General features: G+C 71.6%; 117 protein-coding genes, 2 tRNA genes and 3 pseudogenes. 54 read left to right on the top strand and 68 right to left on the bottom strand.

Annotated elements, in window-relative coordinates; all coding sequences use genetic code 11:
- Positions 1–396 (top strand): annotated as a pseudogene (locus ABD324_RS09400) (alpha/beta hydrolase); the annotation flags it as partial.
- A gap of 43 nt (positions 397–439) precedes the next feature.
- Here the strand turns inward: ABD324_RS09400 and ABD324_RS09395 are convergent.
- A complete protein-coding gene (locus tag ABD324_RS09395; RefSeq protein WP_344414607.1) occupies positions 440–1,258 on the bottom strand; it encodes a hypothetical protein in 819 nt (272 codons plus the stop codon).
- A 93-nt stretch (positions 1,259–1,351) separates the two neighbouring features.
- Between ABD324_RS09395 and ABD324_RS09390 the strand changes: the two genes are divergently transcribed.
- Positions 1,352–2,203, top strand: coding sequence for a helix-turn-helix domain-containing protein (locus ABD324_RS09390; RefSeq protein WP_344414605.1), 852 nt, complete (start codon positions 1,352–1,354; stop codon positions 2,201–2,203).
- Positions 2,204–2,247: 44 nt separating this feature from the next.
- Positions 2,248–2,655, top strand: coding sequence for an SRPBCC family protein (locus tag ABD324_RS09385; protein WP_344414604.1), 408 nt, complete (start codon positions 2,248–2,250; stop codon positions 2,653–2,655).
- On the opposite strand, the gene ABD324_RS09380 is transcribed toward ABD324_RS09385, so the two are convergent.
- The 5 genes from ABD324_RS09380 to ABD324_RS09360 form a co-directional block, all read right to left on the bottom strand.
- Positions 2,652–3,833 carry an FAD-dependent monooxygenase gene (locus tag ABD324_RS09380; RefSeq protein ID WP_344414602.1) on the bottom strand — a complete coding sequence of 394 codons (1,182 nt, stop codon included), beginning with the start codon at positions 3,831–3,833 and terminating at the stop codon, positions 2,652–2,654. The two genes, ABD324_RS09385 and ABD324_RS09380, sit on opposite strands and share 4 nt — an antisense overlap.
- 72 nt (positions 3,834–3,905) lie before the next feature.
- On the bottom strand, positions 3,906–4,394 hold the full coding sequence (locus ABD324_RS09375; RefSeq protein ID WP_344414600.1) for a pyridoxamine 5'-phosphate oxidase family protein: 489 nt from the start codon (positions 4,392–4,394) through the stop codon (positions 3,906–3,908).
- A gap of 79 nt (positions 4,395–4,473) precedes the next feature.
- Entirely contained in the window at positions 4,474–5,028 is a 555-nt protein-coding gene (locus tag ABD324_RS09370) for a dihydrofolate reductase family protein (RefSeq protein WP_344414598.1), read from the bottom strand.
- A gap of 56 nt (positions 5,029–5,084) precedes the next feature.
- Positions 5,085–5,816: an AraC family transcriptional regulator gene (locus tag ABD324_RS09365; RefSeq protein WP_344414596.1), complete on the bottom strand. Its 732-nt coding sequence runs from the start codon at positions 5,814–5,816 to the stop codon at positions 5,085–5,087.
- Positions 5,813–6,364: a hypothetical protein gene (locus ABD324_RS09360; protein ID WP_344414594.1), complete on the bottom strand. Its 552-nt coding sequence runs from the start codon at positions 6,362–6,364 to the stop codon at positions 5,813–5,815. Before ABD324_RS09360 ends, ABD324_RS09365 begins: the two co-directional genes overlap by 4 nt.
- 190 nt (positions 6,365–6,554) lie before the next feature.
- On the opposite strand from ABD324_RS09360, the gene ABD324_RS09355 reads away from it, so the two are divergent.
- The gene (locus ABD324_RS09355) at positions 6,555–7,121 is read left to right on the top strand and encodes a hypothetical protein (protein WP_344414592.1); all 567 of its coding nucleotides are present in this window, start codon (positions 6,555–6,557) and stop codon (positions 7,119–7,121) included.
- A gap of 107 nt (positions 7,122–7,228) precedes the next feature.
- Here ABD324_RS09355 and ABD324_RS09350 read toward each other — a convergent pair whose 3' ends face one another.
- Genes ABD324_RS09350 through ABD324_RS09335 form a run of 4 tightly spaced genes read right to left on the bottom strand, consistent with a single transcriptional unit; the run spans position 7,229 to position 8,968 of the window.
- Positions 7,229–7,900 (bottom strand): alpha-ketoglutarate-dependent dioxygenase AlkB family protein, encoded by a 672-nt coding sequence (locus ABD324_RS09350; RefSeq protein WP_344414590.1) that lies wholly within the window; start codon positions 7,898–7,900, stop codon positions 7,229–7,231.
- Positions 7,897–8,394 (bottom strand): hypothetical protein, encoded by a 498-nt coding sequence (locus ABD324_RS09345; RefSeq protein ID WP_344414588.1) that lies wholly within the window; start codon positions 8,392–8,394, stop codon positions 7,897–7,899. The genes ABD324_RS09350 and ABD324_RS09345 overlap by 4 nt, the downstream gene beginning before the upstream one ends.
- Positions 8,391–8,654: an Ada metal-binding domain-containing protein gene (locus tag ABD324_RS09340; RefSeq protein ID WP_344414586.1), complete on the bottom strand. Its 264-nt coding sequence runs from the start codon at positions 8,652–8,654 to the stop codon at positions 8,391–8,393. Before ABD324_RS09340 ends, ABD324_RS09345 begins: the two co-directional genes overlap by 4 nt.
- Entirely contained in the window at positions 8,651–8,968 is a 318-nt protein-coding gene (locus ABD324_RS09335) for a hypothetical protein (RefSeq protein WP_344414584.1), read from the bottom strand. Before ABD324_RS09335 ends, ABD324_RS09340 begins: the two co-directional genes overlap by 4 nt.
- 168 nt (positions 8,969–9,136) lie before the next feature.
- Between ABD324_RS09335 and ABD324_RS09330 the strand changes: the two genes are divergently transcribed.
- The 5 genes from ABD324_RS09330 (at position 9,137) to ABD324_RS09310 (ending at position 14,510) form a co-directional block, all read left to right on the top strand.
- A complete protein-coding gene (locus ABD324_RS09330; protein WP_344414582.1) occupies positions 9,137–9,646 on the top strand; it encodes a methylated-DNA--[protein]-cysteine S-methyltransferase in 510 nt (169 codons plus the stop codon).
- A 49-nt stretch (positions 9,647–9,695) separates the two neighbouring features.
- Complete coding sequence (locus ABD324_RS09325) at positions 9,696–10,184, top strand: RNA polymerase sigma factor (RefSeq protein ID WP_344414579.1); 489 nt, start codon at positions 9,696–9,698, stop codon at positions 10,182–10,184.
- On the top strand, positions 10,181–10,798 hold the full coding sequence (locus ABD324_RS09320) for a methylated-DNA--[protein]-cysteine S-methyltransferase (protein ID WP_344414577.1): 618 nt from the start codon (positions 10,181–10,183) through the stop codon (positions 10,796–10,798). Before ABD324_RS09325 ends, ABD324_RS09320 begins: the two co-directional genes overlap by 4 nt.
- A 1,110-nt stretch (positions 10,799–11,908) precedes the next feature.
- Positions 11,909–13,066 (top strand): radical SAM protein, encoded by a 1,158-nt coding sequence (locus ABD324_RS09315; protein WP_344414575.1) that lies wholly within the window; start codon positions 11,909–11,911, stop codon positions 13,064–13,066.
- The gene (locus ABD324_RS09310; protein WP_344414574.1) at positions 13,059–14,510 is read left to right on the top strand and encodes a hypothetical protein; all 1,452 of its coding nucleotides are present in this window, start codon (positions 13,059–13,061) and stop codon (positions 14,508–14,510) included. The genes ABD324_RS09315 and ABD324_RS09310 overlap by 8 nt, the downstream gene beginning before the upstream one ends.
- Here the strand turns inward: ABD324_RS09310 and ABD324_RS09305 are convergent.
- The gene (locus tag ABD324_RS09305) at positions 14,507–15,286 is read right to left on the bottom strand and encodes an endonuclease/exonuclease/phosphatase family protein (protein ID WP_344414573.1); all 780 of its coding nucleotides are present in this window, start codon (positions 15,284–15,286) and stop codon (positions 14,507–14,509) included. The two genes, ABD324_RS09310 and ABD324_RS09305, sit on opposite strands and share 4 nt — an antisense overlap.
- 781 nt (positions 15,287–16,067) lie before the next feature.
- Between ABD324_RS09305 and ABD324_RS09300 the strand changes: the two genes are divergently transcribed.
- From ABD324_RS09300 to ABD324_RS09280, 6 genes and pseudogenes are all read left to right on the top strand, one after another.
- A complete protein-coding gene (locus tag ABD324_RS09300; protein WP_344414572.1) occupies positions 16,068–16,205 on the top strand; it encodes a transposase in 138 nt (45 codons plus the stop codon).
- Positions 16,206–16,351: 146 nt separating this feature from the next.
- A pseudogene (locus ABD324_RS09295) lies at positions 16,352–16,636 on the top strand (IS3 family transposase); the annotation flags it as partial.
- Between the two features lie 156 nt (positions 16,637–16,792).
- Positions 16,793–17,056 (top strand): annotated as a pseudogene (locus ABD324_RS09290) (IS30 family transposase); the annotation flags it as partial.
- 931 nt (positions 17,057–17,987) lie between these two features.
- Positions 17,988–18,284: an HNH endonuclease signature motif containing protein gene (locus ABD324_RS37155; RefSeq protein ID WP_425565772.1), complete on the top strand. Its 297-nt coding sequence runs from the start codon at positions 17,988–17,990 to the stop codon at positions 18,282–18,284.
- 153 nt (positions 18,285–18,437) lie between these two features.
- A complete protein-coding gene (locus ABD324_RS09285; protein ID WP_344414569.1) occupies positions 18,438–19,190 on the top strand; it encodes a protein rep in 753 nt (250 codons plus the stop codon).
- Complete coding sequence (locus ABD324_RS09280; RefSeq protein ID WP_344414567.1) at positions 19,162–19,440, top strand: hypothetical protein; 279 nt, start codon at positions 19,162–19,164, stop codon at positions 19,438–19,440. The genes ABD324_RS09285 and ABD324_RS09280 overlap by 29 nt, the downstream gene beginning before the upstream one ends.
- A gap of 66 nt (positions 19,441–19,506) precedes the next feature.
- On the opposite strand, the gene ABD324_RS09275 is transcribed toward ABD324_RS09280, so the two are convergent.
- A tRNA-Thr gene (locus ABD324_RS09275) sits at positions 19,507–19,581 on the bottom strand.
- A gap of 68 nt (positions 19,582–19,649) precedes the next feature.
- Here ABD324_RS09275 and ABD324_RS09270 point away from each other — a divergent pair.
- The 3 genes from ABD324_RS09270 to otsB are packed head-to-tail and all read left to right on the top strand — an operon-like array spanning position 19,650 to position 23,309.
- A complete protein-coding gene (locus ABD324_RS09270) occupies positions 19,650–21,086 on the top strand; it encodes a threonine/serine exporter family protein (protein ID WP_344414565.1) in 1,437 nt (478 codons plus the stop codon).
- Between the two features lie 34 nt (positions 21,087–21,120).
- Positions 21,121–22,542, top strand: a complete 1,422-nt coding sequence (locus ABD324_RS09265) for an alpha,alpha-trehalose-phosphate synthase (UDP-forming) (protein ID WP_344414562.1) — start codon at positions 21,121–21,123, stop codon at positions 22,540–22,542.
- Positions 22,539–23,309 carry a trehalose-phosphatase gene (gene otsB, locus ABD324_RS09260; protein ID WP_344414560.1) on the top strand — a complete coding sequence of 257 codons (771 nt, stop codon included), beginning with the start codon at positions 22,539–22,541 and terminating at the stop codon, positions 23,307–23,309. Before ABD324_RS09265 ends, otsB begins: the two co-directional genes overlap by 4 nt.
- A gap of 31 nt (positions 23,310–23,340) precedes the next feature.
- On the opposite strand, the gene ABD324_RS09255 is transcribed toward otsB, so the two are convergent.
- A complete protein-coding gene (locus ABD324_RS09255; RefSeq protein ID WP_344414558.1) occupies positions 23,341–24,444 on the bottom strand; it encodes a LacI family DNA-binding transcriptional regulator in 1,104 nt (367 codons plus the stop codon).
- Positions 24,445–24,566: 122 nt separating this feature from the next.
- Between ABD324_RS09255 and ABD324_RS09250 the strand changes: the two genes are divergently transcribed.
- Genes ABD324_RS09250 through ABD324_RS09240 form a run of 3 tightly spaced genes read left to right on the top strand, consistent with a single transcriptional unit; the run spans position 24,567 to position 27,135 of the window.
- A complete protein-coding gene (locus tag ABD324_RS09250; RefSeq protein ID WP_344414556.1) occupies positions 24,567–25,481 on the top strand; it encodes a metal ABC transporter solute-binding protein, Zn/Mn family in 915 nt (304 codons plus the stop codon).
- 11 nt (positions 25,482–25,492) lie between these two features.
- A complete protein-coding gene (locus ABD324_RS09245) occupies positions 25,493–26,293 on the top strand; it encodes a metal ABC transporter ATP-binding protein (protein WP_344414554.1) in 801 nt (266 codons plus the stop codon).
- Complete coding sequence (locus ABD324_RS09240; protein ID WP_344414552.1) at positions 26,293–27,135, top strand: metal ABC transporter permease; 843 nt, start codon at positions 26,293–26,295, stop codon at positions 27,133–27,135. Before ABD324_RS09245 ends, ABD324_RS09240 begins: the two co-directional genes overlap by 1 nt.
- Positions 27,136–27,176: 41 nt before the next feature.
- Here ABD324_RS09240 and rlmB read toward each other — a convergent pair whose 3' ends face one another.
- Together rlmB and cysS are read right to left on the bottom strand one after the other, a co-directional pair.
- Positions 27,177–28,139, bottom strand: a complete 963-nt coding sequence (gene rlmB, locus ABD324_RS09235; protein WP_344414551.1) for a 23S rRNA (guanosine(2251)-2'-O)-methyltransferase RlmB — start codon at positions 28,137–28,139, stop codon at positions 27,177–27,179.
- Between the two features lie 13 nt (positions 28,140–28,152).
- Positions 28,153–29,544, bottom strand: a complete 1,392-nt coding sequence (cysS, locus tag ABD324_RS09230; RefSeq protein WP_344414549.1) for a cysteine--tRNA ligase — start codon at positions 29,542–29,544, stop codon at positions 28,153–28,155.
- A gap of 96 nt (positions 29,545–29,640) precedes the next feature.
- On the opposite strand from cysS, the gene ABD324_RS09225 reads away from it, so the two are divergent.
- Positions 29,641–30,057 (top strand): VOC family protein, encoded by a 417-nt coding sequence (locus ABD324_RS09225; protein ID WP_344414547.1) that lies wholly within the window; start codon positions 29,641–29,643, stop codon positions 30,055–30,057.
- A 67-nt stretch (positions 30,058–30,124) separates the two neighbouring features.
- Here the strand turns inward: ABD324_RS09225 and ispF are convergent, their stop codons facing one another.
- The 3 genes from ispF to ABD324_RS09210 are packed head-to-tail and all read right to left on the bottom strand — an operon-like array spanning position 30,125 to position 31,787.
- Positions 30,125–30,589 carry a 2-C-methyl-D-erythritol 2,4-cyclodiphosphate synthase gene (ispF, locus tag ABD324_RS09220; RefSeq protein ID WP_344414545.1) on the bottom strand — a complete coding sequence of 155 codons (465 nt, stop codon included), beginning with the start codon at positions 30,587–30,589 and terminating at the stop codon, positions 30,125–30,127.
- Positions 30,586–31,299, bottom strand: a complete 714-nt coding sequence (ispD, locus tag ABD324_RS09215; RefSeq protein ID WP_344414543.1) for a 2-C-methyl-D-erythritol 4-phosphate cytidylyltransferase — start codon at positions 31,297–31,299, stop codon at positions 30,586–30,588. The genes ispF and ispD overlap by 4 nt, the downstream gene beginning before the upstream one ends.
- On the bottom strand, positions 31,296–31,787 hold the full coding sequence (locus ABD324_RS09210) for a CarD family transcriptional regulator (RefSeq protein ID WP_344414541.1): 492 nt from the start codon (positions 31,785–31,787) through the stop codon (positions 31,296–31,298). The genes ispD and ABD324_RS09210 overlap by 4 nt, the downstream gene beginning before the upstream one ends.
- A gap of 228 nt (positions 31,788–32,015) precedes the next feature.
- Here ABD324_RS09210 and ABD324_RS09205 point away from each other — a divergent pair, with 228 nt between their 5' ends.
- Both ABD324_RS09205 and radA read left to right on the top strand, forming a co-directional pair.
- Positions 32,016–32,609 carry a copper chaperone PCu(A)C domain-containing protein gene (locus ABD324_RS09205; RefSeq protein WP_344414539.1) on the top strand — a complete coding sequence of 198 codons (594 nt, stop codon included), beginning with the start codon at positions 32,016–32,018 and terminating at the stop codon, positions 32,607–32,609.
- A 24-nt stretch (positions 32,610–32,633) separates the two neighbouring features.
- On the top strand, positions 32,634–34,016 hold the full coding sequence (gene radA / locus ABD324_RS09200) for a DNA repair protein RadA (protein WP_344414538.1): 1,383 nt from the start codon (positions 32,634–32,636) through the stop codon (positions 34,014–34,016).
- Between the two features lie 3 nt (positions 34,017–34,019).
- Here the strand turns inward: radA and ABD324_RS09195 are convergent, their stop codons facing one another.
- On the bottom strand, positions 34,020–34,898 hold the full coding sequence (locus ABD324_RS09195; RefSeq protein WP_344414535.1) for a hypothetical protein: 879 nt from the start codon (positions 34,896–34,898) through the stop codon (positions 34,020–34,022).
- Positions 34,899–35,043: 145 nt separating this feature from the next.
- On the opposite strand from ABD324_RS09195, the gene ABD324_RS09190 reads away from it, so the two are divergent.
- Together ABD324_RS09190 and ABD324_RS09185 are read left to right on the top strand one after the other, a co-directional pair.
- On the top strand, positions 35,044–35,961 hold the full coding sequence (locus ABD324_RS09190) for an HhH-GPD family protein (protein WP_425565770.1): 918 nt from the start codon (positions 35,044–35,046) through the stop codon (positions 35,959–35,961).
- Between the two features lie 29 nt (positions 35,962–35,990).
- Positions 35,991–36,485 carry a 2'-5' RNA ligase family protein gene (locus tag ABD324_RS09185; protein ID WP_344414534.1) on the top strand — a complete coding sequence of 165 codons (495 nt, stop codon included), beginning with the start codon at positions 35,991–35,993 and terminating at the stop codon, positions 36,483–36,485.
- Between the two features lie 32 nt (positions 36,486–36,517).
- On the opposite strand, the gene ABD324_RS09180 is transcribed toward ABD324_RS09185, so the two are convergent.
- A complete protein-coding gene (locus ABD324_RS09180) occupies positions 36,518–37,327 on the bottom strand; it encodes an alpha/beta fold hydrolase (RefSeq protein WP_344414533.1) in 810 nt (269 codons plus the stop codon).
- Positions 37,328–37,352: 25 nt separating this feature from the next.
- Between ABD324_RS09180 and ABD324_RS09175 the strand changes: the two genes are divergently transcribed.
- Positions 37,353–37,661, top strand: a complete 309-nt coding sequence (locus ABD324_RS09175) for an antibiotic biosynthesis monooxygenase family protein (RefSeq protein WP_344414531.1) — start codon at positions 37,353–37,355, stop codon at positions 37,659–37,661.
- A 52-nt stretch (positions 37,662–37,713) separates the two neighbouring features.
- Positions 37,714–38,517 (top strand): SIR2 family NAD-dependent protein deacylase, encoded by an 804-nt coding sequence (locus ABD324_RS09170; RefSeq protein WP_344414529.1) that lies wholly within the window; start codon positions 37,714–37,716, stop codon positions 38,515–38,517.
- Positions 38,518–38,559: 42 nt separating this feature from the next.
- Here ABD324_RS09170 and ABD324_RS09165 read toward each other — a convergent pair whose 3' ends face one another.
- From ABD324_RS09165 to lysS, 6 genes are all read right to left on the bottom strand, one after another.
- On the bottom strand, positions 38,560–38,982 hold the full coding sequence (locus ABD324_RS09165; protein WP_344414526.1) for a DUF779 domain-containing protein: 423 nt from the start codon (positions 38,980–38,982) through the stop codon (positions 38,560–38,562).
- Positions 38,982–40,505, bottom strand: coding sequence for an aldehyde dehydrogenase (gene adh / locus ABD324_RS09160; RefSeq protein WP_344414525.1), 1,524 nt, complete (start codon positions 40,503–40,505; stop codon positions 38,982–38,984). The genes ABD324_RS09165 and adh overlap by 1 nt, the downstream gene beginning before the upstream one ends.
- 216 nt (positions 40,506–40,721) lie before the next feature.
- Positions 40,722–43,289, bottom strand: a complete 2,568-nt coding sequence (locus ABD324_RS09155) for an ATP-dependent Clp protease ATP-binding subunit (RefSeq protein WP_344414524.1) — start codon at positions 43,287–43,289, stop codon at positions 40,722–40,724.
- 210 nt (positions 43,290–43,499) lie between these two features.
- Complete coding sequence (locus ABD324_RS09150; protein ID WP_344414522.1) at positions 43,500–44,324, bottom strand: siderophore-interacting protein; 825 nt, start codon at positions 44,322–44,324, stop codon at positions 43,500–43,502.
- A gap of 130 nt (positions 44,325–44,454) precedes the next feature.
- Positions 44,455–44,793: a histone-like nucleoid-structuring protein Lsr2 gene (locus ABD324_RS09145; RefSeq protein WP_344414520.1), complete on the bottom strand. Its 339-nt coding sequence runs from the start codon at positions 44,791–44,793 to the stop codon at positions 44,455–44,457.
- Between the two features lie 165 nt (positions 44,794–44,958).
- Positions 44,959–46,416 carry a lysine--tRNA ligase gene (gene lysS / locus ABD324_RS09140; protein ID WP_344416309.1) on the bottom strand — a complete coding sequence of 486 codons (1,458 nt, stop codon included), beginning with the start codon at positions 46,414–46,416 and terminating at the stop codon, positions 44,959–44,961.
- Positions 46,417–46,526: 110 nt separating this feature from the next.
- Here lysS and ABD324_RS09135 point away from each other — a divergent pair, with 110 nt between their 5' ends.
- On the top strand, positions 46,527–47,282 hold the full coding sequence (locus ABD324_RS09135) for a class I SAM-dependent methyltransferase (RefSeq protein ID WP_344414518.1): 756 nt from the start codon (positions 46,527–46,529) through the stop codon (positions 47,280–47,282).
- Here the strand turns inward: ABD324_RS09135 and ABD324_RS09130 are convergent.
- From ABD324_RS09130 to ftsH, 12 genes are all read right to left on the bottom strand, one after another.
- Positions 47,198–48,028: a type III pantothenate kinase gene (locus tag ABD324_RS09130; protein ID WP_344414516.1), complete on the bottom strand. Its 831-nt coding sequence runs from the start codon at positions 48,026–48,028 to the stop codon at positions 47,198–47,200. The two genes, ABD324_RS09135 and ABD324_RS09130, sit on opposite strands and share 85 nt — an antisense overlap.
- Positions 48,025–48,435, bottom strand: a complete 411-nt coding sequence (panD, locus tag ABD324_RS09125; protein ID WP_344414515.1) for an aspartate 1-decarboxylase — start codon at positions 48,433–48,435, stop codon at positions 48,025–48,027. The genes ABD324_RS09130 and panD overlap by 4 nt, the downstream gene beginning before the upstream one ends.
- A gap of 10 nt (positions 48,436–48,445) precedes the next feature.
- Positions 48,446–49,327 carry a pantoate--beta-alanine ligase gene (gene panC / locus ABD324_RS09120; RefSeq protein WP_425565769.1) on the bottom strand — a complete coding sequence of 294 codons (882 nt, stop codon included), beginning with the start codon at positions 49,325–49,327 and terminating at the stop codon, positions 48,446–48,448.
- Positions 49,324–50,241, bottom strand: a complete 918-nt coding sequence (locus tag ABD324_RS09115; protein WP_344414514.1) for a Rossmann-like and DUF2520 domain-containing protein — start codon at positions 50,239–50,241, stop codon at positions 49,324–49,326. Before ABD324_RS09115 ends, panC begins: the two co-directional genes overlap by 4 nt.
- Before the next feature lie 567 nt (positions 50,242–50,808).
- Positions 50,809–52,260, bottom strand: a complete 1,452-nt coding sequence (locus ABD324_RS09110) for a PrsW family intramembrane metalloprotease (RefSeq protein ID WP_344414512.1) — start codon at positions 52,258–52,260, stop codon at positions 50,809–50,811.
- A 137-nt stretch (positions 52,261–52,397) separates the two neighbouring features.
- Positions 52,398–52,952 carry a hypothetical protein gene (locus tag ABD324_RS09105; protein ID WP_344414510.1) on the bottom strand — a complete coding sequence of 185 codons (555 nt, stop codon included), beginning with the start codon at positions 52,950–52,952 and terminating at the stop codon, positions 52,398–52,400.
- 6 nt (positions 52,953–52,958) lie between these two features.
- A complete protein-coding gene (locus ABD324_RS09100) occupies positions 52,959–53,426 on the bottom strand; it encodes a DUF3180 domain-containing protein (RefSeq protein WP_344414508.1) in 468 nt (155 codons plus the stop codon).
- A complete protein-coding gene (folK, locus tag ABD324_RS09095; protein WP_344414506.1) occupies positions 53,423–53,926 on the bottom strand; it encodes a 2-amino-4-hydroxy-6-hydroxymethyldihydropteridine diphosphokinase in 504 nt (167 codons plus the stop codon). The genes ABD324_RS09100 and folK overlap by 4 nt, the downstream gene beginning before the upstream one ends.
- A 70-nt stretch (positions 53,927–53,996) precedes the next feature.
- Positions 53,997–54,407 (bottom strand): dihydroneopterin aldolase, encoded by a 411-nt coding sequence (folB, locus tag ABD324_RS09090; RefSeq protein WP_344414504.1) that lies wholly within the window; start codon positions 54,405–54,407, stop codon positions 53,997–53,999.
- Complete coding sequence (folP, locus tag ABD324_RS09085) at positions 54,404–55,273, bottom strand: dihydropteroate synthase (RefSeq protein WP_344414502.1); 870 nt, start codon at positions 55,271–55,273, stop codon at positions 54,404–54,406. The genes folB and folP overlap by 4 nt, the downstream gene beginning before the upstream one ends.
- Entirely contained in the window at positions 55,273–55,884 is a 612-nt protein-coding gene (gene folE, locus ABD324_RS09080; protein ID WP_425565840.1) for a GTP cyclohydrolase I FolE, read from the bottom strand. Before folE ends, folP begins: the two co-directional genes overlap by 1 nt.
- Before the next feature lie 20 nt (positions 55,885–55,904).
- Positions 55,905–58,301 carry an ATP-dependent zinc metalloprotease FtsH gene (gene ftsH, locus ABD324_RS09075; protein WP_344414497.1) on the bottom strand — a complete coding sequence of 799 codons (2,397 nt, stop codon included), beginning with the start codon at positions 58,299–58,301 and terminating at the stop codon, positions 55,905–55,907.
- 330 nt (positions 58,302–58,631) lie between these two features.
- On the opposite strand from ftsH, the gene ABD324_RS09070 reads away from it, so the two are divergent.
- The gene (locus ABD324_RS09070) at positions 58,632–59,576 is read left to right on the top strand and encodes a serine protease (RefSeq protein WP_344414494.1); all 945 of its coding nucleotides are present in this window, start codon (positions 58,632–58,634) and stop codon (positions 59,574–59,576) included.
- Between the two features lie 20 nt (positions 59,577–59,596).
- Here ABD324_RS09070 and hpt read toward each other — a convergent pair whose 3' ends face one another.
- From hpt to dacB, 4 genes are all read right to left on the bottom strand, one after another.
- Positions 59,597–60,160 carry a hypoxanthine phosphoribosyltransferase gene (hpt, locus tag ABD324_RS09065; protein WP_344414492.1) on the bottom strand — a complete coding sequence of 188 codons (564 nt, stop codon included), beginning with the start codon at positions 60,158–60,160 and terminating at the stop codon, positions 59,597–59,599.
- A gap of 13 nt (positions 60,161–60,173) precedes the next feature.
- A complete protein-coding gene (tilS, locus tag ABD324_RS09060) occupies positions 60,174–61,085 on the bottom strand; it encodes a tRNA lysidine(34) synthetase TilS (protein WP_344416304.1) in 912 nt (303 codons plus the stop codon).
- Between the two features lie 149 nt (positions 61,086–61,234).
- Positions 61,235–62,293 carry a zinc-dependent metalloprotease gene (locus tag ABD324_RS09055; RefSeq protein WP_344414490.1) on the bottom strand — a complete coding sequence of 353 codons (1,059 nt, stop codon included), beginning with the start codon at positions 62,291–62,293 and terminating at the stop codon, positions 61,235–61,237.
- Positions 62,294–62,456: 163 nt separating this feature from the next.
- Entirely contained in the window at positions 62,457–63,869 is a 1,413-nt protein-coding gene (gene dacB, locus ABD324_RS09050) for a D-alanyl-D-alanine carboxypeptidase/D-alanyl-D-alanine endopeptidase (protein ID WP_344414488.1), read from the bottom strand.
- A 214-nt stretch (positions 63,870–64,083) separates the two neighbouring features.
- Between dacB and ABD324_RS09045 the strand changes: the two genes are divergently transcribed.
- Positions 64,084–64,614: an inorganic diphosphatase gene (locus ABD324_RS09045; RefSeq protein WP_344414486.1), complete on the top strand. Its 531-nt coding sequence runs from the start codon at positions 64,084–64,086 to the stop codon at positions 64,612–64,614.
- A gap of 35 nt (positions 64,615–64,649) precedes the next feature.
- Here the strand turns inward: ABD324_RS09045 and ABD324_RS09040 are convergent, their stop codons facing one another.
- The 4 genes from ABD324_RS09040 to ABD324_RS09025 all read right to left on the bottom strand — a co-directional run bounded on the left by ABD324_RS09040 (position 64,650) and on the right by ABD324_RS09025 (position 67,398).
- Positions 64,650–65,096: a MarR family winged helix-turn-helix transcriptional regulator gene (locus tag ABD324_RS09040; RefSeq protein ID WP_344414484.1), complete on the bottom strand. Its 447-nt coding sequence runs from the start codon at positions 65,094–65,096 to the stop codon at positions 64,650–64,652.
- An 11-nt stretch (positions 65,097–65,107) separates the two neighbouring features.
- Positions 65,108–66,328, bottom strand: coding sequence for an acetyl-CoA C-acetyltransferase (locus ABD324_RS09035; protein WP_344414482.1), 1,221 nt, complete (start codon positions 66,326–66,328; stop codon positions 65,108–65,110).
- Positions 66,329–66,340: 12 nt separating this feature from the next.
- On the bottom strand, positions 66,341–66,796 hold the full coding sequence (locus tag ABD324_RS09030; RefSeq protein WP_344414479.1) for a MaoC family dehydratase: 456 nt from the start codon (positions 66,794–66,796) through the stop codon (positions 66,341–66,343).
- Positions 66,797–66,879: 83 nt separating this feature from the next.
- Positions 66,880–67,398 (bottom strand): hypothetical protein, encoded by a 519-nt coding sequence (locus ABD324_RS09025; RefSeq protein ID WP_344414477.1) that lies wholly within the window; start codon positions 67,396–67,398, stop codon positions 66,880–66,882.
- Positions 67,399–67,846: 448 nt separating this feature from the next.
- On the opposite strand from ABD324_RS09025, the gene ABD324_RS09020 reads away from it, so the two are divergent.
- From ABD324_RS09020 to ABD324_RS09005, 4 genes are all read left to right on the top strand, one after another.
- Positions 67,847–68,770 (top strand): ATP-binding protein, encoded by a 924-nt coding sequence (locus tag ABD324_RS09020; RefSeq protein ID WP_344414475.1) that lies wholly within the window; start codon positions 67,847–67,849, stop codon positions 68,768–68,770.
- A 4-nt stretch (positions 68,771–68,774) separates the two neighbouring features.
- On the top strand, positions 68,775–69,554 hold the full coding sequence (locus ABD324_RS09015) for a transglutaminase family protein (RefSeq protein ID WP_344414473.1): 780 nt from the start codon (positions 68,775–68,777) through the stop codon (positions 69,552–69,554).
- Positions 69,554–70,324, top strand: coding sequence for a 5'/3'-nucleotidase SurE (gene surE, locus ABD324_RS09010; protein WP_344414471.1), 771 nt, complete (start codon positions 69,554–69,556; stop codon positions 70,322–70,324). Before ABD324_RS09015 ends, surE begins: the two co-directional genes overlap by 1 nt.
- A gap of 129 nt (positions 70,325–70,453) precedes the next feature.
- On the top strand, positions 70,454–70,624 hold the full coding sequence (locus ABD324_RS09005; protein WP_344414469.1) for a hypothetical protein: 171 nt from the start codon (positions 70,454–70,456) through the stop codon (positions 70,622–70,624).
- A gap of 25 nt (positions 70,625–70,649) precedes the next feature.
- On the opposite strand, the gene ABD324_RS09000 is transcribed toward ABD324_RS09005, so the two are convergent.
- The 4 genes from ABD324_RS09000 to ABD324_RS08985 all read right to left on the bottom strand — a co-directional run bounded on the left by ABD324_RS09000 (position 70,650) and on the right by ABD324_RS08985 (position 75,857).
- Positions 70,650–71,039, bottom strand: a complete 390-nt coding sequence (locus tag ABD324_RS09000) for a hypothetical protein (RefSeq protein WP_344414466.1) — start codon at positions 71,037–71,039, stop codon at positions 70,650–70,652.
- 52 nt (positions 71,040–71,091) lie between these two features.
- On the bottom strand, positions 71,092–72,228 hold the full coding sequence (locus ABD324_RS08995; protein WP_344414464.1) for an acyl-CoA dehydrogenase family protein: 1,137 nt from the start codon (positions 72,226–72,228) through the stop codon (positions 71,092–71,094).
- Positions 72,218–74,194 carry an ATP-binding protein gene (locus ABD324_RS08990; protein WP_344416302.1) on the bottom strand — a complete coding sequence of 659 codons (1,977 nt, stop codon included), beginning with the start codon at positions 74,192–74,194 and terminating at the stop codon, positions 72,218–72,220. The genes ABD324_RS08995 and ABD324_RS08990 overlap by 11 nt, the downstream gene beginning before the upstream one ends.
- Before the next feature lie 85 nt (positions 74,195–74,279).
- Positions 74,280–75,857, bottom strand: coding sequence for a carboxyl transferase domain-containing protein (locus ABD324_RS08985; protein ID WP_344414462.1), 1,578 nt, complete (start codon positions 75,855–75,857; stop codon positions 74,280–74,282).
- Between the two features lie 98 nt (positions 75,858–75,955).
- Between ABD324_RS08985 and ABD324_RS08980 the strand changes: the two genes are divergently transcribed.
- On the top strand, positions 75,956–76,666 hold the full coding sequence (locus ABD324_RS08980) for a response regulator transcription factor (protein ID WP_344414460.1): 711 nt from the start codon (positions 75,956–75,958) through the stop codon (positions 76,664–76,666).
- On the opposite strand, the gene ABD324_RS08975 is transcribed toward ABD324_RS08980, so the two are convergent.
- Positions 76,623–78,419 carry a sensor histidine kinase gene (locus ABD324_RS08975; protein WP_344414458.1) on the bottom strand — a complete coding sequence of 599 codons (1,797 nt, stop codon included), beginning with the start codon at positions 78,417–78,419 and terminating at the stop codon, positions 76,623–76,625. The two genes, ABD324_RS08980 and ABD324_RS08975, sit on opposite strands and share 44 nt — an antisense overlap.
- A gap of 85 nt (positions 78,420–78,504) precedes the next feature.
- On the opposite strand from ABD324_RS08975, the gene ABD324_RS08970 reads away from it, so the two are divergent.
- The gene (locus ABD324_RS08970) at positions 78,505–79,077 is read left to right on the top strand and encodes an SACE_7040 family transcriptional regulator (RefSeq protein ID WP_344414456.1); all 573 of its coding nucleotides are present in this window, start codon (positions 78,505–78,507) and stop codon (positions 79,075–79,077) included.
- A gap of 25 nt (positions 79,078–79,102) precedes the next feature.
- On the opposite strand, the gene ABD324_RS08965 is transcribed toward ABD324_RS08970, so the two are convergent.
- Together ABD324_RS08965 and ABD324_RS08960 are read right to left on the bottom strand one after the other, a co-directional pair.
- Positions 79,103–80,572, bottom strand: a complete 1,470-nt coding sequence (locus tag ABD324_RS08965) for an FAD-dependent oxidoreductase (RefSeq protein WP_344414454.1) — start codon at positions 80,570–80,572, stop codon at positions 79,103–79,105.
- Positions 80,569–82,650, bottom strand: coding sequence for a molybdopterin oxidoreductase family protein (locus tag ABD324_RS08960; protein WP_344414452.1), 2,082 nt, complete (start codon positions 82,648–82,650; stop codon positions 80,569–80,571). Before ABD324_RS08960 ends, ABD324_RS08965 begins: the two co-directional genes overlap by 4 nt.
- A gap of 165 nt (positions 82,651–82,815) precedes the next feature.
- Between ABD324_RS08960 and ABD324_RS08955 the strand changes: the two genes are divergently transcribed.
- The 5 genes from ABD324_RS08955 to ABD324_RS08935 all read left to right on the top strand — a co-directional run bounded on the left by ABD324_RS08955 (position 82,816) and on the right by ABD324_RS08935 (position 86,846).
- A complete protein-coding gene (locus ABD324_RS08955; protein ID WP_344414450.1) occupies positions 82,816–83,955 on the top strand; it encodes a sensor histidine kinase in 1,140 nt (379 codons plus the stop codon).
- Entirely contained in the window at positions 83,948–84,613 is a 666-nt protein-coding gene (locus tag ABD324_RS08950) for a response regulator transcription factor (protein WP_344414448.1), read from the top strand. The genes ABD324_RS08955 and ABD324_RS08950 overlap by 8 nt, the downstream gene beginning before the upstream one ends.
- A 146-nt stretch (positions 84,614–84,759) precedes the next feature.
- Positions 84,760–85,074: a WhiB family transcriptional regulator gene (locus ABD324_RS08945; RefSeq protein WP_425565839.1), complete on the top strand. Its 315-nt coding sequence runs from the start codon at positions 84,760–84,762 to the stop codon at positions 85,072–85,074.
- A gap of 219 nt (positions 85,075–85,293) precedes the next feature.
- Positions 85,294–86,055: a response regulator transcription factor gene (locus ABD324_RS08940; protein ID WP_344414446.1), complete on the top strand. Its 762-nt coding sequence runs from the start codon at positions 85,294–85,296 to the stop codon at positions 86,053–86,055.
- Entirely contained in the window at positions 86,052–86,846 is a 795-nt protein-coding gene (locus ABD324_RS08935) for a helix-turn-helix transcriptional regulator (RefSeq protein WP_344414444.1), read from the top strand. Before ABD324_RS08940 ends, ABD324_RS08935 begins: the two co-directional genes overlap by 4 nt.
- A gap of 29 nt (positions 86,847–86,875) precedes the next feature.
- On the opposite strand, the gene ABD324_RS08930 is transcribed toward ABD324_RS08935, so the two are convergent.
- The 7 genes from ABD324_RS08930 to ABD324_RS08900 form a co-directional block, all read right to left on the bottom strand.
- Complete coding sequence (locus ABD324_RS08930; RefSeq protein WP_344414442.1) at positions 86,876–87,376, bottom strand: hypothetical protein; 501 nt, start codon at positions 87,374–87,376, stop codon at positions 86,876–86,878.
- A 425-nt stretch (positions 87,377–87,801) separates the two neighbouring features.
- Complete coding sequence (locus tag ABD324_RS08925; RefSeq protein ID WP_344414440.1) at positions 87,802–88,170, bottom strand: VOC family protein; 369 nt, start codon at positions 88,168–88,170, stop codon at positions 87,802–87,804.
- A 299-nt stretch (positions 88,171–88,469) separates the two neighbouring features.
- Positions 88,470–88,868, bottom strand: coding sequence for a hypothetical protein (locus ABD324_RS08920; protein WP_344414438.1), 399 nt, complete (start codon positions 88,866–88,868; stop codon positions 88,470–88,472).
- Positions 88,869–89,353: 485 nt separating this feature from the next.
- Positions 89,354–90,403: a DUF6414 family protein gene (locus ABD324_RS08915; RefSeq protein ID WP_344414436.1), complete on the bottom strand. Its 1,050-nt coding sequence runs from the start codon at positions 90,401–90,403 to the stop codon at positions 89,354–89,356.
- A gap of 516 nt (positions 90,404–90,919) precedes the next feature.
- Positions 90,920–91,570 carry a hypothetical protein gene (locus ABD324_RS08910; protein WP_344414434.1) on the bottom strand — a complete coding sequence of 217 codons (651 nt, stop codon included), beginning with the start codon at positions 91,568–91,570 and terminating at the stop codon, positions 90,920–90,922.
- An 82-nt stretch (positions 91,571–91,652) separates the two neighbouring features.
- Positions 91,653–93,149 carry a tyrosine-type recombinase/integrase gene (locus ABD324_RS08905; protein WP_344414432.1) on the bottom strand — a complete coding sequence of 499 codons (1,497 nt, stop codon included), beginning with the start codon at positions 93,147–93,149 and terminating at the stop codon, positions 91,653–91,655.
- A 93-nt stretch (positions 93,150–93,242) separates the two neighbouring features.
- Positions 93,243–93,315 (bottom strand) — tRNA-Lys (locus ABD324_RS08900).
- Positions 93,316–93,438: 123 nt separating this feature from the next.
- Between ABD324_RS08900 and ABD324_RS08895 the strand changes: the two genes are divergently transcribed.
- From ABD324_RS08895 to ABD324_RS08865, 7 genes are all read left to right on the top strand, one after another.
- Entirely contained in the window at positions 93,439–94,191 is a 753-nt protein-coding gene (locus tag ABD324_RS08895) for a superoxide dismutase family protein (RefSeq protein WP_344414430.1), read from the top strand.
- A 21-nt stretch (positions 94,192–94,212) separates the two neighbouring features.
- Positions 94,213–95,373, top strand: coding sequence for a tRNA dihydrouridine synthase DusB (gene dusB, locus ABD324_RS08890; RefSeq protein ID WP_344414428.1), 1,161 nt, complete (start codon positions 94,213–94,215; stop codon positions 95,371–95,373).
- 134 nt (positions 95,374–95,507) lie between these two features.
- Positions 95,508–96,305 carry a GGDEF domain-containing protein gene (locus tag ABD324_RS08885; RefSeq protein WP_344416300.1) on the top strand — a complete coding sequence of 266 codons (798 nt, stop codon included), beginning with the start codon at positions 95,508–95,510 and terminating at the stop codon, positions 96,303–96,305.
- A 242-nt stretch (positions 96,306–96,547) separates the two neighbouring features.
- On the top strand, positions 96,548–98,884 hold the full coding sequence (locus tag ABD324_RS08880; protein WP_344414426.1) for an LCP family glycopolymer transferase: 2,337 nt from the start codon (positions 96,548–96,550) through the stop codon (positions 98,882–98,884).
- A 63-nt stretch (positions 98,885–98,947) separates the two neighbouring features.
- On the top strand, positions 98,948–99,604 hold the full coding sequence (gene phoU, locus ABD324_RS08875) for a phosphate signaling complex protein PhoU (RefSeq protein ID WP_344414424.1): 657 nt from the start codon (positions 98,948–98,950) through the stop codon (positions 99,602–99,604).
- A gap of 44 nt (positions 99,605–99,648) precedes the next feature.
- Positions 99,649–99,870 (top strand): dodecin, encoded by a 222-nt coding sequence (locus ABD324_RS08870; RefSeq protein WP_344414422.1) that lies wholly within the window; start codon positions 99,649–99,651, stop codon positions 99,868–99,870.
- Between the two features lie 70 nt (positions 99,871–99,940).
- Positions 99,941–100,600, top strand: a complete 660-nt coding sequence (locus tag ABD324_RS08865) for a phosphate signaling complex PhoU family protein (RefSeq protein ID WP_344414420.1) — start codon at positions 99,941–99,943, stop codon at positions 100,598–100,600.
- Positions 100,601–100,607: 7 nt separating this feature from the next.
- Here ABD324_RS08865 and ABD324_RS08860 read toward each other — a convergent pair whose 3' ends face one another.
- Both ABD324_RS08860 and ABD324_RS08855 read right to left on the bottom strand, forming a co-directional pair.
- Positions 100,608–101,942: an MFS transporter gene (locus ABD324_RS08860; protein ID WP_344414418.1), complete on the bottom strand. Its 1,335-nt coding sequence runs from the start codon at positions 101,940–101,942 to the stop codon at positions 100,608–100,610.
- Entirely contained in the window at positions 101,939–102,685 is a 747-nt protein-coding gene (locus ABD324_RS08855; RefSeq protein WP_344414416.1) for an enoyl-CoA hydratase/isomerase family protein, read from the bottom strand. The genes ABD324_RS08860 and ABD324_RS08855 overlap by 4 nt, the downstream gene beginning before the upstream one ends.
- 99 nt (positions 102,686–102,784) lie before the next feature.
- Here ABD324_RS08855 and ABD324_RS08850 point away from each other — a divergent pair, with 99 nt between their 5' ends.
- Positions 102,785–103,528, top strand: a complete 744-nt coding sequence (locus ABD324_RS08850; protein ID WP_344414414.1) for a FadR/GntR family transcriptional regulator — start codon at positions 102,785–102,787, stop codon at positions 103,526–103,528.
- Between the two features lie 78 nt (positions 103,529–103,606).
- Here the strand turns inward: ABD324_RS08850 and pstB are convergent, their stop codons facing one another.
- From pstB to ABD324_RS08820, 6 genes are all read right to left on the bottom strand, one after another.
- Positions 103,607–104,386 carry a phosphate ABC transporter ATP-binding protein PstB gene (pstB, locus tag ABD324_RS08845; RefSeq protein ID WP_344414412.1) on the bottom strand — a complete coding sequence of 260 codons (780 nt, stop codon included), beginning with the start codon at positions 104,384–104,386 and terminating at the stop codon, positions 103,607–103,609.
- A 14-nt stretch (positions 104,387–104,400) separates the two neighbouring features.
- Complete coding sequence (gene pstA / locus ABD324_RS08840; protein WP_425565767.1) at positions 104,401–105,498, bottom strand: phosphate ABC transporter permease PstA; 1,098 nt, start codon at positions 105,496–105,498, stop codon at positions 104,401–104,403.
- Positions 105,498–106,463: a phosphate ABC transporter permease subunit PstC gene (pstC, locus tag ABD324_RS08835; RefSeq protein ID WP_344414410.1), complete on the bottom strand. Its 966-nt coding sequence runs from the start codon at positions 106,461–106,463 to the stop codon at positions 105,498–105,500. Before pstC ends, pstA begins: the two co-directional genes overlap by 1 nt.
- A 98-nt stretch (positions 106,464–106,561) precedes the next feature.
- Entirely contained in the window at positions 106,562–107,659 is a 1,098-nt protein-coding gene (pstS, locus tag ABD324_RS08830; protein ID WP_344416296.1) for a phosphate ABC transporter substrate-binding protein PstS, read from the bottom strand.
- A 250-nt stretch (positions 107,660–107,909) separates the two neighbouring features.
- Positions 107,910–108,794 carry a mycothiol synthase gene (gene mshD / locus ABD324_RS08825; RefSeq protein ID WP_344414408.1) on the bottom strand — a complete coding sequence of 295 codons (885 nt, stop codon included), beginning with the start codon at positions 108,792–108,794 and terminating at the stop codon, positions 107,910–107,912.
- A gap of 39 nt (positions 108,795–108,833) precedes the next feature.
- Positions 108,834–109,601, bottom strand: a complete 768-nt coding sequence (locus tag ABD324_RS08820) for a winged helix-turn-helix transcriptional regulator (RefSeq protein WP_344414406.1) — start codon at positions 109,599–109,601, stop codon at positions 108,834–108,836.
- Between the two features lie 323 nt (positions 109,602–109,924).
- Between ABD324_RS08820 and ABD324_RS08815 the strand changes: the two genes are divergently transcribed.
- From ABD324_RS08815 to ABD324_RS08805, 4 genes are read left to right on the top strand one after another with little or no spacing between them, the layout of a single operon-like run.
- Entirely contained in the window at positions 109,925–110,713 is a 789-nt protein-coding gene (locus ABD324_RS08815) for an LmeA family phospholipid-binding protein (protein WP_344414404.1), read from the top strand.
- A gap of 36 nt (positions 110,714–110,749) precedes the next feature.
- A complete protein-coding gene (locus ABD324_RS08810; RefSeq protein ID WP_344414402.1) occupies positions 110,750–111,205 on the top strand; it encodes a thioredoxin family protein in 456 nt (151 codons plus the stop codon).
- On the top strand, positions 111,202–111,342 hold the full coding sequence (locus ABD324_RS37150; protein ID WP_425565766.1) for a putative leader peptide: 141 nt from the start codon (positions 111,202–111,204) through the stop codon (positions 111,340–111,342). The genes ABD324_RS08810 and ABD324_RS37150 overlap by 4 nt, the downstream gene beginning before the upstream one ends.
- Positions 111,343–111,385: 43 nt before the next feature.
- On the top strand, positions 111,386–111,856 hold the full coding sequence (locus ABD324_RS08805) for a DUF4395 domain-containing protein (protein WP_344414400.1): 471 nt from the start codon (positions 111,386–111,388) through the stop codon (positions 111,854–111,856).
- Positions 111,857–111,858 lie beyond the last annotated feature (2 nt).

Below are 111,858 nucleotides of genomic sequence, written 5' to 3'. Positions count from 1 at the left end.
CGCGGCGGGGCGACGGCCGAGCTGCCGATCTTCCCTGCCGACGAGGAGCAGGCCCGCGCCGGCGGGCAGCACGTGTACGACGGCTGGGAGTACTACTGCACGCCGCGCGGCTTCCACGAGCGCTCGGCGAAGACCCTGACCTGGGAGAGCATCGACCGCATCGTCGCCTTCGACGCGTTCGCGCGCGTCGACTGGGTCGCGCCGCGACCGCTGTTGATGATCGTCGGCACCGAGGCGGTCACCAGGCACATGAGCGTCGAGGCGGTCGAGCGGGCGGGCGGGACGGCCGAGCTCGTGCGGATCCCGGGAGCGACCCATGTGGACCTCTACGACGAGCCCGAGTACGTGGGTCCGGCGATCGACCGGCTGGAGGCCTTCTTCGCCCGGATCCGGTAGACGCGGATCCTCCTCGAGGAGCTCGGTGCGGCTGGTGGCTCCGTCACCGCGCCAGGTCTCGTGCCCAGGTCGTGAGTCGCGCGCCCAGGTCCGGGCGGTCCGCCAGGAGCGTCGCGTAGACCGCGGCGAACTCCTGGTAGAGGGGGACGGCGGCGGCGCCCAGCAGCGCCTCGGCCCGTTCGGGCTCGCCGTCGTCCCACTTCTCGCGCCAGCCGAGTGCGGCCCGGATCAGGTCGGCCTTCGGGCCCGGCCCGGTGGTGTCGAGGTAGTGCCGGCCCGCGGTCTCGTTCGTCGCGATCTCGTCGGGGTGGGTCGCGGTGTGGAGGAAGCGCACGGGGAACAGGGCGACCTTCGACGCCTTGCGGGGGCCGCCGGCGGCTGTGGTCGCGGGGTCGCGGATCTCGCCGACGCGGTCCGGGCGGCCGAGGATCTCGACGGCGAAGACGGCGGCCCCGGCGAGGAGGTCGCGGTGGGCCGGGGGTTCGACGAGGTGCGCGGTGGGTTCGCCCCACGCGAGGTGGCCGTGGCGGTGGAGGTCGAGGCGGTCCAGGGCGGGGAAGCGGCCGATCCCGGTCTCGCCGTTGATGCCGGGGACGTCGCCCCAGAACATCGACAGGCGGTCGCTCAGCGGCATGCCCGTCGCCCGGATCCGGGCGGTGATCGTCGTGACCGTGTCGCCGTCCGCCTCCGTGGCCGGGCCGTGCAGGACCAGCGCCACGTCGACGTCGCTGACCAGGGGCGCGAAACCGCCGTGCGCGAGGCTGCCGAGGACGTACGCCGACCTCAGGTGGTCGCCGAACTCCTCGCGTGCGGCCTCGACGGCGGCCTCGGCCACGCGCCGACCCACGTTCTCCTCGGCCACGATCTCTCCTCACGTCCGTCGAGAGAGACTAGAGATCGACAACGACGGGACGGAGCCCAGGAGTCCTCGACCCGCCCCGCTACCGTCCGCGGGATGGAGTTCGAGTTCCACACCCGTCGGCCCGGACCTGCGCTGGAGCCGTTCGTGGAAGCGGTGTGGTTCGCGCGCGGACAGATCACCTACCGGCGGGAGCGGATCGCGCCGACGGGCTCGACGGTCGCGGTGATCGTGCTCGGCTCCCCCATCCTGCAGGTCCCCCGCAACGGGGCGGGCGAGCCGCTGCTCGCCACCGAGGGGTGGCTGGCCGGGCCGCACGAGGGCCCGGTGATCAACTCGCCCACGGCGGAGACGCTCGCCGTCGGCGTGGTCTCGACGCCGGTGGGGTGCCGGGCGGTGTTCGGCGTGGACCCGGCGCCGCTGCGAGGGCGGGTGGTGGAGCTGGCGCGATGCTGGCCCGCGGCGACCGCGTTGCGGGCGGCGCTGTCGGCCCGGCTGTCGGGGTCGGCGCCGGTCGGACCCGAGGGCGCCCTCGCGCTGGTCGAGGCCGCGCTGCTCGCGACGCTGCAGCCGGAGGTGACGGGCTGGCGGCGGTGCGCCGCGGCCGTCGAGGCCCTCGAGGCCGACCCCCGCCGGCCGGTCGCCGCGATCGCCGCCGAGCTCGGCGTGAGCCACGCGCACCTCGATCGCGAGTTCGAGCGGGTGGTCGGTCTGGCCCCGAAGGAGCTCGGCCGCATCCTGCGGCTGCGCCGACTGCTCAACGGGCTCGACGTCCACGGCGACGTCCGGTGGAGCGCGGTCGCGGCCGAATGGGGATGGTTCGACCAGAGCCACTTCATCCGGGACTTCAAGCGCCACACCGGCGTCACGCCCTCCGGGTACGTCCGCGCGCAACGTGCCGCGTTCGCCGTCGGGCAGGCGGCGGGCGGCTTCGTCCCCGAGCTGTGAAATCCGTACAAGCGCTGCGGCGGCCGGGCCGTGAGGCTCTGCGTATGAAGGCGTTCGAGACCGCAGTGCAGATCGACCGGCCCGTCCCGGACGTGTGGCGGGAGCTGACCGACTGGGAGCGCGGGCCACGGTGGATGCCCGGGGTCGAGGCCGTGCGCCGCGACGGCGCGACCCTCACCTTCCGCGCCCGGGGCAAGGAGCGGACCAGCAGGATCGCCGAGGTCGTCGCCGGCTCGTCGGTCACCCTGGTGTCGGTGCAGGGCGGGGTGACCGCGCGCTACACCTACACCCTCGAGCCCTCCGGACGGGGCACCCGCGCCTCGCTGTGCGCCGACGTCGTCACCACGGGGGTGACGACGCTGTTCGGGCCGCTGATCCGGGTCGCGGTGCGGCGAACCGACTCGGTGCAGCCGGCGAGGCTGCGGACGGTGGTGGAGGGCGCGCGGCCCTAAGAGCGCGGTCCCGAGTCCGGAACGCCCTCGTAGTCCGGCAGCTCGATGCCGTTGATCGCGCGGTCGGCCAGCGCCATGATCGCGTCCATGTCGGGCTCCTCCTGCGGCATCTGCCCGAGGATCTGCTGCACGTGCAGGCGGCCGATCTCCTGGTTGGCCTCGACGAACTCGCGCATCCGGGCCTCGTACGTGGCGTACCCCTTCTCCGGGTCCCATCCGGAGGACGCCAGCTCACCGGCCAGCAGGTACGCGCCGACCAGCGCCAGCCCGGTGCCCTGCCCGGACATGGGCGACGAGCTGTACGCGGCGTCACCGATCAGGCCCACGCGTCCGCTCGACCAGCGGTCCATCACGACCTGGGCGACCTGGTCGAGGTAGAAGTCCGGGGTGTCGTCGAGATGCGCGAGGATGGCCTCGGTCTGCCAGCCGAAACCTGCCATCTGCTCGCGCAGCAGGCGCTTCTGGGCGTCGATGTCCCGGTAGTCGACGGCGAAGTCGGCCGCGGGGAACGACAGCATCGCGATCGCCTTGGTGGCGTCCTTGACCGGTCGCAGGCCGGCCGAGCGGCCCTCGGACTGGTGGTCGAGCAGCCAGCGGTCGAGGCCGAACTCGTTGGGCACGGTGTAGAAGGCCAGCACGAGCCCCAGGTGGCGGACGAACTCCTCGCGCTGCCCGAAGACCGTCGTGCGCAGGGCGGAGTGCAGGCCGTCCGCCCCGATCACCAGGTCGAAGCGCCGGCGGTCACCGCCCTCGAAGACGACGTCGACGCCGTCGTCGTCCTGGGTGAGCTCGGCGATCCGGTCACCGAAGAGGTACTCGACGCTGTCGCGGGTGTCGTCGTAGAGCACCTGGGAGAAGTCCCCGCGGAGGATCTCGATGTCCGAGATGTAGCCGTCGCCGCCGTCGTCCTCCGCGCTGTAGGTCTCGAGCACGGTGCCGTCGGCGTCCACGGTGTACGCGCCGGCGGTGTCGGTGCAGGCCGCGCGGACCTGCGCATCCAGGCCCATCCGCCGGATGACCTCCTTGGCCACCCCGCGGGCGTCGACCGCCTGGCCGCCGGGACGCAGCTCGGGGGCGCGCTCCACCACGGTCACCTCGGCGCCCCGCCGGTGGAGCCAGTGGGCCAGCGCGGGCCCCGCGATGCTCGCTCCCGCCACCAAGACCTTGGTTCCGCTCACCGTGGTGCCTCCTTCGTCGAACCCGTCGAGCCGTCGAGGGGGAGACGGTTCCGAGGCGCCAAAGTAATCGGGTCAGGTGGCGGCCCTCTCGGCGAGGTCCCGGAGGAAGCCCGGCATCCGGCCGGCGCCGAAGTCGTGGAAGCGGGCCCACTCCGGGACGATCGCGATCCGGGCCATCCGCTCGTACATCGCACGGCAGTTCCGCTCGAACTCCGCGGCCGCCTCGGCCCCCATCGACTTCCGGGCCGCGGCGACGTACTCGGGCACCAGGCCGTCGACGATCCGGATGTCGGCGTGGCCCCGGATCGACAGCGACTGCGCCGACTGCGGTGTGCCGCCGCCGTCGACGGCCAACGCGACCTCCGGGCGGGCGAGCAGGGCAGCGACCTTCGGGGCCGTGTCCGCGGTGGAGACCACGAACTCCGTGCCGGTCCAGAAGTAGCCGACGGGCACGACCCGCGGGGTGCCGTTGCGGCCGGTGTAGGCGAGATGGGCCGCGGACGTGGCGTCCAGCAGCGCGTGGGCGTCGGCGATCTCGGTCAGGACGTCCTGTCGCTCCATGGCGGTGCTCCTTCCTCCGCGCGGCCCCTGCGGCCGCGGTTCGTCCGGGAGACGGAGCCGGCCGCGGATTCTCGACACGTCAGGAGAGATCCGGGGTGAGACCGTAGACGTGGACGACGGCCCCGGTGGCGAAGACCCGGGTGTCGCGCAGCTCCACCGTGCCGGCGCTGGCGGGCCGGAACAACGGCTCGCCACCACCCTTCACGACGGGTGCGGTGCAGATCCGGTACTCGTCGAGCAGGCCTGCCGCGGCGAGCGCGTCGGTCAGCCTGCCGGTGCCCCAGACGAGGATGTCGCCGCCGTCGGCCTGCTTCAGGCGGCTGACCTCTTCGATCAGGTCGGAGCCGGGGACGACGACGGTCGGGTCCCACGCCGCGGGGTCGACCGGCCGGGACGCGACGACGTACTTGGTGATCGCGTTGACGTGGTCGGCGAAGGGATTGCCGCCGCGGGTGGGCCAGGCCTGCGCCATGCCCTCGTAGGTGACGCGGCCGAGCAGCAGTGCGTCGGCGGTGAGCGTCGTCGCGAGGAGGTACTGCTGGAGCTCCTCGTCCGCGTACCGGAGCGACCAGTCCTGCGGGGCGTCGATGAAACCGTCGAGGGTGGCGTGGGTGAACGTCATGATCTTTCGCACGACCGGGAGCCAAGCACTCGCCGGGCGGTCCGTCTTGTACCGAACCGAAGGCGGCGTCACCACGCCAGGAACGGGACGCCGGACCTCAGCTCGGCGGGGGTGTGCCCGGTCGCCCAGCGCATCGCGCGGGCGAGCTGCGGCTGGTCGTAGTAGCCGGCGGCGGCCACGACGTCGGCGATCGGCGAGCCCGCGGTGAGCAACCGCGCGGCCCGCCGGGCCCGCTCGATACTGACGAGCGTGCGGTGCGAGATCCCGACGGCCCGGCGGAACCGGGCCTGCGCGACCCGGTCGGACATGCCGCGCGGGCGTTCGCCGTGCCGGATCTCGTCGACGACGGGATCGAGGACGAGCAGGCCGGCGCGGGCCAGGCGCTCGACGAAGACGTCGACGTTCTGCTCGGTCGGCATCTCCCAGTCCTGGTCACCGAGCAGGATCCGGTGGCCCGGCACCGTGGGCAGCACGGCGTCGTGGAGGTCGGTGAGCCCGGACGGCGGGTGCAGCACTACCGACGCCCCGAGCCGGAACTCGACGCCGAAGAACTCGCTGCCGGCCGGGCAGGTCAGCGAGGTCCCCGCCGTCTCCGGCCCGCGGAGGTGCACCGCCACCCCGCCACCGGCCCTGGTCACCACGATCATGGAGGTGGGTTTGGCCGCCGAGGTGAAGCCGGTGGCCCGGTCGCAGGTCGCCGACCACACCCGCCTCACGAGCGGGAGCTCGCCGGGGAGGTCGTCGATGACCAGGCCCGAGGGACCGGTCCCGGGCCCGGCGGCCTCGCGGTCCGGACTCATCCTCGCGTCGCGTCGACGACGTGCCCGTCGTGGACGAGCAGCCGGATGCGGTTGGGGTCCAGGCTGGACTCGAGGCCGTACGGGTCGCCCAGGTGGTGGAACTCGACCTCGAAGCCCTCGGATCGGTACAGCTCGGCCACCTCCTCCGTCGCGCGACCGGCAGCGTCGTCGGGCGCGAGCGTCGGGACCGGCCAGTCGTCGCGGGGCTCCGTCGTGTGCGGCAGCCGCTCCGACAGGTCGACCGGGCCGTTGCCCGTCACGGCCACGGCGCTCCCGTGGTGGGCGTAGAGGCGCCGGACGACGTCCGTGGACGAGTCGGCGACGTGGATCACGACCGTCGCGGTGGCCGGGTCGATCCAGAGCCCGGCCGCTCGGACACCGAGCTCCTGGAAACGGGAGTGGGCACGGAGCACCTCGTCGTGGATGGCCTTCAGCTCTCGTAGCGACCGCGGGCTCTCGGCGAACACCACCTCGACGTCCTCCGCTCGGGCGGCCTCGAGCAGCGCCACGAGGCCGCCCGTCCCGGCGCACCGCGGGATCGACCACATGGACCGTCACGTGTCCCGATCCGGCGGCGGTCAGGCCCGTGAAGCGGTCCGGCTCCTGCTCGGTCAGGTCGCGGAGCGCGTTGACCACCGTGAGCTGGGCTGCCTGCCGCCGCCAGAACTCCGGTCCGGGATCGGTCACGGCCCCCACCCTCGCAGCACTCCGGCGGGGAGGACAGCGGATTCGGCGCCGGTGCGGCGGACCCCGGGGAGGTGGCCGCCGCGCGGGCATCAGCGTGCCGGGTCCCCCGGCGGGGTCATCGAGTCCGCCGACGGCAGGCTCGCCACCGACGACGTCGCGGGCGCCCGCCGCGCCCTCCTCGCCGCCGCCGGGCTCGCTGCCCAGCCCCTGCCTCGCCGGTCCGAGGGCCGCCGCGCGAACCGCTCCGCGCAGGTCGGCGCCTTCCGGGCCGCGGTGCCGCTGCTGCAGGCCGACGTCGAGATGCTCGGCGCGTCCGGCTACCGCTTCGGGACGACCGGGGCGGCCTGCGTCGCAGTCGTCCTCCCCCGGGGGTGGCCTGCCGAGGCCGGCTATTCGCGGTTCGGCGCCGCGGCCCTCGCCAACGGCCTCGACTGCCTGGTCGGCACCGACGCGGACGTGCCTCGGGACGGGCGGATCGTCGTCCTGAAGCGTGGGGCGGACGGGCGGCTCGTCGCGTGGCGTTCCGGCACGGGCCACACCGTCTACCCCCAGCTCCACACCATCGACGCCGCCATGCGGGACATCGCCGGACAGGTCGGGCGGCTCCGGCCGAGGTGAAGCCAGGATGGACCTGTCCCTGGCATGGTGGGGAGTCACGGAATGCCGCAGCGTCGGTCTCCGGTGAGCGCGCGTTGGCATGCACAACGCCTCGGCTCGGTGACGTGTCACGAGGCTTCGTCGAAGCCGGAGACGCGCAGGGTGATGTTGAGCCGTCCCCCGTGGAGCCCGATGTCCGGGACCTCACCGGTGTCCGGCAGCACGCGGGGTACGCCGTGGTAGGCGAGGCGGCTCCGGTCGCCGAACACCAGCAGGTCGCCGGAGCGCAGCTCGACGTCGGTCCAGGGGCGGCCGCGGTGCTCGGTGTTGCCGAGCCGGAACACACACGTCGCTCCGAGGGACACCGAGACGACCGGGTCCGGCGCGCGCTCGTCGCTGTCGCGGTGCATGCCCAGCCGGGCGTCGTCGGTGTAGTGGTTGACGAGAGCGATGTCGGGGGCGTAGTCGAGACCGCGGGCGGGGTCGCCGTAGGCGTCGGCGACAGCCTCGCGCCCGAGGTCACCCAGCCACGGCGGGAACGCGGTGACGGGGGACCCGTCCTGGTCGTCGCGGGTGCGTGAGTAGCGGTAGGGGATCCAGTGCCAACCCAGGCACACGGTCCGCACGCTCATCCGGGCACCGCCCGGCAGGGTGGCGGCGCGGATCCCCGGGCCCTGGGCCGCCCAGTCGCGGCAGCGCTGCACGAGGAAGCGCTGTTGTCGCAGATCGAGCCATCCGCGCACGTGCACGGCGCCGGGTGCCAGCTCGCGGCGCCCGCGCGGGATCAGCTCCAGGGTCATGCCTTCGCCCCCGCCGGGCCGTCGCCCGTGGAACGCAACCACTGGCCGTCGTGCGACCAGGTGCGCCCGTCGTGGGTCACCCCGGAGAGCCCGGCGACCGCGGCACGGCCGGCCAGCCGCGGCAACGTCGGGTCGTCGAGACCCGGGAAGGCGACGGTGCGGTCGGCGCGCCACGAGGCGGTGGCGGCCAGTCGTGGACCGATGCCCGCCCACCCGGCTGGGGTGTCGGCGACCACCCAGAGGTCGGCGCCGGCGGCGAGCCGCTCCGCCGGGCGCAGCCAGGAGGCAGCGGACGGCGGCCAGGACACGACCGCGCCGATCAGCCCGCCGCGCGCGGCCCAGGCGTCGACGAACGCCCGGGCCCGCCGGACGCTGGTCCGGTCCCGGCCGTGGCCGACGTTGACCACCCCGCCCTCCAGCCGGCCGAGGAGCCGCAGCACGGCGTCGAGCTCGACGAGGCCTTCGGTCGTGCCCGGTTCAGCGGTGGGGTTCATCGGTGGACCTGTTCCTTCCAGGCGGCGTAGCGGACAGGGAGGCAGACCGCGCAGGGTCGGTAGCCGGCCACGATGGCGGTGGCCTCGTCGGCGAAGAAGACCCGGTGGCGCACGTAGTGGCCGCGGGCGATCGCCCGGGCGGCGGACGGGCAGTCCAGTCGCCCGTACAACCGCAGGCGACGGTGCCCGCCCAGCGTTCCCGGCGTCCGCGTGCGGTGGGGGCGACCGCGGGAGTCGAGCAGGATGTAGGTCCGGCTCATGCGAACCGCCGGGACCCGGTCGAGGTCGACCGTTCCGTGGATCGAGCGTGCGTGACCTTGTAGCTGACCCAGAGGGCCAGCATCGTCGCGCTCACCACCAGATTGAACCCGTAGAGCGCCCATGCCGGCCCGATGGGGAGACTCAGGACGTAGACGGCATAGAAGAGGTTGCCGACGTTGCTGAGGATCAGATTTCCTCCGCTGTAGGAGGAGAGGTCGCGGGTACGCAACGCCTTGACGATCATCGGCATGGTCGACACCGCGAACATCGCGGTCGACAGTGCTCCCGCGAGGACGGCGACACTACTCGCCATGACGAGTCTCCTGAGGATTCCGCGAAACGTTCACGTGTCGTAGACGGCGCAGGCCACTCCGGCGTGAGACGGCCCCGGCTGTGGGTCGGCTCGACGGGAGCTCGCACCGGACCTCACGTTCCGCGTGCCCCGAGCGTCTTCCGGTCAGAGCGAACGAAGGAGACCAGGATGAACACCCGGCACACAGTCGTCGACACCAGCCTCGGGCCGATCACCGTGGTCGCCACGCGGGAGGCGATCACCGGCCTGTACTTCCGGAGTCACGTCCGTCGACCGGCGCAGGACACGTTCGGTCCCGAAGTGCTCGCGCCGACCGACGCGCTCCTGAACCGCGCCGCCGAGCAGCTGACGGCCTACCTCGCCGGCGATCGCGCCGAATTCGACCTTCCCCTGTCGCTCGAGGGCGACACGTTCCAGCGTGCCGTCTGGGATTGCGTGGCGAGCATTCCGCACGGCGAGACGACCACCTACGGCCGCATCGCCGAGCAGCTCGGCGACCGGTCGCTGGCATACCGGGTCGGCCAGGCAGTGGGAGCGAACCCGCTGTGCATCATCGTTCCCTGCCATCGCGTCGTGGGCGCCAAGGGCGCCCTGACCGGCTACGCGGGCGGGCTGAGGCGGAAGCAGACGTTGCTGGAGCTGGAGTCTGCCGAGGTCAGCGCGGCGCGGCTGTTCTGAGCGTGGATCTCACGCAGACGACCATGACGACGTCTCCACCGGGAGGGACATGAAGCAGCCGCTCGAGAAGGTGGTCGCGCAGCACGGCCCGACCGTGCTGCGCGTGTGCCGGGTGGTTCTCGGCCCGCACGACGCGGAGGACGCCTGGTCGGAGACCTTTATCGCCGCGATGCGCGCCTACCCCGACCTACCCGAGACGGCCAATGTGGAGGCCTGGCTCGTGACGATCGCGCACCGCAAGGCGATCGACGTCGTCCGGGCCGCGAAGCGCAAGCCGGTCCCGGTGGAGGAGACGCCGGACTCGCACACAACGCTCGGGATACCGGACTCCGAAGACCCCGATCTGTGGGCAGCAGTGGGCCGGCTCCCGACCAAACAACGCCAGGTCGTCGCCTATCACTATGTGGCAGGACTCGCGTACGCCGACATCGCACAGATCGTCGGCGGCACCACCGATGCCGCACGGAGAGCGGCCGCTGACGGCCTGAAGAGTCTCCGAAGGAACTATCCGGGAGCGATCGAGAAAGGAGCATCATGAACGACATCCGACACGGTGACGACGTAGCCGCCCTGCTGTCGACGCCGGTGGAGGCCGACGTCCTTCGGCGACTCCACCGCCGACTGGAGCGGGAGGCGGAGGAGGCCGGCATCGTCGATGTCGCCTACACCACCATCGACTCTCCCCTCGGGAAGCTGCTCCTTGCGGCAACTCCGAAGGGCATCGTCAGGCTCGCGTACGCGAGCGAGGACCACGACACGGTGCTCGAGAAACTGAGCGAGAGACTCAGCCCGCGCATCCTCCGCGCCCCCCAGAGGTTGGCGGTGGTCGCACGCGAGATCGACGAGTACTTCGCCAAGCAGCGGCGGACCTTCGACGTGACGCTGGACCTCTCGCTCTCGCGAGGTTTCCGCCAGCTCGTGCAGAGCCACCTTCCCGAGATCGAGTACGGACAGACCCGCAGCTACCGCGATGTCGCCGAGCTGGTCGGCAACCCGAAGGCCGTCCGTGCCGTGGGTACCGCCTGCGCCACCAACCCGCTGCCGATCATCGTTCCCTGCCACCGCGTGCTCCGCACCGACGGCAGTCTCGGCGGCTACATCGGTGGGCCCGAAGCCAAGACCACCCTCCTGGCCCTGGAGGCTGCAGCATGAAGTCGGCAACGGTCTGCGACAGGCCTGTGGAGCCGACTCGCGAGTGGTCCGCAGCGCCGGTACCTCACGGCATTCGGGCGATCGGATCCGGGGACGCTCGGCTGCACGACGCCGCCTGACCACCGTGACGACATACGTCCTTCTCGGAGCCGACGGCCGCACCTCAGTCCTGCCCAGGCATGGAGCCGGAGGTCGGGATCGAACCGACGACCTACCGCTTACAAGGCGAGTCGTGGACCGCCACTAGGCTGTCTACCTGCCGATATGTTGCCGGAGCCGATGGACTAGCTGCCTGAGATGGAGATCTTGCCTTCAGTTCGCACCACGTTTGATCCCACGGCCAGGTGCGACGGACCCGCGGCACGTGGTGCGTGCCGAACCACCGAGGGCGCTGGTAGCGGCCTCCCCCAGGCAGTCGATGGCCCTCTGATGCGCGAGGCCATGATCGGCAGCAGCCCGGGCTCGCGCCGGCGTCGACCAGTCCGTCAGCGCACCATCGCGGGATTCTCCAAGCTTGTCGGCAGGGGCCAAAGCGCACTCCGGCGCCTGGACGCACCCCGGGTGCGAACCGATGCAAGCGGCTCGTCCATCGCCTCGCGGCGAGCCGCAATCGGCTACTCGTAACGCTCCACCGACAACAACACAGCCCTAGCACTACGATGAGCACCCACGAACGCCGGCTGCGCACCAGGACTCCTGCACCCGCTGAAGGGCCGCCGCCAAGCCCGCACGGAATTGTCTAGACGATAGAACCTCACCCCGAGCCGGGGCCCGCCCTTGCCGTGAAACGCCGCGATGGAACGCGCCGCATGGCCGAGGGCGCATACACAGTGATCCAGAGATAGCTGAGCCGTCCACGACGACAGCCGGACATCTCGAGCAGGGTCTTCCTGAGGCCAGCAACGAGACTGTCGGCCCGGTCGACACGCTCCGGACGCGCAGGACTAGGTTCCCGGCACACGGCTCTGGAACGGCAGAGTACGCCGAAAGAAGTCGTATGACCCGTCAAATCGGGTAGCAGGCAGTCTGTAACGAGCGTTGGTCAGGGATCGACATGTCGGAGCAAGAGGCGCCAGGCACCCGTCCGGCCGTCTACGTAGGAGCGTCTAGGTGACCCTTGCACGTGCGAAGCGTGACCTCGACCCGAGCGTCGAGGGGTCCGCACCTGCAGTTCTCACCGAGGACGCGATCCGCGCCTCAGCGCGACTCCGAGTCTCACTCACAAGTAAATGCAACTTTCGGTGCTTTTTCTGCCATAATGAAGGTCAGTCTGAGGATGAAGGTCCATCGCTGAGCATCGCTGACTACGGGCGCATAGCGAACGCATGCTCCTTGGCCGGGATCGACAGAGTCAAGCTCACAGGCGGCGAACCCTTGATATACAAATCAGGACAGTCGACCATCGTGGACCTGGTACGAACCTTCAGAGAGGCGTATGGGCGAAACTCGTTGGACCTGTCTATCACGTCCAACGGTTGGCATCTATCGAAATATGTCGAGCAGCTCGCGGATGCTGGCCTTAACCGAGCGACTATCAGCCTCAGCAGCCTAGATCGCGCCACTCATTCAAACCTCATTCAGGGAAGAGAGGGGTCCCCCTCCCTGATCTTGCAGAATATTGAGAAAGCAGTCGCAGCCAATCTCTCACCCGTCAAGGTCAACACAGTGATCTTTGCGGACGGCGTGACCGGGCCAGGCAATCTAACCGAGTTGCCCGAAATTATTCGGCGAACACGAGATGTAGGTGTCTCCGAGCTTCGCGTCTACCCTATCATTAATTATACCCAGAAGTTGCGGCAGCACTCGAGCGAACGCTACCAGTACTGGGACCGCGAGGTAGTCGAGCTGATCAGCTCGGGTATAGAGCAATGCGCGGGAGTCGCCGATGTGGATCAAGCGCGCAATATCTTGTCAGGTGTCGTAGATGGTGATTTCGACTCCATTGCGGCTTCCTCTCGCTTCACTCTCTTCATCCCGGCTGGCGAAGGTTTTCGCATCGCGCTAAACATGATGTCGGCCTTCCGCACAACGGATGGAGGCTGCAGCGCATGCCGGGATCCGCAATCTTGCCAGGAGGGGATGTACTCCCTCCGACTCTCCACAGGGGGCGACTTTCGCGCTTGTTTGAATGCGGATCCGTACGCATCTCTTAGTGAACTTGCTTCTGGCACCATGACCGACTCTGATCTCAACGAGACTGTCGCGGCCGCGCGAGAAGAATTTGTGCGGCAGCATCAGACCGGTCTCACCATCGCGCGAGGTGCCTGACGCCCGCATGACGACATCCCCGCATCTGCAGCTCGGCCGATTCCAGAGCTCCGTTGTTTTCGCTTTAGACCTCGCCCATTTGACAAAAAAAGATCCGCGAGTACGGGGCAAGCTCCAGGAGAAGCGCGCCACCGAGGAACTCTCGCGGCAGATCTCTTCCTGCTTCACCGGAAACGCCGACACATTCAAGAACTGGGTCGACGAGCGATCACGGATCGCGGATCGTATGGATGAGTCGGACCGAAATGGCGGCAAGAAGGTCTGGACTCAGCGATTCCTGGATCGCCACACGTCAATTATCTTAACAGACCTCCAGACGCTATCAATTGATGGTCGTACAGTTCAGGTCAACAGCAGCATGCGACAGCCTGGTGGCGGATTCGCAGATGGCACGCTGTCGGCCGTCGATTATAGGATCACCCGCGAAGGCATCCTGGTAGCTACTTACACCGCCGATTTCGACGCACGAAGTCATGAGATACGAGGCGCGATCGACACGCTGGCTAAGTTCCGTAGCGCCAGCTTCCAGACATACCGGACGTGGTTGATCGAGTTCTTTAGCGATGAGAATCGTCGAAATCTTCTAGCCACAACATTGGGCCTTGCGATGCGACCCCCTTCGGAGATCGGCCAAGACGAACTCCGAGGACTTACTCATTTTCATTCCTTTATCTTAGTTGAAGGTTTCACCTCAGCCGACACTGGTCCCGCATCAGCGACAATCGAGAAAGTCTCACGATCCGCGGAGCTCGCAGAAATCCTCAATGAAGCTACCTGGTTTAGCTCATATGCGTCCCAGTACCGCCAGGAAGTGGGAGATAAGCAGATCGGATACCGCTCCGACGAGATCTATGTAACGGATAGACGCACGACCGTTGTCGTATCTGAGCGGTTCTGGGTAGACGACGATCCTCTCAAGTTCTATCGCGCGGACCTACTTCAGGTTATTGAGCACCACATTTCCCGACTAGCTCTGATGACACAGATGTCCGAATACTTCGGCGACAGCCATGAGTTGCGCCCGCTGACAGTGGAGCCGGCCGGTGCCTTGCCGCTCGTCCTCGCCGGGCGCGACAACGTGACGTTGCTACACGATTCTTTAAACTATGGACTCTTAGTTCGACATGGCTTCACTCGTCTGTTTGCGTCACAGCTTCGGGAAGAAATGGGATTTCCCGAATCCCTTGGCGTAATAGAAAAGAGAGTAGCCGATCTGAGCGAGGCGATCAGCCTCAAATCTTCGGTAACGTCAGCAAGCAATTCAGGCAAACTTGCCGCACGGGGCAACAAGCTACAGACCATATCTCTCATAACGGCCGTCATTGCGCTTCTAGCTTCCATCGCAATTGGAATTGTTACTCTCCTTCAGCCGAGAGACGCTGCAATCCCACCTCAGCCGACACCTTCAGTTAGCACTCCGACACCCGGACCCGCGGGGCCCTAGGAAGCCGCGCTCCTAGCATTCCGGATCTGGAAGTCTGCCATGCAGTACGAGTGGTCAGACCGTGTCGGAAGCACCCGATCTCCGATGATCTTCAATGACTCACTACTAAGAATGAAGTCATGTTGAGCACCCGACGGCTTAGTCGGCGATCTGAAAGCCAGCGAGAAGCTTCCCTCACCCAGACTATCGCCCAGAAGGGTCTCAGGCTCGGGATAATTTAGATCCATCGCCGCCACCGAGTTCCTCTGGCTCAGCCCGAACAGCTCGTTCCTCAACATTTGCCACACAGGCCGAAATGACGCTTTGGTCGCCGCCGTCCTGAACCGGTGCAATGGAAAGCAGTGAGCATTTAGGACATCAAGTTCTATGTCCCCTTCAAGCTGAACCCTGCTCACAATGTAGCCTTTGTCATGAAGCTTCCACGGGCGGAAATCGGGGCCAACCGCTTCAAGCTCGAAACGCGGAAACAGTCTAAACCTTGTATCCGAAATGGGGAAGCGCGAGAGCGTGGCAATTGACAGCCACGCATCATCTGCAAGGTGAGATCGACTGAGCCGTTGCGAAACGCAGTGCGCGAATCCTGCTGCTTTGGCGATTTGTATTGCCTGCCCTGGTGTCCCGTCCACGAATTCGTGGGCCTCCTGGAGGCAAAGAATATCCGGCCTCTCAGCCTCGATCAGGTCGATGTAGTAGTGGAGTGACGGCTGCCCGTTGCGTTGATGAGACTTACCAAGGATTGCCCCACCTATATTCCAAGATCCCACGGATATTTGCACCGGGCGATGCTAGATGACGGTCTTGCGAGTTTGCAGCCTGTTAGCCCATCAGAACCAACCGTGAGACAGAGTCCTGCCTAGCGTCACACGGTTGGCCGCACGCCCCGTTCGCCAGCACGCACGTGGCGGCACTTCGCAACTACGCCGAACTCGATTTACCGCATGTCGAATCACTGGGCAACGCCATCATTTGATGTTGTAGCCGTGCGCCTTTGAGTCAACCGGCAGCCCAATAGGCCAAAAGGGTGACCCAGGCCTATTGGTCCGTTCACTGCGCGTCAAGACGGTACTCTGACTCTAGCCATCAGGGGGCCCGCGTCATGTCGAAGCTGTTCAGTACTTCAGGAGATCCAGTCGGCAGCGTCACGTCGCATGGCGCCGTCTTTGACCGCAGAGGCCGGCGTCGCGGGACCGTCAGCGTACGGGGCATCGTGCTCGATGCTGAGGGCGCGCCGGTCGGCTCCGTCACATCGCGTGGCACGGTGGCAACTCGTGACGGTCAACGGGTTGGCACTGTCACGGCGCGGGGAACGGTGGCTGACAGCGCAGGGCACCGTGTCGGTTCCGTGGCCGGAGAGCCAGCAAGTGGCGGAGGAGCTGCGCTCCTCCTTCTGCTAGTCGAGGCGGATACATAGCGCACCTAGATGTGTGGCTGACGATGGTCGGTGACGGGCTGGGCCTGAGTCTTGGCTAGCAGTCTCTCGTAGGGGTCTTGACCTTGCCCCGCTTGGACGGATTCCGACCTTTGGGTCGGCGGTAGCCGGCTAGGCAGGATGTCGTTGTGCCTGCTCCTCATCCGCCGGAGTTCCGGCAGCGCGCGGTCGAGCTCGCCCGTCTCGGCGAGCGGCCGGTGCGCGAGGTCGCGCAGAGTCTCGGGATCAGCGAGTCGTGCCTGCGCAACTGGATGCGCCAGGACTAGATCGACACCGGCCAGCGGCCGGGCCTGAGCACCGACGAGCGCTCCGAGCTGACCGAGCTGCGTCGAGAGAAGCGCCGCCTCGAGCTGAAGAACGAGATCCTCAAACGAGCGGCCGCCTACTTCACCAGGGAAAACGTCCTCCCAGAATGATCTACCCGGTGGTGCGGGAGCTCGCTCGCGACGGCGTCCCGGTCACCTGCCGGGTCCTGGGTGTGTCCACCAGCGGCTACTACGACTGGCGCGACCGCCCGATGAGTGAGCGGGTGCGTTCGGACCTGCAGCTGGTCGAGATTATCCGCCAAGTTCATGACAGGTCACGGCAGACCTACGGGTCACCGCGGGTGCATGCCGAGCTGCGGCTGGGACGCGATATCCGGGTGGGGCGCAAACGCGTGGAGCGGCTCATGCGTGAGCACCACATCGTCTCGGTGCATCGCCGGACGCGGCGGGGGCTGCACCTGGCGCGACCCGGACTCAGACTCCGCGCCGGAGGACCTGGTCAACCGCCGCTTCGTCGCCGCCCGGCCAGACGCGTTGTAGGTCTCCGACATCACCCAGCACCGCACCGAGCAGGGCTGGGTCTCCTGCACGTGCAGGAGCGGCTCGCCGGGAGCGTGCGCCGGACGGACGGTAGCGTCGTCGTGGGGCCGCAGCCGCCGGCATGGAAGGGGCTGAACAAGCCGCATGGGCAGGATCGACGGTGGGCGACTGCGTGGAGTCCGGAGCAGATCTCGCACCGGTTGAAGCTCGATTTCGCGGATGATGGGTCCATGCGCATCAGCCACGAGGCGATCTACCAGTCGCTGTTCATCCAGGGCGTGGCGCTCAAACGCGAACTCGTCTCCTGCCTGGGCTGCTGAGCTTCTGAGGCTGAGACTCCGTGACCCTGGGCTCCTCACTGACGAGGAGCTAAGACGGGCTGTAGACGGCGTGGTGGTCGACAGGGAGGCCGTTGGGCCTGACTGGATGCCCCGCCTGATCCGTGCGGCCAGGGACCCCCTGGGCCTGGACTGGAAGCAACTCTCAGACCTGAGTGGCTACCCACTTCCAACGACGTTCAGCCTTGCCCGCCGGGCTCTACGTTGAAGGCCCGGCTTCGTGACGCTCCCCGTCACGCCTGAGACCTAGCGTCGACGGCGCATCGCAAGGATGGGTCCGATAAAGATCCAGAATCCGCCGGTGATTACCGTCATGAATGCGTGGAACCAGAATCCGTGGCGGCGGCGCGTACCGCCAACATTCATGGTCTGATTCATTGTAGGCGAGACCGTGACGTTGATATTTGGTGGCGCGTACATCGGCTGCGGTGCCGGGCTTTGCTGCTGCTGGTAGCCGTAAATGTAGGGCTGGCCGTCAGGAACGGCAGGACGCTGCTCATGGCGCGTCGGCTGTGGCGAGGGGCGCCACTGCTGCGGGGATGTCACTTCTAGTGGTCGGGAAGTCACAATGTTGTGTTACCGGCTGAAGAGCTTCCTCCGTCGTTTCGGCGGTGAAGCCCTGGCACGGGCGCGGTAGGTCCCGCACCTCCGAGCGGGACCGGCGGCCGATACGCCAACCGTGCGGGGCCTGCCGCGGTCGTGCTAGCCCTCGTGGGCCGGAACGATGGGGGAAGCGGGGGCTACCTCCGGAGTGAGGCCCGGGGTCTGGGGCTGGAAGCCCGGGATCTCTCTGTCGGTCCCCCACAACACCCCTGGAGCGTTCTCCAAGGTGGATACCCGGAGCTCCCCCACGCCGGCCGGTAGGGGGCGAACAACAACTCACCCCTGACAGGAGGGTTCATCAGTGGGCTGGTCTACGTCCGATCGCAAGGATCGGCTTCCCTCGGACTGGCACGCCATCCGTGCCGAATGCTTCCGGCTGAATGGTCGGCGCTGCCTCCTGGCCCTCCCTGGCGTCTGTACGGAACGGGCTACTCAGGTGGACCACATCCGGCCAAGGCCGGACCACTCTCAGGACAATCTCCGCCCCGTGTGCCCTGAGTGCCACGGCCGGAAGTCATCCGGCGAAGGGATATCGAAGCGGACAACCATGCGAGCCAGGCGGCATCGGCCCGCTGGTCGTCATCCGGGCTTCGGCTGACCGGACCAACCGCGTGGAACTGTTAGCTATCGGACGCGGCGCCGAGGGAGCCGCCGGGACGCCTTCGTGATGCGCCGTCGCCTCCAGAGCTTCACCGGGCTTGACCGCCTGAAGGCGTGCGGCCGAGTGCCGGTCAACCCCGAGGGTGGTCCCGTGCTGAGGCTGTCTGAGACGGCTGAGGGTCGCCGGGCGGGCGTGGCCGGTCTGATGGCTTGTGGATCTCCCTGGGCGTGCCCCGTGTGCGCCCGCAGGATCGCCGGTAGGCGCGCCTCCGACGTCGCTGAGGTACTGACGGCTGTAGAGCGTTCCCAGGGCAGTGCAGGGCTTCTGACACTCACGATGAGGCATTCGAGGAAGGACACGCTGAGGGACATGTGGGCGGCTCTGTCGGCCGCCTGGGGCTCGGTGACCTCTGGTCGCGGTTGGGTGAAGGATCAGGAGGTCTTCGGCATCCGGGGATGGATCAGGACGACCGAGTACACCCACAGCCCCGAGACGGGGCATCACCTAGACGTCCACGCCGTGATCGTGTTCGAGGACCGGTTGTCCCGGGACCTGATGGAGGAGGCGGGCTACCGCGCCTTCGAGCGCTGGGAACGTGCTCTCACCCGCAAGGGCTTCTCCGCCATCGCGGACAAGGGCGGGCTGGATATGCGCCCGATCGTCCTCACGGCCGACAGCATCGAGCAGGTGGCCGAGTACGTCAGCAAAGCCGCTTTCGAGGTGACCAGCACCCACACGAAGAGGGTCGAGGGAACAGCCGTTCGGCGTTCGAGATCCTGGCCGATGCCTGCCAGGGGGAGGCCGAGTCCATCGAACTGTGGTGGCTCTGGGAAGCCGCATCGCTCGGAAAAAAACGGTCACGTACAGCAGAGGGTTGAGGGAGTGGGCCGGTGTCGGCCGTGAGGAATCCGACGAAGAGATCGTGGAGACGGACATGGGTGGTGAGGATCAGCTAGCTCTTCCGGCCGAGACCTGGGAGGCCATCCGCGACGACGTCGCTGACCTTCTGGACGCCGCAGAGATCGGCGGGGTGGAGGCCGCCGAGAAGTGGCTTCAGTCCCGGGGGCTGAAGTACAGCCGGTGTAGCTCAGAGGGAGGGCTGAGTGCCCGGACCGCAGGGAGGACACGGGTCGAGAGGATCGATAGGCGGTAGGTCTTCAGACCTACCGTCCGCCCCCTCGGAAGGGGTGCGGTAGCGTTCCCCCTGGTCAGAGGGGTGTGGAGCCGGAGGTCGGGATCGAACCGACGACCTACCGCTTACAAGGCGGTTGCTCTACCACTGAGCTACACCGGCGTGGGCGTCATCCTAAAGGGCCTCCACCCCGTCCTCCGGCAGCGGCCGGGCGATGGCAGCCTGACACCGTGGTGGACGAGCTGAACCCCGCGGAGCGGCTGGCGAACCGGCTGCGGGCGACGCTGCGCCGCGATGCCCGGAAGCTGCTCTCCCCGGGGCCGCCGACGCTGCCCATGCTCATGGTCGGGCCCGAGGTGCCGGACGACGCGCGGGTGCAGGAGGTGCTCGACTTCTGCATGCGGGTCGGGGAGGTGCAGCTCTCCAGCGGGGAGAGCGTCGCCGTGGTCACCGATCTGATGTTGCGGCTCGCGGAGGCGTGCGGGTTGCCGGCGGTGGACGTCGACATCACCTTCACCTCCATCACGATCTGCTGCCACCGCGGCAACGTCGCCTCGCCCGTGACCTCGATGCGGCTGGTCCGCTACCGCACTCTGGACCTGACCAGGCTCGGGGCGGTCGACGCCGTCGTCGAGGACCTGGAGGCCGGGCGGACGGACCTGCGGCGGGCCTCGCCGAGGCTGACCGAGGCGATCGAGCGGCGCCATCCGTACCCGCGCTGGACCGCGACCGCCGGGTGGGGCCTGCTGGCCGGCGCGGTCGCGGTGCTGCTCGGCGGCGGGGCGGTCACGGCCGTCACCGCGTTCCTCGTGACCGGTGCGATCGACCGGGTGGGGCGGCTGCTGTCCCGGTGGGGCCTGCCGGCCTTCTTCCTGCAGGTCGTGGGGGGTCTGCTGGCCACGACCGTCACCATCGGGCTGTTCGCGACGGGCGTGCTGCCGCCGGGTACCCGGCCGTCGCTGGTGGTGGCGGCGAGCATCACGGTGCTGCTGTCCGGGCTGTCCGTGGTCGGCACGGTGCAGGACGCGATCTCCGGCTACTACGTGACGTCGGCGGGCCGGGTCGCGGAGGTCGCGCTGCTGTCCGCGGGGCTGCTGGTCGGCGTGGTGCTGGGGCTGAAGTTCGGGTTCACCGTGGGCGTCGCGCTCGACGTGGCGGGCACCGTGTCCGTCAGCGCGGGCCGGTTCGGGTTGTCCGTCGTCCTCGGTGCCGTGGGTGCGGCCGGATACGCGCTGGCGGGGTACGCGCCGCTGCGGTCGCTGGCCGTCGCGGCGATGGCCGGGGCGATCGGCTGGGGCGTGTACAGCGGGCTGAACTCGTACGTCGGGATCGGGGCGATCGCGGCGACGGGGATCGCGGCGATCGTCGTCGGCGCCGGGGCGGGCCTGCTGCGGCGCACGTCGCAGGTGCCGTCGCTGGTCGTGACGCTCGCCGGCATCACGCCGCTGCTGCCGGGTCTCACGGCGTACCGCGGCTTCTACCAGCTCGCCGTCGAGGGGCTCTCCGAAGGGCTCGCGACCGTGACCCTGGCCCTGGCGACGGGCCTCGCGCTGGCCGCGGGGGTGACGTTCGGCGAGTTCGTCACCGGCCCCCGGCGCCGGAGCGGGAGTGCGGCGACCGTCACCGAGGGGTCCTCGCAGCCCGCGAACCCGCCCTCCGGTCAGTAGGGTCGCGGGCAGCACCGGCGCAGGAGGATCACCCGTGACCCGCAGCAGCACGTCCGAGCTTCCCCCGCCCGATTTCGTCGTCGTGGCCAACCGGCTGCCCGTCGACCTCGAGAAGCTGCCGGACGGCGGCCGCCGCTGGAAGCGCAGCCCCGGCGGCCTGGTCACGGCGCTGGAGCCGATGCTGCGGGCCCGGGACGGCGCGTGGATCGGCTGGCCCGGCATCCCGGACGTCGACGACGTCGCCCCCCTGGTCGAGGACGGCCTGCAGCTGCACCCGGTCAACCTGACGGCGGCCGAGGTCGAGAACTACTACGAGGGCTTCTCCAACGGGACGCTCTGGCCGCTCTACCACGACGTCGTCGCCCCGCCGGCCTTCCACCGGCACTGGTGGCAGGCCTACGTGGCGGTCAACCAGCGCTTCGCCGACCACACCGCGAAGGTCGCCGCCGACGGCGCGACGGTGTGGATCCAGGACTACCAGCTGCAGCTCATGCCGGGGATGCTCCGCGAGCTGCGGCCGGACCTCAAGATCGGCTTCTTCCTGCACATCCCGTTCCCGCCCACCGAGCTGTTCATGCAGCTGCCGTGGCGGTCCGCGATCGTCGAGGGCCTGCTCGGTGCGGACGTGATCGGCTTCCACACCGCGGGCGGGGTCCGGAACTTCCGCTGGCTGGCGACGCACATCGCGAACGCCGGGCCCGTGCGCAGCCGCAACGAGCTGACCGTCGGGCGCCGCACCGTCAAGCTCGGGGCCTTCCCGATCTCCATCGACTCCGCGCAGCTCGACGCGCTCTCCCGCACCGACGAGGTCGGGAAGCGGGCCGCGCAGATCCGCGAGGACCTCGGCAACCCGAAGAAGATCATCCTGGGCGTCGACCGGCTCGACTACACCAAGGGCATCGACGTGCGGCTGCGCGCCTTCCACGAGCTGCTGACCGAGCACCGCGTGCAGGTCGAGGACGCCGTCATGATCCAGCTCGCGACGCCGAGCCGGGAGCGCGTCGAGCTCTACCAGCGGATGCGCGACGACATCGAGATGTCGGTCGGGCGGATCAACGGCGAGTACGCCCACGTCGGCCACCCGGCCGTCCACTACCTCCACCAGTCGCTGCCACGCGACGAGCTGGCGGCGTTCTTCCTGGCCGCCGACGTCATGCTGGTGACGCCGCTGCGGGACGGGATGAACCTCGTCGCCAAGGAGTACGTGGCCTGTCGGCACGACAACGGCGGCGTCCTCGTCCTGTCCGAGTTCGCCGGGGCGGCCGTCGAGCTGACCAGTGCGCTGCTGGTCAACCCGCACGACACGGACGGCGTCAAGAACACGCTCTACGCGGCGCTCACGATGGCGCCCGAGGAGGGCCGCAAACGGATGCGCACGCTGCGCAAACAGGTCATGACGCACGACGTCGACCGCTGGGCCCGGTCGTTCCTCGAGGCGCTGGGGATGGACACGTGAGCCTCGAGGAGGCCCTCGCGGGCCTCACCGGGACGCTGCTCGTGGCCCTCGACTTCGACGGCGCGCTGGCCCCGATCGTCCCCGTGCCGTCGGATGCGCGGCCGCTGCCCGAGGCCGCCGCCGCGGTCCGGGCGCTGGCCTCCGCACCGGGGACGACCGTGGTGCTGGTGTCCGGCCGCGGGCTCGCGGACCTCGCCGAGGTCTCGGGCTTCGCCGAGCCGGTGCGGATGGTGGGCAGCCACGGCGGCGAGTACGGCCCCGGCCTGGCGTCCGGCGCCGCCGACCTGCTCGACGACGAGCAGCAGGCGCTCAAGGAGAAGCTGACGCTCGCGCTCGTCGACCTGGTGGAGGGCGAGCCGGGCGTGGCGCTGGAGCACAAGCCGGCGGGGGTGGCGGTGCACGTGCGCAACGCCGCGCCGGAGGTCGGCGCCCGGGTGCTCGACGCAGTCCGCGCCGGGCCGGCGACCTGGGAGGGCGTCGACCCGACCGAGGGCAAGGCCGTGATCGACCTCGCCGTGTTGCAGGTCAGCAAGGGGATCGCGGTCGACGCGCTGCGCGAACGGCTCGGCGCGGACGCGGTGTTCTTCGCCGGGGACGACGTGACGGACGAGAGCGTGTTCACCCGGCTGCGGGAGGGGGACGTGGGGGTGAAGGTCGGCGACGGGCCGACCGCGGCCGCGTTCCACGTCGCCGATCCCGCCGCGCTCGCCCGGGTGCTCGCCTCGCTGGCCGCGGCTCGGATCGGCCCGGGCCGACCGGGGTCGTGAGTCATCCCGCCCCCGTCCGGGGCGGGGGCACTCACCAGCCCGAGAAGAAGCGCTCCACGGGGACGGCGGGGCCGCTGGTGTCGCGGACGACGAGCTCGGTGGGCAGGACGATCAGCGTGGGGCGGTTGCGTTCGCCGCGTTCGAGGAGCAGCTCGCCCGCGACCTGACCCTTGCGGCGGACGGGCTGGCGCACGGTGGTGAGGCCCACGCGCTCGGCCTCGGGGACGCCGTCGAACCCGGTGATCGTCAGCCGGCCGGGGACCTCGATCCGGGCCTCCGCCGCGTGCTGGAGGGCCCCGATGGCCAGGACGTCCGACGTGCAGACCAGGGCCGTGACCTCGGGATGGGCGGCGAGCAGCTCGGCCGCGGCGGTCGCCCCGGCCTCCGGGCTGTGGTCGTAGCGCTCGTACACCGGGACGGTGGACCAGTCCACGCCGGCCTCGGCGAACGCGTCCCGGACCCCGCCCAGCCGTTCCCGCTGCACCGGGTAGGAGCTGGCCTCCTGGCGGGGGATGTCCGCGCGGCCGTCGTAGCGGTGCGGGCCCAGGCGCATGCAGAGGACGCCGATCCGGCGGTGCCCCAGCGAGGTGAGGTGGCGGCCGAGCGCGCGCATGCCCTCCCGGTCGTCGACGCTCACGCGGTCCACGCCCTCGACGCCGACCGGCTGGTCGCACACCACGGTGGGCACCGGGCGTTCCAGCACCGCGCGGAAATGCGGGTCGTCCTCGCTCACGGAGTAGACGACGAACCCGTCCACACCGGCCTGGTGCACCGCCGCGACGTCCGCGTGCTCGGGGCTGACGGGGACGAGCAGCAGCCCCTGGCCCGCCTGCTCGCAGGCCAGGGCGAGACCTTCGAGGAAGCCGGTGGCCACCGGGTCCCGGAAGGCGTACGAGAGCGCTTCGGTGAGCAGCAGCCCCACGGCGCCCGCGCGACGGGTGCGCAGCGACCGCGCGACCGGGTCCGGGCCCGGGTAGCCGAGCCGGCGCGCGGCCTCGAGCACCTTCTCCCGCAGGGGCGCCGAGAGCTGGTCCGGCCGGTTGTACGCGTTGGAGACGGTGGTGCGGGAGACACCCAGTTCCGCCGCGAGCGACGCGAGCGTCGCCGGGCGACGCACGTGGGGCGGGCCGGTCATTCCTCGAACGGTAGCCGGATGTGACGCGACCCCGGTAGGCCGTACCCCGACCACCCGCTAGAGTGAACTGACAACGGTTTTCAATACAAATATGCGCACACGCTGATACGGAGCACGCACGCATGAACCCCCGCCTCCCGATCGCCGTCCTCGCGGGCGCGGCGACCCTGCTGCTCGCGGCCTGCTCGTCGGGCGCCACCACCACCCCGGCGGCCGCGGCCGGCGACAAGATCGCCGTCGTCGCCTCCACGGACGTCTACGGCTCGATCGTCGCCGCGGTCGGCGGCGACCGGGTGGAGGTCAGGTCGCTGATCGACGGCCCGAACGCCGACCCCCACGAGTACGAGTCCACCCCGGCCGACGCGGCGGCGGTCGCGCGGGCCACGCTCGTCGTGGTCAACGGCGGTGGGTACGACGACTTCGCCACCAAGATCGTCGACTCGACCGGGACGAAGCCCGTGGTGATCGACGCCGTCGCCCTCTCCGGGCTGCGGAAGCCCGGCGAGACCGAGTTCAACGAGCACGTCTGGTACGACCTGGGGACCGTCCGCACGGTGGCCGCGGAGATCGCGAAGGACCTCGCCGCCGCCTCCCCCGCCGACGCCGCGACCTTCACCGCCAACGCCCAGCGCTTCGGCACCGACCTCGACGGCCTGCAGCAGAAGATCGCCGCCATCAAGGCGGCCCACGACGGCCAGCGGATCGCCGTGACCGAGCCGGTGCCGCTCTACCTGACCGAGGCCGCGGGCCTGCAGAACGTGACGCCCGAGGCGTTCAGCGAGGCCGTGGAGGAGGGCAACGACCCGCCCGCGGCCGTGCTCGCCCAGACCCTCGCGATCTTCCCGGGGGTCAAGGCACTCGTCGCCAACAGCCAGACCGAGAGCCCGTCGACCACGCAGGTGGAGAACGCGGCCAAGGCCGCCGGGGTGCCCGTCGTCGCGGTGAGCGAGACCCTGCCGGCCGGCGTCACCTCCTACGTCGCCTGGCAGTCGGCGCAGCTCGACGCCCTGGCGGGAGCCCTGAACAGCGCGGCATGAAGAATGGGGCGATGACCACCACGCCTGCCGTCGCCCTGCGGGGCGCGCGGGTGGCCTTCGGGCGGCGCGTGCTGTGGGAGAGCCTGGACCTCGAGGTCGCGCCGGGCGAGTTCCTGGCGGTCCTCGGCCCCAACGGCTCGGGGAAGACGACGTTGCTGCGCGTGCTGCTCGGCCTGCAGGAGCTCGACGCCGGCGAGGCCCGGATCGGCGGCGCGCCCGTGCGGCGCGGGGCCGGGGACGTCGGGTACATCCCGCAGCAGAAGGCGCTCGCCGAGGACCTGCCGCTGCGCGGCGCCGACCTCGTCGGGCTCGGGTTCGACGGCCACCGCTACGGCCTGGGCCTGCGCGGACGCGCCGTGCGCCGGCGCCGGGTCGCCGAGGCGCTCGCCGCGGTCGGCGCGTCGGAGTTCGCGGGCGCCCCCGCCGGGCGGCTGTCGGGCGGCGAGCAGCAACGGCTGCGGGTCGCCCAGGCACTGGTCGGCGATCCCTCCGTGCTGCTCTGCGACGAGCCGCTGCTCTCCCTCGACCTCGCCCACCAGCGGACCGTCAGCCATCTGATCGACGAGCGGCGGCGCAACGCCGCGACGGCCGTGGTCTTCGTGACCCACGAGATCAACCCGATCCTGCCGCTGGTGGACCGGATCCTCTACCTCGTCGACGGCCGGTTCCGGATCGGCACCCCGGACGAGGTCATGCGCTCCGAGGTGCTCTCCGAGCTGTACCGCACGGACGTCGACGTGCTGCGGGTGCAGGACCGGCTCGTCGTCGTCGGCGTCGAGGACCAGCACGCGCACCACGAGGCGCTGGCCTGATGGACCGGATCTTCTCCTTCGCCGGCCTCGGCGACCTGCTCTCGCTGTCCTTCGTGCAGAACGCGTTCGTCGCCGCCGCGCTGCTCGGGCTGGTCGCGGGCGCGCTCGCACCGCTGATCGTGGCGCGCGGGATGGGCTTCGCCGTGCACGGCACCGCGGAGCTGGCCTTCACCGGCGGCGCCGCGGCGCTGCTCGCCGGGATCTCGGTGAGCGTCGGCGCGGTGGTCGGGGCGGTGATCGCCGGGCTGGTGTTCGGTGTACTCGGGCTGCGCCAGCGCGAGCGGGACTCCGTGATCGGCGTGGTGCTCGCCTTCGGGCTCGGCCTGGGCGTCCTGCTGCTCTCGCTGTACTCCGGGAGGGCGTCGAACAAGTTCGGGCTGCTCACGGGCTCGATCGTGTCGGTGGACAGCTCGAACATCTGGGTTCTCGTCAGCGTGACGATCGTGGTGCTGGCGACGCTCGCGGTGATCTACCGGCCGCTGCTGTTCGCCAGCGCGGACCCGGACGTCGCCTCGGCGCGGGGGGTGCCCGCGCGGGTGCTGTCGCCGCTGTTCGCCGTGCTCGTGGCGCTCACGACGGCGCTGGCCGTCCCGATCGTCGGGGCGATCCTGGTGCTGGCGGTGACGATCATCCCCGGCGCCGCCGCGGCACGGGTCACGGCGAGCCCGATGGCCGCGACCCTGCTCGCGATCGGGATCGCGGAGGTCTCGCTGCTCGGCGGCACCCTGCTCAGCCTCGCCCCGGGACTCCCGGTGTCGGGCTACGTGGCGACCATCGCGTTCGTCGCGTACCTGGTCTGCCGCGGCATCGGCCGGGCTCGGGGACAGCTACGAACCTCGTGAGTGGCAATAGTCGCCATAGCGACTATTGCCACTCACAGGGGTCAGGCCTGGAGGCGGCGGCGCCGGGCGATCTCGGCGAGCACCACGCCGGTGGCGACCGAGGCGTTGAGGGACTCGACCGGGCCGGCCATCGGGATCGACACCGTGACGTCGCAGGTCTCGCGGACGAGCCGGGACAGGCCCTTGCCCTCCGAGCCCGTGACGATCACCAGGGGGTCCGTGGCCAGGTCGAACTCGTCCAGCGAGACGTCGCCCTCGGCGTCCAGGCCCGCGATCATCAGCCCGGTCTGGGCGTACTCGCGCAGGGTCCGGGTGAGGTTGGTGGCCCGGGCGACGGGCAGCCGTGCGGCCGTACCCGCGGACGTCCGCCACGCGACGGCGGTCATGCCCGCGGAGCGCCGCTGCGGCACGACGACGCCGTGCCCGCCGAACGCGCTGACCGACCGCACGACCGCCCCGAGGTTCCGCGGGTCCGTGACGCCGTCGAGCGCGACGATCAGCGGCGGCCGGCCGGTGTCGGACGCGGCCTGGAGCAGGTCGTCCGGGTGGGCGTACTCGTAGGGCGGGATCTGCAGGGCGATGCCCTGGTGCAGCGCGCCGCCGGAGATCCGGTCCAGCTCGTTGCGCTCGACCTCGAGGATCGCCAGGCCCAGGTCCGCGGCGAGGTGCACGGACTCCGCGACCCGCTCGTCGCTCGTCGCACCGATCGCGACCCGCAGCGCCGTGGCCGGCACACCGGCCCGCAGGCACTCCACCACCGGGTTGCGGCCCAGCACGGTCTCGGGGCCGTCCCCGTCCTGCGGGCGCCGGTTCTGCCCGGCCGTGACGCGCCGGTCCTTGGCCGCGGCGCGGCGCTGCGCGGGGTGCCCCTTGCGGGCGGACGCGGGCGGGGTCGGGCCCTTGCCCTCCAGCCCGCGGCGGCGCTGGCCGCCCGAGCCCGTGACGGCGCCCTTCTTCGTGCCTTCCTTGCGCACCGCACCGCGGCGCTTGGAGTTGCCGGCCATGATCCCGTCTCAGCTAGTTGTTCTTGAGCGACCAGGTCGGGCCGTCGGCGCCGTCCTCGACGCTGATGCCCGCGGCCAGCAGCCGGTCGCGCACGGCGTCCGCCTCCGCGAAGTCCTTGGCCTTGCGCGCCGCCTGGCGACGCTCGAGCAGCTCCTGGACCAGCACGGAGAGCGCGCCGAGAGCGGCCTCGTCCCCGGCGCTCGTGCGCCAGTGCGGGTCCAGGGGGTCCACGCCCAGCACCGCGGTCATCGCGCGCACCGACTCCGCCGCGGCGAGGGCGGCCTTGCGGCTGCCCGCGTCGAGCGCCGCGTTGCCTTCGCGGACGGTGTTGTGGACGACGGCGAGCGCGCCCGGGGTGCCCAGGTCGTCGTTCATCGCGGCGGCGAACTCCGCCGGCACCTGCTCCGCGACGCCCGGTGCACCGACCCGCTCGCCGACCCGGCCGAGGAACGACTCGATCCGGCGGAACGCGGCGACCGCCTCGGACAGCGCCGCATCGGAGTACTCGATGGACGAGCGGTAGTGCGGCCCGACGAGGTAGTAGCGCAGCTCGACGCCGCGGACGCGCTGCAGCAGCGCCTCGATCGACAGCGTGTTGCCGAGCGACTTCGACATCTTCTCGCCGCCCATGGTGACCCAGGCGTTGTGCAGCCAGTACCGCGCGAACGGGTCCCCCGCCGCCATGGACTGGGCACGCTCGTTCTCGTGGTGCGGGAAGACGAGGTCCAGGCCGCCGCCGTGGAGGTCGAACTCCGGGCCGAGGTACGTCGTGGCCATGGCCGAGCACTCGAGGTGCCAGCCCGGTCGCCCCGCGCCCCACGGCGTGGGCCAGCTGGGCTCGCCCGGCTTGGCGGCCTTCCACAGCGTGAAGTCCAGCGGGTCCCGCTTGCCGGGGAGCTCGCCCTCGCCCTGTGCCACGTCGTCGACCCGCTGGCCGGACAGCTCGCCGTAGCGCGGGAAGGTGCGCACCGCGAAGTAGACGTCCCCACCCGCGGCGTACGCGTGGCCGCCCGCGATCAGCCGCTCGATGTAGGTGGTCATCTGCGTGACGTGCCCGGTCGCCCGCGGCTCGATCGACGCGGGCAGGCAGCCCAGCGCGTCGTACGCCGCGGTGAAGGCGCGCTCGTGCGTGGCCGCCCACTCCCACCACGGACGACCGGCCTCACCCGCCTTGCGGAGGATCTTGTCGTCGATGTCCGTGACGTTGCGGACGAGCGTGACGTCGAACCCCTCGCGGGTGAGCCAGCGGCGCAGCACGTCGTAGTTCAGGGAGCTGCGGACGTGCCCGATGTGCGGCAGCCCCTGGACGGTGGCGCCACAGACGTACATCGACACGGCTCCGCTGCGCAGGGGGACGAAGTCCCGCTGCTTCCTGGTCGCGGTGTCGAAGAGTCGGACGCTCACCAGCCCAGGGTACGGAAGCGCTGGTACACGGGCCGCGCAGGGGCCACGTCACATTCGTCCAAGACGCCGGGCGGTCGCCCGGGCACGCTGTGCGGCATGACAGGCATCGAGCAGCTCTACCCGAGGCTCCCCGTCCGCGGGGCCGACGAGGCGATCGAGTTCTACCGCACGGCCTTCGGCGCGGAGCTCGTCGAGCGGTACGCGACGCCGGACGGGGCCGTGGTGCACGCGCTGCTGCGCGCCGGGGAGGCCGTCTGGGCGGTCAAGGACGGCGACGAGTACGACGCCGCACCGCCGGACGGGGGCGGCTCGGCGATCCTCGCCCTCTACGTGAGCGACCCCGACGCGGTGGGCAAGGCCATGGAGGCGGGCGGCGCGACGGTCCGCTTCCCGATCGCCGACCACGACTACGGCGAGCGCGGCGGCAGACTGACGGACCCCTTCGGCCACCAGTGGATGATCGCCAAACGCGGCGACCTGACCGAGGAGGAGATCGCCGCCGCCCTCCGGTGAGCGCGTTATGGATCCATAACGCGCTCCGGAGGCCCGAAAGATCGCGTTATGGATCCATGACGCGGGGTCAGGGGTGGGTGAGGAGGGCTGTTGCGATCGCGGCGATGCCCTCGCCCCGGCCGGTGAGACCGAGGCCGTCCGTGGTGGTGCCCGAGACCGACACCGGGCCGCCCACCGCCTCGGACAGCACCTTCTGCGCCTCGTCCCGGCGGGTGCCGATCCTCGGGTGGTTGCCGATGACCTGGACGGCGGCGTTCGCGACCGTCCAGCCCTCCTCGGCGAGCAGCCGTCGGACCTCGCCGAGGAGCGCGACCCCGCTGGCCCCGGACCACTCCGGACGGCCGGTGCCGAAGACCGCGCCGAGGTCGCCCAGGCCGGCGGCGGAGAGCAGGGCGTCGCACAGCGCGTGGCTCGCGACGTCGCCGTCCGAGTGCCCGGCGCAGCCGTCGACACCCTCCCACCAGAGCCCGGCGATCCAGCAGGGCCGCCCCACCTCGACGGGATGGACGTCCGTACCGATTCCCGTTCTCACGACCCCTCCAGCAGCAGCTCGGCGATCCGCAGGTCCCACGCCGTGGTCACCTTGAAGGCCGCGGGGTCCCCGGGCACCGTGACGACCGGTTCACCGAGCCGCTCGACGAGCCCGGCGTCGTCCGTCGCCGTGTCCCCGCTGTCGCCTGCCTTCTCGTAGGCCCGGCGCAGGGTCTCGTACGCGAAGCCCTGCGGGGTCTGGACCGCGCGCAGCTCGGACCGGTCCACGGTTCGCTCGACGGCGCCCTCGCAGACCTGCTTGACGGTGTCCGCGAGCGGGAGCGCGGGCACGACGGCGGGATGCCCGGCCCGCACCGCGGCGACCACCGATGCGATCAGCGCGGGCGGGGTGAGCGGGCGGGCCGCGTCGTGCACGAGTACGACCTCGGGAGGCCCGTCACCTGCCGGGCCCGACGGTCGTTCACCGCCGTGGGAACCGCACAGGAGCTCGAGCGCGAGGCGTACCGACGCCGTGCGCTCGCCACCGCCGGCGAGCACCCGCACCGGGCGCCCCACGAACAGCTCGCGGGCACGATCCAGCAGGTCCCCGGGCACGGCGACGACGACCTCGTCGACCGCACCCGAGTCGAGCAACCCGCCGACCGCACGTACCACGATGGGCACGCCGGCCAGCGGCACGAAAGCCTTCGGGAGCGCGGCTCCGAGCCGTGTCCCCGATCCGGCGGCCGGGACGACCGCCGCGACGCTCACGCGTTGGTGGTGGCGAGCACCTCGTCGAGCAGGGCCTCGGCCCGCTCTTCGTCGGTGCCCTCGGCCAGCGCGAGCTCGCTGACCAGGATCTGGCGAGCCTTCGCCAGCATGCGCTTCTCGCCCGCGGACAGGCCGCGGTCCTTCTCGCGCCGCCAGAGGTCGCGCACGACCTCTGCGACCTTGTTGACGTCTCCCGACGCCAGCTTCTCCAGGTTCGCCTTGTACCGGCGCGACCAGTTGGTGGGCTCCTCGGTGTGCGGGGTGCGGAGCACCTCGAACACCTTGTCCAGCCCCTCCTGGCCCACGACATCGCGAACGCCCACGACCTCGGCGTTATCGGCGGGAACGCGGACCGTCAAGTCACCCTGGGCGACCTTCAGGACGAGGTACTTGCGCTCCTCGCCCTTGATCGTCCTAGTCTCGATCGCCTCGATGAGAGCGGCACCGTGGTGCGGGTAGACGACGGTCTCTCCGACCTTGAAAACCATGTGTCCTCTGGCCCCTTTCGCTGCACCCAGGTTAACACGCCCGACCCGCCGACCTCACGTCGGGCGGGACCATCGTCGCAGGTCAGTGGGTTGACAAGCAGCGGAAAACGTGCAGGCGCAGGCCCGTCGGGGCTCACGCGTGTGACGGATGCGAGCCGAGTGCACGCCTGCTGCGTGCCGCCGACTAGGCTGCACGCGGAAACCCGGCCGTCAGGAAGGACCGCACCCGTGAGTCGCGCGATCGTCACCCCCGAGCGTTCCCGCGCCCGCCGCGGGTCACGGACCGTCCGTCTGCTGGCCGCCGGTGGCGTCGCCGTCGCGGCGCTCGCCCTCGCGGGCTGCGGCGCCGGCCAGATCGCGCAGACCTCCCTGCAGGTCTCGGCCGTCGGCGGGGCCAACGGCACCACCGGCTTCGTCGCCGTCCGCAACGCGGAGATCGCCTTCCCGGCGGGCGTCACGAACTCCGGCGCGGCCTACCGCACCGGCGGCACCGCGCCGGTCGCGATGACCATCGTGAACACCGGGAACACCTCGGACCGGCTGCTCTCGGCCAGCAGCCCCGCCGGCTCGGTCACCGTGACCGGTGAGCAGAACCTGTCGCCGCAGCTCTCGCTGGTCTCGGGCGACCAGGGCTCGACGTCGGTGCCGGGCACCAAGCGGTTCACGATCGAGATCACGGGCCTGCGGGAGGACGTCCTGTCCGGCCGCACGTACCCGCTCACGCTCACGTTCGCCAACGCCGGGAACGTCCAGGTCGACCTGCCGGTCGCGCTGCCCAGCACCCCGCGTCAGGACCAGCCCGCCGAGGGCGGCGGGCACTGATCCGCACGTGACCCCGATCCGCACGTGACGCCGAGGAGCCGCACCCGCAGCTCCTACACCTGCACGGAGTGCGGGCATCGCGCCGCGCAGTGGAACGGCCGCTGCCCCGGCTGCCAGGCCTGGGGCACCCTCACCGAGCAGGCCGAACCCGCCCGCGCGACCGCGTCCCCGGGGCGGCGGGTCGCGGCCGGCGCGCCCAGCACCCCGGCCCGCCCGATCTCCGAGGTCGAGCTCGACTCGGCCAAGGCCCGCCCCTCGGGCGTCGACGAGCTGGACCGCGTCCTCGGTGGCGGCCTTGTGCCGGGCGCGGTGGTGCTGCTCGCCGGTGAGCCCGGCGTCGGCAAGTCCACGCTCCTGCTGGAGGTGGCCGCCAAGGCCGCCGTCGCCCGGACCGTCCTCTACGTGACGGGCGAGGAGTCGGCCGGGCAGGTCCGCCTGCGGGCCGAGCGCACCGGGGCCCTGCACGACAAGCTGTACCTCGCGGCCGAGTCCGACCTGTCGTCGATCCTCGGACACGTCGACGCGCTGCGCCCCGAGCTGCTGATCGTCGACTCGGTGCAGACGATGACCTCCCCCGAGGTCGACGGCTCCCCCGGCGGCGTCACGCAGACCCGGGCCGTCACGGTCGCCCTCACCGCGCTGGCCAAGGAGCGCGGCCTGCCCGTCCTGCTCGTCGGGCACGTGACGAAGGACGGCAACATCGCCGGGCCCCGCGCACTGGAGCACCTGGTCGACGTGGTGCTCGCGTTCGAGGGCGACAAGCACTCGTCGCTGCGCATGGTCCGCGGCGTGAAGAACCGCTTCGGGCCGGCGGACGAGGTGGGCTGCTTCGAGCTGCGGGACTCCGGGATCGTCGGGCTCCCCGACCCGTCCGGGCTGTTCCTCGCCCGCTTCGGCGCCACGCAGGCCTCGGTGGTGCCCGGCACCGCCGTCACCGTGGTGATGGACGGGCGGCGGCCGCTGCTCGCCGAGGTCCAGGCCCTGGTCGCCTCCTCGCACATGCCCACCCCGCGACGGGCGGTGTCCGGGCTGGACAGCTCCCGGGTGGCGATGCTGCTCGCGATCCTGGAGCGGCGCGGCGGCGTGCGGCTGCAGGACTCCGAGGTCTACACCGCGACGGTCGGCGGCATGAAGGTCACCGAGCCGGCCGCGGACCTCGCCCTGGCGATGGCGGTGGCGAGCGCGAAGAACGACGTCGCGCTCCCGCCTGATCTGATCGTGCTCGGCGAGCTCGGGCTGGCCGGCGAGGTGCGACGGGTGTCCGGTGTGGACCGCCGGCTCGCCGAGGCCGCGCGGCTGGGGTTCACGCATGCGCTGGTGCCGCCGGACAGCGACGCCGGGCACTCCGGCATGAAGATCACCGAGGTCTCGGACGTCTCCCAGGTGCTGAGCCGGATCAGGCGCTGACGCTCACGCCGGCGTGAGGGTGAAGTAGGTCGGGCCGCTGATCTTGTCGGCGACCCGGGTGAGCAGGGTGTAGTCGCCGGCGGGGATCCGGGTGCGCGGCGCCGTGCAGCCGGGCACCGACGACAGCCCCGACCAGGTCACCGCGAAGGCCACGGGCTGCCCCGGGACGAGCGTGCGCAGGTCCTGGGTGGACGGGTTCACGCAGTCGTTGCTCGACCAGAGCCGCTTCTGCACCGGCCGGTCCCACACCACGATCTCCTGCAACGCCCCGTCGAGGTCCCGCACGCACGCCTGCCCCGTGATGTTGACGACGACCAGGCGCAGCTGCGGCCGGTCCCCCACCTTGTGCGTCGGGGAGTCGATCTCGGCGGACACCGCGATCATGTCGTTGGTGCAGGCCGGCGGCCCGGTCGGCGGCGCCGCGGAGGTCGGCGGCACCGCGACGGGGACGCGCGGCGTGGTGTCCGGCTGCAGCGGGGTCTCGGGTCCGCCCTCCACCCCCGCGGAGGGTGTGCCGGAGGGGGACGTGGTGCCGGCCGGGATGCCGGTGGCCGAGAGCGCCGCCGGGTCGGACGTCCCGGAGACCGGGGTGGTCGTCCCCGCCGCCCCCGTGGCGTCCGGCGCCGGTCCGGCCGACGGCGCCGCCGACGGCACTGCCGGCCCGGCCGAGGGCACCGACGGGGTGGTGGACCCGGGAGGCAGGTCCGTCCGGTTGACCACCGGTGTGGTGGCCTCGTTCGTGGGGCCGGGGTCGGAGGGGCCGGCGGTGAGGACGGCGAGCGAGAACCCCGCGACCACGAAGAACGCGATCACGGAGGCGAGCGCGAGCCAGCGCCGTTTCCAGTAGACGTGCGCGGGCAGCGGTCCGACCGGCTCCCACATGTCACGCAGGGTAGAGCCGTGATTACTACACGTTGCGGGAACCGGCTCGGCGCGGCGCGCGCGATGTACCGGTGTGGGGGACCGTATCGGGCGATCACCCACCCGGTGGGGCGGCACGCCGCCGGGCGATGGCACGATCTCGAGGGTGACCGCCCCGCTCCGCACCGTGCCCACCTCGCCGCTCGGCGAGCGCACCGCGGACTGGTTCCGGGCCGAGGCCCGGGACCTCCCGTGGCGCCGCCCCGACACCACGCCCTGGGGCGTGCTGGTGAGCGAGTTCATGCTCCAGCAGACACCGGTGGCCCGGGTCGAACCCGTCTGGGAGCGGTGGATGGCCGAGTGGCCGGTGCCGTCGGCGCTCGCCGCCGCGAGCCGGCCCGAGGTGCTGCGCGCCTGGGGCAAGCTCGGCTACCCGCGCCGGGCGGCCCGCCTGCACGAGGCCGCCGCCGCCATCGCCGCGCAGCACGGCGACCGCGTCCCGTCCGATGTGGAGGAGCTGGAGGCTCTGCCGGGCATCGGTTCCTACACCGCCCGGGCCGTCGTCGCCTTCGGCTACGGGCGCCGCGCACCGGTCGTCGACACCAATGTGCGACGGGTGGTGGCGCGGGCCGTGCACGGTGCCGGCGACGCCGGGCCCGCCCGCGTCAAGGCCGATCTCGCCGACGTCGACGCCCTGCTGCCGCGCGACGACTCCGCGGCCGCCGTCGTCTCGGCCGCCCTGATGGAGCTCGGCGCCGTGATCTGTGTCGCACGGAACCCGCGCTGCGGCGCGTGCCCGGTGCACGCGGACTGCGCGTGGATCGCCGCGGGGCGCCCCGAGTACACGGGCCCCCGACGGCCGGTCCAGGGCTTCGCGGGCACGGATCGCCAGGTCCGCGGCAAGCTGCTCGACGTCCTACGCGCGGCCGAGGCGCCCGTGCCCAAGGCCGCACTCGACGTGGTGTGGTCCGACGGGCCGCAACGGGACCGCTGTCTGGACTCGCTGCTGGTGGACGGCCTGGCCGAACAGACCGCCGACGGGCACTTCGCCCTGGGCGGAACCACCCCCGGTACGACAGACTGACCTCAGGCGTCACGGGTACGAGGAGCTCGATGGCACAGATCGTGCGGTTCCGGCTGGACATGGCCGCGGAGGACCGGGTCGTCGAGCTGCGCGAAATCCTGCGCAAGGAGGGCATCCGCGTGCCCACCGAGCTGCCGACCGTCACCTTCGCCGCGGCCGCGCAGATCCCCGCGCTGGCCCGCGTCGAGCTCACCGAGGCGCTGATGAGCCTGAGCCTGCCGTCGCTGTGGCTGGCCACGCTCGGTTCGGTCGCCGGGCACGACGACGATCTCGTGCTCTCCGCGATCGTCGACACCGAGCTGCTCGCGGTGCACAGCGCGGTCCACGACGCGCTGGCCGGCAAGGTCAAGTCGCCCTTCGGCTCGTACCTGCCGGGCGCCTGGCTGCCGCACGTCGTGCTGGCCCACGAGCGCCCCGCCGAGGCCTTCGCGCTGCTCCACCCGATCCGCCCGGTCCGCGCCGCGATCGAGGGCGTGGAGATCGCCGACACCCGCGACGGCACGTCGGAGCCCCTCTTCGCCTGACCCCTCGTGAGTGGCGATCGTCGCCGGAGCGACTATCGCCACTCACGAGGGGACTTCAGGAACGGTTCGACGACGGCCAGGTAGGCCTCCTCGTCGGCATGGACCAGGTGGCCCGTACCCGGCAGCCGCACGTGCCGCGCGTGCGGGATCCGCCGCGCCATCTCCGCCATCTGGCCCTCCGGGACCACGGACTCCTCCGCCTCGATCAGCAGGGCCGGGCAGCCGATCGCGTCGACGTCCGCCCAGCGGGCCTCGCGGACCCACCCGGCGGCGATCGCGCTCGCGTCCCGGACCCGGGTGAGCAGGTGGAGGCCGTCCGCACGCTCGTCGACGCACTCGGCCATGTAGTCGCCGAACTCGATCCGCGGGTGCCCGAAGGCCTGGCGCACCGCCTCCCGGGACGCGAAGGGCTGCGGCATCGCCCCGAACCAGGCGGTCGCGGCGCCGACGGGATCACCCGGCAGGCCGGTGAGATCCACCCCCATGTCCTCGACGACGACGGCGCGCACGAGGTCGGGCCTGCGCGCGGCCAGGGCGAGCGCGTGCAGGCCACCCATCGAGTGCCCGACCACGACCCCGGGGCCGACCCTCGCGAGGACCTCCTCGGCGTCGCGCGCCATCCGGTCCGTCGTCCACGGGCCGGCGGCCTGCGAGCGGCCGTGGCCCCGCGCGTCGAGGCCCAGGACGCGGCCGTACGGGCGCAGCGCGCGGGCGATCGACCACCACGTCGTTGCCCGCCCCATCAGGCCGTGGAGCAGCAGGATCGGCGGCCCCTCGCCGCCGAACTCGACGACCGCGAGGTAGACCCCGTCGGACGTCCGCACCGATCTGCGCCCCTCCATCGGACGCCAGGCTAACGTTGGGGCCATGGCCGTCGTGAAGATCAACGCTATCCACGTGCCCGAGAACGCGGGCCCGGAGCTCGAGAAGCGGTTCGCGAGCCGCAAGCACGCCGTCGACAACCAGCCCGGCTTCCTCGGCTTCCAGCTGCTCCGCCCGGTGAAGGGCGAGGAGCGCTACTTCGTCGTCACGACCTGGGAGTCGGACGAGGCGTTCGAGGCCTGGCGCTCCGGCCCGGCCGTCGAGGCGCACGCCGGCTCGCGCGCCCCGGACGCGGGCGGCAGGCCGGTCGCGAGCGGCGCCGACCTGCTCGAGTTCGAGGTCGTGGAGCTCTGAGAGGAGCGTGCGGAACGAGGCGTCGGGCTCCGGGCGGAGCGAGCATCGGCTCATGAGTCTCCACGACGCCGCCGGCCTGATCCGGGACGCCGGCGCCATGCTGATCTGCGCGGGCGCCGGAATGGGTGTCGACTCCGGGCTGCCGGACTTCCGCGGCACCGAGGGTTTCTGGCGCGCCTACCCGCCCTACGAACGCCTCGGCCTGCGGTTCGAGGAGCTCGCCGATCCCGTCCATTTCGCGGACGACCCGGCCCTGGCCTGGGGTTTCTACGGCCACCGGCTCGAGCTGTACCGCCGGACGGTGCCGCACGCCGGCTTCGGGATCCTGCGGCGCTGGGCTTCCGAGAGGCCCACGCGGGTGTTCACCTCGAATGTCGACGGACAGTTCCAGAAGGCCGGCTTCGACCGGGTCGCCGAGGTGCACGGCTCCATCCACCACCTGCAGTGCCTCGCGGACTGCGGGCAGGAGATCTGGCCGGCCGGTGAGGTCCCGGCGATCGACGGGGAGACGATGCGGGCGCGCGACCCGCTGCCCGCCTGCCCCTCGTGCGGGGCCCTGGCCAGGCCGAACATCCTGATGTTCGGGGACTGGTCCTGGGACCCGTCCCGCTCCGGCCCCGACCTGCAGCGGCTGCACGAGTGGATCCGCGCGCACCGGCGCGAGCTCGCGGTGATCGAGATCGGGGCCGGCACCGCGGTCCCGACGGTCCGCAAGGAGGCCGAGCTGGCCACGGCCGCGACGGGCGCGCTGATCCGGATCAACGTCCGCGAGCCGGAGGTCCGCCACGGTCGCGGCATCGGAATAGCAGCGGGCGCCGAGTCCACCTTGCGGGAACTCGACGCCCTGGTCTCGTGAGTGGCGATAGTCGCCAGAGCGACTATCGCCACTCACGGGGTGCTACAGCTCGGACTTGAGGCGCCCGTACTCCTCGTCGGTGAACAGGCGGCTGCGGATCAGGAATCGCACGCCTTCCGGCGCCTCGACCGAGAATCCGCTCCCCCTGCCCTTCACGACGTCCACCGTGAGATGGGTGTGCTTCCAGTACTCGTACTGGCTCGCCGACATGTGGAACCCGATCGGCTTGTCCAGGCCTTCGACGGTCAGGTCGCCCAGGTGGACGTCCTGACCCCCCAGCTTGAAGTCGCCGTCGGGATAGCACATCGGCGCACTGCCGTCACAGCACCCGCCCGACTGGTGGAACATCAGCGGACCGTGGATGTCGGTCAGCTTCACCAGCAGCTCCGCCGCCGCGGGGGTCAGCGCGACCCGCTCGGTACCGGAGCCCGGGACCTCGACTGTCTCGGCGGCGGAGTCACCCATCAGAAGAAGCCCTGGGCGTTCTGCGAGTAGCTGACCAGCAGGTTCTTCGTCTGCTGGTAGTGGTCCAGCATCATCTTGTGGTTCTCGCGCCCGATGCCGGACTGCTTGTAGCCACCGAAGGCCGCGTGCGCCGGGTAGGCGTGGTAGTTGTTCACCCACACCCGACCCGCCTGGATGTCGCGGCCCGCGCGGTACGCCGTGTTGCCGTCGCGGGACCAGACCGCGGCACCCAGGCCGTACAGGGTGTCGTTGGCGATCTTGATCGCGTCGTCGTAGTCGCTGAACCGCGCGACCGAGACGACCGGCCCGAAGATCTCCTCCTGGAAGATCCGCATCGCGTTGTTGCCCTCGAACACGGTCGGGTTGATGTAGTAGCCGCCCGACAGCTCGCCGCCGAGGTCGGCCCGGTCGCCACCGGTGAGGACGCGCGCGCCCTCCTGGCGGCCGATGTCGATGTAGCTCAGGATCTTCTCGAACTGGTCGTTCGAGGCCTGGGCGCCGATCATCGTCTCGGTGTCGAGCGGGTGACCCTGCTTGATCTGCTCGGTCCGCTTGACGGCCTGCTCGAGGAACTCGTCGTAGATGCCGCCCTGGATCAGCGCGCGCGACGGGCAGGTGCAGACCTCGCCCTGGTTGAGGGCGAACATCGCGAAGCCCTCGAGCGCCTTGTCGTAGAACGCGTCGTTCTGCGCGGCCACGTCGTCGAAGAAGACGTTCGGGCTCTTGCCACCCAGCTCGAGGGTGACCGGGATCAGGTTCTCGCTGGCGTACTGCGAGATGAGCCGGCCGGTCGTGGTCTCACCGGTGAACGCGATCTTGCGGATCCGGTTGCTCGAGGCCAGCGGCTTGCCCGCCTCTACGCCGAAGCCGTTGACGATGTTCAGCACGCCCGGCGGGAGCAGGTCGGCGACCAGCTCGTTGAGCACGTGGATCGACGCCGGGGTCTGCTCCGCCGGCTTGAGGACGACCGCGTTGCCGGCCGCGAGGGCGGGCGCGAGCTTCCAGATCGCCATGAGGATCGGGAAGTTCCACGGGATGATCTGCCCGACCACGCCCAGCGGCTCGTGGAAGTGGTAGGCGACCGTGTCCTCGTCGATCTGCGAGATGCCGCCCTCCTGGGCGCGCAGGGCGCCCGCGAAGTAGCGGAGGTGGTCGATCGCGAGCGGGATGTCCGCCGCGAGGGTCTCGCGGCAGGCCTTGCCGTTCTCCCACGACTCGGCGATCGCGATGAGCTCGAGGTTCGACTCGACCCGGTCCGCGATCTTGTTCAGGATGTTCGCGCGCTCGGCGACGGAGGTCTTCCCCCACGCCGGCGCCGCGGCGTGCGCGGCGTCGAGGGCCTTCTCGACGTCCTCCGCGGTGCCCCGGGCGACCTCGGTGAACGTCTGACCCGTGACGGGCGTCGGGTTCTCGAAGTACTGCCCCTTTACGGGCGCCACGTACTCGCCGCCGATGAAGTGGTCGTACCGCGGCTTGAAGCTGACAACGCTCTCCGCGTCACCGGGATTGGCGTACTTGGCCATGTCCGTCCTTCCACACCGTTGGAGCCAGTGACCGACGACACTAGATTGCGGTTCGTTGCAGGCTCGTTGCACGCAGATGCGGACCCCTCCGAACGGGCAGGCCGATCAGGCGGAAAAGGGTGAGGGTGACCTCACCATCGGGGGAGGGGCGGGGACGCCGGACGGCCCGCCTCCCTCGCGGGAGACGGGCCGTCCGTCGTGCGCTGTGTCAGGCCGTCAGGCCGACTCCTCCGAGGTGGTGCCGCCACCGGCGACGATGTCCACCGGCGGAGCGTCCGGCACCGTGACGGCGGGCTCGCGGCGTTCCCCTCGGAAGGTGAACGTCGCCTTGTCGTCCCGGGCCGGCGAGCCCTCGGGAGCGTCCTCGTCGATGCCCTCGGCGTCGACGATCACGATCTGCCCCGGCTCGATCTCGCCGAACAGGATCTTCTCGGACAGCTGGTCCTCGATCTCCCGCTGGATGGTCCGGCGCAGGGGACGGGCACCGAGCACCGGGTCGAACCCGCGGCGGGCCAGCAGGCCCTTCGCGGCGTCCGTGAGCTCGATGGCCATGTCCTTGTTGGCCAGGGCCTTCTCCACGCGGGTGATCATCAGATCGACCATCTGGATGATCTGCGGCTGCGTGAGCTGGTGGAAGACGATGATGTCGTCGATACGGTTCAGGAACTCCGGGCGGAAGTGCTTCTTCAGCTCGTCGTTGACCTTGGTCTTCATGCGCTCGTAGTTCGACTGCTCGTCGTTGCTCTGCGCGAAGCCGAGCCCGACGGCCTTCGAGATGTCCTGGGTACCCAGGTTCGAGGTGAAGATCAGCACCGTGTTCTTGAAGTCCACCGTGCGGCCCTGGCCGTCCGTCAGGCGGCCGTCCTCCAGGACCTGCAGGAGCGTGTTGTAGATCTCCTGGTGGGCCTTCTCGATCTCGTCGAACAGCACGACCGAGAACGGCTTGCGACGCACCTTCTCGGTGAGCTGGCCGCCCTCCTCGTAGCCCACGTACCCGGGAGGGGCACCGAAGAGCCGCGAGGCGGTGTAGCGGTCGTGGAACTCGCCCATGTCGATCTGGATGAGCGCGTCGTCCTCGCCGAAGAGGAAGTTCGCCAGCGCCTTGGAGAGCTCGGTCTTACCGACACCGGACGGGCCGGCGAAGATGAACGAGCCCGAGGGGCGCTTCGGGTCCTTCAGACCGGCACGGGTCCGGCGGATCGCCTGGGCGACGGACTTGACCGCCTCCTCCTGGCCGATGATCCGCTTGTGGAGCTCGTCCTCCATCTTGAGCAGCCGAGTCGTCTCCTCCTCGGTCAGCTTGAAGACGGGGATGCCGGTCCAGTTCGCCAGGACCTCGGCGATCTGCTCGTCGTCGACCTCGGCCACGACGTCCAGGTCACCGGACTTCCACTGCTTCTCCCGCTCGCCCTTCTGGCCGAGCAGCTGCTTCTCGGAGTCCCGCAGGTGAGCGGCGCGCTCGAAATCCTGCGCGTCGATCGCGGACTCCTTGTCCCGGCGGACGTTCGCGATCTTCTCGTCGAACTCCCGCAGGTCCGGTGGCGCCGTCATCCGGCGGATGCGCATCCGGGCGCCGGCCTCGTCGATCAGGTCGATCGCCTTGTCCGGCAGGAAGCGGTCCGAGATGTAGCGGTCCGCCAGCGTGGCGGCCGCGACGAGCGCCGGGTCGGTGATGGTGACCCGGTGGTGCGCCTCGTAGCGGTCGCGGAGGCCCTTGAGGATCTCGATGGTGTGCGTGACGCTCGGCTCGCCCACCTGGATCGGCTGGAAGCGGCGCTCCAGCGCGGGGTCCTTCTCGACGTACTTGCGGTACTCGTCGAGCGTGGTGGCACCGATCGTCTGCAGCTCGCCGCGGGCCAGCATCGGCTTGAGGATGCTGGCGGCGTCGATCGCGCCCTCGGCGGCACCCGCACCCACGAGGGTGTGGATCTCGTCGATGAACAGGATGATGTCGCCGCGTGTGCGGATCTCCTTGAGCACCTTCTTGAGGCGCTCCTCGAAGTCACCGCGGTAGCGGGAACCGGCGACCAGCGAGCCCAGGTCGAGCGTGTAGAGCTGCTTGTCCTTGAGCGTCTCCGGGACCTCGCCCTTGACGATGCCCTGGGCCAGCCCCTCCACGACGGCGGTCTTGCCGACGCCGGGCTCGCCGATCAGGACGGGGTTGTTCTTGGTCCTCCGGGAGAGGACCTGCATGACCCGCTCGATCTCCTTCTCCCGGCCGATGACCGGGTCCAGCTTCCCCTCGCGGGCCTGCTGGGTGAGGTTGCGACCGAACTGGTCGAGCACGAGGGAGGACGAGGGAGTGCCCTCGCCGCGACCCGACTGGGCCTCGGCGGGCTCCTTGCCCTGGTAGCCGGACAGCAGCTGGAGGACCTGCTGGCGGACACGGTTGAGGTCGGCACCCAGCTTGACGAGCACCTGCGCCGCGACGCCCTCGCCCTCGCGGATCAGGCCGAGCAGGATGTGCTCGGTGCCGATGTAGTTGTGGCCGAGCTGCAGCGCCTCGCGCAACGACAGCTCCAGCACCTTCTTCGCCCGCGGGGTGAAGGGGATGTGCCCGGACGGGGCCTGCTGGCCCTGGCCGATGATCTCCTCGACCTGCTGACGGACGCCCTCCAGAGCGATCCCGAGCGACTCGAGCGCCTTCGCGGCGACGCCCTCGCCCTCGTGGATGAGGCCAAGGAGGATGTGCTCGGTGCCGATGTAGTTGTGGTTGAGCATCCGGGCCTCTTCTTGGGCCAGGACGACAACACGCCTTGCTCGGTCGGTGAACCTCTCGAACATTTGCACTCCTTGCCTGCTGCGCCCACACGTGCGACGCGACCAGCATCCCTGTGACGCTGCGCCGGCTTATCGACAGCGAGCGCCCCTACCACTGTATCGGGCCGACGGCCCCGGGCGCCGCTCGCGCGTCGGGCGTCACCGCCCTGCCGACACAACGGTGTGCTGTGACGTTCGATTCCCCGACGGCGCCGGTTCAGCCGAGAGTGAACCTCAGCGACCTGCGGAGACCTGTTCCTCGGCCCGGTCGGCCTCGGCCTGTTCCTGCTTGTACACGCGGAAACCCTCCTCGTCGCGGCCCCGGCGCCAGTAGCCGGAGACGGACAGGGAGTCCCGCTCGATCCCCCGTTCGCGCGTCAGGTGCCGGCGCACGTCGCGGACCTCGGCGGCCTCACCGTGCACGAAAGCGTGGACACGACCGGCCGGGAACTCGAGCCCGCGGACGGCCTCGAGGAGCTGCCCGGTCCCGTCCTCCGCCCGGTGCAGCCAGCGCAGCCGCAGGTCCGCGGGGGTGTCGAGGGGCAGCTCGTCGGCCGCCGAACCCACCTGGACCAGGACGTGCGCCGTCCGGCCGGCGGGGATGCGGGCGAGGGCGGCCCCGATCGCGGGCAGCGCGGCCTCGTCCCCGACGAGCAGGTGCCAGTCCGCCTCCGGGTCCGGCGCGTAGGCGCCGCCCGGGCCGAGCATCCGCAGCACATCACCCGGACGGGCGGTCGCGGCCCACGGACCGGCGAGGCCGGAATCGCCGTGGTGCACGAAGTCGATCGTCAGCTCGCCGCGGTCGTGGTCGAGCGCGCGCACGGTGTAGGTGCGCTGCCGCGGCCAGTCCGCGCGCGGCAGGTCGCGATGGATCATGTCCATGTCGAACGGTTCGGGGTACTCGACGCCCGGGACCGGAAACAGAATCTTCACGTAGCGGTCGGTGAACTCGGTGTCCGGGAACTGCGCGAGCTCCGGTCCACCCGCCACGACCCGCACCAGGTGCGGGGAGAGCCGCTCGGTGCGCAGGACCTCGAGCGTGGTCGTACGGCGTGCCAAGGAAACCTCCGGGGGATGCGACGTCCTCCGGCCACCGTACGCCTCGAGGTTAGGTGACCCTGAGAAGCGACGGAGGCCGACCGGGATGCACCCGGCCGGCCTCCGTCGTCCACCTACTCCTGAGCGCCGCTCAGTTCTCCTGGTGGTAGGCCTCGAGCACCTCGGCGGGAATGCGGCCGCGGTCGGAGACCTTCATGCCGCGCTTACGGGCCCAGTCCCGGATGGCCTGGTTCTGCTCGCGGTCGATGGACGGCTTGCGCACGGGCGCCGACGACCCGCTCGCCCGGCGCCGCCCGGCGGCCCGGCGGGCCGCCCCCACATAGGACGCCAGCGCGTCCCGGAGCTTTCCGGCATTCACCGTCGACAGGTCGATCTCGTAGTTCTTGCCGTCGATGCCGAACTCGACGGTCTCGTCGGCCTTCTTGCCGTCGAGGTCGTCGATCAGCTTGATCTCACGGATCTGCGCCACCGCCGCAGCCTCCACTTTCGTCAGTTTTCGGATCAATAAGGTGACGGAGGCACCCGTCCCGGGTCATTTATATCGCAATTAACCGGGTGGGTCGAGCGGGCGCGGCGACCCGAACTCCTCTGGTGACTTCCGACGCCTCCGGAGAACGTTCCGGATGCTCCGGGCTCAGCCTTCCCGGCGGACGAGGGGGAACAGAATGGTCTCGCGGATCCCCACGCCGGTGAGCGTCATCAAGAGCCGGTCCACGCCCATTCCCATGCCGCCCGTGGGAGGCATTCCGTACTCCATCGCGCGGATGAAGTCCTCGTCGAGCTGCATCGCCTCGGGATCCCCCTTGGCCGCGAGCAGCGACTGCGCGTGCAGGCGGGCCCGCTGCTCGACCGGGTCGACCAGCTCGGAGTAGGCCGTGGCCAGCTCGTGCCCGAAGACGATCAGGTCCCACGCCTCGGCGAGCCGCGCGTCGTCCCGGTGCTGTCGGGTGAGCGGCCGGACCTCGACCGGATAGTCGCGGACGAAGGTCGGTTCCTGCAGGGTGTGCTCGACGAGCTTCTCGAACAGCTCGAGCACGATCTCGCCCGCGCCCCATTCCTCCTTGAGCGCCACGTCGCGCTCCGCCGCGATCCGGCGCAGCTCCGCCACCGGAGTGTCCGGCGTCACCTCGGAGCCGACGACCTCGGCTACCGATCCGTGCAGGGTGACCGATCGCCACTCACCCCCGAGGTCGTGTTCCGACCCATCGGCGTGACGCACAACGGTCGACCCGAACACGGCGCGTACACATTCCTGGATCAGTTCCCGGGTGAGTTCCGCCATGTCGTCGTACGTGGCGTAGGCCTGGTAGGCCTCCAGCATCGCGAACTCGGGCGAATGCGTGGAGTCGATGCCCTCGTTCCGGAAGACCCGGTTGAGCTCGAAAACCCGCTCGATACCACCGACCACGGCCCGCTTCAGGAAGAGCTCCGGGGCGATCCGCAGATACAGATCCGTGTCCAGGGAGTTCGCGTGCGTGACGAACGGGCGCGCCGTGGCCCCGCCGTGCAGCAGCTGCAGCATCGGCGTCTCGACCTCGAGGTAGTCGCGCTCCTCGAACTGGCGGCGCAGCGTGCGCAGCACCGTCGACCGGGTGCGGACCATGTCCCGGGCCTGCGGCCGCATGATCAGGTCGACGTAGCGCTGGCGGACGCGGGTCTCCTCGGAGAGCTCGCTGTGCGCGTTCGGCAGCGGCCGGATGGACTTCGCGACCATTCCCCAGGAGCTCGCCATCACCGACAGCTCGCCGCGCTTGGAGGTGATCACCTCGCCGGTGACGAGCACGTGGTCGCCGAGGTCGACCTGGGCCTTCCAACGCGCCAGCTCGTCCTCACCGACGTTGGCCAGGCTGAGCATGGCCTGCAGCTCGGAGCCGTCCCCCTCCACGAGCTTGGCGAAGCAGAGCTTCCCGGTGTTGCGGAGGAACAGCACCCGGCCCACGACGCTGACGGTCTCGCCCGTCGCGGTGTCCGCGGGCAGGTCCGGATGGGCCTCCCGGACGGCACGCAGCGTGTGCGTGCGGGGCACCTGGACGGGATAGGGGTCGAGGCCCGCATCCAGCATGTCCGCCCGCTTCTTCGACCGGACCTGCATCTGCTCGGGCAGGTCGTCGACGGTCTCCACAGGCGAATCAGTCACGGGCGGTAAGGCTAGACAATGGAATCCGGGGGCGTCGCGCCGGTATCGCGCCTACCGTCGACGGCGTGCCCGATGCCACCCGCGCCCGCTCGTTCGGGGCCGTCGCCGACGACTACGCCGCCCACCGGCCCGGATACCCCGAGGAGGCCGTCGCCTGGGCGCTCGCGCCCGCTCCCGGACGTCCCCGGGTGCTCGACCTCGCCGCCGGGACCGGGAAGCTGACGGCCTCGCTGCTCGATCGGGCCGACGTCGGTGAGGTCGTCGCCGTCGAACCCGATCCGGGGATGCTGGCCCGGCTGCGGGCCGACCTCCCGGGGGTGGACGCGCGGGAGGGGACCGCCGAGCAGATCCCGTTGCCGGACGCGTCCGTCGACGCGGTGCTGGTGGGACAGGCCATCCACTGGTTCGACGAGGAGCGGGCGTATCCCGAGATCGCGCGGGTGCTGCGGCCGGGCGGGGTGTTCGCCGGCTTCTGGAACGCGGACGACTCCGAGGTCGACTGGGTGCGGGGGTACATCGACGTCCTCATGCGGGAGCGGGCCGCGCCGGGCGACCCCGCCGCCGGCGACGGGGCGACCCTCGACCTGCCCGAGCCGTTCGCGGCCGTCGAGCGGCGGGACTTCACCAATCCGGTCCCGACGACGAGCGAGGGCCTGATCGCCACCCTGTCCACCCATTCCTGGGCGTTGACGGCCGATCCGGAGCTGCGCGAGCGGGCCCTCGGCGCGCTGCGCGCCTACCTGTCCGAGCGCCCCGAGACCGCCTCGGGCGCCTTCGACTGGCCGGTGTTCACACTCGTGCTGCGGACGTTCCGCAAATAGGTGAGGCGCAGCCCGTCGAGCGTCAGGTCCGGGACGTACTCGGTGATGGTGTCCGAGATGCCCTCCATCATCGGCGCCAGCCCGCCCGTGCCGAGCACCGTCACCGGGCCCGCTGCCGGCCCGAGCTCGCCGAGGATCCGGCGGACCAGCCCGTCGACCTGCCCGGCGTAGCCGTACAGGATCCCGGACTGCAGCGCCTCCACAGTGTTCTTGCCGATGACCGAGCGAGGCGGCAGCAGCTCGACATGGCGCAGCGCGGCCGCCCGCACGGCGAGCGCGTCCATCGAGATCTCCATGCCCGGAGCGATCGCGCCGCCCAGGAACTCGCCCCGGGCCGACACGACGTCGATGTTCGTGGCGGTGCCGAAGTCCACGACGACGCAGGCCGTGTCGAAGCGGTGGTGCGCGGCGAGGGTGTTGACCACCCGGTCCGCCCCGACCTCGCGCGGGTTGTCGACGAGCAGCGGCACGCCCGTCCGCACGCCCGGACCGACCACGACGGACGGGGTGCCCGGCCGCCGTTCCAGCATCAGCCGCAGCTCGCGCAGGACCGTGGGCACGGTGGACAGCGCCGCGATCCCCTCGAGGTCCGCCGCGTAGGCGCCGAGCATCGCGACGATGGCGATGTCGAGCTCGTCGGCGGTGATCGCCGGGTCGGTGCGCATGCGCCAGTCCCGCACCAGGCGGTCGCCGGCGTAGACGCCCAGGGCGATCTGTGTGTTGCCGACATCGATGCAGAGGATCACCGCAGTGACTGGGACAGCAGGCCCGAGCCCTCCGGGGCGTGCGCCGGGTCGTCGCCCAGCTCGACGACCTTGTTCTCGCCGTCGACGAACACGACCCGCGGCGAGTAGGTGAGCAGCTCGGCCTCGTCGAGCTGGCCGTAGGCGATGAGGATGACGAGGTCGCCCGGGTGCACGAGGTGGGCGGCGGCACCGTTGATGCCGATCACGCCGCTGCCCCGCTCACCGGGGATCACGTACGTCTCGAGGCGGGCACCGTTGGTGATGTCGACGATCGCGACCTGCTCGCCCTCGAGCAGCCCCGAGGCGTCCATCAGGTCGCGGTCGACGGTCACCGAACCGACGTAGTGCAGGTCGGCCTGGGTCACCGTGGCGCGGTGGATCTTGGCGGTCATCATGGTGCGCAGCATCTTCGGCTCCCTAGAGCTGGACGGCGATGTTGTCGATGAGGCGGGTCGTGCCGAGCCTCGCGGCGACGAGCAGGCGGGCCTTCGCACCCGCGACCGGCTCGCCGAGCGTCTCGGCGTCCCGCAGCTCCAGGTACTGGACGTCGAGCCCGGCCAGCTCCTCGCGGGCCCGGTCCAGCACCGCCTGCGACCCGTACGCGGACACCGCAGCGCCGGCCTTGAGCGCCCGGGAGAGGGCGACGGCGCGCTCCCGGTCCTCCGGCGAGAGGTAGACGTTGCGGCTCGAGCGGGCCAGCCCGTCCTCCTCGCGGACGGTCGGCACCCCGACGACATCGAGCGGGAAGTCCAGGTCCCGCACCATCTTCTTCACCAGCGTGAGCTGCTGGAAGTCCTTCTCACCGAACAGCGCCACGTCCGGTGCGACGATGTGGAACAGCTTGGCGACGACGGTGAGCATCCCGTCGAAGTGCCCCGGCCGGCTCGCACCCTCCAGGTCGGACCCGAGCGGCCCGGCGGCGATACGGGTGTCCGAACCCGGCGGGTACATGTGCTCGACGGCGGGGGTGAACACCAGCTCGACCCCCTCCTCGCGCAGCGCCTCCAGGTCCGCCTCGAGCGGGCGCGGGTAGCGCTCCAGATCCTCGTTCGGCCCGAACTGCAGCGGGTTCACGAAGATGCTGACGACGGGGACGACCGCGCCGGGCACCTGCTTCGCGTGCCGGATCAGCTCGCGATGGCCCTCGTGCAGCGCACCCATGGTGGGCACCAGGACGATCTTGCGGCCGGCGCCGCGCAGCGCGCGGGTGACCGCGGTGAGCTTCGCCGGGTCGGGATGGACGGTCAGCGTGCCGCGGACGTAGCCGCCGCGCGTCGTGCCGAGGACGGGTGTGGTCACCGTGGGTCTCCGGGATTCTGGCTGGTCGGGTCGTCGAGCAGGGCGCGGATCTCCTCCGCGGCGTGCTCGGGGAGCAGGCCGCCCTCGACGGCGCGGTGCGCGGTGCGACGGGCGAGCGCGCGGTAGGTCGCGGCAATGTCCGGATCCGCCTTCTCCAGCTCGCGCAGGTGGCCGGCCACGGTGCCGGTGTCGCCGCGCGCGACCGGTCCGGTCAGGGCGCGGTCGCCGTGGCGCAGGGCGTTGTCCAGGGCCGCGGACAGCAGGGGCGCGATCAGCAGGTCGGCCGGGCGGACACCGGCCTTGTCGAGCAGCTCCACGGCGTCCCGCACGAGCGTGACCAGGTGGTTCGCGCCGTGGGAGAGGGCGGCGTGGTAGAGCGGGCGGACCTGTTCGGGGACCCGGACGGGCTCGGCGCCCAGCTCCAGGACCAGCGCCTCGCCGACACTCCAGGCGGCCTCGTCGTCCAGGCGGGCGGTGACCGAGACCGGGCAGGAGACGAGCCGCTGGACGTCCTCGGGGCGGCCGGTGAACGTCATCACGGGGTGCAGCGCGAGCGGCAGCACGCCGTGCTCGACGGCGGGCTCCAGCACGCCGACGCCGTGCGAGCCCGCGGTGTGCACCACGATCTGGCCGGGCCGGAAGGCGCCCGCGGCGGCGAGCCCGCGGACCAGGCCGGGCAGCACGTCGTCCGGCACGGTGAGCAGCGCGAGATCGGCCCGCTGCACGACCTCGTCCGGCGGGAGCAGGGGGACTCCCGGCAGCAGGGACTCGGCGCGGTGCACGGAGGCCCGGGAGACACCGGAGATCGCGACGACCCGGTGCCCGATGGCGTGCAACGCCGCACCCAGTACGGCTCCGACGCGGCCGGCGGACACCACTCCGACGGCCAGCCGGGCAGGCCGGCCAGCGTTCATCACAAGCTCCCGTCGTTCCAGTCCACCAGGGGTACCGGACGAGTCGTCGCTCCACTGTCGGCGCCGAGGGTAGGCGGCCCGGGCGGGTTCGGGGAGCCCCCGTGATCTGCTTCACCGCACGGTGCACGTCACACCCAGCCGCCCCATGATCATTCCGAGCGCCACGTGGGCGCTGTCTCGACCGCGCTGGGGTCGCACTCGCACCGATCACGCGCGGATGATCGTTCCGGGAGGTGCACACGCGCTGGTCGGGAAGCGGTGCTGTCACTCCCGCAACGATCACCTGGTGATCCGTCCGAGCATCACCGGAGCACTCCACCGGCCACACTGGGGTCACGCTCGCACCGATCACGCGCGGGTGATCGTTCCGGGAGGTGCACACGCGCTGATCGGAAAGCAGTGCTGTCACTCCCGCAACGATCACCTGGTGATCCGTCCGAGCGTCACCCCAGCGCGATCGGGGCAGCGCTCCCGTCGCTCTCGGAAGGATCGCCCGGGGGTGATCGCTGCGAGGGCGACCCCAGCGCGGTCGGTGGAGCGCCCAGGTGGTGCTCGGAACGATCGTGGTCAGCGCTGGGGCGGGACCCAGCCGGGTGGCGGCTGCTGGGGCGGCTGGCCCTGCGGGCTCTGCTGCGGGAAGGGCGGGGGCTGCGGGGGGTACTGCTGGGGCGGGAACGGCGGCGGCACCTGCGGCCGGTACGGCGACGGCGGGCCCTGGGGGGCGCCCGCGTACGGGGGCGGGGCATAGCCCGGCGGCGGGGCCTGCGGCAGCGGCGCGGAGATCGTGTGGGCCGGGGGCGGCGACCAGCCGGGCGGGTGGTCCCCGCCCCAGGCCGCAGTCAGCGCGTCCGGCATCCCGAGGGCGCGGGCCCGGGCCTTGGCGAGGCCCCGCAGCCGCTCGGCGGTGAGCTCGGCGGCACTGTCGCGCACCGAGCCGCGGGCGATCCGGCTGCGCAGGAAGGCCAGCTCGGTGACGGCGTACTGGTACTCGGTGACCGCCTTGGCCGCGTGCTTGCCCGAGCGGGCCCGCACCGCCCGCCGCCAGCCGCGACGTTTGGCGAGGTTGCCCAGCAGCGGGACCTCGCTCCACGCGATCCAGCCGGCCTGCGCGAACGACGGCAGCTGCAACGCGACCGTGCGGGCCTCGCGGCGTCGTTGCCAGACGACGACGATGGCCAGCCCGATGAACAGCGGCACCATCACCACGACGTAGACCTGCACGAAGCCGGTCCCGCCGAGGATCGACGCCGCGCCGTTCCACAGCGCGTGCAGCACCACGGCCACGAGGTAGCCGGCGAGCACCGCCAGCACCCGGATCGTGACGCTGCGGCTCGCCGCGGCGATCCCCGCCCCGATGCCCGTCATCGCGGTGAACAGCGGGTGCGCGAAGGGCGAGAACACCCCGCGCAGCAGCAGTACGGCGAGCACGCCGCCGCTCTGCCCCGCCACCGCGTCCTCGGCGAAGGCGCGGCCGATGTAGAGGATGTTCTCGGTGAACGCGAAGCCGGCGGCGACCAGCCCGGCGTAGACGATCCCGTCGACGATCCCGTCGAACTCCTTGCGCCGCCAGATCAGCAGCCCGACGAGGAACAGCCCCTTCAGCGCCTCCTCGACGAACGGCGCGATCACCACCGCGCCCAGGACGTCCCCGCTACCGCGGCCGAGGAACTCGTCCACGGCCAGTGCCGCACTGGAGTTGATCAGCAGCGCGGACAGGGCCGCGAAGCACGCTCCCCACAGGAACGCGACCAGCAGCATCCGCGGCGGCTCGGGCTCCCAGCGGTCGATCCACAGGAACGTCGCGACGACCGGCCCGACCGGCAGCAGCGCACACAGGGCGCCGACGAGCACCCCGCCGGGCCCGACCGAGTTCCCGACCAGCCCGAGCACCACGAGCCCGCAGATGCCCAGCAGGACGAGCCCGGCGACGGGCAGCAGCACGCCGCGGCGTCGCGCCGCGTGGGTGTGCCGCGCCCGCGGGTCGCCGTCCGGTGCACCGGTGGGAACGGGATACGCCATGGCGGGAGCCTACGTCCCCTCCCCCGCCCGCATTATGGAGCCACAACGCACCTTCGGAGGGCGTGGAATCGCGTTATGGAGCCACAACGCACGTTCGGAGGCGGCGAGAGGGCGTCATGGAGCCACAACGCGCCGGGTCACAGGGCGCGGAGGGCCTCGCGGACCTCGCGGGGGTTCACCATCGGGAGCTCCGCGCGGAACGACGCCCGGGCCTCCTCGACGAAGTGCGCGGGAATGTTGCCCACCAGCCACCCCGCCCGCCCCGCCCAGCGCCGGGTGCCGCGCAGGCTGCCGGGGCCCTGGAAGAGGTAGCGGGGGTCGTAGTGGTCGCCCATCAGCGCCTCCCACCGGGTGAAGCACTGCTCCGACAGCTCGATCTCGCCGAGATAGCGGTAGCAGACGGCCATCAGGCACGTGACGTGGTCGAACTCGCCCCAGATCCGCCTGTGCCGGGTCCAGGCCAGGTGCTTCGACAGGGGCCGGACGAGGATCCGCCGGTGGGCCTCCCACGCCGTCTCCAGGTGGGTCACGGCCGACCAGACCTGGGCTCGAGGGTCTCGCGCGATCCGGGACTTCTCCATCGCGTCGACCGCCGCGCCCACCGACACCTGGGCGAGCGCCTCCTCCAATGCCCCGCCTTCGACGAACGCCGCCAAGGACCGCGCCGTCTTCAGCGCCGCGAGGAGCTCCACGCAGGGTTACTCGTCCCGTACGCCCCGTTCGTCACCGGGATCGTCCGGGGTGCGACAGGAACGCTCGAGCCACAGCGCCCCGCCGACGAGCACCAGCGCGCAGACCAGGCCGACGAGCGCCGCCGTGGTGTCCGAGGCGGCGGCGGTGACCGAACCGGCGCGGGGCAGCACGTAGACGAGCAGGCCCGCCCACAGCCCGGCCACGAGCGCGCCGCCCAGCGCGGACGCCTTGGCCACCAGCACCGCCCGGGCCGCCGACAGCGGATCGACCGGGCGGGAGCCGGGGCGGCGCTCGACACGCGCCTTGAGGATCTGGCCCGCCACCGCCTCGGCCAGCCCCAGCACGCCGAGCGTGGCGCCGGCGGGGCCGGGGAACGACGGCAGGCTCCCGTAGGCCAGGCTGACCAGCAGGTGCGCGACGATCCCGGCGGCCAGGAAGGCCACCACCAGGTCGCGCAGGCGGGTGGGCCTCACAGGGCCAGCTCGTCCCGGCGCCGCATCCCGGCGGCCTCGTCGGGCGGCAGCGCGGCCAGCAGGGCCCGCACCGATCCCCGCCCCGGCAGCACGGCCCCCGGGTCGATGTCCAGCCACGGCACGAGCACGGTCGCCCGCTCCGCGGTCCCCGGGTGCGGCAGCAGCAGCTCGGGATCCGTACTGGTCACGGGGCCGTCCGGGCCGTCGACCGTCACGACGTCGACATCCAGGGTGCGGGGGCCCCAGCGGATCTCGCGGACCCGGCCGGCCGCGTTCTCGAGCTCCTGCCCGCGCCGGAGCCAGGCCCAGTGATCGCGGGCCGGATCGTCGACGACCAGGATCGCGTTGAGGAAGTCCTCCTGCTCGACCCCACCCCACGGCGGGGTCTCGTAGACCGGGGAGGCGGCCACCAGCACGTCACGAAGACCGTCGACGGCGCCGCGGAGGAAGCCGAACCGGTCCCCGAGGTTCGAGCCGAGCGAGAGCACGGCGCGGCTCATGAGCGAGCGGCCCCCTCGCTCAGTAGGTGTGAACGAGAGCGCCGTTCGCTCATCGGGGGGCGAGGGCGGCTCATGCGGGGATCACCCGGCCGCTCGGCCCGGGGTCGGCGGGGCGGGCGCGGCGGGCGACCACCGCGACGTCCGCGAAGTCCAGGGGGATGGGGGCGTGCGGCTTGTGCAGGGTGACCTCGACCGCCCGCACCCGCTCGTCCGCCATCACCGCGTCGGCGATCTCCGCGGACACCGTCTCGATCAGGTCCCGGGGCGGGCCGGCGATGATCCCGGCGGCCATCTCGGCGAGCTCGCCGTAGTGCACGGTCCGGGTGAGGTCGTCCGTCGCCGCAGCCGGGCGCAGGTCCATCCACAGCACGACGTCGACCACGAAGTCCTGCCCGTCCCGCCTCTCGTGCTCGAAGACGCCGTGGTGGCCGCGGACCCGCAGGCCGCGCAGCTCGATGCGGTCCGAGTCCCACAGGCTCACGGCTGCTCCCCCGGGGCGATGCGGGCCCGGGAGGCGCCGAGCCGGTAGGCGGCGGACACCGCGATCGAGTCCATCGTGGACTCCACGTCGTGCACCCGGACGCCCCAGGCGCCCTTCTCGGCGGCCAGGGCGCTGATGGCGGCGGTGGCGGCGTCCCGGCCCGACGGCGGGCGCGGGTGCCCGTCGGCGTCGGCGAGCAGCTGCCCGAGGAACTTCTTGCGCGAGGCCCCGACCAGCACCGGGAACCCCAGCGCGACCAGCACGTCGAGGCGGCGCAGCAGCGCCCAGTTGTGTGCAGCGGTCTTGGCGAACCCCAGGCCGGGATCGAGGATCAGCCGGTCCGGGTCCACACCGGCCATCACCGCGGCGTCCGCCCGGGCCACGAGCTCCTGGCGGACCTCGCCGATCACGTCCTCGTAGGAGGCCAGCTCCTGCATCCGGTCGCTGTGCCCGCGCCAGTGCATGAGGATGAACGGGACCTGCAGGGCCGCGACCGTGGCGGCCATCCGCCGGTCCGCGAGCCCGCCCGACACGTCGTTGACCACGACGGCGCCGGCCTCGACGGCCGCCTCGGCGACCTCGGCCCGGGTGGTGTCCACGCTGACCCGGACGCCCTCGGCGGCCAGCTCGCGCACGACGGGCACGACCCGCTCCCGCTCGATCGCCGCGTCGACCCGCCCGGCGCCCGGCCGCGTGGACTCGCCGCCGACGTCGACGAGGTCGGCGCCGGCGTCCCGCATCGCGACGCCGTGGGCGACCGCGTGCCCCCGGTCGAGATACCGGCCGCCGTCGCTGAACGAGTCCGGCGTGACGTTGAGGATGCCCATCACGACGCAGCGGCCGGGATGGGGGACCCGGCCGGCCATCACTGGCTCCGGATCAGGGAGAGCGCCTCCGCGCGTGAGGACGGGGAGGACTTGAACAGCCCTCGGACGGCGGAGGTGGTGGTGCGCGAGCCCGGCTTGCGGATACCGCGCATCGCCATGCAGAGGTGCTCGGCGTCGACCACGACGATCACGCCACGCGGATCCATCTTGGACACCAGGGCGTCCGCGATCTGGCCGGTGAGCCGTTCCTGCACCTGCGGGCGCTTGGCGTACAGGTCGACCACACGGGCGATCTTGGACAGCCCGGTGACGCGGCCGTCCTCGCTCGGGATGTACCCGACGTGCGCGACGCCGTGGAAGGGCACCAGGTGGTGCTCGCACGTCGAGAACAGCGGGATGTCCTTGACCAGGACGAGCTCGCCGTGGCCCTCGTCGAAGGTCCGCTCGAGGACGGCGCTCGGGTCCACGTAGAGACCGGCGAAGATCTCCGCGTAGGCCCGCGCCACCCGGGCCGGGGTGTCCCGCAGGCCCTCCCGGTCCGGGTCCTCGCCGACCGCGATCAGCAGCTCGCGGACGGCGGCCTCGGCCCGGGCGTGGTCCACCCCGGTCCGTGCCCGGTCCTCGGCCGACCCGGAGGACCCGGGCGACAGGGCATCGGTCGTGGTCGTGCTCAGTTCCGGCTCCCGGTGTCGGGCCCCTGCGCGTCCGGACCCTCGGGGTTCGCAGCCGGCGGCTGCTCCGGGGACACGGGCGGGCGGGGCTGGTGCTGGTGCTGCGCCGGCGGCTCGCCCTGGGGCGGTGCCCAGTTCGGCGGCGGCCAGGTCTGCCCGGCGGGCGTGGTGGCCGGGCGCCAGTCCGGCGGCGCGCCGTAGTTCGGGGCGACCGCGTACGGCGGCTGCTGCCCGTGCTGCCCGTTGCCGTGCCAGCCGTTGCCGTTGCCCCCACCCGGGGCCGCCTGCGGCACGGGCTGGGTGTGGGGCTGCGGCGGCTGGGCCTGGGCCGGGAAGCCACCCGGGTAGCCCCCGTTGGGGCCGGGGCTCGGCAGCGGGCCGGGCCCGCCGTTCGGGCCCGGGACGGGCACCTCGGCCCCGCCGCCCGGGTAGGAGCCGACGGGCGCGGGCTCGCGCTCGGTCTCCGGCGGCCAGGTCTCGCCGCGCTCGCGGGCCAGCTCGCCGCGCGTCTTGATCGGCGGCTTGTCCGAGGGCGTGCGGTCCCCGAAGTCGTTGAACGCAGTGATCCGCGGCCGCTTCTCGACGGTGCCGAAGATCCGCTCGAGGTCCTTGCGGGTGAGCGTCTCCTTGTCGAGCAGCTCGACCACCAGCTCGTCGAGCACGTCCCGGTAGGTGTTGAGGATCTCCCACGCCTCGGTGTGCGCCGCCTCGATGAGCTTGCGCACCTCCTCGTCGATCCCGTGGGCGACCTCGAGCGAGTAGTCCGCCTGGTTGCCCATCGAGCGGCCGAGGAACGGGTCGCCCTGCTCGCGGCCGTAGCGCACGGCGCCGAGCTTGGCGCTCATGCCGTACTCCGTGACCATCGCGCGGGCGATCTTGGTGGCCTGGTCGATGTCGCTGGACGCGCCGGTGGTCGGCTCGTGGAACACGAGCTCCTCGGCGCTGCGCCCACCCATCGCGAACACGAGGCGCCCGATCATCTCCGAGCGCGTCATCAGGCCCTTGTCGTCCTCGGGGACGACGAGCGCGTGCCCACCGGTGCGGCCGCGCGGCAGGATCGTGAGCTTGTACACCGGCTCCAGGTCCGGCATGGCCCACGCGGCCAGCGCGTGCCCGCCCTCGTGGTAGGCGGTGATCTTCTTCTCCTGGTCGGAGATGATCTTGCCCTTGCGCCGCGGGCCACCGACCACGCGGTCCACCGACTCCTCGAGCGCGGCGCCGTTGATCAGCGTGCCGTTCTCGCGGGCGGTGAGCAGTGCGGCCTCGTTGATCACGTTCGCCAGGTCCGCGCCGGACATGCCGACGGTCCGCTTGGCGAGGCTCAGGAAGTCCACGTCGTTCGCGAAGGGCTTGCCCTTGGAGTGCACGGCCAGGATCGCCTGGCGGCCCGCGAGGTCCGGGGCGCCGACGGGGATCTGGCGGTCGAACCGGCCCGGGCGCAGCAGCGCCGGGTCCAGGATGTCCGGCCGGTTCGTGGCGGCGATGAGGATGATGCCGCCGCGCGCGTCGAACCCGTCCATCTCGACGAGGAGCTGGTTCAGCGTCTGCTCACGCTCGTCGTGACCGCCGCCGAGGCCGGCGCCGCGCTGGCGGCCGACCGCGTCGATCTCGTCGACGAAGATGATGCAGGGCGAGTTCTGCTTGGCCTGCTCGAACAGGTCCCGCACGCGCGAGGCGCCGACACCGACGAACATCTCGACGAAGTCCGAGCCCGAGATCGTGTAGAACGGCACGCCCGCCTCGCCGGCGACCGCGCGGGCCAGCAGCGTCTTGCCGGTGCCGGGCGGGCCGTAGAGCAGCACGCCCTTGGGGATCTTCGCGCCCAGGGCCTGGTAGCGGCCCGGGTTCTGCAGGAAGTCCTTGATCTCGTACAGCTCCTCGACCGCCTCGTCGGCGCCCGCGACGTCGCCGAAGGTGGTCTTCGGCATGTCCTTGTTGAGCTGCTTGGCCTTCGACTTGCCGAAGGACATCACGCGGTTCCCGCCGCCCTGGGCGTTGTTCATCATCCAGAACAGGACGAGGAGCACCAGGCCGAGCGGGATCAGGTAGATCAGCATCGTCGTCAGGAACGAGTCCTGCCGGACCACGGTGTTGAAGTTCGCGGTGCCGCTCTGCTGGAGCTGCGTGAAGATCCCGTTCGCCGAGGCCGCCGGGTACTGGGTGATGATCTTCGAGCTGCCGTCGACAGGGGCCTTCAGGTCGATCCGGAGCCGCTGCTCCTTGTCCTCGATCGTGGCGTTCGCCACGTTCTTGGCGTCGATCTGCTGCAGCGCCACCGAGGTGGGCACCTGCGTGTAGCCACGCGTGTCGTCGAACAGGACGGAGAAGGCGAAATAGACCAGGACCACGACGAGGATCCAGGTCAGGGGGTTGCGGAGCAGGCGCTTGCGGTCCATGCAGCTTCGGCCCTTGTAGTGGCCTTCACCTTCCCGAGTGTGCTTTCCGGTCCTGGCGCCGGCGGCAGCGCGCGGACCCGGCCTGATCCGCCAGGATAGCCGCCGGAGGCCGGGGGTGCGCCACCGCGCCGGGCCGTGGACCGGCTGGTGATCGATGAGGGGGCAACGAACGGGCCGCGGGCCTGGTTCCCGCTCACGATCCGGTGTCGATCGGGGCCCCGCGTGCACCCCGGTGATCACGGGGTGGTGGGGTATCCCCGACGGCCCCCGCTCGTTGGTCGAGGGGGTCCGGGTCTCGGCCTTTTCACGGACGACGCGGCGGGGTGGCGGATGGGTTTCCGGTCGGGCAGGACGGCACTCGCCGTGGCGCTGTGGACGGCCACGACGGTGACCGCGCTGGTCGCCCTCGCGATCGCCCTGCCGTCGACCGCGACCGCGCAACCGACCCGCTCGCTGCAGGCCCCCGCCCCCGTCTGGGCGCCGCGCGAGTCCGCGGCCGTGCACCCCGGCGTCCGCACCGTCACCCAGGGCGGCGGCTCCTGCACCAGCAACTTCGTGTTCCGGGACGGCACCGGGGCCGTCTACCTCGGCCAGGCCGCGCACTGCGCGGGCACCGGCCAGGAGACCGAGATCAACGGCTGCACGTCCTCGACGATGCCCGAGGGCACCCTCGTCACGGTGCAGGGCGACGGCGGGAGGTCCTTCACCGGCCCGATGGTCTACAGCTCCTGGGTCAACATGCAGCGCCGCGGCGAGACGGACCCGGACACCTGCGCCTACAACGACTTCGCGCTCGTCCGGCTGCCCGCGGACGCCGCTGGGGCGACCAACCCGACGGTGCCCTTCTTCGGCGGGCCCACGGGCGTCTCCACCGGGGGGCTGCCGGCGGGCGCGCAGACCTTCACCTACGGCAACTCGGAGCTGCGCGGCGGGGCGGCGACGCTGAGCCCCAAGGCCGGCGTGAGCGCGGGCGACGTCGGCGGCGGCTGGGGGCACGTGGTCTACACGGTCAGCCCCGGGGTCCCCGGCGACTCGGGCAGCGCGTTCCTCGACTCCTCCGGCCGGGGGCTCGGGATGCTGTCCACCCTGAACCTCGCGCCGCTGCCCGTGAGCAACGGCGTGGTCGACCTGGCGCACGTGCTGGCCTACGCGAACACCTACGCCGGCCTCGGCGACCTCTCGATGGTCGACGGCACCGCGCCCTTCACCTCGACCCCGCCGGGGGTCGACCCGCAGGACCTGGCCCCGCCGGCCGGCCCGCCCGTCAGCGGCTGAGGATTCGGCCGGGCCTCCCTTTACGCGTAGACGCGGGGCTCGAGGGTCCCGATGTACGGCAGGTCGCGGTAGCGCTCGGCGTAGTCCAGCCCGTAGCCCACGACGAACTCGTTCGGGATGTCGAAGCCGACGTACTTGACCGGCACGTCCACCCGCACGGCGTCCGGCTTGCGCAGCAGCGTGACGACCTCGAGCGACGCCGGCCCGCGCGACTCCAGGTTCTTGAGCAGCCAGGACAGCGTGAGCCCCGAGTCGATGATGTCCTCGACGATCAGCACGTGCCGACCGGCGATGTCCCGGTCGAGGTCCTTGAGGATCCGCACCACCCCGCTCGACGAGGTGGAGGAGCCGTAGGAGCTCACCGCCATGAACTCCAGCTGCACCGGCAGCGGCATGGCGCGGGCGAAGTCGGTCATGAACATCACAGCGCCCTTGAGCACGCCGACCAGCAGCAGGTCGTTCTGGGGACCGCCGCCGGAACACAGGTCGGCGTAGTCCTTCCCGACCAGCCCCGCGAGCTCGGCGGTCTTCTCGCCGATCTGCTCCTCGGTGACCAGCACGGACGCGATGTCACCGTCGTACACGGGGTATCTCTCCTCAGCCGTCGTCGGTTCGCCCGGCCGGGCGCAGCACGAGCCTGCCATGCGTCCGGACGAGGTCCAACCCGCCGGGCACCCGCGGGCCGCCCCGCCCCCTGTCCACGACGAGTGCGTCGGCCGCGCGGAGGTGGGCGTCCGTCAGCGCGGTGACGCCCTGGTCTCCGAGCCACGCCCGCAGCACCCGCCGGCGAACGGCAGCCGGCACCTCGCCCAGCGTGGCGACGTCGAGCGTCCCCTCCTTCTCCGCCGCCCCCCGGACCGCCACGGCCCATGCGTCGAGCGCCTCGCCGTCCTCACGCAGCTGGGCCGCCGTGCGGGCGAGCGCCGGGGCCACCCCGCCCGCCAGGATGTCCTCCAGCAGCGGCAGCGCCTCGGCCCTCAGGCGGACCCGGGTGAAGCGGGGATCGGCGTTGTGGGGGTCCTCCCAGGGCGTCAGCCCGGCGGCGGTGCAGGCCGCCCGGGTCTCGGCCCGGCGGACGCCGAGGAGCGGGCGCAGCCAGGGCGCGTCCCACTCCCGCATGCCGGCGATCGAGCGGGGCCCCGAGCCGCGGGCGAGCCCGAGCAGCACGGTCTCGGCCTGGTCGTCGAGGGTGTGGCCGAGCAGGACGGGCGCGGCGGGATCGGGGCGGGCGGCGGCGAGAGCGGCGTAGCGGGCCCGCCGGGCGGCGGCCTCGAGCCCACCCGGACCCTCGACGACGACGGGGTGCACCTCGGCCGGGATCCCGCGCCCCCGCAGCATCTCCGCCAGCTCGAGCGAGCGCGCGGACGATCCCGGCTGGAGCCCGTGGTCGACGATCGCGGCGGTCACCCGGCCGAGCCGCAGCGCGTGCGCGGCGAGCAGCAGCGCCAGCGAGTCCGCACCCCCGGACACCCCGACGACGACGGGCACGTCCGCCCCGATGCGCACCATCGCCGCCGCGACCGCCGCGCGCACCCCCGTCACCACCGCATTATGGATCCACAACGCGCGCGGGAACGCCCCCCGCCCGCGTTATGGATCCATAACGCAGTCTGAGGGCCCGACAATTCGCGTTATGGATCCATAACGCGGACCCGGGGTCAGGGGACTCGGGCGAGCCACTTCTCGGGGGCGGCCAGTTCGTCTCTCGTCGGGAGGGTGTCGGGGCTGGTCCAGGCCTTGTTGAAGCCCTCCATGCCCACCTGCTCCACCACCTGGCGGGTGAAGGCCGAGCCCACGGCGTACTGCTTCACCTTGGCGTCGACGCCGAGCAGCGCGCGCAGGATCCGGTCGACCAGTCCCCCGCCGCGGCGACGCTGGGTGAAGCGGGCCCGGATCGTCGCCACGCTGGGGACGACCTCGGGGCCGGCGGCGTCCATGACGTGGTCCGCGTGCCCCTCGAGCAGGGTGGTCAGCGCGAGCAGCCGGTCCAGCACCGCCTTCTGTTCCGGGCCCTGCAGGATCTCGACGAGCGCGAGCGAGTCCCCCTTGGAGGCCTTCAGCGCCTTGACGGCCTCCGGCAGCCGTTCGAGCAGCGCCGTCCCGGAGTCCGTGCTGATCGACAGGAAGTGGCCCACCTCGTCGGCGAAGTACCGCCGCAGCCACGGCACGGCGGTGAACTGGAGCCGGTGGGTGGCCTCATGCAGGCACACCCACAGCCCGAAGTCGCCGGACGGCACGTCGAGCGCCTGCTGGGCGGCGTAGACGTTGGGGGCCACGAGCAGCAGCCGCCCGTCCTTCGCCGGCCCGCCGAAGGGGTCGTACTGGCCGAGCACCCGGGCGCCGACGAAGGCGAGCACCCCGCCGATCTGCAGGCCCGCGGTCGTCCCGGTGATCGCCCGGGCGGCCCTGGCGGTCTTCGGCAGCTGCGCCCCGGACGTCAGCTCGGCCATGCCGTCGATCGCGGCGGCGGCCCAGGCGGGCCGGTCCACGACGTCCGCGGGCAGCAGCGGCAGGCCCTCGCCCATCCCCGTGACCTCGCGGACGTGCCCCTCCGCGACCGCCGCGTCGGCCCGCAGCCGTTCGACCAGCTCCCGCGCGACCTCGGCCGAGACCGGGGGGCCTGCCGGGACCAGCCGCGCCGCGGTGCGCCGGGCGAGCGCCCAGTTCACGGGCAGGCCGGGCGTGGTGTCGGTGTCCGGGATCACGGGGGCGTTCACCCCCGCCACGCTACGCGCGGCGTCCCCCGAGCCGCAGGCTCGACGACAGGCCCAGCGCCGCAGGCTCAACGACGAGCCCAGCACCGCAGGCTCAGCGACAAGGCCCGAGGCCGCAGGCGCTCAGCGACGAGCCGAGCGCGGCTGGCTCAGCGACCTCAGCAGTTCAGCGGCACCCGCAGCGGCTCAACGCCGCCGCGATCCCGTCCAGCTTCGGCCTGCTGAGCGCGGGCGACTGCCCGTTGGACATCAGGGCGAAGACGAGCAGCCGGCCGTCCGCATCAGTGACCACGCCCGCGAGCGCGCTCACCCCGGTCAGCGTGCCGGTCTTGGCCCGCACCACCCCGCGGCCCGCGGCGGCGGCCCCGGTGGTGTCGAAGCGGTCGTCGAGGGTGCCGTCGCCCCCCGCGACCGGCAGCCCGGAGACGATGGGCCGCAGGAACTCGACGCCCTGCCCCGGCCCGGTCGGGGCGGCCGCGGCGCCGAGGATCGCGCCGAGCAGCCGCGGCGGGATCCGGTCGGAGGTCGAGAGGCCGCTGCCGTCGACCATGGTGGCGCCGGCGACGTCGAACCCGGCCTGCGAGAGCGCCGCGAGCACCTGCTGGGAGCCGCCGGCGAAGGAGGGATCGGCCTGCCGCGAGAGGGCGACGTCCCGGGCGAGGGTCTCGGCGAGGACGTTGTCGGAGGTGGTCATCAGGTGCTCCACCAGCGCGGACACCGGCGCGGACACGACCTCGGCGAGCTTCTTGGCGTTGGGCGGCGCCGTGCCCTTGGTGATCGCGGACGTGGGCACCCCGAGCTTGCGCGCGAACGCCTTGGAGGCATCCCCCGAGGGGTCGCCGACGCGGGGCCCGTCCTGCAGGGTCGGATCGGCGCGGCCGCCGTCGAGCATCAGGGGGACCATCGGCGTGATGTTGCCGGCGCCGACGTCCGCCGGGTCCCAGCCGGGGGCGAGCAGCGGGCCGGTCCACAGGCTGTTGTCCACGACGATCGAGATGATCTTCTGGTTCGGCAGCGACTTCCGGACGCCGGCGACCAGGTCGTCGAGCCGCGAGGGATCGGGGTAGGTGCCCACCTTCGGGGCGGCGAGCGCCGTCAGCGTCGGGTCCCCGCCGCCGACCAGCACCACCTGCCCGGGCTCACTCCCCGCAACCACCTTGGTGCTCAGCCGGTCCGTCGCGTCGAGGGTCAGCAGGGCCGCGGCGGAGGTGAGGACCTTCGCGGTACTGCCCGGAGCGAGAGGCTTCTCCGGTGATAGTTGCCACAGCGGCGCGGCACCGCGCTGCGCGGCGGGATCCACGACGACGCCGGCGAACTGCCCGAGGGCGCGCTCGCGGGACAGCGGATCGACCACGGAGGCGATGCCCGCGGCGCTCGGCGTGGGCGCCGTCGCCGACAGCGCGGCGAGCTGCGGGACGGGCGCCAGCATGACCGCGTCGACCGGCGACGCGCCCTTCACACCCAGTGCTGCCAGCAGTTTCGGTGACTGGAGAGCCACCGCGCCACCACCCGCGGCGGCCAGGGCGAGCACCACGAGGACGACGAGGATCGCCCGTCCCCGGCGCGTCGGGAGCCTCAACGTGTCACCGATCCGGCGGCCCAGTCCCACGTGTCCACGGCTCCCTCGTGATGTGCGGGACGGTCCGGCCGCCCGGTCCACCAGGACCGGCCGGTCACGACCGGCCGGACGCGGTCCCCCACACTAGAGGTAGCCCGCGGGGCCGGTTCACCGACCGTCACGGCCCCCGTACCGACAGCGCAGACCGACTGCGACCCAGCACTGAGGAGCACCAGTGGACTTCGACGTTCTCATCGAGATCCCCAAGGGCGGCCGGAACAAGTACGAGGTGGACCACAAGAGCGGCCGGCTCCGTCTCGACCGGACGCTCTTCACCGCCACCCAGTACCCGGCGGACTACGGCTTCATCGAGAACACCCTCGGTGAGGACGGGGACCCGCTGGATGCGCTGGTGCTCGTCCAGGAGCCCACCTTCCCCGGCTGCCTGATCCGCTCGCGCGCGATCGGCATGTTCCGCATGAAGGACGAGAAGGGCGGGGACGACAAGGTCCTCTGCGTCCCGGCGGACGACCCGCGCCAGGAGCACCTGCGCGACATCCACCACCTGCCCGAGTTCGACCGGGCGGAGATCCAGCACTTCTTCGAGATCTACAAGACCCTCGAGCCGGGCAAGAGCGTCGAGGGCGCCTCGTGGGTCGGCCGCGCCGACGCCGAGCGCGAGATCAACAACTCGTACCGGCGGGAGCAGGAGCGGCTCGCCGCCGAGGCCGCCGCGATCGAGGCCGGCGAGACCCCGGAGCACTAGGGAGTGTCGGCCGGCGGTGGTCCGTCCGACGCTTCCTAGGGCCGGATCCACTGCTCCTCGAGCGCGGTGGTGAAGCGGCCCAGCAGCCGGACGAGCGCGGTGCGCTCGTCCGGCTGCCAGTCCGCCAGCATCGAGCGGATGCGTTCGGTGCGGTGCCTCCGGTTCTCCTCGAACACCCGGCGGCCCTCGTCCGTGGCCGCGAACAACGAGGCCCGCCCGTCCTCCGGGTCCGGGGTGCGGGTCACGTAGCCCAGCTTCACCAGCTGCGCGACCTGCCGGGACACCGTGGACGGGTCCGAGTGCACGGCCTCCGCGAGCGCGGAGGGCCGCCGCGGCCCGTCCTTCACCAGGTGGACGAGCAGCAGGTACGCCGAGCGCTCGACCGCGTCCGGGTGGTCGGCCTGCGCCCGGTCCACCAGCCGGATGAGCCGCACGAGCTGGCTGCCGAGCTCGTCCGCCTCGTGCGTGGCCGCGTCCGCCACCGGAGCCGCCGTCAGACGCGTTCGAACAGGGCGGCGAGGCCCTGGCCGCCGCCGATGCACATCGTCTCCAGCCCGTACCGGGCGTCGCGGCGCACCATCTCCCGGGTCATCGTGGCCAGGATCCGGCCGCCGGTCGCCCCGACGGGGTGGCCCAGCGAGATCCCCGAGCCGTGGACGTTGGTCCGGTCGAAGTCGCTCTCCGCGAAGCCCCACTCGCGCGTGCAGGCCAGGACCTGCGCGGCGAAGGCCTCGTTCAGCTCGATCAGGTCGACGTCCTTGAGCGCCACCTCGGCGGCGTCGAGGGCCTTGGCGACGGCCGGGACCGGGCCGATGCCCATCGTCTTCGGCGCGACCCCGCCCAGGCCCCACGAGACGAGCTTCGCGAGCGGCCGCAGCCCGAGCTCGGCGGCCTTCTCCGGCGACGTGACGATGCAGATCGAGGCGCCGTCGTTCTGCCCCGACGCGTTCCCGGCGGTCACGGTGGCGTCCGGGTCCTGCTTGCCCATGATCGGGCGCAGGGTGGACAGCTTCTCCACGTTCGCGTCCGGCCGGATGTGCTCGTCGGAGTCGACGACCGTGCCGTCGGCGGAGCCCTTCCGGCCCGGCACGGTGACCGGCACGATCTCCTCGGCGAACACCCCGGAGGCCTGCGCCGCGGCCGCCCGCCGGTGCGAGCGCACCGCGTAGGCGTCCTGCTCGGCGCGGGAGATCCCGTACTCCGCGCGGAGGTTCTCGGCGGTCTCGATCATGCCGCCTGGCACGGGGAAGTTCTCCCCGCCTGCGGTCACGCGGCCGCGGGCCAGCGCGTCGTGCAGCAGCACGCCGGGCCCGGCCTTGGCACCCCAGCGCATGGCGGTGGAGTAGAAGGGCGCGTTGGACATCGACTCCGCGCCGCCGGCCAGCACGACCTCGCTGACCCCGGTCTGCACCTGCATCGCGGCGAACAGCACGGCCTGCAGCCCCGACCCGCAACGGCGGTCGATCTGCAGCCCCGAGGCGGTGATCGGCAGCCCGGCGTCGAGCGCGGCGACGCGGCCGATCGCCGGGGCGTCCATCGTCGGGTAGCAGTTGCCGAGCAGCACGTCGTCGACCGACTCGGGGGGCAGCCCGGACCGCTCGACCACGGCCCTGATCACCGTGGCGGCCAGCACGTGCGCCGGCACGTCCCGCAGGACGCCGCCGAACCCGCCCACCGGCGTCCGCAGGGGCTCGCAGATGACCGCATCACGCATGGGGCCGGCCTCTCAGACGTACTGGCGGGTGAGCCACTCCGCCACGAGCGCGGGCCGTTCCGAGCCCTCGAGCTCGACGGTCACCTTCAGGGTCAGCTGGACCCCGCCGTCTTTCTGGTCCTCGGCCTCGGCCAGCTCGAACACGCCCCGGACCCGGCTGTCCACCGGCACCGGCGAGGTGAAACGGACCTTGTTGAGGCCGTAGTTGATGCCCATCCGGACGTTCTCGATCCGGTACGCGGTCTGCGCGAGGACGGGCAGCAGCGAGAGCGTGAGGAAGCCGTGCGCGATCGTCTTCCCGAACGGGCCGGCGGCCGCCTTCTCCGCGTCGACGTGGATCCACTGGTGGTCCCCGGTGGACTCCGCGAACTGGTCGATGTGCTTCTGCTCGACCGTCAGCCACTCGGAGACGCCGATCTGCGTCCCCTTCTGCTCGCGGAACTCGTCCACCCCGTTGAAGACGCGCATCGTCCACCTCTCGTCGCGCAGGCTGTCTCGTCGTCACCCTGCCACACCGGGAGGCCCGCGACGGGTGAGGTGTGGTCACGCGCTCAGCGCGCGAAGGTGCCCTCGATCTCGAGCCGCGCGGGCCCGCCCGGGCGGGGCTCCACCGGACCGGTCGGGACGACGGCCGCGACGAGCCGGACCTGGATCCGCCGGCCCGGCAGCGGACGCATCCGGAACACCCCCTGGATCCGGTGCGCGCTGCCGTCCGGCGGGATCGCGGCGGGGTCGCCCGGACCCTCCAGCAGCGCCGTGCCACCGCGCAGCAGGCCGCGAACCGCGACGACGTCGTGCCGGACCCGGCGCAGATCGGCGCAGGCGAGCCAGCGGGGACCCGCGACCGCGCCGGTGGTGGTCCCGGACTCCTCCGGGTCGCCGAACTCGATGCTCAGCTCGGGCTCGGCGCCGTACACGGGAAGCACGAGCACGCCCCAGCCCACGGAGGCGGGCAGGTCGACCTTCTCGGGGCGGCGCAACACAGCGTGTGCACCCCCTGCGTCCAGGAGGTGGACGGCGGCAGCGCCGGGATCGGGCGGCCGGGAGGCCCCGGAGACGTCCGCTGACATGGGCGCCTCCTTCTCGTTGACCCCGGCGGACAACGACCTGTCGAGGACCGGGGTTCGACGTGCGGCGCCGTGGGGCCGGGGCGGGGACTGCAGGCAGTGACGAGGGCGGAGGGTCACGCCACACGACCGTGGGCATCGAGGTCGCCCACGTCACAGGCGCTCCCGGCGGTTCCCGCTCCCGGGGAGGCCGGGTCACCCGACGGGGCCGTATCCGGCACGCTTCCGGGTCAATGCGTGCCGGATTCGCCCGACCGGGCATCCGCCGCCTCGGTCGCGCTCCTCGCCGCCGCACGGAGGAGACCCGCCACGGAGCGCGACGGGGGTTGCTCCGTTCGGCGTGACGGCTCGGCGCGCACTATCGTGCGGCCGGGCGCACGAGAGTGTTCGGGACGGGGTGAATGACCACCGTGAGAACGGGTGAGGCCACCCGGGTCCGGGGTGGCGGGCCATGACCGGCCGTCCGGGCGGCATGGTCCACGAGGGCGTGCCGTTCGCCGATCCCCGCGGCCTGGCCGCGGAGCTGGCCGGTCCGGTGAGCGCGGCCCTGGCGGCCGGCGAGCCCGTCATCGCTGTGCTCGACGAGGACAACCGCGCGGCTCTGACGGCCGCCATCGGCTCGGCCACGGACGCGGTGGAGTTCCTCGATCCCGTTGCGGTGCACCGGCTCCCGGCCTTCACCGTGGCCACCCGCTGGGCCCGGCTCAGCCGCCGCGCGGCCCGGCCCGAGCAGCGCACCACCGTCGTCGCCCAGCACATGGCCCTGCCCGGGATCGACGCGGCGCACTGGATCCGGCTCGACGCCGCGCTCAACGTCGCGCTCGAGGGCCTGCCCATCACGATGCTGTGCCCCTGCCGCGCGGACGCCGATCTCGACCTGGTGCGGGCGACGCACCCGGTGCTGCGGGTCGACGGGCGCAGCGAGCCCTCCGGCGACCTGCGCGATCCGGCGCAGCTGGTCGCCCAGTACCCGCCGCCGCCCCCGCCCGATCTCGGCGTCCCCCTGGTGGACCGGACCTTCGACACGGCCGCCCTACCGGCGCTCCGCCACCTCGTCGCGGAGACGTCGACCGCGGCCGGGCTCGATCCCGAGCACGTGGCGGACCTCGTGCTGGCGGTCAACGAGATCGCGACCAACAGCGTGGAGCACGGCCCGGGCCTGGGCCGGCTGCGGATGTGGTCGACCGCGGACGGGTTCGTGGCCGAGGTCTACGACGTCGGGCGGATGGGCGTGCCGTTCCCGGGGATGGTGGCGCCGTCGCCGTCGGGCGAACGCGGGCGCGGCCTGTGGCTCGCCTCCGAGCTGGCCGACGTCCTGCAGGTGTGGAGCGACGACACCGGCACCATCGTGCGGCTGACCGTCGAGGCGGGCTGACCCGGTGGACGACGGGCCGGTGGCCCGGTTCGTGGCGCTCGTGACGGCCCCCGAACCGCCGCTCGACGTGGCCGCGCTCGCCATCGCCGCCGGCGCGGACCCCGGCCTCGATCCCGCGCCGTGGCTGGCCGAGCTCGACCGGCTCGCCGCGGGGATCGGCTCTGTCGACGACCTGGTCCGCCGGCTCTTCGTCGACGAGGGCTTCACCGGGAACTCCGCGGACTACGCCGATCCGCGCAACTCGCTGCTCCCCGAGGTGCTGACCCGGCGCACCGGCATCCCGATCACGCTCGCCGTCGTCGCGATCGAGGTGGGCCGCCGCGCCGGGATCGGCCTGGAGGGCGTCGGGATGCCGGGGCACTTCCTGGTCCGGGTCGCCGGCACGGAGCACCATCTCGACGTCTTCGACGGCGGCCGGCGCCTCGGTCTCGCCGAGTGCGAGGCCCGGTTCCGGGCGAGCACCGGCTCCCGTGCCCCCTTCGGCCGGCACCTGCTGCCGCGCACGTCCACCCGGGAGGTGCTGGTCCGGATGCTGGAGAACCTCCGCGGCGTCTACCGCACCCGCGGTGGCGCCGAGGACCGCGAGTGGGTGCTGCGGATGCGCCTCGCGCTGCGCGCCGATCCGCCCGCACTCGTCGAGCTGGGCGAGGTGCTCGCCACCCGGGCCCGCTGGGACGAGGGCGCCCGGCTCATCGCCGCCTACCTGCGCTCCGGCTCCCCGTCGGCCGAGGAGGCCGAGGTTCTGCGACGAGCCGCGAAGGGGCTGTTGGCTAACCTCAACTAGTGCGCGCGCTGATCACCAACGACGACGGCATCGGCTCCCCCGGGCTGTGGGCGCTGGCCCGCGGCGCGCTCGACGCGGGGTTCGAGGTCACCGTCGCCGCCCCGCACGTGGACTCGACGGGCGTCGGGGCGTCGGTGTTCGCCGTCGCCGAGTCCGGTGCGGTGAAGGTCCACCCGCAGGTCCGGCCCGAGCTCGACGTGCCGGCCTACGCGGTCGAGGGCCATCCGGCGTTCATCGTGCACGCGGCCGTCGAGGGCTGGTTCGACCCGCCGCCGGAGATCGTCCTGTCCGGCACCAACATCGGGGCGAACGTCGGGCACGTCGTGCTGCACTCCGGGACGGTCGGCGCCGCGCTCACGGCCGCCCTGCACGGGCTGCCGGCGCTGGCGACCTCGCTGGACTGCGGGCTGCGCGGCCGCGACGGGGCGCACTGGGACAGCGTGCGGGCGATGCTGCCGGAGGTGTTCGAGGTGCTGCTCGCGAGCCCGCGCGGCACCGCGCTCTCGCTCAACGTGCCGGACCTGCCCGCCGCGGAGCTGAAGCCGCTGCGCGAGGCGGAGCTGGCGGACTTCGGGGCGGTCCAGGTCCGGGTGGCGCACACCGCCGGCCCCGAGGGCAGCCCCGGCACCCTGCGCACCACGATCAGTGATCCCGACGAGCGCCCGGCCGAGGGCACGGACATCGCGCTGCTGGCGCAGGGACATCCCACTCTCACCGCGCTGCGCACGATCAGCGCGGTCCCCGGGCTCGCGCTCGCTCCGACACGCTGAGCCACCCGCCCATCACCCGGATGGCCCTGATTGTTCATCTCCGCGCCCACCGAAGGGGCCGATGTGAACGGTGAGGCACACGGGACCCCCGGATCGGGGGTGATCTGTGGCATGGCCCACAATCTGACTATGGGTGACGGGATGCAGCGGCAGGAGTGGGCGACGCGCTTCGCGCGGTCGGTGGCCGACGAGCTCCGGGGTGGCGTGGCCACCGGGGCGCTGACCTGGGCGGAGGCGGACCAGTTGCTGGCCCGCCTCCGGATCGTCGTCGAGCAGGCCCTGGAGCCTTCGCCCGTCTAGTCGTTCACGGTGTGTGACGAACGGACTAGTGGTCGTCCCGGCCCGTGAGGAGCTCCTCCAGCTCGTCCGCCACCTTGACGACGAGCTGGAACGGCTTGTCGAACATCGGCAGCTCGTCCGCGTGCAGCGGGATCGAGTGCTTGAACAGCACCACCTCGTCGACCGCGACGACGCCGCCGATCACCGACTCGCCGGCCTTCGTGAGCAGGGTGACCAGGTCGAGATCGCCGAGCTTGCCCACCGGCGAGGTGATCTGCGCCCACGGACCCTCGTCCGCCCCCGTCACGCTGCGGACCACGACGAGCTGGGTGCGCTCCTCCGTGGTCGGCAGGTTGAACCAGAGCTCGGTGTCGGTCGAGCGCATGATCTCGTAGCGCACCCGCACATAGGCGACGAGATCGTCCCAGCTGGCCACGTCGGCTCCTCCCCCGTCGGCCCCGGCTGATCCGGGTCCGGCGCTGGCGAACCTACCGGAGTCCCAGGTGCCGGGCGATGAGCATGCGCTGAACCTCCGACGTGCCCTCCCCGATCTCGAGGATCTTGGCGTCCCGGTAGAAGCGGCCGACCGGGTACTCGTTCATGAAGCCGTAGCCGCCGAAGACCTGGGTGGCGTCGCGGGCGTTGTCCATGGCGGCGTTGGAGGACACCAGCTTCGCGATCGCGGCCTCCTTCTTGAAGGGCTCGCCGCGCAGCATCTTCGCCGCCGCCGCGTAGTAGGCCAGCCGGGCGGTGTGGGCGCGCACCTCCATGTCGGCGATCTTGAACTGGATCGCCTGGTAGGAGCCGATCGGGTGGCCGAAGGCCTCCCGATCGTGCGCGTACTTCACCGCCTCGTCGACGCAGCCCTGCGCCAGCCCGACGCCGAGCGCCGCGATGGCGATCCGGCCCTCGTCGAGGATGGACAGGAACTGTGCGTAGCCCCGGCCCTGCTCGCCGAGCAGGTTCGCGGCGGGCACGCGGACGTCGTCGAAGAACAGCTCCCGGGTGTCCGAGGCGTTCCAGCCGACCTTCGAGTACTTCTCGCTGACCGTGAACCCGGGGGTGCCGGAGGGGACGATGATCGCCGAGATGCCGCCGTCGGGTGTCCGCGCGGTGACGGTGACCAGGGCGGTGATGTCTGTGCCGGAGTTGGTGATGAAGCACTTCGACCCGTTGATCACCCACTCGTCGCCGTCGCGCTTCGCGGTGGTGCGGGTGGCGCCGGCGTCCGAGCCGCCGCCGGACTCCGTCAGCCCGAAGGCGCCGAGCTTCTCGCCGGCCGCGAGCGCGGGCAGCCACGTCGCCTTCTGCTCGTCGGTGCCGAAGCGGTACACGGGCATGGCACCGAGGCCGACGCCGGCCTCGAGCGTGATCGCGACGGACGAGTCGACCCGCGCGAGCTCCTCCAGGGCGAGGCAGAGCGCGAAGTAGTCCCCGCCCATGCCGCCGTGCTCCTCGGGGAACGGCAGGCCGAACAGGCCCATCGCGCCCATCTTGGCCACCAGCTCGTAGGGGAACTCGCCGCGCTCGTAGAAGTCCCCGACGACCGGGGCGACCTCCTTCTGCGCGAACTCCTCGACGGTCGCCCGCAGCGCCGCGTGCTCCTCGGACAGCTCAAGATCCATCTGCTTCTCCCTCGACGATCAGCAGCACGGCGTCCTTCGCGACCGTCCCGCCGGAGCGCGCCCGCAGCTCGCGGACCGTGCCGTCGACCGGCGCGGTGAGCACGTGCTCCATCTTCATGGCCTCGACCACGACGAGCCGCTGCCCGGCCGTGACCTGCTGTCCCTCGGTGACCTCGACCACGGTCACGGTGCCGGGCATCGGCGAGAGCACCGGCCCGCCCGCGCCGTCCGCCTGGGCCGACGCGTCCAGTGCCTCCTGCTCACGCACCGCCCACGCCTGCCCGTCGCGGGCGATCCACAGGGTCCCGTCCTGCGCCCGCGCGGTGGCGTAACCCCTGGTGGTCCCGCCCTGTGAGTGGGAGACGGTGCCGCTCACCGCGGTCGACGTGCGGACACGCTCCTCACCGATCAGCAGCTCGGCGTTCGCCGCGCGGCCGCGGGTGCGGACCTCGACGGGGTCGTGGCCGGAGACGACGAGGGTGCGGGTGGTCCAGGCGTCCTCGCCGAGGCGCCAGCCGCCGGGGATGTCGAAGGGGTCGACGAGGTCCCCGGCCGGTTCGAGGTCCAGGAGGGCGACTCCGGTGGCCGCGCCGAGGACGTCCGACGGGAGGTCCTGGGCGGTCAGCTCGTCGAGCTTGCGCCCGACCAGGCCCGTGTCCAGGTTCCCGGCGCGGACGTCCGGGTCCGCGAGCAGGGCGCGCAGGAAGCCGATGTTGGAGCCCAGGCCGAGCAGGACGGTCCGCCCGAGGGCGGCGTCGAGGCGGCGGATCGCCTCGTCCCGGTCCGCGCCGTGGGCGATGACCTTGGCGAGCATCGGGTCGTAGTCCGAGCCGACGGTGCCGCCCTCGGCGATGCCGGCGTCGACGCGCACCGTGGTCGGCGGCTCCCAGGCCAGGACGCGCCCGCCGGTGGGGAGGAACCCGGCGGCGGGGTCCTCGGCGTAGACCCGTACCTCGATCGCGTGCCCGCGCAGCGCCACGTCCGCCTGGGTGAGCGGCAGCGGCTCGCCGGCCGCCACCCGCAGCTGCAGCTCGACCAGGTCCAGCCCGGTGACCTCCTCGGTGACGGGGTGCTCGACCTGCAGCCGGGTGTTCATCTCCATGAAGAAGAACTCGTCCGGCCGGTCGGACCCGACGATGAACTCGACGGTCCCGGCGCCCTCGTAACCGCAGGAACGCGCGGCGTCGCACGCCGCCCGACCCATGGCCTCGCGCTGCTCCGGCGTGAGCAGCGGCGACGGCGCCTCCTCGACGATCTTCTGGTGCCGGCGCTGCAGCGAGCACTCGCGCTCGCCGAGGTGGATCACGCCGCCGTGCGCGTCGGCCAGCACCTGGATCTCGATGTGGCGTGGGGTGGTCACGAGCCGCTCGACGAGCAGGGTGTCGTCGCCGAACGAGCCGCGCGCCACCCGTCGGGCACCGGCGATCGCCTCGGCGAGGTCGTCGGCGCGGTGGACCTCGACCATGCCCTTCCCGCCGCCCCCGGCCGACGGCTTGAGCAGCACCGGATACCCGACCTGCTCGACGGCGAGGCCCAGCTCCTCGTCCGAGAGCCCGGACCCGTCCGAGCCGGGGACGACCGGCACGCCGGCCTTGGCGACGGTCTGCTTGGCGCGGATCTTGTCGCCCATCGCCTCGATCGCGCTCGCGGGCGGCCCGACGAAGGTGATGCCGGCCTTCTCGCAGGCCGCGGCGAAGGCAGTGTTCTCCGAGAGGAAGCCGTAGCCGGGGTGGATCGCCTCGGCGCCGGTGGCCTTCGCGGCCTCGATCACCTTCTCGATCGACAGGTAGGACTCCGAGGCGGCGGCCGGGCCCAGCCGCACCGCCACGTCGGCCGCGACCACGTGCGGGGCGCCCGCATCGGCGTCCGAATAGACGGCCACGGAACGGATCCCGAGCGAGCGCAGGGTACGGATCACCCGCACCGCGATCTCCCCGCGGTTGGCCACGAGCACGGTCGAGAACATCAGCGCCCCTCCCCGGAGCATGAGCGAACGGCACTCTCGCTCACTAGGTATGAACCAACGGGCCGTTCGCTCATCACGGAGGCGCTCACATTCGGAAGACGCCGAAGGCCTTGTCGGCCAAGGGGGCGTTCGCGGCTACGGACAGGGACAGGCCCAGGACGGTGCGGGTGTCGGCGGGGTCGATCACGCCGTCGTCCCACAGCCGGGCCGTGGAGTAGTAGGGATGGCCCTGCGACTCGTACTGGGCCCGGATCGCGTCCTCGTCGGTGTTTCCCACGCTGCCGAGCACCATGGCCGCCTGCTCCCCGCCCATGACCGAGATCCGCGCGTTGGGCCACATGAACAGGAACCGCGGCGAGTACGCCCGCCCGCACATGGCGTAGTTCCCCGCGCCGAACGAGCCCCCGATCACCACGGTCAGCTTCGGCACCCGGGTCGATGCCACCGCCGTCACCAGCTTGGCGCCGTTCTTCGCGATCCCGCCGGCCTCGTACGCAGCTCCGACCATGAACCCGGAGATGTTCTGCAGGAACACCAGCGGGATACCCCGCTGGTCGCACAGCTCGATGAAGTGCGCGCCCTTGAGCGCGGACTCGGAGAACAGGATCCCGTTGTTCGCGATGATCCCCACCGGATGGCCGTGGATGTGCGCGAACCCGGTGACCAGCGTCGTCCCGTACTCGGACTTGAACTCACCGAACTCGGAGCCGTCCACGATCCGGGCGATGACCTCCCGCACGTCGTACGGGACCTTCGAGTCCGTCGGCACCGCGCCGTAGAGCTCGGACGGGTCCACCACGGGCTCGATGGTCGGCCGGCGCTCCCACGGCGGCGCCACGCGCGGGCCGAGGGTCGCGACGATCGCGCGGACCCGGCGCAGCGCGTCCGCGTCGTCGTTCGCGAGGTGGTCGGTGACCCCGGAGACCTTCGAGTGCAGGTCCCCGCCGCCCAGCTCCTCGGCCGTGACGACCTCCCCGGTCGCGGCCTTCACCAGCGGCGGGCCGCCGAGGAAGATCGTGCCCTGGTTCTTCACGATCACCGCCTCGTCCGACATCGCCGGGACGTACGCCCCGCCCGCGGTGCACGAGCCGAGCACGGCGGCGATCTGCGGGATCCCGAGGCCGGACATCGTGGCCTGGTTGTAGAAGATCCGCCCGAAGTGCTCCCGGTCCGGGAACACCTCGTCCTGCCGCGGCAGGAACGCGCCGCCGGAGTCCACCAGGTAGACACACGGCAGGCGGTTGTGCAGCGCCACCTCCTGCGCCCGCAGGTGCTTCTTGACGGTCATCGGGTAGTAGGTGCCGCCCTTGACCGTGGCGTCGTTGGCCACGATCACGCACTCGCGGCCCGACACCCGACCCACCCCGGTGATCATCCCGGCGCCCGGCGCGTCCCCGTCGTAGAGACCGTGGGCGGCCAGCGGGGAGAGCTCCAGGAACGGCGAACCCGGGTCCACCAGCGAGTCCACCCGGTCGCGCGGCAGCATCTTGCCCCGCTCCACGTGCCGCGCCCGCGACCGCTCGGGGCCGCCGAGCCGGGCCGTGGCGAGCTGGGAGTTCAGGTCCGCGACCAGCGACCGGTGCGACTCCGCGTTGCGGGCGGCCTGCTCGTCCCCGGGGTCGATCGTGCTGCGCAGCACCGGCGCTGCAGTGGTCCGCTGCATGGGCCCTCCCTGTTAGCAATCGTTAACATGTTAGCGATTGTTAACGTCCGGCGCCAGCCCTTCAGGATCCTCACAGGCGAACCCGTCAGACTGGCGCGGTGCGACTGCTGCTCGTGGAGGACGAACGCCCGCTGGCCGAGATGGTGCGGCGCGGCCTCGCCCGCGAGGGTCACACCGTCGACGTCCGGCACGACGGCCCGTCCGGCCTGGAGGCGGCCACGGCCGGTGGGTTCGACGTCGTGATCCTCGACATCATGCTGCCGGGCCTGTCCGGCTACCGCATCCTGCAGCGGCTGCGCTCCGCCGGCGTGTGGACCCCGGTGCTGATGCTGACCGCGAAGGACGGCGAGTACGACGAGGCGGACGCCTTCGACCTCGGCGCGGACGACTACCTCACCAAGCCGTTCTCGTTCGTCGTCCTCCTCGCCCGGCTGCGCGCCCTGCAGCGCCGCGCCGGCGACGCCCGCCCGACCGTCCTCGAGGTGGGCGACCTGCAGCTCGATCCCGCGCGGCACCGCGTGCACCGCGGCGGCACCGAGATCACGCTGACCCCCCGCGAGTTCGGCGTGCTCGAACACCTGATGCGGCACGCCGGCGAGGTCGTGACCAAGACGGACATCCTGCGCGCGGTGTGGGACGCCCACTACGAGGGCGAGGTCAACGTCGTCGAGGTGTACGTCGGCTACCTGCGCAAGAAGATCGACGCACCCTTCGGCACCCAGACCATCGAGACGCTGCGCGGCGTCGGCTACCGGACGACCTCGGTCACCGACGGGGCGTCACCGTCGGGATCGGGCCGGTCGGGTTGACGTCCGCCGGCGACGGCGCGTCGCCGAGCCGGATCGGGACGGGCCGGAAGCTGCGGAGCATCTCCTCCCGCGGCGCCGGGCGGGCGCGCGGTCGCGGCGAGGGCCGCGGCACCGGCTCGGTGGCGTGCGCGACCGGGATCGGGATCGGGGCGGTGACCGGGTCTCCGGCAGCGTCCTCGGCAGGGTCTTCGGTGGGGCTTTCCGCCGGGTCCTCCGCGACCTCGGCCGGGGCCTCCGCGGCGCCGCGGAAGCCGGGCGGGCGGTCGTCGAGCAGCACCTGCGGCTCCGCACCGTCGCCCTCGTCGACGTCGCTCTCGTCGACGCCGGCCTCGACGAGCGGGATCCGGAGCCGGAAGGCCGCCCCGCCGAGTGTCGAGTCGCCCACCTCGACGCTCCCGTCGTGGACGGCCACGATCTCGCTGACGATCGCCAGCCCGAGGCCCGCGCCGCCGTCGGACCGGGCACGGGCCTCGTCGAGGCGCACGAACCGCTCGAAGACGCGGGCGCGGTCCGCGACCGGGACACCCGGCCCGTCGTCCTCCACGTCGACGACCGCCCACGGCCCCTCGGCCGCCAGGGTGACGAGCACCCGCGAGCGGGCGTGCCGGTGCGCGTTGTCGACCAGGTTCCGCACGGCCCGGATCAGCTGCGCGCGGTCCCCCAGGACCCGCACCGGTACCGCCCGGACCTCCGTGACCGCCTCCCCGATCGACGACGGGCGGCCCCGCTCGCTCTCGACGATCTCGTCGAGGTCGACGTCCTCGCGGTTGGGCTGCAGGCCGCGCTCGTCGGAACGGGCGAGCAACAGCAGGCCGTCGATCAGCCGGTGCAGCCGGGACATCTCGCCCCGCAGTGTCCCGACGGTCTGGCGGTCCGCGTCGTCGACGCTGCCGGCGAGCAGCTCCAGGCCCGAGGCGATCGTCGCCAGCGGGCTGCGGAGCTCGTGGCTGGCGTCGGCCACGAACCGGCGCTGGGTGGTCTGGGCGCCCTCCAGCCTCGCCAGCATCTGGTTCATCGTCTCGGCGAGGCGCCCGACCTCGTCCTGCGCGGGCGGCACCGGGACGCGTTGGCCGAGGTCGCGGTCCGTGAGGCGGGCGACGCGCGCCCGCATCGCCTCGATCGGGCGCAGCGCCCGCCCCGCGAAGAGGTAGGTCGCCCCGCCGACGAGCAGCACGAGGACGGGGACGCCGATCACGACCATGACCATCACGGTCTGGACGGCGCGGTGCAGGAAGTCGACCGGCTGCGCGGCCAGCACGGTGAAGTGCTGCCCGGTCGGGGGGAACTCGAAGCCCTTGGCGATGATCATCACCTCGGCCCGCTTGCCCTCGTCCAGGGTGATCCAGGTGGAGTCGACGACCTTGACCTCGTCCGGGTCGGCCAGGACGTCCGCGAGGAGCGGGGAGGCCGGGAGCGGGTCCGACGACCCGATGTTCTGGATGTCCGGCGGCTGGTCCGGGTCCTCGTTGTAGTCGGTGAGGACCTCGACGTAGTCGGACCGCTTGCCGGTCGCGACCACGGCGTTGCGCTTGACGTCCGCCTCGCCCGCGAAGTTCGCGGCGATCCGTTCCCCGAGCTGGGTGGCCTGCTGGACGGCGGTGTTCTGCAGCTGCATCTTCAGCAGCGCGTCGAGCCCCAGCACCAGGCCCGCGCCCGCGATCACCAGCACGACGGCCACCGTGACGGCCGCGGCCAGCGCGGACGCCACGCGCACGCCCAGGCGGGCGCGCAGCCACCTGAGAGGCCGGGTCATGGACCCGAGGATACGGACCCGCCCCTGAACCCAGGCTGAAAACGCGCTGTTAGCAGTCGTTAACAGGCCGGGTTACCCTGGCGGCATGACGGTCCCCCGGGTCGGCTCGCGCCGCGAACAGATCCTCGCGACCGCCGCGGCGCTCTTCGCCAAGCACGGCTTCCACGGGGTCAGCATCGCCGAGCTCGGCGCCGCCGTCGGGATCAGCGGGCCGGCCCTGTACCGGCACTTCCCCGGCAAGGAGGCCCTGCTCGCGGAGCTGCTCGTGGACATCAGCGAGCGGCTCGAGGCGGGGGGACGGGAGCGGGCGGCCGGCTCCGCGGGGAGCCCGCGCGAGGTCCTGGAGGCCCTCGTGGACTTCCACGTCGCCTTCGCGCTGCGCGAGCCGGAGCTGATCGTCGTGCAGGACCGGGACCTCGACAACCTGCCCGACGCGGACCGCCGCCGGGTCCGCCGGCTGCAGCGCACCTACGTCGAGATCTGGGTGGACACGCTGCAGCGCCTGCACCCCGGACTCGACGCGGAACGGGCCCGCACCGCGGCCCACGCGACCTTCGGCCTGCTCAACTCCACCCCCCACAGCGGCTCGCGCGCCGCACCCGAGGAGGTGGCCGCGCTGCTGCGCGCCATGGCGCTCGCCTCGTTCCGGGCGCTCTGACCGCGAGGCCCCCCGGACCGGCGGGTCAGCCCCCGACCGCCACCAGGTCGCACCGCGCGCACCCCTCGGCCGGGGTCCCCGCCCACTCCACGATCCGGGCGACGAGCGACTTGCACGAGCCGCAGCCCTTGCCGGCCCGCGTCGCGTCCATCACCCCGGCCGCGGTGCCCGCCCCGGCCGCCACCGCGTCGCAGATCGCCTCCTTCGTCACCCCGCTGCACGTGCACACCTGCGTCGAGGGGTCCAGGTCCGCGGCACTCACCGCCGCCGGCTGCCCGGCCTGCGGGAACAGCAGCTCGGCGCGGTTCTCCGGCAGCGGCAGGCGCCGGTCGAACGCCTGGGTCAGGGCGGCGACCTGCGTCGTGTCCCCGACCAGCGTGGCCCCCACCAGCATGTCGTCGCGGATCACGAGGGACGTGTGGACGCCCCGGCGCGGCTCGGAGTACTGGACGAGCTCGTCGTCCTCGCTCTCGGGACCCCGCAGACCCATCTGTGTGACGTCGACGCCGGCGACCTTGAGCTTCGTGACGGTCCGCGATCCGGTGTAGATCGCGTCCGCGCCGGTCAGCACGTCGGCCAGCACCGCGGCCTGCTCCCACAGCGGCGCGACCAGCCCGTACACCTCGCCGCGGTGCTGCGCGCACTCACCGACCACGGAGATCGCGGGATCGTCGACCGACCGCATCCGGTCGTCGACGACGATCGCCCGCTCCACCGTCAGCCCGGACGCGACGCCGAGGCCCACGTTCGGCCGCACCCCCGCCGTCACCACGACCATCTCCGCGTCGATCGTGCCGCCGCCGTCGAGCAGGACGCCCGTCACCGAGCCCGTCGACCGGATCGCCGCGGGGCGCCGCCCGGTGTGCACGTGCAGCCCGACCTTCTTCTCCAGCACGCCGCGCAGCACCGCCCCCGCCGGGGAGTCGAGCTGCTGGCTCATCAGCACCGGCCCGCCCTGGACCACGTGCACGTCCAACCCGTGCTGTCGCAGGCCGTAGGCCGCCTCCAGCCCCAGCAGCCCGCCGCCGACCACGACCGCGCTGGAGCGCTCCCGCGCGTAGTCGATCATCGCGACGGTGTCGTCGAGGGTCCGGAAGCCGAAGACGCCCGGGATGAGCGTGCGGTCGTCGAGCCACATGCCGTCCATCGGCGGGAAGAACGTGCGGCTGCCGGTCGCGAGGACCAGGGCGTCGTACGCGACGGCCTGCCCGTCGTCCGCGAAGACCTTCTGCGAGGAGCGGTCGATGCGGACGACCCGCACCCCGGCGTGCAGGGCCACGCCCGATGCCGCGTACCAGTCGAGCGGGTTGAGGTAGATCTCGGAGACGTCCTCGCCGGCCAGGACGTGCGAGAGCATGATCCGGTTGTAGTTGCCGTAGGGCTCGGCGCCGAAGACCGTGATGTCGTAGCGGTCCGCGCCGCCGCGGGCGAGGACCTCCTCCACGACCCGCCCTCCGGCCATGCCGTTCCCGACGACGACGAGCTGTTCCTTCACGCGGGCACCTCCTGCGGGGTCGACAGCGGCGCCGGGACCCGGGAGACGGCCACCGCGCACGCCTTGAACTCCGGCATCCGGGACGTCGGGTCGAGACGGGCGCTGGTCAGGTCGTTGACGCCCGGCCAGTGGAAGGGGACGAAGACGGTGTCCCGGCGGATCGTCCGGGTGCAGCGGATCCGCACCTCGGCGGACGCGCGGCGGGTGGTCAGCCGGACCAGGTCGCCGTCGGTGAGCCCGAGCAGGCGGGCCAGGTCGGGGTGCACCTCGGCGAGGGCCTCGGGTTCGGCGGCGGCGAGCGTCGGGCTGCGACGGGTCTGGGTGCCGGACTGGTAGTGCGCCCGCGACCGGCCGGTGGTCAGCAGGAACGGGTAGGTGACGTCCGTGCGCTCGGTGACCCCGCGCGGCGTCACCGCCATGAACCGGGCCTTCCCGTCCGGGTGCGCGAAGAGCTCCGCGAACAGCCTCGGCGTGCCCGGATGGTCGTCGGAGGGGCAGGGCCAGAACAGCTCCTCGCCCGCGTCGAGCCGCTCCCAGGAGATGCCGGCGTAGTCCGCGGGCCCGCCCGCGCTGGCGCGGCGCAGCTCGTCGTAGACCTCGCGCGGCTCCGTCGGGAAGAACTCGCCGCGGCCCAGGCGGGCGGCGAGCGCGTGCCAGATCTCCAGCTCGCTGCGCACCCCGGCCGGCGGCTCGACGGCCTTGCGGCGGCGCAGCACCCGGCCCTCCAGGTTGGTCAGCGTGCCCTCCTCCTCCGCGAACTGCGTGGTGGGGAACACGACGTCGGCCATCCGGGCCGACTCGGACAGGAAGAAGTCGGTCACCACCAGGAAGTCCAGCGACTCCATCCGCCGCCGGACGTGCGCGGCGTTCGGGGCGGAGACCACCGGGTTCGACGCCCCGAGCAGCAGCATCTTCACGTCGGTCCCGAGTGAGTCGAGCAGCTCGTAGGCGCTCACCCCGGGCTGTGGCAGGGAGTCCGGGTCGACCCCCCACACCCCGGCGACGTGCGCCCGCGCCGCCGGGTCCGCCAGCTTGCGGTAGCCGGGCAGCTGGTCGGCCTTCTGCCCGTGCTCGCGCCCGCCCTGCCCGTTGCCCTGGCCGGTCACCGTGGCCCAGCCGGAGCCCGGGCGGCCCTGCAGGCCGAGCGCGAGCGCCAGGTTGATCCAGGCCGTGACGGTGTCGGTGCCGTCGGCGTGCTGCTCGGCGCCGCGGGCGGTGAGGATCATGGCCTGCCCGGCGGACGCGAGGGCGTGCACGGTGGCGCGCAACGCCGCCACCGGGACCCCCGTCGTCCGTTCCACGCGGTCCGGCCAGTCCGCCCGGACGGCGCGGCGCACCTCGTCGAAACCCGTGGTCCGGGTGCGGACGTACTCCTCGTCCACCAGGCCGTCCGCGATCGCGATGTGCAGCAGGCCGTTGGCCAGGGCGAGGTCCGTGCCGGGGACGGGCTGCAGGTGCCGGTGCGCGGCCGCGGCGGTCGCCGTGTACCGCGGGTCGACGACGATGTGCTCGGCCCCGCGCTCGCGGCCCGCCTCGAACCACCGCATCGCCGGCGGCATGGTGTCCGCGGGGTTGCTCCCGACGAGCAGCAGGACGTCCGCCTCCGCGATGTCCGGCAGGGGGAACGGGAGCCCGCGGTCGATGCCGAAGGACCGGGTCGCGGCCGCCGCGGCGGAGCTCATGCAGAAGCGGCCGTTGTAGTCGATGGAGGCGGAGCGCAGCGCCACCCGCGCGAACTTCCCGAACTGGTAGGCCTTCTCGTTCGTCAGCCCGCCGCCGCCGAAGCAGCCCACCGCATCAGGCCCGTACCGCTCCTGCACGCGGCGGATCTCCGCGGCCACCCGGTCGAGCGCGGTGTCCCAGTCGACGGGCACCAGCTCGTCTCCCACCCGCAGCAGCGGTGAGGTGAGCCGCTCGGGATGGGCGAGCAGCTCCAGGGCCGTGGAACCCTTGCGGCACAGGCCACCGCGGTTGGTCGGGAAGCTCTCCAGGCCGGTCAGCGCCGTGACGGCGCCGGCGCGGGTCTCCAGCTCGATCCCGCACTGCAGCGAGCAGTAGGGGCAGTGTGTGGCGGTCATCGGGATCCAGGTTCGGCGACGGCTGTTACTCCCCGGTGCCCCATCGGTTACGAGGCCCTCAGCCCCGAGCAGCTCACACTGTGAGGGCTCATCCTTCGGGCGAGACCGATCGACTTTGGTCGGAAAGTCGACGGCGGTCGGCGCGGGGGCGCCTAGGGTTGGCGGGTGACCTCGGCGCCCTCTCATCCGGGCCGCGAGCTGGTGATCAGCACCCTGCTCGTGCTCGTCGGCGGCGGCTCGGGCCTGATCACGGTGCTGCGCCAGCCCGGCCCGTGGGGCGCGTGGGACTGGGTGTCGCTGGCGATCGGGATCCTCGGGTTCGCCGCCGTGTACGCGCGGCGCCGGGCCCGCTTCGCGTTCGGCCTGACGGCGGTCGCGATCGGCGCCGTGTCACTCTTCGCCACCTACCTGCCGCTGATCGGGGTCTTCACCGTCGCACGCGGGCTGCGGCGCAACCAGATCGTGCTGGTCACAGTGCTGGCGCTCGCCGTTTCCGGCTACACCCTGACCGTCCGCGTCCCGGACGTCGGCGCGCGGCTGACGCTGCTGGTCGGGTCGATCGGGATGTTGCTGACGTCGCTGGGTTTCGGCCTGTTCGTCGGTACCCAACGGCGGATGGTCGCCGGGCTGCGCGAGCGCGCCGAGCGGGCCGAGGCCGAGCAGGCGGAGCGCGCGCAGCGGGTGCGGCTCGACGAGCGACGGCGGATCGCCGGCGAGATGCACGACGTCCTCGGCCACCGCCTCTCCCTGCTGTCGGTGCACGCCGGCGCCCTGGAGCTGCGCGAGGACCTCGCCCCGGACACCGTCCGCTCCACCGCCGCCGTGCTGCGCTCCGCCACCCACGAGGCCATGCGGGACCTCCGCAAGATCGTCCTGGTGCTGCGCGAGCCGGTGGGCGAGCTCGGGGGCATCGACGCCCGGCGCGAGAACCTCGACGCGGTCACCGAGCTCGTCGCCCTGGCCCGGCACGCGGGCATGACCGTGACGCTGGACCGGCGCTGCCCGGACCCCCCGGATCCGTTGGCGCGCACCGCCTATCGCGTGGTGCGCGAGGGGCTGACCAACGCGCGCCGGCACGCGTCCGGTGCGCACGTGACGGTCACGGTGGCCGGTGCGCCCGGCGGGGAGCTCGTCGTCGAGCTGGTGAGCGGTGCCGGTCGCGCGGAGAGCCCGGCGGGGTCGGGGACCGGGCTGATCGGGCTCGCGGAACGGGTGGAGGCCGTCACCGGCGGGACGCTGCAGCACGGCCCGATGCACGGCGGCTACCACCTGCGGGCCTCGATGCCGTGGGAGAGCGATGCCTGACATCCGGGTCCTGCTGGTCGACGACGACGCGATGGTCCGCGCCGGCCTGCGCCTCATGCTCGACGGGCACGCGCTGCCCGGCCGCCGGATCGTCGTGGTCGGGGACGCCGCGGACGGCGACGAGGTGCCCGCGGCCGTCGCCGCCGGGAAGCCGGACGTGGTGCTGATGGACCTGCGGATGCCGCGCTGCAACGGGGTGACCGCCACCGAGCGGCTCACCTCGGCGCCGAACCCGCCCCGCGTCGTCGTCCTCACCACGTTCGACGCCGACGAGCACGTCCTGCGCGCCCTGCGGGCCGGGGCCAGCGGTTTCCTGCTCAAGGACGCCGCGCCGGAGGGGATCGTCGACGCCGTCCGTGCCGCGGCCGACGGCGACGCCGTCCTCTCCCCCGCCATCACCCGCCGCCTGATCGGCCTGGTCACGGACCTGCACCGGCCCGCCGACAAGCGCCGGGAGGCCCGCGCCAAGCTGGAGCTGCTCGGGGCGCGGGAGCGTGAGGTGGCCGCCGCGGTGGCCCGGGGCGGCTCCAACGCGGACATCGCGGCCGAGCTGTTCATGAGCGTCGCGACCGTGAAGACCTACGTCTCCCGCATCCTGCGCACCCTGGCGCTGGACAACCGGGTCCAGATCGCGCTGCTCGTCAGGGACTCGGAGTAGGGGTTTCCCCTGTCAACTTTGGTCGCGGAGATCAGGACTTTCTCCGGATCCGCCCGGCCGCCGCAGCGGGCAGAGTCGTTCGCGTGCTGCTCCCACGGTGGTCACCGAGTGCGGTGGACGGCGGGACTCCCGCCGTTCGGGGGACAGTGGGTGCGGCCGCCCGGCCGGGTGGGGGACCCGGCCGGAACCGAGGTCCGGGCGGGCGACGGGGAGCCGTCCGCCCGGACCTCGCACTCCCCTGCCACCGCGCGGATCCGGCCCTGTGGTTCGCCGAGTCGCCCGAGGACCTGGACCGGGCCAAACACCTCTGCACCCCCTGCCCGATCCGCATGGCCTGCCTCGAGGGCGCGGTCCGGCGGGGCGAGCCGTGGGGGGTGTGGGGCGGGGAGATCTTCGACCAGGGCCGGATCATCCCGATGAAGCGTCGGCCGGGACGGCCGCGGAAGCACCCGGCCGCGTAGTCCCCGCACCCAGAGGCCGCCATCTCGCCCTCGCCTTATACCTCGGTCATCGGGCCCTCGAACCCACCAGGCTCGGAACACCGAGTCGCTCCCACACCACCTACCACCTGTGTCGTGTCGATACGTACTACTTCGTATCGACCAGCTGGCGCGCATACGTAACAGTCAAGTCAAACTACTCTCACTTATCGTCTAGTCGCACTCGGCGCGGAGGCATTTGTGCAACTCGACACAAGCACACATGAAAAGCTTCTCGATCTGTCATGGCAGCTTGCCGCAGTGCGGGACCCCGAGACTCTGCTGAGAGAAGCAAGTATCGCCTCCGCCGCATTCATCAGGGTCGACTCCCACGGAGTCACTGAAATCAACCTGCGGACGAACAGCATCAGGCTCGCCGTCTTCCCAGATGAGCACTGGAGCCCGTTGGCGACGGCCTGCCTGACGAAGATCATGGAGGACCACCCCGTCATACGTTCGTACAACTCGACACCTCGATTGATGCCGACGAGGGTTACCGATCATCTGAGCCAGCGCGAGTTCGAGGACAGTCCGACCTACGCCGAGCTCTTCGTACCGTTCGGAATGCGGTTTCAGATGAACGTGCCCATCTATCTCGACAAAAACGCCACGAGTGGCGCCGCGTTCGCCTTCAATCGCTACGACAATGACTTCACACACGAGGAACTCGCTCAAGCGCGTACCTATCAGACAGTGGTGGTGTCCCTGCACAGGGCCCTCACCTCGAGAGCGTTCGACCCGGCCAAGGCAGATATTGCGGCCCAGCGCATGAAGGTGACGGCAAGGGAGCTCGACGTTCTGCGCCTGCTGGTCTCGAACATGACGAACGTCAGCATCGGACGAGCCCTCCGGATCAGCCCACGGACTGTCAACAAGCACTTGGAAAATGCATACCGCAAGTTGGAGGTCAGAAGCCGGGTTGAAGCGATCGAACGGTGCCGCGCACTCGGCCTACTTCGGTGAGGGCCGCCGCCGCGCAGGTCCCCGACCGCATCTATCGCGCGGCCCTCACGCTTGCCTGGATGATCGGCGACGTGCGGACCGAGTCAGAACTGGTCCAGGCCGCATGCGAGACAATGTCTACCGCCGTCGGAGCCGAGTACACGGCATTCAACCGGGTCGACCTCAGCGCGGGGACGGCTCAGGCTGACATGCTCCCGAGATTTGAGTTGCCCTCCGAACCGGACCTGGCGAGCGCGATATCCAACCATCCAGCAACCAGGGCCATTACATCTGCCGATGGTGGCTGCCGACCGCTTCTCCTCCGGGACCTGGTGGACTGGCCTACCTTCCGAGCCACCCCCACCTACGAGACGTTATTGGGGACTCGCGGTGTCGAACATCAGTTGCTCATACCTGTGCGCGTCCACTCCGCCAGACGTGCGGGGCTCGTCTACACCTTCAATCGGCTTCGCGGGCAATGCTTCACGGAGACGGACCTTGCCGCGGCCTATCTGCTGCAAGGGGTGCTCGCCGCCCATCACGCCCTGCGTGCAGCCAGCCACCATGCCACCGGAACTGGCACAACAGGGCTGACCCGCAGAGAGAACGACATTCTCCACCTCTTGTCGGAGGGACTCACCGCAGCCGCCATGGGACGAGCCCTTCGCATCAGCCCACGCACCGTTCAGGTCCACATCGGCAACATCTACACCAAGTTGGGCGTGCATGATCGACTGCAGGCCGCCCTATGGTTCCTCGAACGGGAGGAGCGGAGTAATCCCCCCTCAGCAGCGGGTCTGAGCGAGCCCTGACCCGCTGCTGATCTGGGTTCGCGCGCCTGTCAGAGATCCTCAGGCCGGTCGCACAGGTACACGATCTTGTTCCCGAGGTTCGACGGAACGTCGACGAGCAGAGTAATGACACGCACCCCGAAACCGAGCACCCCCGCGCGCCAGAACTCGAGCTTCAACGTGCCGGACTGGGCGTCGGTAGGGGTGAGATCGACGGTGGCGACCCGCTTGTCATCCTTGGTCTCCAGTGTGCGGATCGGGAACCACGACCCGAAGTAGCTCGCCGACACCTCGATCTGCTTCCACCAGGTGACAGTGTCACTCACCTGCAGCTGAATGCTCAGGACGTTCGGGGTTCCGGGCTGGATGAGGTAATGCCACCGGTCCGTGCCGTTGTCGACGAAGGTGCCCGAACTGCCGACGGCAATCGCCGCGGTTCCAGCGAGCTGAGCGGCAGACGCGTCCTCCCTGATCCGCTGAGCCACCGGCAGACCAGGACGAAAGTCGGCGGCCGCCACATCAAAACCGATCCTCTGATCCTCGATGGTCATTTTTCTCCATTCGAATTAGGTGCGAGTTCACCGCCCTTCTGGCGGCCAATACCAGTAAACCGCGTACAGGTCAGTACGACACTACGCAACGTTGCGTAGACCGATCGGCGCACCTTCACGTCACATTCGGAATCGACCCTGGGCTCTCATGAACATCGATATCCAGAAAAGCTGGAGGGGCGCACCCTCATGCCGCAGGAAGTCGACGTTCGTGAACCGGGCCGCCGCCAGGTCCCTCCCGGATCCGCCCGGGTTGGCGTAGCCGTGCGGGACCACGCTCACGACGGCCGGGTGTCGGCCCGCAGCCCCGGGACCGGCGCGGAGGTCGAGCGGGCCGCGAGCGAAGGCCTGTCAGGTCCACAGCCTGTCAATTTAAGGCGGTGCGAAGACGCGGAAGGGATGGCCGGCGGAGTCGAACAGCACGGTCAGCCCGTATGCGCTTCTGGCTCGTGGTCCAGGCGCGTGGTTCCCAGAGCGCACAGGCGGGCGACAGCGGCATCGGGGGCGTCGGCCAGCAACTCCAGGTGCATCTGCATCCCGACTTCGGGCGAGGGCCACGTCGGCGCCCGATAGCCGGCCCCACGGTGGAAGACCATCTGCATGCCGTCGTCGAGCTGGATGCCGACCGAGTCTTCTCGGCTGATCGTGACCGTGCCGCCGAGGGCCGCGACGTAGCCGACGCAGGACGCCACTTCGGTCGGAAGGTCGAGCGGACCGGGGCGGCGGCCGTCCTGGAGGTCTTCGGCACGGCGGCCCTGAAACCCATTTCCGGGGGTATTCCGGGGGCTGATCATGGTAGGGAGCCGGGGCAGACGTCCTGACCTGCGATTGGGTGGGCCCCCAGGGGATCGAACCCTGAACCCGCGGATTAAAAGGCCACCGTGCGGTGCATCACAAGCCTTCTACCTGCATCTACATTCTCGGCCGCAGTCTCCATGACACCAGCAGTCTCCCCGTTGAGCAGGATTCCGTGTCACAGCACGTGTCACGCCCCGCTCTCGACGACGACCGAGACACAAGATCACGAACCGAGTCACACCTAGGCATCACGATCCGACGGCCCCTCGTGACTCTGCAAGCGATCCGTACCGGCCTATTCGGCGGCGTTAGTGACGATGGTCGCGAGTGCGAGGCCGGCCCAGCCGCGGGCGACGGGTTCTGCCTGTGCGTTGGTGACGACGGTTCCGTCCTGCCGCGAGGCGTAGGCGTCGCCGGTGTAGCGCACGCTCCGGTACTTGCCGCGCTCCCGGGACAGCTCAGTCACGTTCCCGGTGCCGGGCCTGTCCATGAGCTGCTTGAGCGCGCGGGCGCCCGCTTCGGTCGGCATCTCCGCCCAGGACACCGCGACGATCGCAGCATCGCCCTTTGAGTCACGTAGCTCGAAGGAGGCACGGTGCAAGGCGGTGCACGGGTTGGTGCAGAAGAAGTCCTGGACCTGGCCGTACGAGTTGCCGACACAGTCCGCGGAGTCGTCGGTGATCTTGCCCGCCACTCGCACACCCTGCCGGACAATCCGGGCTTCGACGGTGTTGGAGTTCCTGCTGTTCACCCTGGCGCCACTGCGTGCTCCGGAGCTGGCGCCGCTGGACACTGACGCGCCACCGGAGGAGAGGGCTGAGCCGATAGCAGCTGCGCCGCCGCCGGTGGTGGCGACGAAGACGATGCCAAGTGCGATCAGGAGGCTCGTGCTTCCGCTGCTGCCCTTGTCGCTCCCACCGCCCCTGCCCCCGATTCGCCTTGCCACTGCGAGTCCTCCGGCCTTCACTGACGGTTATCAGTGTGCTCGGTCGGAGATCGTCAGGCGTTAGCGCAGGCAGGGAGAGCGCTTCGGTATGAACGCGGTTCCTGTCTGCCGACGGAGTCCTGCCCGCCCGGCGAGGACTCCTCGGTTGCCCGCGAGCCATGGTTACCCTGCAGGCGACAACCGCTGAGTTGCGCCGGACCGCGAACTAGCCCACCGATACGACACCCAAGAAATCACTCAGCTACGGCATGAGCCGCCTTTGGAATGCTTCTATAAACCGCAAGCGGAATGATGGAGAATCCTGGATAAGGGGGTGCGTCAGCCATTCCAATGCCTGCCACGAAGCCGAGCATCGAATTGAGTCCAGCAACGAATGCGGCTCTGCTAATTTGATTGTTCGGGCCAAGAAAGCTGGCCTCCGTAAGACTAGGAGCCTCTGGACTCTCAGTGAAGTAACCAATGGACCCCACGATGGTCCATTCCTGTGCCGCAGTTCCGTACCGCGAAAACAACACGTCGGGGTCTGCCTCAAGATACTGTCGCCCCTTCTGCAGACGGGCAGTAGCAGTCCAGCCTACTCCCCCATCGGTTTCCAGCGTCAGATGTAGGCCGGAAGGAAACATTCCGCGCGCCACTCTAATCATGGAGCGAAACTGGTCTGCCGTAACTGCGCCACCTCCCATCAACTCCGCAGGGAAGTCCTCGACCAGATCCTCCAGCTGAGCTGGCCGACTGACGCCGTCGCCAATTGGCGGCTTGCCTCGCTGACCCTTAGGCTTCTGGCGCGGCTGAGGTGCGCCCTCCGCTGGCGGCTTCATCACGCCGGCGATGCCATCAGCGGCGACTGAAGCGCCACCGAGGATGCGAGCAAAGTACTCGGCGTCGAATAATGAGCCGTATGCGGTCACGCGAATTATCGAGCCGGCCTCGATCACCTCTAGGAGTGTGCTCGGGTCTTCATCCTCCTCATCATGCACGATATCGGAGATGTCGGTAAGCCACTCCTCGGCCTCCAATAGTTCTTCGAGCGCAGGAAATAGCGCGTCGAGCAGTGACCTCTGCTCGTAGGTCTCCCGGCCACTCTCTCGACCCATCCCAAGCACACGTTTCGCACCTACGGCAAAATGTCGCATACTGCTGTCTGTCGTCTTATCTTCTTCTGGAACGCCGCCCAGTCGTTGAGCGAACAGCGACCGCGCACGCTCCAGATCCGCATATAGAAACTCGCGGAATATCGTGGGTGCAGGCTGATTCGGCTCGCTCGGGACGATCTCGTCGTTCATGAAATGGTTGTCTGCCCACAACTTCGCCGCGTTACGGATTGAGACGCCAGCGTCGCCAAGTGCGTGCATGCGTGCGCCGCGCGGGGACCGGTGGGCGACCGCATGCCCGCAGCGCTTGGTCAGGTCAGGAAGTCTAAGCAGCAGCGCCTACGACCCGCTGTTGATCTTAACCATCCGCGGAAGACTCGCGTCCACAACCTCGCACGGTGACGGCAGCCACTCCCGACGATCGCGATGCCTTGGTGTGCTCGTGTTGATCTTGTGGCGTGTTCTGACTCTCGGTAGTCGTTCGGGCGGTATCGACTCGCGCAGGCGTGGTGGACGGCGGAACGTCAGAGATGTTCGGGCGTGATCAGCTCGCCGATCGTCAGAGGAGTTCGCCTGGCATTCAGCGACAGATGCAGTCCGCAGAATCCGCGCAATCCGCGCAACTCGGCTTGGTGGCATCGGCTTGCTGGCAACGGCTGCCTGCTCGATCTCAGAGATTTGCGGATTGCGCGGATTTCGCGGACCGTCCTACGGACGGTCCGACAGGAGCATCGCGAGGCGGTCGTCGTCGAGCGCCCATGCCCGTACCGCCGGGCTGATCGCGTCGAGCAGGTACGCGAGGTCGGCGTGGCGGGCCGGGAGGTTCTCGCGGAGGAGGGGCTCGTGGTGGGCGATGCGGTTGCGGAGGAGGTGGAGGCGGATGACGGCGCGCTCCAGGTCGTTGCGGCCACCGCGGGGCAGATGCGGGAAGGAGTGGCGGATGGCGGGCCACAGGGTCGGCGCGTAGCGACGGGCCAGGAGGTAGCGCCAGAAGCCGAAGGACAACTCGGCGACGATCTTTCCCGGTGGCGGGTTCGGAGACGTGCGCGACGCACGGCGTCGAGCTGCGGCGATGTCGTCCAGCGCGCGAGGTTCGAATTCGCGACGGGGGTCGTCGAACCACTCGCCGGGCGCACGGCTGCGACCGTGGCGCTCGGTGAGGGCGTCGTGGATGGCGTTGCGGAGGATGATCTCGCCGTGGCCGACGACCTCCCAGAAGGCTGCCGCGACAGCAGCGTTCCAGCGGTACAGATCGACGGCCCGGTCCAAGTCGCCGCTGCACGCGGCGACGTAGGGCGCGAGCCGCGGTGCCGAGAGGTGTCGCTGTACCGCTGCCGGGGGCAGTCTCGGACTCGACACTGTGCGTTGTCCTCCGTACGATGGTGAGCGAAGACCCCGGAGCGATCCCTGGCCGCCCTCTCGGCGAGCTACATCACCGGGGTTATTGCTTTGTCGGGGCGAGTACTCGGACGCCTCTGCCAGGCAGGACTGCCACGACGCCCCACTCGGCCAGGAGCCTGGCTGCGCGCTGGGCCGTTCCGACCGACACGTCGTGGGTCCGTGCCAGCTCCTTGTTCGACGGCAGCCACTCCGTCCAGGTTCCGTTCTCGACCTCCCTTCGAAGCTCGACGGCGAGTACCTCGTAGGGGTGGCGGGCCACTAAGGACGGATCGTCGAGCCTGGCGCGCTCGGCCGGCCGCGCCGGGAGCCGCGAGAAGAGGTTCGTCGCCGCGCGTTGGTCCGACTCCGCGACCCAGGCGGTGTAGACCCGTAGCGTCGTCGTGCCGCCGCCACCGTGGCCCAGGCGGCCGGCCACGGTCCGGATGTCCACACCCGCGGAGATGAGCTCGGTCGCCGAGTAGTGGCGCAGCTTGTGGATCGAGGTGGCGATCCCCAGCTTGCGAGCGAGCTTGCCGTACCGCTGGGACACGGAGTCCGGGAGAAGGTGCGTCGAGCCGTCCGGGGCGAGCGAGAACACGAACGCGTCGCTGGCCAGAACGGCGCTGAGCGCCTGCGCTCGACCGCCGCACGTCTCGTGGTGCGCGCGAAGGAGCTCCACGGTCTCGTCGTCCAACGCCAGCCGTCGCTGCTGATGCGTCTTGGTCGTCTTCTCCCAGGCCCGGCCGTCTCGCTGGGCGATGCCGCGAGCGACCGTGAGCGTGCCACGGTCCAGGTCGAGATCCCGCCAGCGCAGGCCGCACAGCTCGCCACGGCGCAGGCCCGTCACCATCACGACCCAGACCAGCAGGCCCCAGTCCGGGTCCTTCCACGACTCGGCGAGGATCGCCGCCGCCTCCGTGGCCGACGGCGGCGCAGGCGCGGGTGGCGGAGCTGTCGGCGGCTCCGCCTCGACGATCGGGTTCGCGGCGATCCAGCGCCATCTCACGGCCCTCTTGAGCGCCCCGCTGAGGATGAAGTGGACATGTCGAATGGAAGCGTTCGCGAGAGGCCTGCACTCGTGTGGTCGGCAGCGTTCGTCGCAGTCGTGCGCTCGCGAGGTCCGATGGTCGGTGCGAGGGCCACGGTCGCAGTGATCTCGACACCGGCGCAGCTCGGCGTAGAGCGAGTCGAAGACCTCGCCGCCGAGGGCGCCGACCTTGACCTGCCCGATCAGCGGACGGATGTGCTTGTCTGCGTACCCGACGTAGGTGTACGTCGTCGTCGCCTCGAGCGCCAGGACCTCGAAGTACTTGTCGAGCAGCTGGTTCACGGTCGCCGCGGTCCGTGGGTGGCGGCGCTCGTCGACCTGGTTGAGCAGCCGCGTCCGTGCGGCTTCGGCCTCCGCGGCCTGCCGTGGGCCCGGAGGGACGATCTCGACAAGCGTGTGCCGCTTGCCGGTCACGGGGTCGGCGCCCGCATGCACTCGCACCCGGAGTGCGCCACTGGGCAGCGGGTCGATGCTCCCCCGCGTACGTCTGCGCGCCCCGGCACGTGGCATGACCAGCAGCGTAGCGACCACTCGTGTCACAACTCGTGTCACGACCGAGGCCATCAAACAGCGAGCGAAGAGATAGTCGCTGTTCAGGAGGGGTGGGCCCCCAGGGGATCGAACCCTGAACCCGCGGATTAAAAGTCCGCTGCTCTGCCGATTGAGCTAGAGGCCCTCGGGGCCTCCGTGGCCCCCGGCGGACGAGACTACCGGGCCGCTGTCGACCCCCGGACCAGGCGAACCCTGGAATCACAGGGGGTGAGTGAACGTCACTTTCCGTAGTGGGCACACTTCTCCCATGCGTCCGTCTCTCAGGAGCCTGCTCGCCGCGGTGACAGTCGCCGCCTGCGCGTCCGGGCTGGTCACCGCCACTGCTCTCGCGTCGCCCGGGGGGCTGATCCCCTCGCTGGGGTCCGGCTCCTCCTCGCCGGCCCGAACCACCACCGCGGCAGCCCCGACGACGGCGGGCCACCCCGCGGGGCACTCCACGAGCACGGGTACGAGCACGACGGCCGCCCGGCCCACCACCGCGGCTCCGCGGACCACCCAGGCGTCCTCGGCCGAGGGGGGCGACGACGGGTACCGCCAGATCTCGGCGGTCTTCGGCACGAACACCTCGCCCGCCCGCACCTACAACGCGCAGGAGGTGCCGGTCGGGTCGAAGGTGGCGGTGACGTCGAGCTCCGCGGACGGGACCACCGTCGTCACCCTCGAGGTGTCCGGGATGCTGCCGAACCACATGTACGGCGCCCACGCCCACACCAAGGTCTGCGGCGCGACCGGGGCGGACGCCGGGCCGCACTTCCAGTACAAGCAGGACCCGCAGCAGCCGAGCACGAACCCGCAGTACGCGAACTCCAAGAACGAGATCTGGCTCGACCTCACCACCGACGCCTCGGGCGCCGGTGTGGGGAGCACCAAGGTGAACTGGTCGTTCCCGGCGAACCGGCGTCCGAACTCCGTGGTGCTGCACGACCATCACACCTCCACCGCCCAGGGTTCGGCCGGCGACGCGGGTGCCCGGCTGGCCTGCGTGACCGTCGGCTTCTAGAAACGTGGACAATGGGGCCCCGTGACACTGCTGGACTCCGCACCCCCCGCCACCCGACCGGTGCTGCCGCCGCTGCGCATCGGGCGCCACGAGGTCGCCACGCCCGTGGTGCTCGCGCCGATGGCCGGCATCACCAACCCGGGGTTCCGCCGGCTGTGCCGTGAGCAGGGCGCGGGGTTCTACGTCTGCGAGATGATCACCAGCCGTGGGTTGGTGGAGAAGAACCCGCTCACCTTCCGCATGATCACGTTCGACCCGGACGAGCAGCCGCGGTCGATGCAGCTCTACGGTGTTGACCCGGCCGCGATGGGCCAGGCCGTGCGGATGATCCGCGAGCGGGACCTGGCCGATCACGTCGACATGAACTTCGGCTGCCCGGTCCCCAAGGTGACGCGGCGCGGCGGGGGTGCGGCGCTGCCCTTCAAACGCCGCCTGTTCGAGCGGCTCGTCAGAGCCGCGGTCGACAACGCCGGGGACCTGCCCGTCACCGTCAAGATGCGGATCGGCATCGACGACGAGCACGAGACCTTCCTCGAGGCCGGGCGGATCGCCGTCGACGCCGGGGTTGCCTCGGTGGCGCTGCACGCGCGCACCGCCGCCCAGCGCTACTCGGGGCAGGCGGACTGGTCGGCGATCAGCAGGCTGCGCGAACACCTGCCCGCCACCACCCCGGTCCTGGGCAACGGCGACATCTTCTCCGCGGCGGACGCGCTGCGGATGGTCCGCGAGACGGGGTGCGACGGCGTCGTGGTCGGGCGGGGCTGCCTCGGCCGGCCGTGGCTGTTCGGGGACCTGGAGGCCGCTTTCGCGGGTCGCCCGCTGCCCACACCGCCGAACCTCCGCCAGGTGTCGGAGACGCTCCGTCGCCACGCCGTGCTGCTGTGCGAGCACATGGGTGACCACAAGGGGATCCGGGACGTCCGGAAACACATCGCCTGGTACCTGAAGGGCTTCGCCGTGGGCGGGGACCTGCGGCGCGCGCTCGGCATGGTCGAGAGCATCGGCCAGCTCGACGACCTGCTCGCCCAACTCGACCTTGACCAGGAGTTCCCCGCGGACGCCGAGGGCCCGCGCGGGCGGCAGGGCTCGCCGGGCAAGGTCGTGCTGCCCGAACACTGGCTCGACGACGCGGACGACCCGTCCGTGCCCTTCGGCGCCGAGCTCGAGCACTCCGGCGGCTGAAACTCGCTGTCGCGGGCCGCTCGCCCGGTCGGGTGGAGCGGTACGCGAACGGGTAGGAACGTCTCCTGCGTCTCAAGGGCACCACCCGTCACGTCGACAATAGGGACAGCGGGGGAGGTGATCGGGTGGACGTCATGGGGACGGTCCGGACGCTGGTGAGTGGGCCGGACACGGACGGCACACCGCCGACCTCCGCCCGCAACCGCGCCGCCCTGCACACCGCGGCCGCCGAGCGCCTCGCCTCGGACGGCTCCTGGGAGCAGGCCTACGAGCACCTCCACGCCGCGGTGCAGCTCCTCGGCGGCGAGCCGTACGACGAGCTCGACCGCCTGCGCCGCGAGCACGCCGAGGCCCGGGAGCAGAGCCGCCGCGACAGCCTCACGGCCAGCTACAACCGCCGTTACCTCGACGAGCGCCTCGCCGCGCTGCTGTCCGAGGTGGATCTGCGGACGACCGGCCTGTGCCTCGCGCTGGTGGACATCGACCACTTCAAGGCCGTCAACGACACCCACGGGCACCTCTTCGGCGACCGGGTGCTGCAGCGGATGGTCGCCGAGCTCGACGCCGCCCTGCCGGACTCCGGCTTCTGCGCGCGCTACGGCGGCGAGGAGTTCGCGCTCGTGCTGCCCGGGCGGGACCTGGCCCAGGCCGTGGAGATCAGCGAGCAGGCACGCGACCGGATCGCGCGCCACGACTGGTCCGACCTGCACCCCGACCTGCGGGTGACGGTGAGCATCGGGGTCGCGCACGCGGCCGTGCGGCCTGTGGAGGTGGAGCGGCTGATCGGCGAGGCCGACCTGCTGCTGTACACGGCCAAGGAGTCCGGGCGGAACGCCGTCGCCTACCGCGCGTCGCGTGGGGGACGGGTGCGGTTGGCCGGCGCGGCCGGCGCCCGGCGGTCCATCCCGCAGCCCGTTCGCACCACAGGGTAGGGAGCGTCCGGCGGATCCCCGTCGGGTCCGCGGCGTTCCCGGTGGATGCGCCGCACGGCGTCGACGAGACCGCCGCGAGGCGTCTACCTGGGGCGCCGCGGGCCGGCGAGCGACTCGCCGGCGGCTCCCCCCACCCTCCCCCTGATCGGGGGGACGCGCTCCGTAAACTCTTCGGCCGGAGGCGTGCACGGTCGGTGACGGCCGGGGCGCCCTTCCCGCTCGAGGTGGGACCGGGAGGTGACGTGCGAGACGAGGACGACCGGGCGTCGCAGGGTTCCCGCACGGGCCGCCGTTCCCGCCGCCTCGAGGACTCCGGGCCGGACGACGTCCTGGCCCGCCTGGGCATCCGGGCGCCGGCCGAGCCCGCTCCCGAGCCCTGGTTGGAACGGGAGGACGAGCCCCGTCCCGTCTCCCCGACGCGCGCTGCGGAGCGGTCGGCGCCCGTCGCCCCGACGGCGCCCCGGCCGGCCGGGGCACCGAGAGGGCCTGCGGGACCGCGCCAGGGCCCGAACGGCATCCCTCCGCGTCCACCCGGCCCCCACCGGCCGGGCCCGAACGGCCTCCGCCAGACGGTCCAGGTGCCGCAGCGACCCCGGCAGCCGCAGCCCCAGCAACTGCAGGCCCGGAGCACGCAGACCCAGACTCCCCCGACCCAGACCCCCCAGGCACAGACCCCGCAGGCCGAGGCCACGCAGGCACTGACACCGCAGGCCCCGGCGCGGCAGGCACAGCCACCGCGGGCCCAGACCCCGCAGGCACAGCCGCCCCAGACACAGCAGGCACAGACACAGCCGGCACAGCCCGTGCAGCGGCCCCGGCCTCAGCAGGCTCGCCCTCCGCAGCGTGGACCGCAGCCTCCGCGCCCGGCGGCCCCCCAGCCCGGCGCACCGCCGCAGTCCCTCGCTGCTCAGCAGCCCCCCGCTGCTCAGATCCGCCCCCCGGCCGCGATCGCCGACTCGGCCCCCTCCGCGCCCTCGACGGCGCCGTCGGGTCCCGACCGCCGGTCGACCGCTCCCCGCGGCGAGGACACCGCACTCGTCGACAAGATCGTCGACGAAGAGCAGGACCGGGTCGACCGGATCGACGCGAGCCTCATCCGGCTGACCGCGATCCACAGGGGCGAGGACCTCCCGGACGAGGACGCCGAGGACGGCGGGCCCGAGCACCGTGTGACCCGCGGCTCCCGTGCACTCGAGGCCCCGCCCGCACCCCCGCTCTCCCGCCGCGGCCTGATCGGCCGGATCGTGGCCGCCGCGGCCGCCCTGCTCACGTTCGCCGGGCTCGCGCTCGGCTGGGGCGCCACCCGCTGGATGGACTCGACCATCCGCACCGTCGCCGCGCTCGACCCCGGCACCGGTGTGCTCGACGCCGCCGCCCAGCAGGGCGACGAGAACGTGCTGATCCTGGGCACCGCGTCCGGCAGCTCCGGCGAGACGACCACCGCGGCCCGCCGCTCCGACACCCTGATGCTGGCGCACCTGCCCGCGGACGGCGGCAAGGCCGCGGGCGTCTCGTTCCCGCTCGACCTGGAGATCAACCGGCCGCCGTGCCCCCGCTGGGACGCCGCCGCGGCCGCGTACGTCGGCGGCACCGTTCCCGCCGAGACCCGGATCCCGCTCTCGTCCGCCTACGCGGTGGGCGGTCCGCGCTGCCTGGTCCGCACCATCCAGCAGCTCTCCGGCATGCCCGTGACCCGGTTCGTCGCGCTGGACCTGCCCGGGATCAAGGACATGGTCGACGCGCTGGGCGGCGTGAACGTCTGCGTCACCCGCCCCGTCGTGGACGCCGTGCTGGGCCCGGTGGTGCCGCAGGCCGGCACCTCGCGGCTCGGCGGCGACCAGGCCGTGCGGTTCGCCGAGGCCGGCCAGGTGCAGGGCGACCCGTCGGCGTCCTACGGCCAGGCGCAGCGCCAGCAGCAGCTCCTCGCCGCCACCTTCGGGCAGGCGCTGTCCGCGTCGACGCTGCTCAATCCCGTCTCCACCCGGGACTTCGCCGCGGCGCTGAGCCGCAGCATGCTCGCGGACGACGTCGACGTGAACGACCTGCTCCGCGTCACCGGATCGCTCGACCGCCTCGACGGACCGCAGGCCGCGTTCGTGCCGGTGCCCGTCTCGGCGGTGCCGAACACCCGCGGGAACCGCGAGCTGCGCGACACCGAGGCCGGACGGCTGTTCGGCGCCCTGCGCAAGCACCAGGCGCTGCCCGAGGCGACCACGCCGGTGGCCTCGACCGCCGGGCCGAAGCCGGGGGACGTGACCGTCGGCATCCAGAACGCCTCCGACCGGGCCGGGCTGGCCGGGCAGGTCAGCGGCTCGCTGCGGTCCCTGGGCTTCGGGATCGGCGAGGTCGGCAACGCCGCGGCACCCTCACCGGACACCGTGCTGCGCTTCTCGCCGGACCGTGCGGACGCGGCACAGCTCCTCGGCACGGTCGTGCCCGGCGCGACGCTGGTGCAGGACCCCGGCAGCACCGGCACGTTGCAGCTGGTCCTCGGCCGCGGCTTCGACGGCACCGTCCGCGCCCCGGTCGAGCAGGCACCGGCGACGACGGCCCAGGAACCCGCGGCGACCTGCACCTGATCGTTCATCCCCGGTTCACCTCCTGCTGTCGTGCGTCCGGGGGCTCCCCTTTACCCTCGGAGCATGCGCGACGCCTACACCGAACAGCTCGACGAGCTCGCCGAAAGCCTCGCCGGGATGTGCGACGACGTCGCCCGGGCGATGGAGAAGGCGACCCGTTCGCTCCTCGAGGCCGATCTCCGGCTCGCCGAGGAGGTCATCGACGAGGACGTCAAGATCGACGAGATCCGGCACACCGCCGAGGAGAAGGCGTTCGCGCTGCTCGTGCTGCAGGCCCCCGTGGCCACGGACCTGCGCATCGTCGTGTCCGCGATCCACGGTGCGGGCGACATCGAGCGGATGGGTGATCTCGCGCTGCACGTGGCGCAGGCCGCGCGCCGCCGGCACCCGCAGCCGGTGCTGCCGGAGCAGATCGCGCCGTACTTCGCCGAGATGGGCAAGGTGGGCGTCGCCCTGGCCCACAAGGCCGCCACCGTGATCCGCAGCCGCGACCTGGCCGCCGCCGCCGAGCTCGAGTCGGACGACGACGCGATGGACGACCTGCACAAGCACATGTTCACCGTGCTGATGGACCGCACCTGGACCCACGGGGTCGAGGCCGCCGTGGACGTCACGCTGCTGGCCCGCTTCTACGAGCGCTACGCGGACCACGCGGTCGCCGTCGCGCGCCGGATCGTCTACGTGGTCACCGGGCAGATGCCGGGCCCGCTCGCGGTGTAGAAACCTCGCGTTTACGTCCGCACTCCCAGCGGGCACTCCCCGGCATGCCCAGCAACCACGTGTACCGGGTGACCGAGATCGTCGGCACCTCCCCCGACGGCGTCGACGCCGCGATCCGCAACGGCGTCGAGCGCGCGGCGAAGACCTTGCGCGAGCTGGACTGGTTCGAGGTGACCGAGATCCGCGGGCACCTCGACGCGGGCTCGGTCGACTACTTCCAGGTCGGCCTCAAGGTCGGCTTCCGCATCGACGACGGTGACGAATAGGACGGCGCGTTCATCGACCGTTCATCGGGACCCGCCCGAAACGAGACCCTTCGCTTCCTAGGCTGACCGGGTGCGCCGGGAGACGTTGGACGAGAACATCGCGCAGCTCCAGTCGCTGCTCGGGGAGCTGGCCGACGCGGCGGCGGTCGCGTGCCGCTCCGCGTCGACCGGGTTGCTCGAGGGCAACACGAGGCTCGCCGAGCAGGTCGTCGGGCGCACCCCCGCGATCGACGAGCGCCGCGCCGCGATCGAGCTCCTGGCGGTCGAGACGATCGGCATCTTCGCGCCGGTCGGCCCGGACATGCGGGCCGTGGTGTGGGCCTTCCAGTCCGCGCACGAGCTGGCCCGGGTGAACGACCTGGCCCGACACGTCGCCGAGTCGTCACTGCGGCACGGGCCGAGGTCCGCGGTCCCGGAGGTCGCCCACGATCCGGTGGTCGCGATCGCCGATGCCGCGGCCGCCATGATGGGCAAGGTCGCCGAGGTGCTGCGCACCCGCAACGTCATCCTGGCGCTCGAGCTGGCCACCGACGACGACCGCGTCGACGAGCTGCACCGCGACCTGTTCGCGCTCATGTTCGGGGAGCGCTGGACCTGTGGCATCCCCGCCGCCGTCGACCTCACCCTGCTCGCGCGCTTCTACGAGCGGATCGCCGACCACGCCGTGGCTCTGGCCGAACGGACCGTCTTCATGGTCACCGGGCAGCACCCGGAAGCGCTGCAGGTCTAGGGAGCGTCTAGGCGTTGTTGATCTCGGTGGCGCAGGTGGCCTCGTCCGGGTCCGCCACCGGGACCGCCGGCTCCTCGGCGACCCGGACGAAGGGGATGAGCACCAGCGCGACCAGGGACGTCGAGGCGAGGTAGACGGAGACGAACACCGAGCTCCCGGTTGCGTCGAGGAGCGCGACCATGACGAACGGTGCGAGCCCGCCGCCGACGATCGCGCCGAGCTGGTAGACGAGCGAGGCGCCCGAGTAGCGCAACCGGGCCGGGAACATCGCCGCGGCCAGGCCGGGCAGCGATCCGGTGGCGAACCCGCCGCCGAGCTGCGCGACGAACAGCGCCAGCACCACGCGTCGGAAACCCCCGCCGTTCACCAGCGGGAACAGGGCGAACGCCCAGGCCCCGGTCCACGCCACCCCGATCGCGAAGACGATCCGGCGATCGATCAGGTCCGACAGGAAGGCACCGAGCATCAGCGCCCCGGCGAAGCCCACCATCGAGATCAGCACCGCGCCCAGCATCTCGTTCTTGCTCATCCCGACCACGCGGGTGCCGTAGTCGACGATCCCGGTCACCGCGATGTAGAAGGCGGCCTGGACCGCGGCGTACGCGACACCGGCCAGCACGATCGCACCCGGCCGCTCCTTGATCACCTGTAGGACCGGCGACTTCTCCGTCCGTGCCGACCGCTCCGCGTCCGCCCCGAGCTCGGGGCTGTCGGCGACGTGATGGTGGATGTAGTACGCGACGCCGAACAGGACGACGCTGAACAGGAACGGCAGCCGCCAGCCCCAGACCGAGAAGGAGTCCGCCGCGATCACGCGGGTCAGCACCAGGTAGACGACGCTGCCGGCGACGAGGCCGACCGGCACACCCAGCTGTGGGATGCTGCCGTACAGGGCGCGGCGGTGGCGCGGCGCGTGCTCGGTCGCGAGCAGCATGGACCCGCCCCACTGCCCACCGACCGCGACGCCCTGCACCAACCGCAGCACCACGAGCAGGACCGGGGCCAGCGGTCCCACCGCGGCATAGGTGGGCAGCAGCCCGATGAGCGTCGTCGACGCGGCCATCAGGAGCAGGGCCGCGGTGAGCGCCCGCTTGCGCCCGACCTTGTCGCCGATGTGCCCGAACACGGCACCGCCGATCGGCCGCGCCACGAACCCGACCGCGAACGTGGCGAAGGACGCCAGGACCCCCGCGACCGGGCTGGCCGAGGGGAAGAAGGCCGGGCCGAACACGAGCGCCGCGGCCGTGCCGTAGATCAGGAAGTCGTACCACTCGACGGAGGAGCCGAGCACGGTGGAGACCACCACCCGGAACGGCCGCGAAGGCGAGGTGCTCCCGTTCACCGGGCACCGGCCACGCGACGGCCCAGCGACCACAGCTGGCGCGCCCGCTCGACCTCGGTCGCCGCGCTCCACCGCTCCACCGGGGAGGTGGTCAGCTCGAGGCTCTTCTTGATCGCGCGCGCCAACGGCGGGTCCGCGCGCAGGGCGGCGCAGGCCTCGTCGACGGCCGGGTCGAGCGCGTCGGGGCCGACGGCGTCCCACACCAGGCCGCGCGCCTTGGCCTCGCGGCCCCGGAGCGAGCGCGCGAACACGCCCATCGCCGCGGCGGTCTGCCTGCCCGCGGCCCGCTCCAGCAGGTGCAGGTGCCCGCCGCCCGGGTGGATGCCGAGGCGGGCGAACCCGGAGCGCAGCAGGGCGTCCTCGGTGGCGATCCGCAGGTCCGTGGCCAGGGCGAGGTTCAGCCCGGCGCCGACCGCCGCGCCCTCGATCCGGGCGACGGTCGGGACGGCGAGGCGCCCGACCCGTTCGAAGGCCCGGTACACCGTGCCCATCAGGTCGTAGCCGACGTCCGCCGGCCGCTCGCCGATGCCCGTCAGGAAGTCCCGCACCGCGCCCGAGCAGAAGGTCCGGTTCGCGCCGGTGATCACCGCGACCCCCACGGTGTCGTCCGCGTCGACCTCGTCGCACGCCGCGACCAGCGCCGAGGCGCTCTCCGGGTCCAGGGCGTTGTGCGTGCCCGGCCCGTCGAGGGTGATCCGGGCCAGCCCGTCGCTCACCGTCAGCCTGATCTGTGTGGTCTCCACAGCGAGTCCCTTCGATCCGTGCGTCCACGCACCGAAGGACATTAAGTGTTTTAAACAGTGGTGTCCACCGGGTGTCGCTCCGACGGCTAGGCTGGCGAAGTGGCTCGGGGCATCGAGGGCGCGCAGCGCGCGGGCGACGTCGCGCCCGTCCGGCGGGTCAGCGTCGTCGACGAGCTCGTCGAGCAGATGACCCGGCGGCTGGCCAGCGGCGAGTGGGCGCCCGGGGCCGCGATCCCGTCCCTGCGGGACTTCGCCGCGGCCTCAGGGGTGTCGACGCTGACCGTGCGCGAGGCCATCCGCACCCTGCAGGCGCGCGGATGGCTGGAGACCCGGCACGGCGTGGGCACGTTCGTCGCGACCACCGCGCAGGGCGAGCAGTTCGCGTCCTTCCCGCTGGAGGCGGCGGACGTCGACGAGTACGTCGACTTCGTCGACGCCCGCGAGGCCATCGAGTCCTCGATCATCGACTTCGCCGTGCGGCGGCGGACGCCGGACGACCTGGCCCGGCTGATCCGGGTCGCGGAGCGGATGCGGCAGGCCCGCACCGATCACGAGCTGTTCGTGGAGACCGACGGCGAGTTCCACTTCGCGCTCGCCGACGCGGCCCACAACCGGATCCTCGCCCGGACGATGCTCGCCATCCGGGTGCCGCAGCGGAACCTGGCGCTCGACTGTCTGTCCCGGATGCTGCCGGAACACGGCAACCTCGATCCGTCCGTCGACGACCACCTCGAGATCACCGAGGCGGTGCGGTCCGGGGACGTCGAGCGTGGCCGGCTGGCGCTGCGGCGGATCGCGGACCGCAGCCGGGCGCACATCCTCGGCGGCGGGCGGACCGCCTGATCCCCCGTGCGCGGCCGGGACGCCGGTGGCGCGAGCACCACCGGCGTCCCTCCCCCAGTGCGTCTCCCCCGTGTCGGCTCAGCCGAAACGGCCGGAGACGTAGTCCTCGGTGGCCTTCTGCTTGGGCTGACTGAAGATCGTCTTCGTCTCGTCCATCTCCACCAGGTGCCCCGGCTTGCCGGTGCCCTCGATGTTGAAGAAGCCCGTGTAGTCGCTGACCCGGGCCGCCTGCTGCATGTTGTGCGTGACGATGACGATCGTGTAGTCGTTCTTCAGCTCGTTGATCAGGTCCTCGATCGCGAGCGTGGAGATGGGGTCGAGCGCCGAGCAGGGCTCGTCCATCAGCAGCACGTCCGGCTGCACCGCGATCGCGCGGGCGATGCAGAGCCGCTGCTGCTGCCCGCCGGACAGGCCCGAGCCCGGCTTGTCGAGGCGATCCTTGACCTCGTTCCACAGGTTGGCGCCGCGGAGCGAGCGCTCCACGAGCTCGTCCGTGACCTTCTTGCCGGCCCGCTTGTTGTTGAGCTTCTGCCCGGCGATGACGTTCTCGTAGATCGACATCGTCGGGAAGGGGTTGGGCCGCTGGAAGACCATGCCGATCTGGCGGCGCACGCCCACCGGGTCGACGCCGGCGCCGTAGAGCTCCTTGCCGTCGAGGGTCAGCGAGCCCTCGACGCGGGCGCCCGGGATGACCTCGTGCATGCGGTTGATGGACCGCAGGAAGGTCGACTTGCCGCACCCCGACGGGCCGATGAGGGCGGTGACCGTCTTCGGCTTGATGTCGATGGTGACGCCCTCGACCGCGAGGAAGGAGCCGTAGTAGATGTTCAGGTCCTTGGCGTGGACTGCCTTGCTCATGGTGTTTCCTCGCCTCAGCGGGTCTTGGGGGCGAACAGCTTGGCGACGAGGCGCGCCAGCAGGTTCAGGATCAGGACGATGAGGATCAGCACGAGGGCCGAGGTCCACGCGCGGTCGATGAAGGGCTCGCGCGGGACGCCCGGGGCCGCGTAGGAGTTGTACGCGAACACCGGCAGCGTGGTCATGCGGCCCGAGAACGGGTTGACGTTCAGCCCGACGGTGAGGCCGGCGATGATCAGCAGCGGGGCCGTCTCGCCGATGACGCGGGCGATGGCCAGCGTGACGCCGGACGCGATGCCCGCGACGGACGTCGGGATGACGACCTTCAGGATCGTCCGCCACTTCGGCGTGCCCAGGGCGAAGGCCGCCTCGCGCAGCTCGTTGGGGACGATCTTGAGCATCTCCTCGGTCGAGCGCACGACGACCGGGATCATCAGGATGCACAGGGCGACCGAGCCGCCGAAGCCGAAGCGGATGCCGGGCCCGGCGAACAGCGCGAAGAAGGCGAAGGCGAACAGGCCCGCGACGATGGACGGGATGCCCGTCATGACGTCGACGAAGAACGTGATGGACCGGGCCAGCTTGCTGCCCTTGCCGTACTCCACCAGGTAGACGGCGGTGAGGATGCCGACGGGGATGGAGATGATCGCCGCGAAGGCCGTGACGATGAGCGTGCCGATGATGGCGTGGTAGCCACCACCGCCCTCGCCGATGACGCCGCGCATGGAGTTCGTGAAGAACGCCCCGTCGAAGCGCGCCAGGCCGTTCTCGATCACGGTGACGAGCACCGAGATGAGCGGGACCAGGGCGATGAGGAAGGCCGTGGTGACGACGATCGTCACGACCCGGTCCGTGGCCTTGCGCCCGCCCTCCACGCCACGGGAGATCGCGTACGTGGCGACGGCGTAGACGACCGCGCCCAGCACCAGGGTGAGCGCGATGCTGAAGTTGCCGGCCGCGGCGAGGATCCCGCCGACGACGACGAGCGCGGCCACGAGGATGACCCACGGCGCCCAGCGCGGCAGCTCACCGCGCACCAGCGGCATGGGGACGAGGGCTTCCTCGGCCAACTCCGCGTCCGTCTTCTTCTCGGTGCCTGTTTCCAGAGTCATCAGTTCGCCCCCGAGAACTCGCTGCGCCGGTTGATGATCCAGCGCGCGATGGAGTTGACGAGCAGGGTGATCACGAACAGCACCAGGCCCGACGCGATCAGCACGTTCACCGCGACGCCCGTGGAGTCCGGGAACTGCAGGGCGATGTTGGCCGCGATCGAGGACGGGTTGGCGGAGCTGATCAGGTTGAACGTCACGATGCCGGAGCCCGACAGGATGATCGCCACGGCCATGGTCTCGCCGAGCGCGCGGCCCAGGCCGAGCATGGAGCCGGAGATGATGCCGGAGCGGCCGAAGGGCAGCACCGCCATCCGGATCATCTCCCAGCGCGTGGCGCCGAGGGCCAGGGCGGCCTCCTCGTGCAGCTTCGGCGTCTGGAGGAAGACCTCGCGGGAGACCGCGGTGATGATCGGCAGGATCATGACGGCGAGCGTCACGCTCACGACGAGCATCGTGCGGCCGGTCGCCGACACGGGGCCCGCGAACAGCGGGATCCAGCCCAGGTACTTGTTGAGCCACGTCATGAAGCCCAGCGACGCGGGAGCCAGGACCGACACACCCCAGAGGCCGTAGACGATCGAGGGCACCGCGGCGAGCAGGTCGATGACGTAGCCGAGGCCCTGCGCGAGCCGGCGCGGCGCGTAGTGCGTGATGAACAGCGCCACCGCCACACCGAGCGGGGTCGCGATGACCAGCGCGATGACCGCCGACAGCAGCGTGCCGAAGATGAGCGGGCCGATGTAGGCGACGATGTTGCGGCCGCCGGGCAGGTCCGCGGACGACGCGGTGAACGCGGGGATGGACTGGGCGATGAGGAACGCCGCCACTCCCGCCAGGACGATCAGGATGAAGATGCCCGCACCCGTGGCGCTACCGGCGAAGATCCGGTCGCCGAGCTGCTGGACGGGTTTGGGCCGTGCGGATCCGGCGGGCTTCGCGGTGGGGGTCGTGGTCGGGGCGCTCACGGCGTCCTCTCTGCGGACTGTGGACGGGGGCGGTGACGGCCGAGAGGGTCGGCCGGCCCGGGCGGGCCGGCCGACCCTCGTCGGTCAGGCGGTCACACTCAGGCGATCGAGCTGACGGCCGGGGTGATCAGCTGGCGCACGGCGTCGCTCAGCGGGGCCGACCCGGCGGCCTTCTGCGCGGCGGCCTGGCCGTCGGCGCTGATGACGTAGCTCAGGTAGGCCTTCACCAGCGCGGACTTCTTCGCGTCCGAGTACTTGCTGCAGGCGATCGCGTACGACACGAGCGAGGCCGGGTAGGTGCTCGCGTCCGTGCTGTCCCGCTTGAGCTTGTAGGCGAAGGACTTCGCGCCACCGTCGGTCACGCGCTGCGAGGCCTCGAGCAGCTTCGCGGCACCGGCCGGGCTCGGGGCGACGAACGTGTCGCCGACCTTGATCTTCGCCTGGCCGAGGCCCTGCGCCTGCGACTCGTCGGCGTAGCCGATGGTGCCCTGACCGGCCTTGACGGCCCCGACGAGACCCGAGGTGCCCTGCGCCGCCTCGCCACCCTGGACCGGCCAGGTGTCGGAGACGTCGAAGGTCCAGTCGGCCGCGGCCGCGCCCTTGAGGTAGTCCGCGAAGTTCTGGGTGGTGCCGGACTTGTCCGAGCGGTTCACCGTGGTGATCGCGGTGGACGGCAGCGTCTTGCCGGGGTTGTCGGCGGCGATCGCCGGGTCGTTCCAGGTGGTGATCTTCTTCGCGAAGACCTTCGCCAGCGTCGACGGCGACAGCTGCAGGTCGGTGACGCCCTGCAGGTTGTAGACGACCGCGATCGGGGAGACGTAGACCGGGATCTCGACGTACTCGCCGCCGCAGCGGTCCTGCGCCTTCTTGATCTCGTCGCCCTTGATGTAGGCGTCCGAGCCGGCGAAGTCGACGCCGCTGGCCTCGAACTGGGTGCGGCCCGCACCGGAGCCGCTGGGGTCGTAGTTGATGACGGCGTCGGGGCTCGTGGCCTGGAAGCCGGCGACCCAGGCCTGCGTCGCAGCCTGCTGGGTGCTCGCACCGGCGCCGGAGATGGTGCCGGTGACCGCGGGGCCCGCGGCAGTGGACGAGCCACCGGCGGAGGAGCCCTCGTTGGCGGCACCGCAGCCGGCGAGCACGAGAGCACCGGTGGCCGCAAGGCCGACGGCGGCGATCCGCGCGCGGGTCGGGCGCATGGTCTTCACTGCAGGTTCCTCCGTGGATCGGGGATCGCCGGCGGTGGCCGGCGCCTCGGCGACCCCCACGGGCCGCTCGGCAGAGGACGCTAAGCGCGGCCGGTGGACGCACGGCCCCATGGGAATGAACGGAGAATGAACACGTCACCCGGCCGGGTCGGGCTTCATCACGCGCTGGCCGGGGCGTGATCCGCCCGTGACCTGCGACGAGACGAAGCACACCCCGACGAATCGGGCAGCGACGGGTGGGTTACGCGGAGTACATGACGTCCGCGGTGTGCACGGCGAAGCCCAGCTTCTCGTACACCCGGACCGCGGGCGCATTGTCCGATTCGACGTACAGCAGGACCGTGTCGAGGCCGCGATCGGCGAGATGGTGCAGCCCGGCCAGGGTGAGCACGTTCCCGAGGCCGCGTCCGTGGGCCGCCGGGTCCACGCCGAGGACGTACACCTCGCCCATCGACGGCTCGGCCGCCGTCGGCGGGTGCACCTTCGTCCAGTGGTAGCCGAGCAGCGTGCCGGCCGCGTCGGTGGCGAGCAGGAAGCCGGCCGGATCGAACCAGTCCTCGGCCTCGCGCTCGCGCACCTCGGTGTCGGTCCAGCCGCCCTGCTCGGGATGCCAGTCGAAGGCGGCGTTGTTCACGCGGAGGAACTCGGCCTCGTCCTGCCCCACCACGAACGGCCGGATCGTGACGCCCTCGGGCACGGTCACCGGGGGGAGCTCACCCGCCGCGGGGGTGCGGCGCATCTGCCACAGCACCCGGACCCGGCGCAGCTCCCGGGACTCCGCGAGGGCCGCGGCGGCGGGCAGGTCGCCGTGGGCCCACACGTCGAGGCCGTCCCGGGCCTTCTCGCGCAGCCCGTCGAGCAGTGCGCCGCCGGTACCCCGGCGCCGGTGCTCCGGGTGCACCACGAGCTCGGCGGCCCCGCCGAACAGCTGGGCGTAGCCGACCACCAGGTCGCCCTCCTCGGCCACCAGGTGCACCACCCGGGGCCGCGCGCGACCGTTCAGGTTGATCAGGAACTGCTCGGAGAGCGGCTCGCGGCCGTCGGCCCGCTCGGCGGCGGCGAGGAACTCCCGCACCGCCCCCGACGTGCGGGGATCGACCTCGGCCACGGCACGTACGACGCTCACCGCACCGACCCTACCCGGGCCGATGATCACCGGACAGGATCAGTGGAACCGGGCGGGCATCCCCCGGGTGCGGGCTCGGTCGTCCTCGCCGTCCGACTCCGCGTCCTCGGACAGGCCACCGGCCGGGACGCCGAGCCCGGCGCGGCCGGGACGGACGAACTTGTAGCCGACGTTGCGCACGGTGCCGATCATCTGCTCGTGCTCGGGGCCGAGCTTGGCGCGCAGCCGCCGGACGTGCACGTCCACGGTCCGCGTGCCACCGAAGAAGTCGTAGCCCCAGACCTCCTGCAGCAGCTGGGCCCGGGTGAACACCCGGCCGGCGTGCTGGGCGAGGTACTTGAGCAGCTCGAACTCCTTGTAGGTGAGCTCGAGCAGGCGGCCCTTGAGGCGGGCGGCGTAGGTCGCCTCGTCGATCACGAGCTCGCCGAGCACGAGCGCACCGCCCGCGCTGGCGGCGTCCGCACCGGGACGGGACTTGAGCAGCCGCAGCCGCGCGTCCACCTCGGCGGGGCCCGCGGACGGGAGCAGGATCTCGTCGACCACCCACTCCCCGGAGACGGCCACGAGCCCACCCTCGTTGAGCACCGCGATGACGGGCACGTCCGTCCCGGTGCTGCCGAGCAGGCGGCACAGGCTGCGCGCGGCGACCAGGTCCGTCCGCGCGTCGACCAGGACGGCGTCGTGGGGGCCGGCGTCGAGCAGTGCGGCCACCTCGGGCGCTGCCGTGCGCACGCCGTGCGGGAGCAGGGTCAGGGCCGGCAACACGGATCCGGGATCCGTGTCCGCGGTCAGCAGTAGCAGTTCCACCGCCGCCTCCTCGTCCACCGGAGTCCGACGGCGGGCGCCACGCGGCGACCGTCCACGGGTCACGGTGGGCGGCGTCGACCGACCACGACCTCCACGCGACCCGGCGGGTCCGTCACGCGGATCGGTCAAGAATACCCACCTGGATCGCTCCGGCACGAGCCGCGCGAGGCAGCTCACCCCGATCGTCGACCCGGCAAGCACCGCGTTGCGCAGCGCCGACGCCGGACGGTGACCGGTCCCGTCACCCGAACGGCGCAGACGTTCCGTGCCCCGGTGGCGGGCGGCGCGGGCGAGTTCTCTAGGTTCTCCCCCGGAGGTCGAGAGTGAAACGCCTGATCATCGCGGTCGTGGTGCTCGTCGGAGTGCTGCTCGCCGCGGACTACGCCAGTGCCGCGGCGGCCGAGTCCGTCGTGTCGCGCCAGCTGCGCGAGCGCCTCGACCTGGCCGACGACCCCAACGTCCGGATCAACGGCTTCCCCTTCCTCACGCAGGCCGTCCGGGGCCGGTACGGATCCATCCAGCTCACCGCGGACCACCTGCGCGTCGGCACCCTGGACAACGTCCAGCTGCGCGGCAACCTGCGCGACGTCACGGCTTCCGGCCTGATCGGCTCGGGCACCCCGGGGCTGCGGGCCGCCACCGTCGAGAGCGCGGTGCGGGTCGGCGCGGACGATCTCGACCGGATGTTCCCGCAGGTCACGCCGCTGTCCTTCGGCAACATCGACGCCAACGGGATCAACGCGCTGATCACCGACAAGGACGCCGACCCGGCGCTGCGCGCGCTCGACCCGGACTCCGTCGCCCGCATCTCCGGCACGATGACGATCGACGGGAAGAAGTACCAGCCCGTGGTCGTCGCCGAGCTGCAGGCCGCCGACGGCACCATGCGGGTGATCCCGCGGGACGTGCGCGGCAGCGACGGCGACCCGCTCCCGGCAGCGGTCGCCGCGCAGGTCACGCAGATGTTCACGCTGCGGATCTCGCCCGGCCCGCTGCCCTTCGGCGTCACCCCGACCACGCTGCAGGTGCGGGACGGATCGCTGGAGCTGGGCGGTGAGGCCACCGACCTCGTCGTCGGGGCCGCCCCCGCCGCCACCACGACGGACAGCTGAGGGAACACACCGCCGTGGCGCGGGGTTGGCCCTGACGTGAGCGGTACGGGGCTGGTGGTCGTCCTCGCGGTGCTGGTGGTCGCGACGGTCGTGGGGATGATCCTGCGCGCGCGCTCGGGTCGGGTGCGCGAGACCGCTTCACCCGCCGGCACCGTGCCCGGGACCACACCGGCGACCTCACCCGACGGATGGGTTCTGACCGGCACGGCGCCCGCCGAGGGCGAGCGCGTCCTGCTGCTGCAGCTGTCCTCCCCGATCTGCACCCCGTGCCGGCAGACCGCCGGGATGCTCGGGGAGCTCGCCGCAGCCCGCCCGGCCGTGCGGCACGTGGAGATCGACGTCGCGGACCGGCCGGAGGTCGCCCGCGAGCTGTCCGTCATGCGGACCCCCACCACGATCGGCTTCGACCACACCGGTCGCGAGCTGCTGCGGGTGTCCGGCGTGCCCCGTCGGGCCGAGCTCGACGAGGCCCTCGGACGGGCCGGCGCGTGATCTGTGTCCAGGGTGTGGGAGGACGCTCCCGTGTTCCGGACCTTTCCGTTACCCTGACCTCCGTGTACAGGCCCCTGACCCGTCGGCGCGCAGTCGATCTGTGCCGCGTCGCCGGCTGCCTGTGTCGGGCCTGCTGAGTTCCGCACCGGCCCTGTACACCCTCTCCACTGGAGTCCCCCAATGTCCGCATCGGACGGACCCGGCGCGCCCGCCGAGGCCGCGCGCCCGGCGGATCCGCCCCTGGACCCGCGCGGGGTCCGCTTCGCCGCGGCGGTCACGACCGTCGTGCTGGCACTCGTGCTGGTCAGCGGCAGCGGCTGGCTCGTCGCCGCGCAGGCGCTCGTGTTCGCGCTCGCCTCGTTCGCCGGGATGCGGTTCGCCCTCTACGGCGTGCTGTACCGGCTGGCGATCGCGCCCCGGCTGGGCCCGCCCGCCGAGCGTGAGGACGCGGCCCCGGTCCGGTTCAGCCAGACCGTCGGTTTCGTCTTCGCCGCGGTCGGCGCGGTCGGCTACCTCTCGGGGCTGACCGTCCTCGGCATCGTCGCCACCGCGTTCGCGCTGGCGGCGGCCTTCCTCAACGCGGCCTTCGGCTTCTGCCTGGGCTGCGAGATGTACGGGCTGCTGGCCCGCGCGCGTACCGCTCGCGCCTGATC

This window comes from Pseudonocardia ailaonensis, assembly GCF_039531635.1.
Classification (GTDB): domain Bacteria; phylum Actinomycetota; class Actinomycetes; order Mycobacteriales; family Pseudonocardiaceae; genus Pseudonocardia; species Pseudonocardia ailaonensis.
Note: the sequence above shows the minus strand (reverse complement) of the source record. Positions and strands in the feature narration are given on the sequence as shown.

Excerpts from the sequence above, each read along its gene's own strand:
- ABD324_RS09210 (WP_344414541.1), bottom strand. The coding sequence starts at position 31,787 with ATGGTTTTCAAGGTCGGAGAGACCGTCGTCTACCCGCACCACGGTGCC.
- ABD324_RS08905 (WP_344414432.1), bottom strand. The coding sequence starts at position 93,149 with ATGCCACGTGCCGGGGCGCGCAGACGTACGCGGGGGAGCATCGACCCG.
- ABD324_RS09030 (WP_344414479.1), bottom strand. The coding sequence starts at position 66,796 with ATGCGCGTCTTCAACGGGGTGGACGAGTTCCGCGAGCAGAAGGGGACG.
- ABD324_RS08985 (WP_344414462.1), bottom strand. The coding sequence starts at position 75,857 with ATGCAGCGGACCACTGCAGCGCCGGTGCTGCGCAGCACGATCGACCCC.
- ABD324_RS09180 (WP_344414533.1), bottom strand. The coding sequence starts at position 37,327 with ATGGAGGGGCGCAGATCGGTGCGGACGTCCGACGGGGTCTACCTCGCG.
- pstA (WP_425565767.1), bottom strand. The coding sequence starts at position 105,498 with ATGACTCTGGAAACAGGCACCGAGAAGAAGACGGACGCGGAGTTGGCC.
- ABD324_RS09350 (WP_344414590.1), bottom strand. The coding sequence starts at position 7,900 with ATGACCCTGGAGCTGATCCCGCGCGGGCGCCGCGAGCTGGCACCCGGC.
- pstS (WP_344416296.1), bottom strand. The coding sequence starts at position 107,659 with ATGCGCCCGACCCGCGCGCGGATCGCCGCCGTCGGCCTTGCGGCCACC.
- ABD324_RS09170 (WP_344414529.1), top strand. The coding sequence starts at position 37,714 with ATGAGTCTCCACGACGCCGCCGGCCTGATCCGGGACGCCGGCGCCATG.
- ABD324_RS08960 (WP_344414452.1), bottom strand. The coding sequence starts at position 82,650 with ATGACCGCCACACACTGCCCCTACTGCTCGCTGCAGTGCGGGATCGAG.
- ABD324_RS08805 (WP_344414400.1), top strand. The coding sequence starts at position 111,386 with ATGTCCGCATCGGACGGACCCGGCGCGCCCGCCGAGGCCGCGCGCCCG.
- phoU (WP_344414424.1), top strand. The coding sequence starts at position 98,948 with ATGCGCGACGCCTACACCGAACAGCTCGACGAGCTCGCCGAAAGCCTC.
- tilS (WP_344416304.1), bottom strand. The coding sequence starts at position 61,085 with ATGGTGCGCATCGGGGCGGACGTGCCCGTCGTCGTCGGGGTGTCCGGG.
- ABD324_RS09375 (WP_344414600.1), bottom strand. The coding sequence starts at position 4,394 with ATGGAGCGACAGGACGTCCTGACCGAGATCGCCGACGCCCACGCGCTG.
- rlmB (WP_344414551.1), bottom strand. The coding sequence starts at position 28,139 with ATGGCCGGCAACTCCAAGCGCCGCGGTGCGGTGCGCAAGGAAGGCACG.
- ABD324_RS09025 (WP_344414477.1), bottom strand. The coding sequence starts at position 67,398 with ATGTCAGCGGACGTCTCCGGGGCCTCCCGGCCGCCCGATCCCGGCGCT.
- ABD324_RS09320 (WP_344414577.1), top strand. The coding sequence starts at position 10,181 with ATGAACGACATCCGACACGGTGACGACGTAGCCGCCCTGCTGTCGACG.
- ABD324_RS09335 (WP_344414584.1), bottom strand. The coding sequence starts at position 8,968 with ATGGCGAGTAGTGTCGCCGTCCTCGCGGGAGCACTGTCGACCGCGATG.
- panD (WP_344414515.1), bottom strand. The coding sequence starts at position 48,435 with ATGCTGCGCACCATGATGACCGCCAAGATCCACCGCGCCACGGTGACC.
- ABD324_RS09110 (WP_344414512.1), bottom strand. The coding sequence starts at position 52,260 with ATGGCGTATCCCGTTCCCACCGGTGCACCGGACGGCGACCCGCGGGCG.
- ABD324_RS08895 (WP_344414430.1), top strand. The coding sequence starts at position 93,439 with ATGCGTCCGTCTCTCAGGAGCCTGCTCGCCGCGGTGACAGTCGCCGCC.
- ABD324_RS08950 (WP_344414448.1), top strand. The coding sequence starts at position 83,948 with ATGCCTGACATCCGGGTCCTGCTGGTCGACGACGACGCGATGGTCCGC.
- ABD324_RS09070 (WP_344414494.1), top strand. The coding sequence starts at position 58,632 with ATGGGTTTCCGGTCGGGCAGGACGGCACTCGCCGTGGCGCTGTGGACG.
- ABD324_RS09225 (WP_344414547.1), top strand. The coding sequence starts at position 29,641 with ATGACAGGCATCGAGCAGCTCTACCCGAGGCTCCCCGTCCGCGGGGCC.
- ABD324_RS09385 (WP_344414604.1), top strand. The coding sequence starts at position 2,248 with ATGAAGGCGTTCGAGACCGCAGTGCAGATCGACCGGCCCGTCCCGGAC.
- ABD324_RS08925 (WP_344414440.1), bottom strand. The coding sequence starts at position 88,170 with ATGATCAGCCCCCGGAATACCCCCGGAAATGGGTTTCAGGGCCGCCGT.
- ABD324_RS08970 (WP_344414456.1), top strand. The coding sequence starts at position 78,505 with ATGACGGTCCCCCGGGTCGGCTCGCGCCGCGAACAGATCCTCGCGACC.
- ABD324_RS09155 (WP_344414524.1), bottom strand. The coding sequence starts at position 43,289 with ATGTTCGAGAGGTTCACCGACCGAGCAAGGCGTGTTGTCGTCCTGGCC.
- ABD324_RS09005 (WP_344414469.1), top strand. The coding sequence starts at position 70,454 with ATGGGTGACGGGATGCAGCGGCAGGAGTGGGCGACGCGCTTCGCGCGG.
- ABD324_RS09365 (WP_344414596.1), bottom strand. The coding sequence starts at position 5,816 with ATGAGTCCGGACCGCGAGGCCGCCGGGCCCGGGACCGGTCCCTCGGGC.
- ABD324_RS09035 (WP_344414482.1), bottom strand. The coding sequence starts at position 66,328 with ATGCGTGATGCGGTCATCTGCGAGCCCCTGCGGACGCCGGTGGGCGGG.
- folK (WP_344414506.1), bottom strand. The coding sequence starts at position 53,926 with ATGAGCCGCGCCGTGCTCTCGCTCGGCTCGAACCTCGGGGACCGGTTC.
- ABD324_RS09185 (WP_344414534.1), top strand. The coding sequence starts at position 35,991 with ATGGCACAGATCGTGCGGTTCCGGCTGGACATGGCCGCGGAGGACCGG.
- ABD324_RS08885 (WP_344416300.1), top strand. The coding sequence starts at position 95,508 with ATGGGGACGGTCCGGACGCTGGTGAGTGGGCCGGACACGGACGGCACA.
- ABD324_RS09345 (WP_344414588.1), bottom strand. The coding sequence starts at position 8,394 with ATGAACCCCACCGCTGAACCGGGCACGACCGAAGGCCTCGTCGAGCTC.
- ABD324_RS09020 (WP_344414475.1), top strand. The coding sequence starts at position 67,847 with ATGACCGGCCGTCCGGGCGGCATGGTCCACGAGGGCGTGCCGTTCGCC.
- ABD324_RS08915 (WP_344414436.1), bottom strand. The coding sequence starts at position 90,403 with ATGAACGACGAGATCGTCCCGAGCGAGCCGAATCAGCCTGCACCCACG.
- ABD324_RS09330 (WP_344414582.1), top strand. The coding sequence starts at position 9,137 with ATGAACACCCGGCACACAGTCGTCGACACCAGCCTCGGGCCGATCACC.
- ABD324_RS09195 (WP_344414535.1), bottom strand. The coding sequence starts at position 34,898 with ATGTGGGAGCCGGTCGGACCGCTGCCCGCGCACGTCTACTGGAAACGG.
- ABD324_RS09255 (WP_344414558.1), bottom strand. The coding sequence starts at position 24,444 with ATGACCGGCCCGCCCCACGTGCGTCGCCCGGCGACGCTCGCGTCGCTC.
- adh (WP_344414525.1), bottom strand. The coding sequence starts at position 40,505 with ATGGCCAAGTACGCCAATCCCGGTGACGCGGAGAGCGTTGTCAGCTTC.
- ABD324_RS09240 (WP_344414552.1), top strand. The coding sequence starts at position 26,293 with ATGGACCGGATCTTCTCCTTCGCCGGCCTCGGCGACCTGCTCTCGCTG.
- ABD324_RS09245 (WP_344414554.1), top strand. The coding sequence starts at position 25,493 with ATGACCACCACGCCTGCCGTCGCCCTGCGGGGCGCGCGGGTGGCCTTC.
- ftsH (WP_344414497.1), bottom strand. The coding sequence starts at position 58,301 with ATGGACCGCAAGCGCCTGCTCCGCAACCCCCTGACCTGGATCCTCGTC.
- ABD324_RS09325 (WP_344414579.1), top strand. The coding sequence starts at position 9,696 with ATGAAGCAGCCGCTCGAGAAGGTGGTCGCGCAGCACGGCCCGACCGTG.
- ABD324_RS09115 (WP_344414514.1), bottom strand. The coding sequence starts at position 50,241 with ATGAACGCTGGCCGGCCTGCCCGGCTGGCCGTCGGAGTGGTGTCCGCC.
- ABD324_RS08990 (WP_344416302.1), bottom strand. The coding sequence starts at position 74,194 with ATGTTCTCGACCGTGCTCGTGGCCAACCGCGGGGAGATCGCGGTGCGG.
- ABD324_RS08870 (WP_344414422.1), top strand. The coding sequence starts at position 99,649 with ATGCCCAGCAACCACGTGTACCGGGTGACCGAGATCGTCGGCACCTCC.
- ABD324_RS08975 (WP_344414458.1), bottom strand. The coding sequence starts at position 78,419 with ATGACCCGGCCTCTCAGGTGGCTGCGCGCCCGCCTGGGCGTGCGCGTG.
- ABD324_RS09340 (WP_344414586.1), bottom strand. The coding sequence starts at position 8,654 with ATGAGCCGGACCTACATCCTGCTCGACTCCCGCGGTCGCCCCCACCGC.
- pstB (WP_344414412.1), bottom strand. The coding sequence starts at position 104,386 with ATGAGCAAGGCAGTCCACGCCAAGGACCTGAACATCTACTACGGCTCC.
- ABD324_RS09165 (WP_344414526.1), bottom strand. The coding sequence starts at position 38,982 with ATGGGTGACTCCGCCGCCGAGACAGTCGAGGTCCCGGGCTCCGGTACC.
- ABD324_RS08930 (WP_344414442.1), bottom strand. The coding sequence starts at position 87,376 with ATGACCATCGAGGATCAGAGGATCGGTTTTGATGTGGCGGCCGCCGAC.
- lysS (WP_344416309.1), bottom strand. The coding sequence starts at position 46,416 with ATGCAGGTCCGGTCGAAGAAGCGGGCGGACATGCTGGATGCGGGCCTC.
- ABD324_RS09390 (WP_344414605.1), top strand. The coding sequence starts at position 1,352 with ATGGAGTTCGAGTTCCACACCCGTCGGCCCGGACCTGCGCTGGAGCCG.
- ABD324_RS09175 (WP_344414531.1), top strand. The coding sequence starts at position 37,353 with ATGGCCGTCGTGAAGATCAACGCTATCCACGTGCCCGAGAACGCGGGC.
- ABD324_RS08995 (WP_344414464.1), bottom strand. The coding sequence starts at position 72,228 with ATGGATCTTGAGCTGTCCGAGGAGCACGCGGCGCTGCGGGCGACCGTC.
- folP (WP_344414502.1), bottom strand. The coding sequence starts at position 55,273 with ATGGCCGGCCGGGTCCCCCATCCCGGCCGCTGCGTCGTGATGGGCATC.
- ABD324_RS09250 (WP_344414556.1), top strand. The coding sequence starts at position 24,567 with ATGAACCCCCGCCTCCCGATCGCCGTCCTCGCGGGCGCGGCGACCCTG.
- ABD324_RS09360 (WP_344414594.1), bottom strand. The coding sequence starts at position 6,364 with ATGTGGTCGATCCCGCGGTGCGCCGGGACGGGCGGCCTCGTGGCGCTG.